At 61.9% G+C, this 111,700-nt stretch carries 107 protein-coding genes, 6 tRNA genes and 1 riboswitch (2 of these 114 running past the window's edge); of the genes, 51 read left to right on the top strand and 62 right to left on the bottom strand.

Annotation, left to right across the window (positions count from 1 at the left end):
• A protein-coding gene (locus FCL40_RS09245) for a hypothetical protein (protein ID WP_136852998.1) crosses the window boundary here: on the top strand, positions 1–228 show its 3' portion. 120 nt of this gene lie to the left of the window's left edge; 228 of the gene's 348 nt are visible here — the last part of the coding sequence; its start codon lies off the left edge, out of view; it ends in the stop codon at positions 226–228.
• Entirely contained in the window at positions 225–674 is a 450-nt protein-coding gene (gene rimI / locus FCL40_RS09240) for a ribosomal protein S18-alanine N-acetyltransferase (protein ID WP_136852997.1), read from the top strand. The genes FCL40_RS09245 and rimI overlap by 4 nt, the downstream gene beginning before the upstream one ends.
• Positions 675–700: 26 nt before the next feature.
• On the opposite strand, the gene lipA is transcribed toward rimI, so the two are convergent.
• The 14 genes from lipA to leuS form a co-directional block, all read right to left on the bottom strand.
• Entirely contained in the window at positions 701–1,669 is a 969-nt protein-coding gene (gene lipA / locus FCL40_RS09235; protein ID WP_136852996.1) for a lipoyl synthase, read from the bottom strand.
• Positions 1,662–2,315, bottom strand: a complete 654-nt coding sequence (gene lipB, locus FCL40_RS09230; protein ID WP_136852995.1) for a lipoyl(octanoyl) transferase LipB — start codon at positions 2,313–2,315, stop codon at positions 1,662–1,664. Before lipB ends, lipA begins: the two co-directional genes overlap by 8 nt.
• Positions 2,316–2,389: 74 nt before the next feature.
• Positions 2,390–2,653, bottom strand: a complete 264-nt coding sequence (ybeD, locus tag FCL40_RS09225; protein WP_136852994.1) for a DUF493 family protein YbeD — start codon at positions 2,651–2,653, stop codon at positions 2,390–2,392.
• 117 nt (positions 2,654–2,770) lie between these two features.
• The gene (locus FCL40_RS09220) at positions 2,771–3,937 is read right to left on the bottom strand and encodes a serine hydrolase (RefSeq protein WP_136852993.1); all 1,167 of its coding nucleotides are present in this window, start codon (positions 3,935–3,937) and stop codon (positions 2,771–2,773) included.
• A gap of 82 nt (positions 3,938–4,019) precedes the next feature.
• Positions 4,020–4,823, bottom strand: a complete 804-nt coding sequence (locus tag FCL40_RS09215; RefSeq protein ID WP_136852992.1) for a septal ring lytic transglycosylase RlpA family protein — start codon at positions 4,821–4,823, stop codon at positions 4,020–4,022.
• Positions 4,810–5,766, bottom strand: a complete 957-nt coding sequence (gene mltB, locus FCL40_RS09210; RefSeq protein WP_136852991.1) for a lytic murein transglycosylase B — start codon at positions 5,764–5,766, stop codon at positions 4,810–4,812. The genes FCL40_RS09215 and mltB overlap by 14 nt, the downstream gene beginning before the upstream one ends.
• A 13-nt stretch (positions 5,767–5,779) precedes the next feature.
• Positions 5,780–6,889 (bottom strand): rod shape-determining protein RodA, encoded by a 1,110-nt coding sequence (gene rodA, locus FCL40_RS09205; protein ID WP_136852990.1) that lies wholly within the window; start codon positions 6,887–6,889, stop codon positions 5,780–5,782.
• On the bottom strand, positions 6,886–8,754 hold the full coding sequence (mrdA, locus tag FCL40_RS09200; protein ID WP_136852989.1) for a penicillin-binding protein 2: 1,869 nt from the start codon (positions 8,752–8,754) through the stop codon (positions 6,886–6,888). Before mrdA ends, rodA begins: the two co-directional genes overlap by 4 nt.
• Positions 8,755–9,222 (bottom strand): 23S rRNA (pseudouridine(1915)-N(3))-methyltransferase RlmH, encoded by a 468-nt coding sequence (gene rlmH, locus FCL40_RS09195; protein ID WP_136852988.1) that lies wholly within the window; start codon positions 9,220–9,222, stop codon positions 8,755–8,757.
• Between the two features lie 3 nt (positions 9,223–9,225).
• Complete coding sequence (rsfS, locus tag FCL40_RS09190) at positions 9,226–9,561, bottom strand: ribosome silencing factor (protein ID WP_136852987.1); 336 nt, start codon at positions 9,559–9,561, stop codon at positions 9,226–9,228.
• Positions 9,562–9,596: 35 nt separating this feature from the next.
• Positions 9,597–10,250 (bottom strand): nicotinate-nucleotide adenylyltransferase, encoded by a 654-nt coding sequence (nadD, locus tag FCL40_RS09185; protein ID WP_136852986.1) that lies wholly within the window; start codon positions 10,248–10,250, stop codon positions 9,597–9,599.
• Positions 10,241–11,260, bottom strand: coding sequence for a DNA polymerase III subunit delta (gene holA / locus FCL40_RS09180; RefSeq protein ID WP_136852984.1), 1,020 nt, complete (start codon positions 11,258–11,260; stop codon positions 10,241–10,243). Before holA ends, nadD begins: the two co-directional genes overlap by 10 nt.
• Positions 11,261–11,707 carry an LPS-assembly lipoprotein LptE gene (locus FCL40_RS09175; RefSeq protein ID WP_136853018.1) on the bottom strand — a complete coding sequence of 149 codons (447 nt, stop codon included), beginning with the start codon at positions 11,705–11,707 and terminating at the stop codon, positions 11,261–11,263. It abuts the gene before it with no gap.
• A gap of 52 nt (positions 11,708–11,759) precedes the next feature.
• Entirely contained in the window at positions 11,760–14,339 is a 2,580-nt protein-coding gene (gene leuS, locus FCL40_RS09170; RefSeq protein ID WP_136852982.1) for a leucine--tRNA ligase, read from the bottom strand.
• A gap of 301 nt (positions 14,340–14,640) precedes the next feature.
• Here leuS and FCL40_RS09165 point away from each other — a divergent pair, with 301 nt between their 5' ends.
• Positions 14,641–15,144, top strand: a complete 504-nt coding sequence (locus FCL40_RS09165; protein ID WP_169307057.1) for a zinc ribbon-containing protein — start codon at positions 14,641–14,643, stop codon at positions 15,142–15,144.
• On the opposite strand, the gene lnt is transcribed toward FCL40_RS09165, so the two are convergent.
• From lnt to FCL40_RS09135, 6 genes are all read right to left on the bottom strand, one after another.
• Positions 15,068–16,633 (bottom strand): apolipoprotein N-acyltransferase, encoded by a 1,566-nt coding sequence (gene lnt / locus FCL40_RS09160; protein ID WP_136852977.1) that lies wholly within the window; start codon positions 16,631–16,633, stop codon positions 15,068–15,070. The genes FCL40_RS09165 and lnt overlap by 77 nt on opposite strands.
• Complete coding sequence (gene corC / locus FCL40_RS09155) at positions 16,633–17,523, bottom strand: CNNM family magnesium/cobalt transport protein CorC (RefSeq protein ID WP_136852976.1); 891 nt, start codon at positions 17,521–17,523, stop codon at positions 16,633–16,635. Before corC ends, lnt begins: the two co-directional genes overlap by 1 nt.
• Before the next feature lie 32 nt (positions 17,524–17,555).
• Complete coding sequence (ybeY, locus tag FCL40_RS09150) at positions 17,556–18,011, bottom strand: rRNA maturation RNase YbeY (RefSeq protein WP_136852974.1); 456 nt, start codon at positions 18,009–18,011, stop codon at positions 17,556–17,558.
• On the bottom strand, positions 17,995–19,050 hold the full coding sequence (locus FCL40_RS09145; RefSeq protein WP_136852972.1) for a PhoH family protein: 1,056 nt from the start codon (positions 19,048–19,050) through the stop codon (positions 17,995–17,997). Before FCL40_RS09145 ends, ybeY begins: the two co-directional genes overlap by 17 nt.
• A 12-nt stretch (positions 19,051–19,062) precedes the next feature.
• On the bottom strand, positions 19,063–20,493 hold the full coding sequence (gene miaB / locus FCL40_RS09140) for a tRNA (N6-isopentenyl adenosine(37)-C2)-methylthiotransferase MiaB (protein WP_136852970.1): 1,431 nt from the start codon (positions 20,491–20,493) through the stop codon (positions 19,063–19,065).
• A 93-nt stretch (positions 20,494–20,586) separates the two neighbouring features.
• Complete coding sequence (locus FCL40_RS09135) at positions 20,587–20,877, bottom strand: hypothetical protein (RefSeq protein ID WP_169307056.1); 291 nt, start codon at positions 20,875–20,877, stop codon at positions 20,587–20,589.
• Positions 20,878–21,057: 180 nt separating this feature from the next.
• Between FCL40_RS09135 and FCL40_RS09130 the strand changes: the two genes are divergently transcribed.
• The 3 genes from FCL40_RS09130 (at position 21,058) to FCL40_RS09120 (ending at position 24,747) form a co-directional block, all read left to right on the top strand.
• Positions 21,058–22,224, top strand: coding sequence for an FAD-dependent monooxygenase (locus FCL40_RS09130; protein WP_136852966.1), 1,167 nt, complete (start codon positions 21,058–21,060; stop codon positions 22,222–22,224).
• 2 nt (positions 22,225–22,226) lie between these two features.
• Positions 22,227–24,287, top strand: a complete 2,061-nt coding sequence (locus tag FCL40_RS09125) for an FUSC family protein (protein WP_136852964.1) — start codon at positions 22,227–22,229, stop codon at positions 24,285–24,287.
• A gap of 112 nt (positions 24,288–24,399) precedes the next feature.
• The gene (locus FCL40_RS09120; protein WP_136852962.1) at positions 24,400–24,747 is read left to right on the top strand and encodes a hypothetical protein; all 348 of its coding nucleotides are present in this window, start codon (positions 24,400–24,402) and stop codon (positions 24,745–24,747) included.
• A gap of 6 nt (positions 24,748–24,753) precedes the next feature.
• Here the strand turns inward: FCL40_RS09120 and FCL40_RS09115 are convergent.
• The 13 genes from FCL40_RS09115 to lolB all read right to left on the bottom strand — a co-directional run bounded on the left by FCL40_RS09115 (position 24,754) and on the right by lolB (position 32,782).
• Positions 24,754–24,828, bottom strand: a tRNA-Gln gene (locus FCL40_RS09115).
• A gap of 119 nt (positions 24,829–24,947) precedes the next feature.
• Positions 24,948–25,022, bottom strand: a tRNA-Gln gene (locus FCL40_RS09110).
• A gap of 11 nt (positions 25,023–25,033) precedes the next feature.
• Positions 25,034–25,118 (bottom strand) — tRNA-Leu (locus FCL40_RS09105).
• 33 nt (positions 25,119–25,151) lie between these two features.
• Positions 25,152–25,228, bottom strand: a tRNA-Met gene (locus tag FCL40_RS09100).
• Positions 25,229–25,236: 8 nt separating this feature from the next.
• Positions 25,237–25,311: transfer RNA gene (locus FCL40_RS09095), tRNA-Gln, on the bottom strand.
• A 141-nt stretch (positions 25,312–25,452) separates the two neighbouring features.
• Positions 25,453–25,529 (bottom strand) — tRNA-Met (locus FCL40_RS09090).
• Between the two features lie 252 nt (positions 25,530–25,781).
• Positions 25,782–26,873 carry a redox-regulated ATPase YchF gene (gene ychF, locus FCL40_RS09085; protein ID WP_136852960.1) on the bottom strand — a complete coding sequence of 364 codons (1,092 nt, stop codon included), beginning with the start codon at positions 26,871–26,873 and terminating at the stop codon, positions 25,782–25,784.
• A 24-nt stretch (positions 26,874–26,897) separates the two neighbouring features.
• A complete protein-coding gene (gene pth / locus FCL40_RS09080; RefSeq protein ID WP_136852958.1) occupies positions 26,898–27,494 on the bottom strand; it encodes an aminoacyl-tRNA hydrolase in 597 nt (198 codons plus the stop codon).
• Positions 27,487–28,113 (bottom strand): 50S ribosomal protein L25/general stress protein Ctc, encoded by a 627-nt coding sequence (locus tag FCL40_RS09075; protein WP_136852956.1) that lies wholly within the window; start codon positions 28,111–28,113, stop codon positions 27,487–27,489. The genes pth and FCL40_RS09075 overlap by 8 nt, the downstream gene beginning before the upstream one ends.
• Before the next feature lie 170 nt (positions 28,114–28,283).
• On the bottom strand, positions 28,284–30,029 hold the full coding sequence (gene ushA, locus FCL40_RS09070) for a bifunctional UDP-sugar hydrolase/5'-nucleotidase UshA (RefSeq protein ID WP_324614071.1): 1,746 nt from the start codon (positions 30,027–30,029) through the stop codon (positions 28,284–28,286).
• Positions 30,030–30,323: 294 nt separating this feature from the next.
• Positions 30,324–31,271, bottom strand: coding sequence for a ribose-phosphate pyrophosphokinase (locus FCL40_RS09065; protein ID WP_136852954.1), 948 nt, complete (start codon positions 31,269–31,271; stop codon positions 30,324–30,326).
• 63 nt (positions 31,272–31,334) lie between these two features.
• On the bottom strand, positions 31,335–32,183 hold the full coding sequence (ispE, locus tag FCL40_RS09060; RefSeq protein ID WP_136852952.1) for a 4-(cytidine 5'-diphospho)-2-C-methyl-D-erythritol kinase: 849 nt from the start codon (positions 32,181–32,183) through the stop codon (positions 31,335–31,337).
• Positions 32,183–32,782: a lipoprotein insertase outer membrane protein LolB gene (lolB, locus tag FCL40_RS09055; RefSeq protein ID WP_136852950.1), complete on the bottom strand. Its 600-nt coding sequence runs from the start codon at positions 32,780–32,782 to the stop codon at positions 32,183–32,185. The genes ispE and lolB overlap by 1 nt, the downstream gene beginning before the upstream one ends.
• 145 nt (positions 32,783–32,927) lie before the next feature.
• Between lolB and hemA the strand changes: the two genes are divergently transcribed.
• The 6 genes from hemA to kdsA all read left to right on the top strand — a co-directional run bounded on the left by hemA (position 32,928) and on the right by kdsA (position 39,017).
• Positions 32,928–34,178: a glutamyl-tRNA reductase gene (gene hemA, locus FCL40_RS09050; RefSeq protein ID WP_136852948.1), complete on the top strand. Its 1,251-nt coding sequence runs from the start codon at positions 32,928–32,930 to the stop codon at positions 34,176–34,178.
• Between the two features lie 29 nt (positions 34,179–34,207).
• Positions 34,208–35,287 (top strand): peptide chain release factor 1, encoded by a 1,080-nt coding sequence (prfA, locus tag FCL40_RS09045; protein ID WP_136852946.1) that lies wholly within the window; start codon positions 34,208–34,210, stop codon positions 35,285–35,287.
• Positions 35,288–35,289: 2 nt separating this feature from the next.
• Complete coding sequence (gene prmC / locus FCL40_RS09040; RefSeq protein ID WP_136852944.1) at positions 35,290–36,135, top strand: peptide chain release factor N(5)-glutamine methyltransferase; 846 nt, start codon at positions 35,290–35,292, stop codon at positions 36,133–36,135.
• Positions 36,135–36,518, top strand: a complete 384-nt coding sequence (locus FCL40_RS09035; RefSeq protein ID WP_136852942.1) for a SirB2 family protein — start codon at positions 36,135–36,137, stop codon at positions 36,516–36,518. The genes prmC and FCL40_RS09035 overlap by 1 nt, the downstream gene beginning before the upstream one ends.
• Positions 36,519–36,644: 126 nt before the next feature.
• Positions 36,645–37,892 carry a DUF819 family protein gene (locus tag FCL40_RS09030; RefSeq protein WP_136852940.1) on the top strand — a complete coding sequence of 416 codons (1,248 nt, stop codon included), beginning with the start codon at positions 36,645–36,647 and terminating at the stop codon, positions 37,890–37,892.
• Between the two features lie 273 nt (positions 37,893–38,165).
• Entirely contained in the window at positions 38,166–39,017 is an 852-nt protein-coding gene (gene kdsA, locus FCL40_RS09025; RefSeq protein ID WP_136852938.1) for a 3-deoxy-8-phosphooctulonate synthase, read from the top strand.
• Between the two features lie 52 nt (positions 39,018–39,069).
• Here the strand turns inward: kdsA and FCL40_RS09020 are convergent, their stop codons facing one another.
• The gene (locus tag FCL40_RS09020; RefSeq protein ID WP_136852936.1) at positions 39,070–39,297 is read right to left on the bottom strand and encodes a hypothetical protein; all 228 of its coding nucleotides are present in this window, start codon (positions 39,295–39,297) and stop codon (positions 39,070–39,072) included.
• Positions 39,298–39,439: 142 nt separating this feature from the next.
• On the opposite strand from FCL40_RS09020, the gene FCL40_RS09015 reads away from it, so the two are divergent.
• The 4 genes from FCL40_RS09015 to rlmM are packed head-to-tail and all read left to right on the top strand — an operon-like array spanning position 39,440 to position 42,440.
• Entirely contained in the window at positions 39,440–40,366 is a 927-nt protein-coding gene (locus FCL40_RS09015) for a transcriptional regulator GcvA (RefSeq protein ID WP_136852934.1), read from the top strand.
• 9 nt (positions 40,367–40,375) lie between these two features.
• Positions 40,376–40,996 carry an alpha/beta family hydrolase gene (locus tag FCL40_RS09010; RefSeq protein ID WP_136852932.1) on the top strand — a complete coding sequence of 207 codons (621 nt, stop codon included), beginning with the start codon at positions 40,376–40,378 and terminating at the stop codon, positions 40,994–40,996.
• On the top strand, positions 40,993–41,376 hold the full coding sequence (locus tag FCL40_RS09005) for a DUF423 domain-containing protein (protein ID WP_229360302.1): 384 nt from the start codon (positions 40,993–40,995) through the stop codon (positions 41,374–41,376). Before FCL40_RS09010 ends, FCL40_RS09005 begins: the two co-directional genes overlap by 4 nt.
• Positions 41,373–42,440 (top strand): 23S rRNA (cytidine(2498)-2'-O)-methyltransferase RlmM, encoded by a 1,068-nt coding sequence (rlmM, locus tag FCL40_RS09000; RefSeq protein ID WP_136852930.1) that lies wholly within the window; start codon positions 41,373–41,375, stop codon positions 42,438–42,440. Before FCL40_RS09005 ends, rlmM begins: the two co-directional genes overlap by 4 nt.
• A gap of 56 nt (positions 42,441–42,496) precedes the next feature.
• Here the strand turns inward: rlmM and FCL40_RS08995 are convergent, their stop codons facing one another.
• Positions 42,497–43,504: an isocitrate dehydrogenase gene (locus FCL40_RS08995; protein ID WP_136852928.1), complete on the bottom strand. Its 1,008-nt coding sequence runs from the start codon at positions 43,502–43,504 to the stop codon at positions 42,497–42,499.
• A 428-nt stretch (positions 43,505–43,932) separates the two neighbouring features.
• Here FCL40_RS08995 and FCL40_RS08990 point away from each other — a divergent pair, with 428 nt between their 5' ends.
• A complete protein-coding gene (locus tag FCL40_RS08990; RefSeq protein ID WP_136852926.1) occupies positions 43,933–46,677 on the top strand; it encodes a S9 family peptidase in 2,745 nt (914 codons plus the stop codon).
• A 64-nt stretch (positions 46,678–46,741) separates the two neighbouring features.
• On the opposite strand, the gene FCL40_RS08985 is transcribed toward FCL40_RS08990, so the two are convergent.
• From FCL40_RS08985 to FCL40_RS08965, 5 genes are all read right to left on the bottom strand, one after another.
• On the bottom strand, positions 46,742–47,179 hold the full coding sequence (locus tag FCL40_RS08985) for a DUF3192 domain-containing protein (RefSeq protein WP_136852924.1): 438 nt from the start codon (positions 47,177–47,179) through the stop codon (positions 46,742–46,744).
• Positions 47,180–47,267: 88 nt separating this feature from the next.
• Positions 47,268–47,960 carry an SDR family oxidoreductase gene (locus FCL40_RS08980; RefSeq protein ID WP_136852922.1) on the bottom strand — a complete coding sequence of 231 codons (693 nt, stop codon included), beginning with the start codon at positions 47,958–47,960 and terminating at the stop codon, positions 47,268–47,270.
• Between the two features lie 10 nt (positions 47,961–47,970).
• On the bottom strand, positions 47,971–48,741 hold the full coding sequence (locus FCL40_RS08975; RefSeq protein ID WP_169307055.1) for a 5'-3' exonuclease H3TH domain-containing protein: 771 nt from the start codon (positions 48,739–48,741) through the stop codon (positions 47,971–47,973).
• The gene (gene ppnN, locus FCL40_RS08970) at positions 48,716–50,089 is read right to left on the bottom strand and encodes a nucleotide 5'-monophosphate nucleosidase PpnN (protein WP_136852918.1); all 1,374 of its coding nucleotides are present in this window, start codon (positions 50,087–50,089) and stop codon (positions 48,716–48,718) included. The genes FCL40_RS08975 and ppnN overlap by 26 nt, the downstream gene beginning before the upstream one ends.
• Before the next feature lie 262 nt (positions 50,090–50,351).
• Positions 50,352–51,902, bottom strand: coding sequence for a diguanylate cyclase (locus FCL40_RS08965; protein ID WP_324614072.1), 1,551 nt, complete (start codon positions 51,900–51,902; stop codon positions 50,352–50,354).
• Between the two features lie 470 nt (positions 51,903–52,372).
• On the opposite strand from FCL40_RS08965, the gene FCL40_RS08960 reads away from it, so the two are divergent.
• Positions 52,373–54,148 carry a M61 family metallopeptidase gene (locus FCL40_RS08960; protein ID WP_136852914.1) on the top strand — a complete coding sequence of 592 codons (1,776 nt, stop codon included), beginning with the start codon at positions 52,373–52,375 and terminating at the stop codon, positions 54,146–54,148.
• A gap of 47 nt (positions 54,149–54,195) precedes the next feature.
• Here the strand turns inward: FCL40_RS08960 and rdgC are convergent, their stop codons facing one another.
• On the bottom strand, positions 54,196–55,110 hold the full coding sequence (gene rdgC, locus FCL40_RS08955) for a recombination-associated protein RdgC (RefSeq protein WP_136852912.1): 915 nt from the start codon (positions 55,108–55,110) through the stop codon (positions 54,196–54,198).
• A gap of 271 nt (positions 55,111–55,381) precedes the next feature.
• On the opposite strand from rdgC, the gene FCL40_RS08950 reads away from it, so the two are divergent.
• The 4 genes from FCL40_RS08950 (at position 55,382) to FCL40_RS08935 (ending at position 59,642) form a co-directional block, all read left to right on the top strand.
• Positions 55,382–56,308, top strand: a complete 927-nt coding sequence (locus tag FCL40_RS08950) for a porin (RefSeq protein WP_136852910.1) — start codon at positions 55,382–55,384, stop codon at positions 56,306–56,308.
• A gap of 143 nt (positions 56,309–56,451) precedes the next feature.
• Positions 56,452–57,141: a phosphate regulon transcriptional regulator PhoB gene (gene phoB / locus FCL40_RS08945; protein WP_136852908.1), complete on the top strand. Its 690-nt coding sequence runs from the start codon at positions 56,452–56,454 to the stop codon at positions 57,139–57,141.
• A 92-nt stretch (positions 57,142–57,233) separates the two neighbouring features.
• Complete coding sequence (phoR, locus tag FCL40_RS08940; RefSeq protein ID WP_136852906.1) at positions 57,234–58,535, top strand: phosphate regulon sensor histidine kinase PhoR; 1,302 nt, start codon at positions 57,234–57,236, stop codon at positions 58,533–58,535.
• Between the two features lie 135 nt (positions 58,536–58,670).
• Positions 58,671–59,642, top strand: a complete 972-nt coding sequence (locus FCL40_RS08935) for a PstS family phosphate ABC transporter substrate-binding protein (RefSeq protein ID WP_136852904.1) — start codon at positions 58,671–58,673, stop codon at positions 59,640–59,642.
• Between the two features lie 96 nt (positions 59,643–59,738).
• On the opposite strand, the gene ppx is transcribed toward FCL40_RS08935, so the two are convergent.
• From ppx to FCL40_RS08920, 3 genes are all read right to left on the bottom strand, one after another.
• Positions 59,739–61,220 carry an exopolyphosphatase gene (ppx, locus tag FCL40_RS08930; protein WP_136852902.1) on the bottom strand — a complete coding sequence of 494 codons (1,482 nt, stop codon included), beginning with the start codon at positions 61,218–61,220 and terminating at the stop codon, positions 59,739–59,741.
• Positions 61,217–63,301 carry a polyphosphate kinase 1 gene (ppk1, locus tag FCL40_RS08925; RefSeq protein WP_136852900.1) on the bottom strand — a complete coding sequence of 695 codons (2,085 nt, stop codon included), beginning with the start codon at positions 63,299–63,301 and terminating at the stop codon, positions 61,217–61,219. Before ppk1 ends, ppx begins: the two co-directional genes overlap by 4 nt.
• Positions 63,302–63,383: 82 nt before the next feature.
• On the bottom strand, positions 63,384–63,890 hold the full coding sequence (locus FCL40_RS08920) for a glycine cleavage system protein R (RefSeq protein WP_169307054.1): 507 nt from the start codon (positions 63,888–63,890) through the stop codon (positions 63,384–63,386).
• A gap of 111 nt (positions 63,891–64,001) precedes the next feature.
• Between FCL40_RS08920 and FCL40_RS08915 the strand changes: the two genes are divergently transcribed.
• From FCL40_RS08915 to FCL40_RS08895, 5 genes are all read left to right on the top strand, one after another.
• Positions 64,002–66,230, top strand: a complete 2,229-nt coding sequence (locus FCL40_RS08915; protein ID WP_136852896.1) for an ABC transporter permease subunit — start codon at positions 64,002–64,004, stop codon at positions 66,228–66,230.
• A 17-nt stretch (positions 66,231–66,247) separates the two neighbouring features.
• A complete protein-coding gene (pstA, locus tag FCL40_RS08910; RefSeq protein WP_136852894.1) occupies positions 66,248–67,897 on the top strand; it encodes a phosphate ABC transporter permease PstA in 1,650 nt (549 codons plus the stop codon).
• Between the two features lie 15 nt (positions 67,898–67,912).
• A complete protein-coding gene (gene pstB / locus FCL40_RS08905) occupies positions 67,913–68,731 on the top strand; it encodes a phosphate ABC transporter ATP-binding protein PstB (RefSeq protein ID WP_136853015.1) in 819 nt (272 codons plus the stop codon).
• 12 nt (positions 68,732–68,743) lie between these two features.
• Positions 68,744–69,451 (top strand): phosphate signaling complex protein PhoU, encoded by a 708-nt coding sequence (phoU, locus tag FCL40_RS08900; protein WP_136852893.1) that lies wholly within the window; start codon positions 68,744–68,746, stop codon positions 69,449–69,451.
• Positions 69,452–69,696: 245 nt separating this feature from the next.
• Complete coding sequence (locus tag FCL40_RS08895; RefSeq protein ID WP_205729118.1) at positions 69,697–71,094, top strand: APC family permease; 1,398 nt, start codon at positions 69,697–69,699, stop codon at positions 71,092–71,094.
• On the opposite strand, the gene FCL40_RS08890 is transcribed toward FCL40_RS08895, so the two are convergent.
• Positions 71,091–72,776 carry a bifunctional metallophosphatase/5'-nucleotidase gene (locus FCL40_RS08890; RefSeq protein ID WP_136852891.1) on the bottom strand — a complete coding sequence of 562 codons (1,686 nt, stop codon included), beginning with the start codon at positions 72,774–72,776 and terminating at the stop codon, positions 71,091–71,093. The genes FCL40_RS08895 and FCL40_RS08890 overlap by 4 nt on opposite strands.
• 119 nt (positions 72,777–72,895) lie before the next feature.
• Positions 72,896–73,063: riboswitch (yybP-ykoY riboswitch) on the top strand.
• A 6-nt stretch (positions 73,064–73,069) separates the two neighbouring features.
• Here FCL40_RS08890 and FCL40_RS08885 point away from each other — a divergent pair.
• The 5 genes from FCL40_RS08885 (at position 73,070) to FCL40_RS08865 (ending at position 82,386) form a co-directional block, all read left to right on the top strand.
• A complete protein-coding gene (locus FCL40_RS08885; protein WP_136852889.1) occupies positions 73,070–74,050 on the top strand; it encodes a calcium/sodium antiporter in 981 nt (326 codons plus the stop codon).
• Positions 74,051–74,154: 104 nt separating this feature from the next.
• Positions 74,155–75,285: an efflux RND transporter periplasmic adaptor subunit gene (locus tag FCL40_RS08880; protein ID WP_136852887.1), complete on the top strand. Its 1,131-nt coding sequence runs from the start codon at positions 74,155–74,157 to the stop codon at positions 75,283–75,285.
• 9 nt (positions 75,286–75,294) lie between these two features.
• Complete coding sequence (locus FCL40_RS08875; RefSeq protein ID WP_136852885.1) at positions 75,295–78,408, top strand: efflux RND transporter permease subunit; 3,114 nt, start codon at positions 75,295–75,297, stop codon at positions 78,406–78,408.
• A gap of 729 nt (positions 78,409–79,137) precedes the next feature.
• Positions 79,138–80,760: a malate synthase A gene (gene aceB / locus FCL40_RS08870; RefSeq protein ID WP_229360300.1), complete on the top strand. Its 1,623-nt coding sequence runs from the start codon at positions 79,138–79,140 to the stop codon at positions 80,758–80,760.
• A gap of 27 nt (positions 80,761–80,787) precedes the next feature.
• Positions 80,788–82,386, top strand: a complete 1,599-nt coding sequence (locus tag FCL40_RS08865) for an isocitrate lyase (protein ID WP_136852881.1) — start codon at positions 80,788–80,790, stop codon at positions 82,384–82,386.
• A gap of 240 nt (positions 82,387–82,626) precedes the next feature.
• Here the strand turns inward: FCL40_RS08865 and FCL40_RS08860 are convergent, their stop codons facing one another.
• Positions 82,627–83,220 carry a TetR/AcrR family transcriptional regulator gene (locus FCL40_RS08860; protein WP_169307053.1) on the bottom strand — a complete coding sequence of 198 codons (594 nt, stop codon included), beginning with the start codon at positions 83,218–83,220 and terminating at the stop codon, positions 82,627–82,629.
• 172 nt (positions 83,221–83,392) lie between these two features.
• Between FCL40_RS08860 and FCL40_RS08855 the strand changes: the two genes are divergently transcribed.
• Positions 83,393–84,607, top strand: a complete 1,215-nt coding sequence (locus FCL40_RS08855; protein WP_136852877.1) for a 4Fe-4S binding protein — start codon at positions 83,393–83,395, stop codon at positions 84,605–84,607.
• A gap of 67 nt (positions 84,608–84,674) precedes the next feature.
• On the opposite strand, the gene yjeH is transcribed toward FCL40_RS08855, so the two are convergent.
• Entirely contained in the window at positions 84,675–85,904 is a 1,230-nt protein-coding gene (gene yjeH / locus FCL40_RS08850; protein ID WP_136852875.1) for an L-methionine/branched-chain amino acid transporter, read from the bottom strand.
• A gap of 130 nt (positions 85,905–86,034) precedes the next feature.
• Here yjeH and FCL40_RS08845 point away from each other — a divergent pair, with 130 nt between their 5' ends.
• A complete protein-coding gene (locus FCL40_RS08845) occupies positions 86,035–86,463 on the top strand; it encodes an Lrp/AsnC family transcriptional regulator (RefSeq protein WP_229360299.1) in 429 nt (142 codons plus the stop codon).
• Here the strand turns inward: FCL40_RS08845 and FCL40_RS08840 are convergent.
• The gene (locus FCL40_RS08840; protein ID WP_136852873.1) at positions 86,458–87,063 is read right to left on the bottom strand and encodes an acyl carrier protein phosphodiesterase; all 606 of its coding nucleotides are present in this window, start codon (positions 87,061–87,063) and stop codon (positions 86,458–86,460) included. The genes FCL40_RS08845 and FCL40_RS08840 overlap by 6 nt on opposite strands.
• A gap of 141 nt (positions 87,064–87,204) precedes the next feature.
• On the opposite strand from FCL40_RS08840, the gene queA reads away from it, so the two are divergent.
• From queA to FCL40_RS08800, 8 genes are all read left to right on the top strand, one after another.
• Positions 87,205–88,269 (top strand): tRNA preQ1(34) S-adenosylmethionine ribosyltransferase-isomerase QueA, encoded by a 1,065-nt coding sequence (gene queA / locus FCL40_RS08835; RefSeq protein ID WP_136853012.1) that lies wholly within the window; start codon positions 87,205–87,207, stop codon positions 88,267–88,269.
• 203 nt (positions 88,270–88,472) lie between these two features.
• The gene (tgt, locus tag FCL40_RS08830; protein ID WP_136852871.1) at positions 88,473–89,597 is read left to right on the top strand and encodes a tRNA guanosine(34) transglycosylase Tgt; all 1,125 of its coding nucleotides are present in this window, start codon (positions 88,473–88,475) and stop codon (positions 89,595–89,597) included.
• Between the two features lie 27 nt (positions 89,598–89,624).
• The gene (gene yajC, locus FCL40_RS08825; RefSeq protein WP_136852869.1) at positions 89,625–89,954 is read left to right on the top strand and encodes a preprotein translocase subunit YajC; all 330 of its coding nucleotides are present in this window, start codon (positions 89,625–89,627) and stop codon (positions 89,952–89,954) included.
• Positions 89,955–89,971: 17 nt separating this feature from the next.
• Positions 89,972–91,813, top strand: a complete 1,842-nt coding sequence (gene secD / locus FCL40_RS08820; protein ID WP_136852867.1) for a protein translocase subunit SecD — start codon at positions 89,972–89,974, stop codon at positions 91,811–91,813.
• Positions 91,814–91,822: 9 nt separating this feature from the next.
• The gene (secF, locus tag FCL40_RS08815; RefSeq protein WP_136852866.1) at positions 91,823–92,767 is read left to right on the top strand and encodes a protein translocase subunit SecF; all 945 of its coding nucleotides are present in this window, start codon (positions 91,823–91,825) and stop codon (positions 92,765–92,767) included.
• 197 nt (positions 92,768–92,964) lie between these two features.
• Positions 92,965–93,273, top strand: a complete 309-nt coding sequence (locus tag FCL40_RS08810) for a putative signal transducing protein (RefSeq protein WP_136852864.1) — start codon at positions 92,965–92,967, stop codon at positions 93,271–93,273.
• Between the two features lie 10 nt (positions 93,274–93,283).
• Positions 93,284–93,652: a rhodanese-like domain-containing protein gene (locus FCL40_RS08805; RefSeq protein ID WP_136852863.1), complete on the top strand. Its 369-nt coding sequence runs from the start codon at positions 93,284–93,286 to the stop codon at positions 93,650–93,652.
• Positions 93,652–94,542 carry a precorrin-2 dehydrogenase/sirohydrochlorin ferrochelatase family protein gene (locus FCL40_RS08800; RefSeq protein WP_136852861.1) on the top strand — a complete coding sequence of 297 codons (891 nt, stop codon included), beginning with the start codon at positions 93,652–93,654 and terminating at the stop codon, positions 94,540–94,542. Before FCL40_RS08805 ends, FCL40_RS08800 begins: the two co-directional genes overlap by 1 nt.
• Here FCL40_RS08800 and FCL40_RS08795 read toward each other — a convergent pair.
• The 3 genes from FCL40_RS08795 to FCL40_RS08785 form a co-directional block, all read right to left on the bottom strand.
• Positions 94,539–94,832: a hypothetical protein gene (locus FCL40_RS08795; protein ID WP_136852859.1), complete on the bottom strand. Its 294-nt coding sequence runs from the start codon at positions 94,830–94,832 to the stop codon at positions 94,539–94,541. The genes FCL40_RS08800 and FCL40_RS08795 overlap by 4 nt on opposite strands.
• Before the next feature lie 16 nt (positions 94,833–94,848).
• Complete coding sequence (locus FCL40_RS08790; RefSeq protein WP_136852857.1) at positions 94,849–95,382, bottom strand: class I SAM-dependent methyltransferase; 534 nt, start codon at positions 95,380–95,382, stop codon at positions 94,849–94,851.
• Between the two features lie 157 nt (positions 95,383–95,539).
• Positions 95,540–95,956 carry a hypothetical protein gene (locus FCL40_RS08785; protein ID WP_136852855.1) on the bottom strand — a complete coding sequence of 139 codons (417 nt, stop codon included), beginning with the start codon at positions 95,954–95,956 and terminating at the stop codon, positions 95,540–95,542.
• A 224-nt stretch (positions 95,957–96,180) separates the two neighbouring features.
• Here FCL40_RS08785 and FCL40_RS08780 point away from each other — a divergent pair, with 224 nt between their 5' ends.
• Positions 96,181–96,711, top strand: coding sequence for a thioredoxin family protein (locus FCL40_RS08780; RefSeq protein WP_169307052.1), 531 nt, complete (start codon positions 96,181–96,183; stop codon positions 96,709–96,711).
• Between the two features lie 40 nt (positions 96,712–96,751).
• Here the strand turns inward: FCL40_RS08780 and FCL40_RS08775 are convergent, their stop codons facing one another.
• Both FCL40_RS08775 and FCL40_RS08770 read right to left on the bottom strand, forming a co-directional pair.
• The gene (locus FCL40_RS08775; RefSeq protein WP_136852852.1) at positions 96,752–97,498 is read right to left on the bottom strand and encodes a class I SAM-dependent methyltransferase; all 747 of its coding nucleotides are present in this window, start codon (positions 97,496–97,498) and stop codon (positions 96,752–96,754) included.
• A gap of 246 nt (positions 97,499–97,744) precedes the next feature.
• Entirely contained in the window at positions 97,745–98,197 is a 453-nt protein-coding gene (locus FCL40_RS08770) for a hypothetical protein (RefSeq protein ID WP_136852850.1), read from the bottom strand.
• Between the two features lie 177 nt (positions 98,198–98,374).
• Here FCL40_RS08770 and FCL40_RS08765 point away from each other — a divergent pair, with 177 nt between their 5' ends.
• The 4 genes from FCL40_RS08765 to FCL40_RS08750 all read left to right on the top strand — a co-directional run bounded on the left by FCL40_RS08765 (position 98,375) and on the right by FCL40_RS08750 (position 101,999).
• The gene (locus tag FCL40_RS08765; RefSeq protein ID WP_136852848.1) at positions 98,375–99,163 is read left to right on the top strand and encodes a ParA family protein; all 789 of its coding nucleotides are present in this window, start codon (positions 98,375–98,377) and stop codon (positions 99,161–99,163) included.
• Positions 99,164–99,578: 415 nt separating this feature from the next.
• Positions 99,579–100,781, top strand: a complete 1,203-nt coding sequence (locus FCL40_RS08760; RefSeq protein ID WP_136852846.1) for a porin — start codon at positions 99,579–99,581, stop codon at positions 100,779–100,781.
• 1 nt (position 100,782) lies between these two features.
• Positions 100,783–101,310, top strand: a complete 528-nt coding sequence (locus FCL40_RS08755; RefSeq protein WP_136852845.1) for an FMN-binding protein — start codon at positions 100,783–100,785, stop codon at positions 101,308–101,310.
• Entirely contained in the window at positions 101,307–101,999 is a 693-nt protein-coding gene (locus tag FCL40_RS08750) for a PepSY domain-containing protein (protein WP_136852843.1), read from the top strand. Before FCL40_RS08755 ends, FCL40_RS08750 begins: the two co-directional genes overlap by 4 nt.
• Positions 102,000–102,045: 46 nt before the next feature.
• On the opposite strand, the gene FCL40_RS08745 is transcribed toward FCL40_RS08750, so the two are convergent.
• The 6 genes from FCL40_RS08745 to FCL40_RS08720 all read right to left on the bottom strand — a co-directional run bounded on the left by FCL40_RS08745 (position 102,046) and on the right by FCL40_RS08720 (position 106,983).
• Positions 102,046–102,951 (bottom strand): ABC transporter ATP-binding protein, encoded by a 906-nt coding sequence (locus FCL40_RS08745; RefSeq protein WP_136852841.1) that lies wholly within the window; start codon positions 102,949–102,951, stop codon positions 102,046–102,048.
• Entirely contained in the window at positions 102,948–103,754 is an 807-nt protein-coding gene (locus FCL40_RS08740) for an ABC transporter permease (RefSeq protein ID WP_136852840.1), read from the bottom strand. Before FCL40_RS08740 ends, FCL40_RS08745 begins: the two co-directional genes overlap by 4 nt.
• A 15-nt stretch (positions 103,755–103,769) precedes the next feature.
• Entirely contained in the window at positions 103,770–105,365 is a 1,596-nt protein-coding gene (locus FCL40_RS08735; protein ID WP_136852838.1) for a M28 family metallopeptidase, read from the bottom strand.
• A 94-nt stretch (positions 105,366–105,459) separates the two neighbouring features.
• Positions 105,460–105,975, bottom strand: a complete 516-nt coding sequence (locus tag FCL40_RS08730; protein ID WP_136852836.1) for a DUF3833 domain-containing protein — start codon at positions 105,973–105,975, stop codon at positions 105,460–105,462.
• Between the two features lies 1 nt (position 105,976).
• Positions 105,977–106,459, bottom strand: coding sequence for a hypothetical protein (locus FCL40_RS08725; RefSeq protein WP_136852834.1), 483 nt, complete (start codon positions 106,457–106,459; stop codon positions 105,977–105,979).
• Complete coding sequence (locus FCL40_RS08720) at positions 106,456–106,983, bottom strand: DUF2878 family protein (protein ID WP_136852832.1); 528 nt, start codon at positions 106,981–106,983, stop codon at positions 106,456–106,458. Before FCL40_RS08720 ends, FCL40_RS08725 begins: the two co-directional genes overlap by 4 nt.
• Positions 106,984–107,102: 119 nt before the next feature.
• Between FCL40_RS08720 and FCL40_RS08715 the strand changes: the two genes are divergently transcribed.
• From FCL40_RS08715 to FCL40_RS08700, 4 genes are all read left to right on the top strand, one after another.
• Positions 107,103–107,675, top strand: coding sequence for an LON peptidase substrate-binding domain-containing protein (locus tag FCL40_RS08715; RefSeq protein WP_136852830.1), 573 nt, complete (start codon positions 107,103–107,105; stop codon positions 107,673–107,675).
• Positions 107,676–107,803: 128 nt separating this feature from the next.
• Positions 107,804–108,397 (top strand): sigma-70 family RNA polymerase sigma factor, encoded by a 594-nt coding sequence (locus FCL40_RS08710; protein ID WP_169307051.1) that lies wholly within the window; start codon positions 107,804–107,806, stop codon positions 108,395–108,397.
• Positions 108,390–109,064: a ChrR family anti-sigma-E factor gene (locus FCL40_RS08705; RefSeq protein WP_136852826.1), complete on the top strand. Its 675-nt coding sequence runs from the start codon at positions 108,390–108,392 to the stop codon at positions 109,062–109,064. Before FCL40_RS08710 ends, FCL40_RS08705 begins: the two co-directional genes overlap by 8 nt.
• 208 nt (positions 109,065–109,272) lie before the next feature.
• A complete protein-coding gene (locus FCL40_RS08700) occupies positions 109,273–110,043 on the top strand; it encodes a nucleotidyltransferase family protein (protein ID WP_136852824.1) in 771 nt (256 codons plus the stop codon).
• A 52-nt stretch (positions 110,044–110,095) separates the two neighbouring features.
• Here the strand turns inward: FCL40_RS08700 and FCL40_RS08695 are convergent, their stop codons facing one another.
• The 3 genes from FCL40_RS08695 to FCL40_RS08685 form a co-directional block, all read right to left on the bottom strand.
• On the bottom strand, positions 110,096–110,905 hold the full coding sequence (locus FCL40_RS08695) for a lipid-binding SYLF domain-containing protein (protein ID WP_136852822.1): 810 nt from the start codon (positions 110,903–110,905) through the stop codon (positions 110,096–110,098).
• 84 nt (positions 110,906–110,989) lie between these two features.
• Entirely contained in the window at positions 110,990–111,436 is a 447-nt protein-coding gene (locus FCL40_RS08690) for an acyl-CoA thioesterase (RefSeq protein WP_136852820.1), read from the bottom strand.
• A gap of 95 nt (positions 111,437–111,531) precedes the next feature.
• A protein-coding gene (locus FCL40_RS08685; RefSeq protein WP_205729117.1) for a dicarboxylate/amino acid:cation symporter crosses the window boundary here: on the bottom strand, positions 111,532–111,700 show its final stretch. Its footprint extends 1,088 nt past the window's final position; the window shows 169 of its 1,257 coding nt (coding positions 1,089–1,257); its start codon lies off the right edge, out of view — the gene reads right to left on this strand; the stop codon is at positions 111,532–111,534.

Genomic DNA, 111,700 nt, shown 5'->3' with positions numbered 1-111,700 from the left:
GCCAAGGTGGTTAGGGTGCGGGTTTCCGGTCTTGCGGAGCCCCTGATGCAGGATCTTACGTTGGCGATGGCACTGCTGGGACTCGGAGTGCCGGTTGAAAGCGCTGGGCGTGATGCAGCGGTTGAGATCATCAGGGCCGGCCAGCCGGCCGGTTCCGTCGATGGCGTGACCCTGGCCACCGCCGAAGGCAAGCGTCGCCTCTGGCGTCTGCTGGGAGGGGCATCGTGAGCCACCGTTTCCTACCAATGGATCCTGGCATGCTGGATAAGCTCTACGCCCTAGAAGTGGCCTGCCACCCTTTTCCCTGGAGCCGACAAACCCTGGCCAGTTGCATTGGCAGTGGCTACCGGGGCGAGGTGCTGATCTGGGGGGGAGAGCCCGTGGGTTACTACATTACCCAGACGGTGGTCGCTGAGGCCACCCTGATGAACATCTGCATTCTGCCTCAGCTGCGGGGGCAGGGGTTGGGGTGGCACCTGCTGACCCGCAGCCTAGAGCGTTTGTGGCAGGAGGAGGCGGAGTGCTGCTTCCTGGAAGTGAGGGCGGGAAACGCAGCGGCAATCGGACTCTATCGGCGGGCCGGGTTTGAGCCCCTGGCCGTGCGTAAAGGCTACTACCAGGGAGAGTCGGGCCGCGAAGATGCGGTCATCATGAAGCTCACCCTGGAGAGATAAAAAAGGAGCCTTGCGGCTCCATTTTTCTATTTGACCTCTTTGCCCTGGGCCTGCAGGTCGGCGTGGTAACTGGAGCGGACCAGCGGTCCACAGGCCGACTGGGTAAAGCCCAGTTCCAGGGAGTAATCCCTCAGTTCGTCAAACTCCGCCGGTGGCACATAGCGCTCCACCGCCAGGTGATGACGGCTGGGTTGCAGGTACTGACCCAGGGTCAGCATCTCCACGTTGTGCTCCCTCAGGTCTCTGAGCACCTCGCGAATCTCGTCATTGGTCTCACCCAGGCCCATCATCAGGCCAGACTTGGTGGGAACCTCAGGGTGAACCTCTTTAAACTTCTTCAGCAGGTCCAGGGACCACTGGTAGCTTGCGCCGGGACGGGCCTTGCGATAGAGGCGAGGTGCGGTTTCCAGGTTGTGGTTGAACACATCGGGCGGCTCGGTGGCCAGGATCTCCAGGGCGCGGTCGATGCGGCCGCGGAAGTCGGGCACCAGGATCTCGATCTTGATGTGGGGAGAGAGGGCGCGGATTTCACGGATACAGTCGGCAAAGTGCTGGGCACCGCCATCGCGCAGATCATCACGGTCCACCGAGGTGATCACCACATACTTGAGTTTCATGTCGCGGATGGTCTTAGCCAGCTTGACCGGTTCCTCAGGATCCGGCTTCAGCGGTCGACCATGGGCCACATCGCAGAAGGGGCAGCGGCGGGTGCAGATGGCGCCCAGGATCATAAAGGTGGCGGTACCGTGGTTGAAGCACTCGGACAGGTTGGGGCAGGAGGCCTCCTCACACACCGAGTGCAGGCCATGCTTGCGCATGGCGCTTTTCACTTCGTCGATCTTCTGGCTGGATGCGGGCAGCTTGACCCTCAGCCAGTCGGGTTTGCGGAGCATCTCTTCCCGGTCGGTGGGTACCACCTTGACGGGGATGCGTGCGACCTTCTCGGCGTCACGGAGTTTGACGCCGGGAACCAGCCGCTGTGGGCGTTCACTCATGGGGCAATCCTTCACTCAGGGTCAGCTGGGTGTAGCCCAGCTTGTTGTAGAATATCTGCGCCAGATTGTCGGCGGCTTCGGAGACGTTCTTCGGCCCGCCCAACTGGGAGGTCTGGACCATCTCCATCCCGGCGTAACCGCAGGGGTTGATTCTCAGAAAGGGGCTGATGTCCATGTCGACATTGAGAGCCAGGCCATGGAAGGAGCAGCCCTTGCGAATGCGCAGCCCCAGGGAGGCAACCTTGCGCTCATTCACATAGACGCCCGGGGCATCGGCCTTGGCGTAAGCGGTGATGTCGTAGGGGGCGAGCAACTCGATGAGGCTCTCCTCGATGTGGGTCACCAGCTGGCGCACCCCGATCCCCAGGCGCTTGATGTTCAGCAGCGGGTAGGCCACCAGCTGGCCAGGCCCGTGGTAGGTGACCTGACCGCCGCGGTCTACCTGGACCACGGGGATATCGCCGGTATTGAGCAGGTGTTCCTCTTTACCCGCCTGCCCCTGGGTAAACACCGGGGCATGCTCCAGCAGCCAAAGTTCATCGGCGTCATCCTGGGTACGGGTGTCGGTGAAGTGCTGCATCGCCTGCCAGATCGGCTCATAGGGCTGCAGCCCCAGGCGACGAACGATAAGAGTTTTTGCGACCAATCCTTTATCACGCCTTATAGGAGGAGATTGGTCGCATTATACCTGCACAAGGCATAAATGCCAGATGGATCACATTATAGAACCCGGATTACGCCGTCGATTGCGCCAAGCTCGGTATACAGGGCTTCTAACTGCTCCTTGCTGGTGGCGGTGATGTTGATGGTCACCGAGTGGTAGCTGCCCTTGCTGCTGGGACGAACCGACGGCTGATAGTCACCCGGGGCATGGGCCTGAATCACCGCAACCACCTTGTCGGGCAGGGACGGGTCGGCGTGGCCAATGACCTTAAAGGGAAAACGGCAGGGGAACTCCAGCAGTTCGTCAAATTTGGTATCCATGGTTACTCCGTAAGAAGGTGTTCGGTTGCAGCCGTTATGGGGGTTAGTGTATCAAATTTCAATCGGCCCCAATGAAAAAGGCCTGCTATCGCAGGCCTTGGTCCATCAGGGAAGCCCTTAACTGAACCAGCTCATCACCAGCAGCTTGATGTAGTCGATAAGCTTGCTGATCAACGAGCCCTCCTCCACGTCCTGTAGCGCCACCAACTGGTACTCAGCAATGTCTTTGCCGTCCAGCTGGAAGTAGAGCTTGCCGACCACCTGACCCTTGGAGAGCGGCGCTTTCAGCTCTTCGGTCAGCTCAAAGTTGGCTTCGAGCTTCTCCGCCTGGCCGCGGTAGATGGTCACTGGGGTGTCTTCAAGTACGCCCAGGCTCACTTCGGGCTGGCTGCCGTACCAGATCTTGTGGCTGACGAACTGGTCGCCGGCCTTGTAGGGGGTGACGGTTTCGAAGAAGCGGAAGCCGTAGTTGAGCAGCTTCTTACTTTCAGCTTCGCGGGAAGCGGCGCTCTTAGCACCCATCACCACGCTCACCAGGCGCATGTCACCGCGCTTGGCGGATGCGACCAGGCTGTAGCCGGCGTTGCTGGTGTGGCCGGTCTTGATGCCGTCCACGCCCAGGCTGCGATCCCACAGCAGACCATTACGGTTGTGCTGACGAATCTTGTTGAAGGTGAACTCCTTCTCCGCGTACAGGGCATACTCTTCGGGCACATCGCGGATGAGGGACTGACCCAGCAGCGCCATGTCGTAGGCGGTGGTGTAATGCTCGTCGTTATCCAGGCCGTGGGCGTTGGCGAAGTGGGTATCCATCATCCCCAACTGGGCACTCCAGGCGTTCATCAGGTCGGTAAAGGCGCCCTGGCTGCCGGCAACATGCTCGGCGATGGCCACGCAGGCGTCGTTGCCGGACTGGATCACCATGCCACGGTTCAGATCCTCCAGCAGCACCTCCTTGCCCACCTCGATGAACATCTTGGAGGAGTCGGGGAAGTTTTTGGACCAGGCGTTCTTGCTGATCTTGACCTTGTCGGTAAGCTTGACGTTGCCCTGGGCCAACTCCTGGCCCAGCACGTAGGAGGTCATCATCTTGGTCAAGCTGGCAGGCGCCCGGCGCTCATAAGCGTTCTCTTCAGCCAGGATCTGCCCGGTCTGAAAGTCCATCAATACATAGGAGGTGGCGTTTACCGACGGCGGGTTGGGTACCACGGCCGGAATGGCGGTGGCGGAGGCGGCAAACAAGAGGCCTGACAGGCCCAAAAGCGAGAGCTTCAGATTTTTCATAATGACTAGATTGGAATCCTGTGCGTTTGATGTTAGTCGTGTGTCCTTAACACCGAAGGGGGAGTATATCACTTGGTTCCCTTTACCGGACAAAAGTTTCCGGGGACGCCGAAGATTCATAGATCGTGAAGGCGCCAGGGTAGCCTGAGGCTTTCAGGGTCTCGAGCATCTCCCTGCTGTGGAAGGGGTCGGCGATGGGGCCCAACTGCAGCTTGTAGAGTCCGCCCTGCAGAAGCAGCCGGCTTCCGACGCCGTACTGCTGCTCCAACTTGTCCGCCAGCTGCTTGAGTGCCTGTTCATTGGAGGAGGCGGTCAACTGCAGGTACTGGTTGACCTGTGCCTTGGGCAGAAGGGGGGCCGGGCTGGGCTCGGTAGCCAGGGCCTCGATGCGTACCCTGGCGGTGCCCTGCTTGAGCATCCCCAGGTGGAAGGCGGCGGCGTAGGATAGGTCGATCAGCCGATCGCCGTGGAAGGGGCCGCGATCGTTGGCTCTGACCACCACGCTCAGGCCATTGTCCAGGTTGGTCACCCGCAGGTAGGTGGGCAGGGGCAGGCTTTTATGGGCGGCGCTGAAACCATACATGTCGTAGGTTTCACCGTTGGAGGTGAGATGGCCGTGGAACTTGGCGCCATACCAGGAGGCGGTCCCCTCTTCGCGGTAACCGGAGGCAGTTTTCATCACCTGATAGTTGCGTCCCAGGACCACGTAGTCCCTGTTGCCCTGCTTGCTGGGGGGTTCATATCTGGGGCGAGGCTGCTCCAACTTGCCGAGGTCCGGCGCATTGCTGGGGGCCCGGTCCTGAGAGATCTGGTAGCGACCACCGCTGCAGCCGGCCACCAGCACCAGGGCCAGCGTTACCAGTAGGGAAAGCTTAAGGCTGGACATAGGCCTCCTGCAGTCGCTGGGCAAACTCCACGGCCGCCATGGCGTACAGAGGGCTGCGGTTGTAGCGGGTGATGGTGTAGAAGTTCGGCGACACCTGGTAGTACTGGATGCCGGTTTCTCCGCTCTTCAGTGTCAGCAGGGCCGCCCTGTCCGTATCCCTGCCTAGGGCTTCGGCCCCGGCGGCGCGGAGTTGCGCCACCGTGGCCTCCAGGGGGTTACCGTTCCACATCAGTGCCTCGGCGGGCTTATCCTCGGGGACGGCGATCGGGACTGCCGCCGGCGCCTTGTGGGACCACTTGTGCTCGGCAAAATAGTTGGCCACGCTGCCGATGGCGTCCACCGGGTTGTTGAGCAGATCCCGCTTGCCATCGCCGTCGAAGTCCACCGAGTAGGCCAGATAGCTTGAGGGGATGAACTGGCCCCAGCCCATGGCGCCGGCGTAGGAGCCCTTGGTGGCGGTCAGATCCCACCCCTCCTGCTGGGCCAGGGTCAGGTAGTGTCCCAGCTCAGAGGCAAAGAATTCGGCCCGCTTGGGATAGTAGAATCCCAGGGTGTAGAGGGCATCGAGCACCGGATAGCTGCCGGTGTGGCGACCATAGCGGGTTTCGATGCCGATGATGGCAACGATCATCGAGGCATCGACGCCGAACTGGGCTTCGGCCCGCGCCAGTGTGTCCCGGTGCTGGGTCCAGAAGGCAACACCGTCCTCGACCCGCTCCTGGGTCAGGAACAGCTGACGATACTGGTACCAGGGTTTGGCTTCCCACGGGGTAGAGATGGCCTCGAGGACCTTGTCGTTCCTACTGGCCTTGGACAGGGCCTGCTCGATGTAGCTGCGATCCAGCCCCCGGTCGGTCCACTGCTGGACAAACTGTTGCTGGGGAGTCATGGCGAAGACGGCACTGGACAGGCCCAGTGCCGGGAGGAGTAACCATTTGGTCATAGTGGTGTCCCGGCTATCTGCTGTTAAAGCGTCTGTGGGTGTTAATAGCCATGAGCATGCCAAATCCCGCCATCAATGTCAGCATGGATGTGCCACCGTAGGAGACCAGTGGCAGGGGAACCCCCACCACCGGCAGGATGCCGGAAACCATGCCGATATTCACGAACACATAGACGAAGAAGGTCAGGATGATGCTGCCGCCGAGCAGCCGGGCAAAAGGGGTCTGGGCCCTGGAGGCGATCACCAGGCCGCGGCCGACGATAAACAGATAGATGGCCAGCAGCACCAGGGCGCCGGTCAGGCCAAATTCCTCCCCCAGTACGGCGAAGATAAAGTCGGTGTGTCGCTCGGGCAAAAATTGTAACTGGGATTGTGTGCCCCCCAGCCAGCCCTTACCGGTCAGGCCGCCGGAGCCAATGGCGATCTTCGACTGGATGATATGGTAGCCCGCCCCGAGCGGGTCTTTCTCGGGATCCAGCAGGGTCAGCACCCGGGTGCGCTGGTAATCCTTCATCAGGTAGAACCACAGCACCGGCAGGAATGCCAGGACACTCAGGACACAGCCGGCCACCACCGCCCAGCTCATTCCCGCCAGGAACAGGACGAACACGCCGGAGGCGGCCACCAGGATGGAGGTGCCGAGATCCGGTTGGGAGGCGATAAGCAGGGTGGGTACCAGCAGGATCGCCGCCCCGCCCGCCAGGTAGCGTTTCTTGGGCGGCAGCGGGTAGCGGCTGATGTACCAGGCCATGGTGATGGGGAAGGCCAGCTTCATCAGCTCGGAGGGCTGAAACTCCATGAAGCCCAGGTTGAGCCAGCGCTGGGCCCCCTTGTTGACCTCGCCAAACAGCTCCACCGCCACCAGCAGGGCGATGCCCACCAGGAAGATCGGCAGGGCCCAGCGGCGGAACACCTCGGGGTTGATCTGGGCGATGGCGAACATCACCGTGAGCGAGAGGCCGATACGGATCAGCTGTTTCTCCAGCATCAGCGGGCTCTGACCACTGGCGGCGTAGAGCACCATCAGACCGAAGCCCATCAGGGTCAGGATGCCGAGGAGCAGGGGCAGGTCGATGTGCAGCCGGACCCAGAGGTTGGGGCCCTTGCGAACTCTCTTGTTCATTGCTTGGCGATCTCCTGGCGGGTGGCACCGTCTTCTGGGGCCAGATAGTGATCCAGCAGGGCGCGCGCGATTGGGCCGGCGTTGGCGCCACCCCAGCCGGCATTCTCCAGTACCACGGTCAGGGCTATGGTGGGGTTCTCCGCCGGCGCGTAGCCGATGATCAGGGCGTTGTCCCGCAGGTGTTCGGCGATCTTGTCCTTCTCATACTTGGCATCCTCTGCCAGGCCAAACACCTGGGCGGTACCGGTCTTGATGGCGGCGGTATAGGGGGCGTCCGCGAAGCGTTTCTTGGCGGTTTGGATCATCGCCTTGTGAACGATGTCCCAGGCCTTGGTGTTTTTCAGCACCAGGGGGCGGTGCTCCGAGGGTTCCGTTAGCTCCAACTGACCATCCTGGCCCTTGGCCCTGAGCAGGTGTGGCGTAAAGTGACGCCCGCGGTTGATCAGTACCGTCAGTGCCTCGGTCAATTGCAACGGGGTGGTGGTCCAGTACCCCTGGCCGATGCCCACGGAGATGGTGTCGCCGATGTACCAGGGCTCCTTGTATCTCACCTGCTTCCAGTCCCGGGAGGGCATGATGCCGGCGGACTCCTCCTTCAGGTCGACCCCGGAGTACTGACCGAAGCCGAACTCCAGCATGTAGCGACTGATGGTGTCGATGCCCATGTTGTAGGCCAGCTCGTAGAAGTAGGTGTCGTTGGATTTCACCAGGGCGTCGTAGACATCGACCCAGCCGTGGCCCCAGCGCTTCCAGTTGCGGTATTTGCGATCCACTCCGGGGATCTGCCACCAGCCCGGATCCCAGATGCGGGTCTTCTCGGTGATCTTCCCCTCCTCCAGGCCCACCAGGGCCAGCATGGGCTTCACCGTGGACGCTGGGGCATACTGCCCCTGGGTGGCGCGGTTGATCAGCGGCCGGGAACGGTCATTGAGGAGGCTGCGGTAATCCTTGCCACTGATGCCGTGCACGAACAGGTTGGGGTCGTAGCTGGGGTTGGACACCATGGCCAGAATCCCCCCGTCCCTGGGATCGATCGCCACCAGGGCGCCCCGGTGGCCCTCCAGCAGCTCCTGAGCCCGCTTCTGCAGGGAGAGATCCAGGCTGAGGTAGAGATCCTCACCGGCCCTGGGGGCGGAGGCGTTGAGGGTGCGAACCACCCGGCCTCGGCTGTTCACCTCCACCTCCTGCAGGCCGGGGGTGCCGTGCAACTGATCCTCATAGAAGCGTTCTACCCCCAGCTTGCCGATGTCCTTGGTGGCGGCGTAGCGGGCAGCCTTGCCCTCGATCTCCAGATTGGCCACATCGTTGCTGTTGATGCGGGCCACGTAGCCGAGGGCGTGGGTCAGGCTGTCCCTGTAGGGATAGAAGCGCTTGAGACCGGCGGCGATCTGGAATCCGGGGAAGCGGTGCTGATTGACGCTGAACTTGGCCACCTGGGCTTCGGTCAGCTGGCTGAGCAGGGTGGTGGACTTGAAGCGTTTGCGCGCCTTGATCCGCTCCAGGAACTCCTGCTGATCACTTTCGGGGATGGCGAAGATCCGCGACAGCTCCGCCAGGCTGGCATCCAGATTACTGGCTTGTTCCGGGATCACCTCCAGGGAGTAGACCGGCTGGTTCTCGGCCAGCAGGACGCCGTTGCGGTCGTAGATCAGCCCCCGGTTTGGGGCTACAGGTATCACCCGGATACGGTTATCGTTGGAGCGGGTCTGGTACTCGCTGTGGTCAACTACCTGAATAACGTAGAGGTTACTCAGCAGTACGCCGATCAGAGCCAATACACCGAACAGTGAGACAACGGCCCGGCGGCGAAACAGGGCGGCCTCGGCGGCGTCATCGCGGATCTTGGTACGCTGATAAAAACGCATTTACTCTCTGTGATACGGGTGGTGGTTGTTGATGCTCCAGGCCCGGTACAGGCTCTCCGCCATGATTACCCGAACCAGGGGATGAGGCAAGGTTAGGTTGGAGAGCGACCAGCTCTGCTCGGCGGCGGCTTTGCAGGCCGGAGCCAGCCCCTCCGGGCCGCCGATAAGGATGGCCACGTCACGGCCGTCCATCTGCCAGCGCTCCAGCTGGTTGGCCAGCTGGGGGGTGTCCCAGGGCTTGCCCGGGATATCCAGGGTGACGATACGGCAACCCTGGCAGGCCGCCAGCATGGCGTCCCCCTCCCTCTCCAGGATGCGGGGAATGTCCGCATTCTTGCCCCGTTTCCCGGCGGGGATCTCCACCAGTTCCAGGGCCAGGTCCCGGGGGAAGCGGCGCTGATACTCGGTAAAGCCTTTCTGAACCCAGTCCGGCATCTTGGTGCCGACGGCCACCAGCTTCAGTTTCATCGGTTACTTCTTCTCTGGGTGGGCTGACCAGAGCTTTTCCAACTGATAGAAATCACGGGTTTGCTCCTGCATGGAGTGCAGGATCACATCGCCCAGGTCAACCAGGACCCATTCACCGGATTCCTTGCCTTCGATGCCCAGCGGCGCCTGGTCGATGCGTTTGGCTTCCAGGGCGACGTTCTCGGCGATGGCGCGTACGTGGGTCTTGGAGGTACCGCTGCACACCACCATGAATTCGGCGACGGTGGACTTGTCACTGATATCCAGCACCACCAGATCACGACACTTCAGCTCTTCAGCTTTCTCTACTACAAAGTCTTTCAGTTCTACGGGGGTCACTGCCGGCTCCCAAGGTTAATCTACAAAGCGGATCATTATACCCTGCCGTTGGGGGCGACTCCATGGCCATAGAGCCCATGGGCGGCGATATAGTCGGCAACGGCGGGGGGCAGGTGGTCTCGGGGCAACTGCCCCTGGGCCAGGGCGGTGCGGATGGCTGTGGAGGAGAGGCCGACGGGCTCCAGATCTGTCAGCAGAATCTGACCCCGGCGATGCCGTCTTAGCGCCCTGGCATCGGTGGTGACGGCCGCATTGAAGTCACCCAGATCCGGCGCGGGTACGCCATGGCGGCGGCAGACCACCAGGTTGGCCAGCTCCAGAATCCGCTGTGGCAGGTACCACCGGTCGAAGCTGGCCAGGGAGTCCATGCCGATGATAAAGCAGATCGACTCATCGGGGTGCTCTTGGCGCAGTTGCTCCAGGGTGTCGACGGTGTAGGAGGGCTGGTGGCGCCGCAGCTCGCGGTCATCCACGCTCAGCTGGGGGTAGGGGGCGCAGGCCTGTCGCACCATGGCCAGGCGCTGTTCGCCGTCGGCATGGGCACCGGGCTTGTGGGGGGGCAGACGGTTGGGCAGTAGCCTCAGTTCCTCCAGCCCCAGTCGCCGCTGCAGCTCCAAGGCCATCTGCAGGTGGCCGTTGTGGATGGGGTCGAAGGTACCGCCCAGCAGCCCCAGCAGTCTCAGAGGCATGATGGAAACTCCGGGTAGCGTTGGGCAAAGCCCAGACACACTTCACTCAATTCGGTCCAGGGGGCTTCGGACTCCCCCTTGATGCTCTGCTCCAGCGCCCCGCATCGTCCCAGCAAGGCGGTGATGCGTGCCAGTGGCAGCCTTTGCAGACAGCCCCGGTAGAGGGGTTGGCGCTTGGGCCAGATCTTCAGTCTTTTGAACAGGGCGGCCTGGTTCTCCCCCCGGCTCAGCCCCTGCTGCAGTTCCAGCAGCAGTTGCAGCTCGCGGATCAGCGCCCAGTTGATCAGTACCGGGGCGGTTTCCTCCAGCTTGAGCTGTCCCAGCACCGTCAACGCCTTGTCGCACTGCCCAAGCAGCAGCAGGTCAGTGAGCTGATAGACGCTGTATCTGGACTGGTTGGAGAGCAGCCGGGCCAGGGCTTCGGCACCGATGCTGCGGTTGCCGGCCAACAGCGCCAGCTGGGCCATCGCCTGGTCGGCGGCCAACAGGTTGCCCTCGAACATCTCGCCAAACTGCATTAGTGCGTCGGGCTGCAGATTGACCCCATGATGGCGCAGTCGTCCCTGAAGCCAGCGATGGTAGTGGGGGCCTTCGGGGGTCAGGGCCTGGACATAGAGGCCGGCTGTTTCCAGGGTCTTGAACCATTTGCTGTTGGTTTGCTCCTTGCCCAGCTTGGGACCATGGAGCAGCAGCAGGGTGTCCTGAAGCTGGGGCGCCAGTTCGGTGAGCACTGCGCTGCCATCGGCACCGGGCTTGCCGTTGGGCAGCTCCAGTTCGATGATGCGCCGGTTGGCGAACAGGGAGAGGGAGTGGCACTCCTGGGCCAGCTCCTGCCAGTTGAAGGGGGACTCCTGCACCAGGGAGAGGCGTTCGCCGAACCCCTGCTCCCGGGCGGCGGTCCGGATCTGGTCCCTGGCTTCCTCCCGCAGCAGCGGGTCGTCGCCAAACACCATGACGATGGCAGGCAGCCGGGCCAGGTGCTGACCCAACTGGCTGACAAAGATGCGCATCTATTGAACCTTGATGCTGGAGAGGGTGCGGATGATGCGATCGGCGGCTTCCGCGCGCATCTCCCTGAGCAGCAGGTCCAGCTCCCGATTCTTGGCCAGGGCGGTACGGGGATCGTCCAGATAGTCGCGGCGGATCTCCACATCGAAGCTCTGCGACGGCTTGCCCTGGAAGCCGACGGCGAACTTGACCGAGTAGATCAGCTCATACTCCGCCACTTGGCCGGAGGGAAACAGGGAGAGGGTGGAGCGCTCCAGGTTGTCGTCCCCCAGCCACAGCCGGGGGGCGCTGTCGCCCGTCACCATCTCGATGTCTGACAGGCGCAGACGCTCACTCACCAGGCGGTGCAGCTCACCATACTCATCAGAGCTTTCCAGGCGGAGAGTCTGCAGCTGTTCGGGGATCAGGTAGTCCCCCTTGAGATGAAAGCCGCAACCGGCACTGACCATGAGGGTCAGTGCCAGCAGGGCGGTCAGAGCGTGTCTCAGCACCCGGATCTCCTTAGTTGGCCACGATATTGAGCAGCTTGCCCGGCACGTAGATCACCTTGCGCAGGGTCTTGCCATCGGTGAACTTGCTGACGTTCTCCTCGCCCAGGGCCAGCTGTTGCACCTGCTCCTGGGTGGCATCGGCGGCCACGGTGATGCGGGAGCGAACCTTGCCGTTCACCTGCACCACGATCAGTTTCTCCTCCTCGACCATGGCGTCTCTGTCCGCCTCTGGCCACTGTTGGGTGTCGATGTCACCCTCCATGCCCAGGGCGTTCCACAGGTGGAAGCAGATGTGCGGGGTGATGGGGGCCAGCATCTTGACCACCGCCTCCAGCGCTTCCTGCATCAGGGCGCGATCCTGATCGGACTCCCTGGGAGCCTTGGTCAGCTTGTTCATCAGCTCCATCACCGCGGCGATGGCGGTGTTGAAGGTCTGACGTCGGCCAATGTCGTCACCCACCTTGGCGATGGTCTTGTGCAGGTCGCGGCGTAGGGCTTTCTGGTCGCCGCTCAGCGCGCTCAGATCCAGGGCCGGGGCACTGCCCAGGCTCAGGTGTTCGAAGGCCAGTTTCCACAGGCGCCTGAGGAAGCGGTTGGCGCCCTCAACGCCGGACTCCTGCCACTCCAGGGTCATCTCCGGTGGTGCGGCAAACATCATGAACAGACGCACGGTGTCGGCACCGTACTTGTCCACCATCTCCTGCGGGTCGATGCCGTTATTCTTGGACTTGGACATCTTGGTCATGCCGGAGTGCACCAGCTCACGGCCTTCGCCGTCGGTGGCCTTGACGATGGCGCCCTTGCCGTCACGCTCCAGGGTCACCTCGGTGGGGGCCACCCACACGCGCTGGCCGTTGTCGCCGGTGTAGTAGAAGGCGTCACACAGCACCATGCCCTGGCACAGCAGGCGCTTGGCGGGTTCATCGGAACTGACCAGGCCGGCGTCGCGCAGCAGCTTGTGGAAGAAGCGGAAGTAGAGCAGGTGCATGTTGGCGTGCTCGATACCACCGATGTACTGGTCAACCGGCAGCCAGTAGTTGGCCTTGGCCGGGTCCAGCATGGCGTCGTCGGTGCCGACGCTGGTGTAGCGGGCGTAGTACCAGGAGGACTCCATGAAGGTGTCGAAGGTGTCGGTTTCGCGGGTAGCCTTCTGACCATTGATGGTGGTCTCGGCCCAGCTCTTGTCGGCCTTGATGGGGCTGGTCACCCCGTCCATCACCACGTCCTCGGGCAGGATCACCGGCAGGTCTGCGGCGGGAACCGGCACGGTCTCGCCATTCTCCAGGGTGGCCATGGGGATGGGGGCACCCCAGTAGCGCTGACGGGAGACGCCCCAGTCGCGCAGGCGGAAGTTGGTGGTCTTGTGGCCTTTGTTCAGTTCGCCCAGCTTGGCGGCGATGGCGTTCAGGGCACCGTCGAAGTCCAGGCCGTCGAACTCGCCGGAGTTGAACAGGACCCCCTTGTCGGTGTAGGCCTGCTCGCTGATGTCCAGCTCGCCGTCGACAGGCTTGATCACAGGTTTGATCTCCAGGCCGTACTTGGAGGCGAACTCATAGTCGCGCTGATCATGGGCGGGGACCGCCATCACGGCACCGGTGCCGTAGTCCATCAGCACGAAGTTGGCGACAAACACCGGCACCTTGGCGCCGTTCAGGGGGTGGATGGCGTACAGGCCGGTGGCCATCCCCTTCTTCTCCATGGTGGCCAGCTCCGCTTCGGCGACCTTGGTGTTCTTGCACTCGTCGATGAAGGCGGCCAGCTCCGGGTTGTTCTCGGCGGCGGTGGCGGCCAGGGGGTGGCCGGCGGCGATACCCACATAGGTGACGCCCATTACGGTGTCGGGGCGGGTGGTGTAGATGGTAAAGCTCTCATCCATGCCATCCACATCGAAGGTCATCTCCACCCCTTCGGAGCGGCCGATCCAGTTACGCTGCATGGTCTTGACCATCTCCGGCCAGCCGTCCAGCTGATCCATGTCAGCAAGCAGCTGATCGGCGTAGTCGGTGATCTTGACGAACCATTGGGGGATCTCCTTCTGGATCACCGGGGTGTCACAGCGCCAGCAACAGCCGTCCACCACCTGCTCGTTGGCCAGAACGGTCTGGTCGTTGTCACACCAGTTCACCGAGCTGGTTTTCTTGTAGATCAGCCCTTTGTTGTAGAGCTCGGTGAAGAACCACTGCTCCCAGCGGTAGTAGTCGGGCTTGCAGGTGGCCAGCTCCCGGTTCCAGTCATAGCCGAAGCCCAGCATCTTCAGCTGGCCCTTCATGTAATCGATGTTCTCGTAGGTCCAGGGCGCCGGCGCCGCCTTGTTTTTCACCGCGGCGTTCTCCGCCGGCAGGCCGAAGGCGTCCCAGCCGATGGGCTGCAGCACGTTCTTACCCTGCATGCGCTGGTAGCGGGAGATCACGTCCCCGATGGTGTAGTTGCGCACGTGACCCATGTGCAGGCGGCCACTGGGGTAGGGGAACATGGACAGGCAGTAGAACTTCTCTTTGTCCTGCTGCTCTGTGGCGGTGAAGGTTTGCTGCTCTTCCCAGTGGCGCTGCACATTGGGTTCGATATCGCTGGGGTTGTATTGCTCTTGCATCGACACGATAGGATCCACGACTGATATTTTGATTTCGAGCCAACAATGGCCCATAAAAAGATCTGCATAGAATAACTCAGCGGGCGGCTAATACCAATGATGGGGTGAGTCCAATTTTCCCGCATATCCGCGGGCTACACTGTAGCGGGGGCGGGGTGTCACTCCGCCGCAACGGCCCGGTCACTCTGCCTGGTGACCGGGGGATGTCGGTGGGACGGAGAATGTGTTATACCAAAGATATCAACAAATTGTGCTGGCTAATCGGCCAGTGTTGTCTGACCCAGCTGCAATGGAGACGGCCATGGCGGAAGAGAAAAATCGGTTGATCGAACGTTACGAGGCGCTGCTCAGGGAGATGGAGCGACGCTATCAGGAGGACCCGGATCTGACCCTGGGTCAGCTGAGCCAGGTGCTGGCGGACAGCAGTGCCTACCTGCAGCTGAAAGGGAGCCTCTCCCAGGGGGAGCTGGAGATGGTGGAGCAGTTTCTGCGCCGGGACCTGGGGGAGTTTGTCCTCCATGCCGCCGACGAGGTGGAGCAACCCTCCAGCCTGTTTACCCTGGGGTTGGAAAACACCCTATGGCAGTGGCTGGTGGAGGTGACCGACAAGAGTCAGCTGGAGTGGCATGAACTGGGTGAAGATCTGCGTCACCAGGGCACCTATGAGGCCGGAGAGGTGGTGGGCCTGGGGGTGCTGGTGTGCGACAACTGTGGCCATGAGATGACCTTCAATCGGCCCGATCTTCTGCCGGCCTGTCCTGAGTGTGATCACCGCTTCTTCTCGAGGAAGATGCTGGCGCCCTGATCAGGGCCGCCGCCAGCGACAGCGCCGCCAGTAACCAGGCGCTCAGCTGGCCGTAGCGATGGAACAGCGTGGTGCCCTGAACCAGGGCCACCTCGCCGGCCAGGACCCCCTCCTCAAACTGGGGCAGCTGCGCCTGCATCCTGCCCCGTTCATCGACGATGGCGGTCACCCCGTTGTTGGTGACCCGCAGCAGGGGTTTGCCCAGCTCCATGGCCCGCATCCGGGCGATTTCCATGTGTTGCAGCGGTCCGGTAGAGTGACCGAACCAGGCGTCATTGGACACCGTCAGCAGCAGGTCGGTATCGGCGGTGATGTTGGCCCGCAGTTGTTCGGGGAAGGCGATCTCGTAGCAGATCGCCGGGGCCAGCTCCACGTCGCCGGCCTTTAGGTTGGGTTGAACCCGCTCTCCCCGGCTGAAGGAGGACATGGGCAGGTTGAACAGGGGGGCCAGCGGGCGCAGAAGTGACTCCAGGGGAACGAATTCGCCGATGGGCAGCAGGTGGCTCTTGTGGTAGCGGTTGGCGTCGTCGGGCTGATGACGCCGGGGGCCGTCGTCATCGCCGAGGACCAGCAGCGAGTTGAAAAACTCCCGGGTCTGGCTGTCGGCACTGATGATGCCGGTGATCACATGGGTGCCGCGGAACCCGGCGGCGTGGTCGAAGCTGTTGAGGAAGTCATCCACCATCATCTCCGGGGCCGGGACCGCCGCCTCTGGCCATACCACCAGGTCGGCGTCCATGTGGGGGCGGCTGAGATCCTGGTACTTTAGCAGGGTTGGCCACAACTGCTCAGGTTGCCACTTCAGGCTCTGGGGGATGTTGCCCTGCACCAGGGCCACCGACAGGGTGTCACCGCTGCGCTCGGTGCTGTTGAGGGCGGGCAGGGCAGTCAGGGCCAGCAGTGAGGCGGCCGGTGCCAGCAACCATAACCAGCGCCGACGCAGTAGCATGAGTGCCGCGCCGGCCATCAGGGCGAGCAGCCAGCCCAGCCCCAGAGCCCCCAGGGAGCTGGCCAGGGGGGCCAGGGGGCCGTCAACCTGACTGTAGCCCAGCCACAGCCAAGGGAAGCCGGTCAGCAGTTTGCCCCTGAGCCACTCGCTGACCAGCCACAGGGCGGAGAAGGCCAGCACCCGCCGGCCGTTGTCCCCGGGCCAGAAGCGCCCCAGCAGCCCCAGGGCCAGGGCGGGGAACAGGGCCAGATAGCTGGCCAGCAGGGCCATCAGCAGCAGGGAGACCGGCAGCGGCAGGCCGCCGAAGTTGTCGATACTGACGTGAACCCAGGCGATGCCGTGGGCAAACAGGCCGAAGCCGTAGCTCCAGCCCAGCAGGGCGCTGCGTCGGGGAGACTGCCCCTCACTGAGCCACAGCAGGCCCATCAGGGCAGGCAGCAGTAGCAGGCTGAGTTGGTAGGGGGCGAAGGCAAAGGGGGAGACGGCGCCGCAGAGCAGCGCCGCAAGCAGGCGGAGTGTGGGGGTAAGCCGTTGGGACATCAGGCGGCGGACTCATCCTCGGTACGGAAGTTCTGCTTCTCCAGGTTGCGCACCTGCAGTTGCAGCAGCCGCCGGGTATCGGCGTTGACCACCTTGAACTCGAAGCCGGCCAGCTCCACTTTTTCGCCGCGCATGGGCAGATGGTTGAAGGCGTGGCTGACAATGCCGCCGATGGTGTCAAACTCCTCATCGGAGAACTGGCAGCCGAAGTGCTCGTTGAACTCCTCCACCGGTGTCAGGGCGGCCACGGACCAAACCTGCTTGCCCACTTTGCGGATGTTTTCGGACTGATCTTCGTCGGTGTCGAACTCGTCGCCGATGTCACCGACGATCTCCTCGAGGATGTCCTCGATGGTGACCAGGCCGGAGACGCCGCCGTACTCGTCGACCACGATGGCCATGTGATAACGCTTTTGACGAAACTCCTTGAGCAGCACGTCGACGCGCTTGCTCTCGGGGACCACCACCGCCGGGCGCATCACCGACTCCAGCTCCACTTCGGGGGCCTCACCGCTGAAGCCGTAGGGCAGCAGATCCTTGGCCAGCAGGATCCCTTCGATGTGATCCTTGTCCTTGTCGACCACAGGGAAGCGGGAGTGACCGGATTCGATGATGGTGGACAGGTAGGCGTCCAGATTCTGGTTCTTCTCGATGGTGATGATCTGGGAGCGTGGAATCATCACGTCCCGGACGCGCAGGTCGGACACCTCCAGCACCCCTTTGATCATCTCTTTGGTGTCCTGGTCAATCAGATCCCGCTCTTCGGCATCCTGGATCACATCGACCAGCTCTTTGCGGTTTTTCGGCTCACCGCCAAACAGCTGAGTAAAACGTTCAAACCAGCTCTTCTTAGGAGAGCCCTGGCTCGACGGAGGGTTGTCTTCGTTCATAACTTCTCGTCGCTAAAACAGCAATAACAGGCTTAACGCTCCGCATAGGGATCGTCGATGCCCAACCCCTGCAGGATGCGCGCTTCCAGAGCTTCCATCCGCTCCGCTTCCTCATCCTCCAGATGATCATAACCTACCAGATGGAGGCAACCGTGTACAACCATGTGGGCCCAGTGGTCCTTGGCAGATTTTTGTTGTTCTTTTGCCTCATTTTCAACAACTTCTGCGCATATCACCAGATCGCCGATCAGGTCGGTGGGGATCATCGGCGGTGCCTCGAAGGGGAAGGAGAGGACATTGGTGGGTTTATCCTTGCCCCGGTAGTCGCGGTTGAGCTCCTGGCTCTCTTCGGCGCTGACGATGCGGATGCTCAGTTCGGCGATCTCCCGCTCCTCGGCCAGGGCGGCCTCGGCCCACCCCTGGAACTGGGCTTCCGAGGGCAGCTCAAAGCCCTCGACCACCGGCTGCAGATCAAGAATCAGTTCCATCCTCTTTGGCCTCCTCCTGTTTGCGGGCCTTTTCGCGCTCCACCTTCAGCTTCTGCTGCTCCTGGTCATGCTTCTCGTAGGCATCAACGATGCGGGCCACCACGGGGTGACGCACCACGTCGCCGCTCTGGAAGAAGTTGAAGTTGATGGACTCCACGTCCCTGAGCACTTCGATGGCGTGGCGCAGGCCGGAGCGGACGTTGCGGGGCAGATCCACCTGGGTGATGTCACCGGTGATCACCGCCCGGCTGTTGAAGCCGATCCGGGTCAGGAACATCTTCATCTGCTCGGTGGTGGTGTTCTGGCTCTCATCCAGGATGACGAAGGCGTCGTTGAGGGTACGGCCGCGCATGTAGGCCAGGGGGGCCACCTCGATGACGTTGCGCTCGATCAGCCGCTCTACCCGCTCGAAGCCAAGCATCTCAAACAGGGCGTCGTAGAGGGGGCGCAGATAGGGGTCCACCTTCTGGGAGAGGTCACCGGGCAGGAACCCCAGCTTCTCCCCCGCTTCCACCGCAGGGCGGGTCAGCAGGATGCGCCGCACCTCCTGGCGCTCCAGGGCATCCACCGCTGCCGCCACCGCCAGGTAGGTCTTGCCGGTCCCGGCGGGGCCGACACCGAAGGTGATGTCGTGGGTGATGATGTTGCGGATGTACTGCGCCTGGTTGGGGTTGCGGGGCTTGAGTATGCCGCGCTTGGTCTTGAAGAACACCTCTTTGCCCAGGGCACTCTCATCCTGTTCCGCCTCCAGGGCGACAAACTCCTGGATGGCCAGGTGCACCTGGTCGGGCTCCAAGTCCGGCATGGTGCCTCGGACCGGGGCGGTCTGGACATAGAGATCCTTGAGGATGCCGATGGCTCCGTGGACAAACTGCAGCTGGCCCACCACCTGGAAGTGGTTGTTGCGATAGCTGATCTCGACACCGAGGCGACGTTCCAGTTGCTTCAGGTTGTCGTCGAAGGGCCCGCACAGGGCGGCGAGCCGGCTGTTCTCAGCCGGCTCAAGGTACACGTCGTGTGTGACTAGTTTGTTGGTCAAGCCGGTCTCCGGTTACGGCTGAAAAGTGGCAACGCCCAGATCGTCTGGTTCGCCGGCGGGGCGCTTGGCTAGAATCTCAGAGGGCCGCAGCTGACGGCGCAGATCCATCTGATCTTCGGTTCTAACCACTATACCACGTAATGAGTTGGGCATAACCTCGGTGATCTCCACGTCCACGAAGCTGCCGATCATCTCCGGCACACCCTCGAAGTTGACGGTGCGGTTGTTCTCGGTCTTGCCTCTGAGCTCCATGACGTTCTTCTTGGAGGTACCCTCAACCAGGATGCGCTGGACGCTGCCCAGCATGCGGCGGCTGTACTGCATCGCCTGCTGGTTGACCCTCTCCTGCAGGATGTACAGGCGCTGCTTCTTGGTCTCGTCGGACACGTCATCGGGCAGATCCGCCGCCGGTGTGCCGGGACGGGGGCTGTAGATGAAGGAGAAACTCTGGTCGAAGTTCACTTCCTGGATCAGCTTCATGGTCTGCTCGAAGTCGTCGTCGGTCTCATTGGGGAAGCCAACGATGAAGTCGGAGCTGATGTGGATCTCCGGGCGCACCTTGCGCAGGCGCCGGATGATGGATTTGAACTCCAGGGCGGTGTGGTTGCGCTTCATCTGGGTCAGGATGCGGTCGGAGCCGCTCTGCACCGGCAGGTGCAGGAAGTCCACCAGCTCGGGCACATCGGCGTAGGCGTCGATGATCTCCTGGGTGAACTCCACCGGGTGGCTGGTGGTGTAGCGCAGTCGGTCGATGCCGTCGATGGCAGCCACATAACGCAGCAGATCCGCGAAGCTGCAGATCTCGCCGTCGTGGGTTGCGCCGCGGTAGGCGTTGACGTTCTGGCCCAGCAGGTTGATCTCTCGGACCCCCTGGTCCGCCAGCTGGGCGATCTCGTAGAGGACATCGTCGAGGGGACGGCTTACCTCTTCGCCGCGGGTGTAGGGCACCACGCAGAAGCTGCAGTACTTGTTGCAGCCCTCCATGATGGAGACAAAGGCGGTGGCACCTTCGGCCCGGGGCTCCGGCAGGCGATCGAACTTCTCGATCTCAGGGAAGGAGACATCCACCACGCCCGCCTCACCCTGCTGGATGCGGGTGATCATCTCGGGCAGACGGTGCAGGGTCTGGGGCCCAAAGACTATGTCCACGAAGGGGGCGCGATCGCGAATGGCGTCACCCTCCTGGGAAGCCACACAGCCGCCGACACCGATGACCAGGCTGGGGTTGGCCTCCTTCAGCGGTTTCCAGCGACCCAGCTGATGGAACACCTTCTCCTGCGCTTTCTCACGGATGGAACAGGTGTTCAACAAAAGCACGTCGGCTTCGGCCGCGTCCTCGGTCAGGGAGTAATTGCCAAAGGATTCGAGCAGACCCGCCATCTTGTCGGAGTCATACTCATTCATCTGGCAACCCCAGGTTTTAATGTGCAGTTTTTTGCTCATCAAACTGTGCCGCTCGTATTACCTAATGAAAAAATAGCGGGCTATTCTAAACCCGAAAATCCCATCTGGCTAGTTGCTGCACAGTGTTAAGCCTCAGCGGGGGCTGGAGGCCTGGGGACCGGCGGTTCCACGAACCGCAGCGGAGCGCTGACTATCTGGTTCATCTGATTGGGCAAACTGTTCACTGATTTCAAGACCACTGGTCAGCAGCGCCTGGCGGGATTGCGCCAGGATGTCGTCTTTCAGCTGCTCCTCCATCTGGTACTGAGCCTCCGCCACTATCGGCAGTGGGGCGTACACCTCCATGGTGTAATCGGCTCTTGGGGCCGCGCTCAGCAGCAGTGGAGACAGGGTTAACATCAATACCGTCGTTGGGGCCTTCATAACTCACCTCACTGGTCCGTAGTGGCATCCGCAGGCTAAGTGTAGGAGCTGTCACCATGGGGCCAGGCAAGGGTTGTAAATGAGTGTGTGCAATGGCCGGGAATCACATACTCGGTTACAGCCGGTAAGAATTGGTCATGATATGATGGCCCCATCTTCTTGAGAGCCCGGAAGGATGGGATGGAGCAGAGCGATATTTTGATTGCCGGCGGTGGCATGGTGGGCGCGGCCAGCGCCCTGGCACTGGCGGACCTTGGCCTGGAGGTCACCCTGTTCGAGGCTCAGGAGCCCAAGCTATTCGACAGTGAGCAGCCGATGGACCTCAGGGTCAGCGCCATCAGCCAAGCCTCCGAACGGCTGCTGGAGAACCTGGGAGGCTGGACTGGGGTGGCGAGCATGCGCAGCGCCCCCTACCGAACCCTGGAGACTTGGGAGTGGCAGGGGGCCCGTATCTGCTTTGATGCCGGGGAACTGGGGCTGTCCCACCTGGGCCACATCGTTGAGAATCGAATTCTGCAACTGTCGTTGTGGCAGGCGGTGCGGCGTCACAGCCGTGTTCGGCTGATGACCGGCATCCGTCCCGAGCGGTTCTGGCAGGATGATCAGGGCGCCTGGCTGGAGGCGGACGGCCGCTTCTACCGGGGGCAACTGCTGCTCGGCTGTGACGGGGCCCAATCCCAGGTGCGTCGGCAGGCGGGGATCGGCGTCAGCGGCTGGAACTATCGTCAGCACTGCCTGGCCATCAATATCCGTACCGAACGGCCTCAGCAGGATGGCACCTGGCAGGAGTTTACTCCCACAGGACCAAGGGCGCTGCTGCCCCTGGCCGGTCCGCATGCCTCACTGGTGTGGTATGACGCGCCTGAGACCATCGCCAGGCTGAAGCGGCTGCCGATCGGCGAGCTTAAGCGGGCGATCCTCTCCGCCTTCCCCGATCGCCTGGGCCAGTTCGAGATTGAACAGCTGGCCAGCTTTCCCCTGACCCGTCAGCATGCTAAAGCTTACTATCAGGGGAGGGTGGTGCTGCTTGGGGACGCCGCCCACACCATCAATCCCCTGGCGGGCCAGGGGGTCAACCTGGGTTTCAAGGATGTGGCCGCGCTTGCCGAGGTGGTTCGCCAAGGGATGGAGCAGGGTGAGCCGATTTACAGCGATGCCGTGTTGAAGCGCTATCAGCGCAGGCGGCATCCAGACAACCTGGCGATGCAAACCGCCATGGACGCCTTCTACCTGATGTTCAGCAATGACCACCTGCCCCTGAAACTGGCGCGCAACCTGGGGCTGACCCTGGCGGAACACTCGGGGCCCATCAAACGCAAGGTGATGCAGTACGCCATGGGCCTGTGACCATGCCGTTCTCTTTCCGGCGCTGGTGGTTCAACGGCCACATCAACCTGGCACTGCGCCTGAGCTCGGCGATGCTGCTGTGGCTGGCGGGGGCCTGGCTGGTGGACCGGTTTCTGCTGGGGCTGCTCTCTCTGCTGGCGTTGCCCTGCGTATTTATCTCCGGTATCGATCAACCCTCACCAGGCTGGGGCAAGCGTCTCGGCTGGTCTATCCCCCTGCTCGGCGGGGTGGCCCTGCTGTTCGGTACCCTGGGGGCCTGGTGGCCACCGGCGCTGATCCCGGCGCTGATGGTCGCCGGTCTTCTGCTGAGTACCCTGACCGCTTTCGGCGAGTTGTCCGGCCGTACCGGATTGGCTGCCCTGGTGATGGCCGCCATGGCCCAGGTGTCGGCGGGGACCATTCCCGCCTGGCAGTTTGCCCTGGGGGTGACCCTGGTCGCGTCCTGGGTGGTGCTCTATTCCGACTGGTGGTTCCGTGCCCAGAGGGAGTATCCGCTGCGGCAGGCCCTGGCGCTGAGCTACCGGCGCCTGGCGGTGATTCTGGCCAGCCGCATACGCTGGCTCGAGGATCCCGCCCTCGGACAGCGTTTTGACCTGCCCCTGGCGGAGCAATTGGCCCTGGTGCGTCGCTATGTGGCGGTGGCCAAGTCTCGGAACAGGCTGACGCCGGAGCTCTACCAGGCGTTTGTGGCGGCGGTGGATCTGCAGGAGAGGTTGCAGGCGATCCCCAACCCGGAGCTGAGCCGGGCACTGTTTGCCCAGCCCGGGGTGCTGCCCGCCTACCGGATGTGGGTGGCGGTGACCAGCCGGCGCCTGCGTCAGGTGGCGGACCACCTGGTGACGGTACGGCCCATCGCCGAGGACGCCCGGCTGGCGGATGTGGAGCAGCAATTGATAACCGCCCTGCTCCCGCTGCAGCGGGGTCGTTTCGGCAGCATCGCTCCCTACTTCGTTTCCAATGCCCGGCGTATCAGCCGATTGGCTCAGCGGGTCGCGCCCCTCTACCGCCGGCCGATGATCGGTCAGGAGCCTGAGTATGACCTCTGGCACAGGTGGCGTCAGCACCTGTCCTGGTCCTCCCCCATCTTCCGGGGAGCGGTGCGCCAGGGGCTGTTGCTGGCCCTGACCATGGGAATCATCCAGTTCTTCGGCCTGGACAAGGGCTACTGGGCACTGCTGTCGGTGCTGCTGGTGGTGCGCGGAGGGATCGTGGATACTCGTCAGAGGGCCTGGCAGAGGATCTGGGGCACGGTCGTGGGGCTGGGGCTGGCCGCCAGCGCACTGTCGCTGGGGCTGAGCGGAAGTTGGGCCCTGGCCCTGGGGTTGGCGCTAGTGCCGCCGACCCTGTCCCTGATTCCGGTGCATCACGGCTACTCCTGCACCCTGGGGACGGTCATCCTGATCATGGTGTTTGAGTACATCGCTGGCCAGGGGATGGCGGTGATGCCGCTTCGCCTGCTGGAGACCATCATCGGCTGTGCCGTGGTGCTGCTGGGTTACCGCTATCTCTGGCCGCAGTGGCAGGGGGGACGCCAGGCCGAGCTGAGGCGAGAGGCGATGGGCAAGCTGAATCAGTACCTGGAGCTGCTGCTGGATGCCTTCGATGGCGAGAAGATCTCCGCCCTCTCCCTGGCCAGGGCGAGACGCTACACCTATGAGCAGGGTGTGGCTCTGACCAGCAGCTTCGAACAGATGCGCCAGGAGCCCAACTACAGCCGTCACCGGGACTCGGCGGAGTTGATCCGTCTGTATAAGGAGACACAGTCACACCTGAATGCCCTGGCGCCTGCAGCCCGCCGGGGCGTCCGGCTGTTGCCTGAGCAGGCGGTGGTGGCCCGACAGGTGCTCTCCGGGGCGGTGAAGGCCCTGCAGCAGCTGCTGCAGGGGCAAGGAGGCGGTCAGTGGCCCAGGGTGCTCGAGCAGCAGCGCCAGAACCTCTATCGCATGGTGGAGGAGGGCAGAGTGGACCGGACCGGCTTTGTGCTCTATCAGTTGAACTTGGTGGCGGAGCGATATCAGCAGATGCTGGCCATCGTCGCCAGGCCCGCCCCGGACAGGCACTGACCACAAGCCCGCTCTAATGCGGGCTTGTCTTTGTATGGCCGGGGGAGCTCGGGTGGGAGATGGCGTTCGAGCCAATGTACCCCTGCTCTGCTTCCAAGGGGGGAAACAAGGGATGACAACAATCCGCATCGGGCTGGCTTTAGTGAAGATGGCTGGGCTGTCGGATTTGAACCTGGGGGTCGATGCCGGGATCAAAAAAGCCAGCACGGAGGCTGGCTTTAGTGAAGATGGCTGGGCTACCAGGATTCGAACCTGGGGGTCGATGCCGGGATCAAAAAAGCCAGCACGGAGGCTGGCTTTAGTGAAGATGGCTGGGCTGTCGGATTTGAACCTGGGGGTCGATGCCGGGATCAAAAAAGCCAGCACGGAGGCTGGCTTTAGTGAAGATGGCTGGGCTGTCGGATTTGAACCTGGGGGGCGATGCCGGGATCAAAAAAGCCAGCACGGAGGCTGGCTTTAGTGAAGATGGCTGGGCTACCAGGATTCGAACCTGGGAATGGCGGGATCAAAACCCGCTGCCTTACCGCTTGGCGATAGCCCAACAAATTGTTAAATGGATGCCGATGCAGCCACTCGAAAGATGGCTGGACTGCCAGGATTCGAACCTGGGCGCTGACGCCGGGATTAAAACCCGTTGTCTTTAACCATCTTATCTTGAAATGGCTGGGCTACCAGGATTCGAACCTGGGAATGGCGGGATCAAAACCCGCTGCCTTACCGCTTGGCGATAGCCCAACTGAATTAAATGGTGCGGGAGGAGAGACTTGAACTCTCACACCTTGCGATACCAGAACCTAAATCTGGCGCGTCTACCAATTCCGCCACTCCCGCACAGGAGTCATGTCGTTGCGGGCAACGAAATAATGGTGGCTATGGCGGGACTTGAACCTGCGACCCCAGCATTATGAGTGCTGTGCTCTAACCAGCTGAGCTACATAGCCACAAAAGATGGCTGGGCTACCAGGATTCGAACCTGGGAATGGCGGGATCAAAACCCGCTGCCTTACCGCTTGGCGATAGCCCAACAGATGAAAACAGACGTTAAGAGCTCGCTCTTGCCATCTCAAAAGGAGATGGTGGCTACGGCGGGACTCGAACTGCGACACGCCAGTATTAACTGAGTGCTGCGCTCTTTCCTGCGCTAAAAACCAACCCTTTAAAAAGATGGTAGCTACGGCGGGACTTGAACCTGCGACCCCAGCATTATGAGTGCTGTGCTCTAACCAGCTGAGCTACGTAGCCATCGTTTTGTTTTCTCTCCCCATCGTGGGAAGCGGGGCGTATTATGCGTAGAACCGCGGATGGGGTCAACCGCTTTTTTCCACGGATTTGGGCCCGCAAGCATCGTTCGACTGCAAAATGAGCGATTCGGTTTTCCCCTGGTCGGGTTGCGAATGCTCCTTGAACAAAGCAGCCAGGTAAGCAGTGGGAAAGTGTAGCCGAGGATGGGGCAGAGAAAAGCAACGCCCCGCGATTGCGGGGCGCTGAACCGGGTCAGACGTTAAACAGGAAGTGGATAACGTCACCATCCTTGACGATGTACTCTTTCCCTTCGGAGCGCTTCTTACCGGCTTCCTTGGCGGCGTTTTCCCCCCCCAGGGAGATGAAGTCGTCGTAGGCGATCACTTCGGCGCGGATGTAGCCGCGCTCGAAATCGGTGTGGATCTTGCCTGCGGCCTGGGGGCCGGTGGCACCGACCGGAATGGTCCAGGCACGGACCTCCTTGACACCGGCAGTGAAGTAGGTCTGCAGGTTCAGCAGTTCGTAGCCGGAGCGGATCACCCGGTTCAGGCCGGGCTCGTCGATGCCCAGGTCGGCCATAAACTCGTCGCGCTCTTCATCCTCCAGTTCGGCGATCTCCGATTCGATCTCGGCGCATACCGGAACCACCACCGCGTTCTCCTGGGCGGCGATCGCCCGTACCTGGTCCAGGTAGGGGTTGTTTTCGAAGCCGTCGTCGTTGACGTTGGCGATGTACATGGTGGGCTTGAGGGTCAGCAGACCCATGTAGTCGATCGCCTTCTTCTCATTGGCATCCAGCTCCACGGAGCGGGCCATGCCGCCCTCTTCCAGAACGGGCTTGATCTTCTCCAGAACGGTGATCTCGAACTTGGCGTCCTTGTCTCCCCCCTTGGCGCGCTTGCCCAGGCGCAGCAGGGCGCGCTCGACGGCATCCAGGTCGGCCAGAGCCAGTTCGGTGTTGATCACCTCGATGTCGGCGGCTGGGTTTACCCCGCCGGCAACGTGGACGATATTGTCATTCTCGAAGCAGCGCACCACGTGACCGATGGCGTCGGTTTCACGGATGTTGGCCAGGAACTTGTTGCCCAGCCCCTCTCCGGTGGAGGCGCCCTTTACCAGGCCGGCGATATCCACGAACTCCATGGTGGTGGGCAGAACCCTCTGGGGGTTGACGATCTTGGCCAGGGCATCCAGTCGGCTGTCCGGCACCGGTACCACGCCGGTGTTCGGCTCGATGGTGCAGAACGGGAAGTTGGCCGCTTCGATACCGGCCTTGGTCAGTGCATTGAAGAGGGTGGACTTGCCAACGTTAGGCAGGCCGACGATACCGCATTTAAAACCCATGGTGAAAAAACCTTTCTGTTGCGCTTAGGCCGGTTCGGCCCGAAAAGTGTGGAGTCGATTCATCGCTTTGGTGATGCCGTCCTGGAGCAGGATATCGATGCAGCGGGACGCTTCGTCCACTGCCTCGTCGATGGCCCGTTGCTCTGCCGCGGGCGCCCTGCCCAGTACGTAACCACTCACTCTGTTTTTGTCGCCCGGATGGCCGATGCCGATACGCAGGCGATAGAACTCTTTGTTGTTGCCCAGCTTGCTGATGGTGTCCTTCAAGCCGTTGTGGCCACCGTGGCCACCGCCCTTCTTCAGCCTGGCAACGCCGGGGGGCAGATCCAACTCATCGTGGACCACCAGAATCTGTTCCACTTCGATGCCGTAGAAGTTGGCCATGGCGGCGATCGCCTTGCCGGATAAGTTCATAAAGGTGGTGGGGATCAACAGGCGCAGATCGCTGCTGCCCTGCTGGATCCGGCCGGTCAGGCCGAAGAACTTGCTCTCCGCTTTCAGGGTGACGCCGTGCATGCGCGCCAGCTCTTCAACCAGCCAGCCACCCGCGTTATGGCGGGTGCGGCTGTATTCCGGGCCCGGGTTGGCCAGGCCCACGATCAACTTGATGGTGCTACTCACTGTCTTGCGGACTCTCGTCTTCAGTGTCGCTCTCCGCTTCGCCGCCTCTCGGAGGCGAAATGGTGATAACGGCCAAATCGAAATCTTCACCTTTGCTCAGGGCGACCGATTCCACTCCGGCTGGGAGGGACAGGTCGCTGAGGTGAAGGGTGTCACCGGTGTCCAGGGTCTGGACATCAACCTCGATGTACTCGGGCAGATCCCTGGGCAGGCACCTAAGCTCCAGTTCGGTCAGATGATGAGTGACCGACCCTCCCGCTTTGACGCCGGCGCTGCTGTCTTCGTTAACGAAATGGATGGGGACCGTGGCGGTGACCGCCGCATCCCCACTGACCCTCATCAGGTCGATGTGGGTCACCTTCGGCTTGAAGGGGTGCCGCTGCATCGCCTTGACGATCACCGGGACCGGCTTCCCATCCAGGTTCAGTTTGATCACCTGACTGAAAAAGGACTCCAATTCTTGAGCCTTGACCAGCTGATCATGGGACAGGGTAATGGCAAGGCTCTCCTCGCCTCCGCCATACAGGATGGCCGGAACCTGCCCCTGCCGGCGTAATCGGCGACTTGCGCCGGTCCCCTGCTCGGTGCGCTTGTGCGCGTCCAGTGTTAACTCTGACATGGTTGCTCTCCTTGAGGATCGGCTGCCGGCGGCAGCCACATTGACTAGATCCTTTAGTCAAAGGCAGCGCAGTTTACCACTTTGATCGAGGTGTTCTCAATTTATCGAATCGGGCAACAAAAAAGGCGGCTCTGGGAGCCGCCTCTGTTTGGGCTGGTTCGCCGTGGCTGTTACTCAGTCACTGGGGCTGCACCACAGCCGCCGGTGTAACCGGTCGGGTTGTTGATGTAGGTCACTTCTCCCTGAGGCTCGTAGTCGGCCCAACTCAGTGGCGAGCTGGTTTCTACGTAGTTTCTCAGGATGTCAGCATCAACCAGACCAGTGTTGATGACGTCGATCACCGGGTAGCCGTCGCCACCGCTGGCGCTGAAGTTCGGAATGGAGAAGCTGTAGTTGCTGTTGGCATCGAAGGTGTTGCCGTTGATCTTGTCAATCTCAACGCTCTTGGCATCGCAGTCCACGGTCATTTCGATGTTGCTGAAGTGGGCATAACCGCCGTTCTTACCCGCGCCTTCGATGGTCGCCAGTGCGGCCAGGTAGGTGGTCAACTCCTCGCCCTTCATGCTTGCCTTGGCCACGACGTTGCCGAAGGGCTGAACGGTCAGGACATGACGGTAGCTGATGTCACCCTCGGCGATGTCTGCGCGAATACCTCCGCCGTTCATGATACCGAAATCGGCGTTGATCTGAGGATGGGTTCGCTGAGCGGAGATCAGCAGTTGGCCAATGGCTGCCTGACGGGCTCGTACTACGTTACGATCGCCGCCGACAAAGGTCTTGTCGGTGGAGCCGATAACCACGTCCAGCTGGGCTTGGCCGGCTTCCTGATAGGGCTTCAGGACCTCTTTCACAAAATGATCCGGCTCAATCTGGTCGGCGATACGAACGATGTTGCCATCGGCATCCTTCTCCGGGTTGTAACCGTCGAACTTGGCCAGGTTGACCGGAACCAACTCGTAGCCGGCAAGGTGCAGCTTGCCACCATAGTATTCGAAGTCGGCCCGGCCCACGTACTTGCCCCACTCGTGGGCCTGCATGATCCAGGTGCCGTTTTGCTGGTCAGGCTTACAATCGCCGCCAGGAGCAAAGTCGGCATCGTAATCACTGCCGTCCGCGTTCATGCAGACGGGGTTCTGGGAGTGACCACCGATAACGGCGGCCAGCTGGCCCTCCTTCATGGCGCGCGCCAGGGCGACATCGCCCGGTGCGTTGGAGGCGTGGTTGCCATTGGAGTAGTGCCCCATATGGGTGGTGGCGAACACCAGGTCGGCACTCTGGTTCTCTTCGATCTCGGCGATCACCTTCTTCAGCTCCTCTTTGGGATCGGTGAAGGTCAGTTCGGAGATGAATTCGGGATTACCGATCTTGACGGTGTCCTCGGTGGTCAGGCCGACAACGGCGATGCGCAGGTCGCCCAGGGTGAACACCTTGTAGGGGGCGAAGTAGCGGGTGCCATCCATCTTGTAGATGTTGGCGGCCAGGAAGGGGAACTCTGCCAGATCGGCCTGCATATCCAGAACGGACAGCGGGTTGTCAAACTCATGGTTGCCCACGGCCATGGCGTCATAGCCAATCAGGTTCATGCCGATAAAGTCGGGTTTGGCGTCCTGCAGGTCAGACTCCGGTACACCGGTGTTGATGTCACCACCGGAGAGCAGCAGGGAGTAGCCGCCGTCGGCTTCCACTTCGGCACGGATCTGGTCCACCAGGGTCTTACGGGCAGCCATGCCGTATTCGCCATAGCTATTTTCCCAGAAGCGACCGTGGTTGTCGTTGGTGTGAAGGATGGTGAACTTGGTGCAGTTGTCGATGCCGCAGACTTCCTGTGTCGGCTTGCTGTCATTGTCGGAGTCGGAGCAGGCGCTCAATGCCGCCAGCAGGGAGACCGCGATCAGGGATTTTTGCAATTTCATCATACTGGATACTCGTTTGATTATTTTATTGGTTTTAAGCCATCTTGGCTGATGGCAAGGTATCACTATTGGAGCAGGAACTCAGGTGATCTGGATCACGCTGGCAAGAATTCAGAAACACTAATGCATCATTACAGCAATGTGACAATCGGTCACCGTCGTGCTTGAACTGAATTACTTGCCGATCATTGTGCGTAATTCTTCAGTTCATACGGTAACTAAATAATTTTTTTGTAGAAATATAAAAAAAGGCGTTCCTGAGGAACGCCTTTTTCCGATCAGAGAAATGTACGCTGATCAGTGCTCGAACATCGCGGAGATGGACTCCTCGTTGCTGACGCGGCGGATCGCCTCGGCCATTACCGAGGACATGGTCAACTGGGTGACTTTGCCGGTGGCACGCATCTGTTCGGTCAGGGGGATGGTGTCGGTGACGATCACCTCATCGATAACCGAGTTGATGATGTTCTGCGGGGCATTGCCGGAGAATACCGGGTGGGTGGCATAGGCGAAGACGCGACGGGCACCACGCTCTTTCAGGGCCTCGGCGGCCTTGCACAGGGTGCCACCGGTATCGATCATGTCATCCACGATGATGCAGTCGCGATCCTGCACATCACCAATGATGTGCATCACCTGGGACACGTTGGCACGGGGACGACGCTTGTCGATGATGGCCAGATCGGTATCGTCCAGCAGCTTGGCAACGGCTCGGGCACGAACCACACCGCCGATGTCGGGGGACACCACTACAGGGTTGTCCAGGGCCTTGGCACGCATATCTTCCAGCAGCACCGGGCTGCCGAACACGTTGTCTACGGGGACATCGAAGAAGCCCTGAATCTGCTCGGCGTGCAGATCACAGGTCAGGACCCGGTCAACACCCACGCTGGAGAGGAAGTCGGCGACGACCTTGGCGGTGATCGGCACACGGGCACTGCGGACACGACGGTCCTGACGGGCATAGCCGAAGTAGGGGATAACGGCGGTGATTCGACCTGCTGAGGCTCGGCGCAGGGCATCAACCATCACCACCAGCTCCATCAGGTTGTCGTTGGTTGGGGCGCAGGTGGACTGGATGATGAAGACATCGGCGCCACGAACATTCTCGTTGATCTGGACGCTGATCTCGCCATCGGAGAAACGACCTACGTCGGCCTCGCCCAGGGAACAGTAGAGACGGTTGGCAATGCGCTGGGCCAGTTCGGGAGTCGCGTTGCCGGCAAAGAGCTTGATGTCGGGCACAGTATTAACCTCAGGCTAGGCTTATTTTGTTTTAGATGAGGAGTCGCCAGGGACTGCTCCGTGTTACGGATGCTGGCACCGCTCCAACAGAGGTGAGCGGTTGCAGCCGCGGGCAACGAATCCCTGCCACTCATTGGGCAGTTCGGCATAGGCATTCAGCGCCTCTTCGCGGGTGGAAAAGGTGCCAAAAACACAGCTGCCGGTGCCGGTCATTTGAGACGGCGCGTATTGTATCAACCAGCCCAAGGCGTTTGCAACTTGACCATGGGTTTGCAACACCACTGGGGTGCAATCATTGTGCCACTGGCTTGGGCGAAGCTCAGGCTGAGCCAGTTTCGGGGTGTTTCGGATCAGGTTGGGGTGGCCGAATATCTCGGCGGTGGCAACCTCGACCCCCGGGGCGATCACCAGGTACCAGGGCTCATCGATCTCGACGGGACGCAGCTTTTCGCCGACGCCATCGGCGACTGCGGCGCGCCCGCGGACAAACACCGGCACGTCGGCGCCCAGGCTCAGCCCCAGCGCCGCCAGGGTATCCTCATCCAGGTTCAACTTCCACAGGGCATTGAGGGCCACCAGGGTGGTGGCGGCATCGGATGAACCGCCGCCCAGGCCGCCTCCCATGGGCAGCCGTTTCTCCAGTTCGATAGTGGCGCCCAGGGTGCAACCGGTGTGGCGTTGCAGCAGCCGGGCGGCGCGGACGATCAGGTTGTCTTCATTGGCGATCCCCTCGACCGCAGGGAGCAGGCTGACCTCGGCGTCGTCGGTGACGCTGAAGTGCAGGGTGTCGCCGTAGTCGAGGATCTGGAACAGGGTCTGCAGCTCATGATAGCCGTCGCCGCGGCGACCATTGATGTGCAGGAACAGGTTGAGTTTGGCGGGGGCGGGCCAGTTGCGGCTTGGGGTAGGCATTACCTAGAGGACTCCGGTTGCCAGTCAGAAAGCGCCAATTTTAACCTGTTGTCTCCCTGGCGCAAGCTGACCATTCTGGGGATGCGGTATCCCTCAACTTGTTGCCATCCTTGATAATTCATCTGCCAGGGAGGCTGACTGGGATCCAGGGTCAGGATCACCTGGGCCGGCCAGCCGTTGGCGTCCAGCACCATTTCCCCCTCATCCTGTGATCCCTGCCCAAGAATCCAACGAGAAAGATCGGTCAAGGGAACTGGCCAGCCAGTTAGGCGTCCTAACAGTTCAGAAGTGTTGTCACCGGTGTAGGTTTGGTCCTGGTAACGGATCTTGGCCCCATTTTCCGAAGCTTGGAGGGTGATCAGGGTTGAGCCGAACAGGTTGGTCAGTCTAAGATCGTCGCGGTTGCCATCATGCTGCCAGTGAAGATTGACCGATAATCGCTCATCCGGCTGGATAATGGCCAGCTTCCCCTTGAGCTGCCAACGGGTTAAATCTGTTGGTGAAGCGGAGTCCCTGGATGCGGGGGGGGCAGTGGCACAGCCGGACAACCACATTAAAAATAAGGCAATGAAATAAGGGTGATATCGGCGTTTAAGCATAAATTACCTGTTTTGTGCACTGTACCACAATCAGCAACATAACCATTGTTTAGAGTCGACAACCACCTTTCAAGGTTGCGCGTTTGCGCATAGAATTGCGCAAATCTCGACCCATGTTCAAATTTCGGGTTTAAGCTGGAGAACCATGACGTTAGTAGCAATTGGGATCAACCACAAGACCGCCAGTGTTTCCCTGCGGGAGAAGCTGGCTTTTGGACCGGACATCCTGGGCGATGCCCTGAAAAGCGTGTCCAAGCTTACGCCCACTGGCGAAGCGGTGATCCTATCTACCTGCAACCGTACCGAACTCTATATCAACCGTGCCGACAGTGAGTCCCTGGTCAACTGGCTGGTGGAGTACCACAACCTGCCGGAGGATGAAGTTCGAGCCAGCCTCTATCTTCACGAAAACCAGGCTGCGGTCAAACACCTTCTGCGCGTCTCCGCCGGGCTGGACTCCCTGGTGCTGGGCGAGCCCCAGATTCTGGGTCAGATCAAGCAGGCCTTCGGCAATGCCCATCAGCACGGTACCGTGTCTCATACCCTGGATCGCATGTTCCAGCACACCTTCAAGGTGGCCAAGAAGATCCGGACCGAGACCGAGATCGGCGCCTCGGCGGTCTCCGTGGCCTTCGCCGCGGTCAACCTGGCCAAGCACATCTTCGACAACCTTACCGACTCCAATGTGCTGTTGGTGGGGGCCGGCGAAACCATCGAGTTGGTCGCCCGTCACCTCAAGGAAGCGGGGGTGACCAAGATGACTGTGGCCAACCGCACCTTGAGCCGTGCCGAAGGGATGGCCGATGAGTTCGGCGCCAAGGTGGTGACCCTGCCTCAGATCCCCGAGTGTCTGCCCCACGCCGACATCGTCATCTCCTCCACAGCCTCACCCCTGCCGATCCTGGGCAAGGGGATGGTGGAAAACGCCCTGAAACAGCGCCGCCAGCAACCCATGCTACTGGTGGACATCGCCGTCCCCCGGGACATCGAGTCTGAGGTGGGCGAGCTGGAGAATGCCTACCTCTACACCGTGGACGACCTGCAGGGCATCGTTCAGAAGAACATGGAATCGCGCCTGGAGGCCGCCGAGCAGGCCGAACTCATCGCCGACGAGCAGTCTGCCGAGTTCATGGACTGGTTGCGCAGCCTGGACTCCATCGACACCCTGAAACAGTTCCGGGACCAGAGCTTGGCGACCAAAGAGCAGATACTCGAGCGCGCCATCGCCAAGCTGAAGTCCGGTGCTCAAGCGGAGCAGGTGCTGAGCGAGTTGGCCAACAAGTTGACCAACAGATTGATCCACGCTCCGACCCAGGCGCTGTCCCAAGCCGCCCGCACCGGTGACCTGAATTCCCTTGACCTCTTGCGTAAGGCCCTTGGCATCAACGACAATTAGCGCCAGCGTTATTTGTCAAAGTTGAAAACATGAAGCCTTCCGTTATTGCAAAACTAGAGGGCTTGCTCGAGCGTTATGAAGAGGTTCAGGCGCTGCTGGGCGAGCCCGAGGTGATCTCCGATCAAGATCGTTTCCGTGCCCTTTCCAAAGAGTTCTCCCAGCTGGAGGAGGTGGCCAAGGCCTTTACCGCCTACCGCCAGGCCGGTGAGGACATCGAAACCGCCCGGGAGATGCTCGACGATCCCGACATGAGGGAGATGGCGGAGGAGGAGCTCAAGGAAGCCCAGTCGGTCCGTGACACCCTGGAGGGTGAGCTGCAGATCCTGCTGCTGCCCAGGGATCCCAAGGACGATTCCAACGCCTTCATCGAGATCCGTGCCGGTGCCGGTGGTGACGAGGCCGCCATCTTTGCCGGTGACCTGTTCCGCATGTACAGCCGTTATGCGGAAGCCAAAGGGTGGCGCATCGAACTGATGTCCGCCACCGAGGGGGAGCATGGTGGTTTCTCCAAGGTGATCGCCAAGCTCTCCGGGGAGGGTGCCTATGGGGTGATGAAGTTCGAAAGCGGCGGTCATCGGGTACAGCGGGTCCCGGCCACCGAGTCCCAGGGGCGTATCCACACCTCCGCCTGCACCGTCATCGTGATGCCTGAGCTGCCGGAAGCGGAGCAGATCGAGATCAACCCCGCCGATCTCAAGGTGGACACCTTCCGCGCCTCCGGTGCCGGTGGCCAGCACGTGAACAAAACCGACTCCGCCATCCGCATCACCCACCTCCCTACGGGGGTGGTGGTGGAGTGCCAGGATGAGCGCTCCCAGCACAAAAACCGTGCTCGGGCGATGTCGATCCTGGCTGCGCGGCTGCAGGCGGCGGAGGATGAGAAACGCCGCAACCAGGAGCAGAGCTCCCGCCGCAACCTGATGGCGTCCGGTGACCGCAGCGAACGGATCCGCACCTACAACTACCCGCAGGGTCGGGTCACCGACCATCGCATCAACCTGACCCTCTATCGTCTCAACGAGGTGATCGAGGGGGATCTGGACGCCCTGGCCCAGCCCATCCTCCAGGAGCACCAGGCGGATCTGCTGGCCGCTCTGGCGGAGGAGTAGGCGTGCGTCTGGATCAGGCCCTGACCCATGGGGCCGACCGCCTTCACGGGGGGGACTCACCCCAGTTGGATGCCCAGCTGCTGCTGTGCTTCCTGCTGGATAGGCCCAGGACCTACCTCTATACCTGGCCCGAACGGGAGCTGACGTCTGAGCAACTGGCTCAGTACGAGGTCCTGCTGGCCCGGCGGGCCGCGGGGGAGCCGGTGGCCCATATCACCGGTGTTCGCGAGTTCTGGTCGCTGCCGCTGAAGGTCAATTCCAGCACCCTGATCCCCAGGCCCGACACTGAAGCTCTGGTAGAGTACGCCCTGGGGCTGGCCTTGCCCGGCGGCAGTGCCGTGGTGGATCTGGGCACCGGCACCGGGGCGATCGCCCTGGCCCTGGCCAGCGAGCGGCCAGACTGGGTGGTGACGGCGGTGGATCTCAAGCCTGAGGCGGTCGCCCTGGCCAAGGTCAACCGGGACGCCCTGGGGCTGGAGGTGGAGATTTTACAGAGCAGTTGGTTCGGTTCTCTCGAAGGCCGGCGCTTCGATCTGGTGATCTCCAACCCCCCCTACATCGAGGCGGCGGATCCGCACCTGGGCCAGGGGGATGTGCGCTTTGAGCCGCTCTCCGCCCTGACCTCCGGAGAGGACGGGTTGGTGGATATTACCCATATTGTTGAAAAAGGACGCCAATTCCTCAATGATGGCGGCACCATGGTGCTGGAGCACGGTTATAACCAGGGAGCGCAGGTGCGGGCCCTGTTTGGGCGCTTCGGCTATACCGAGGTTGGGTCTGGCAAGGACCTGGCCGGAAGGGAAAGATACAGTTTTGGCCGCCTGGCGGCGGCAACCAAGGAGATTTGATGGACGCACTCTATCCTGGAGTCAAACACTTCCACCTACTGATGATCGGCATGAGCGTAACCCTGCTGACCCTGAGGTTCATCTGGAGCATGAGCGGCTCCCGCTTCATGAACCGCCGTTGGGTCAAGGTGTTCCCCCATGTGATCGATACCCTGCTGCTGCTGTCGGGGGCGACGCTATGCTTCATGATCAAGCAGTACCCCGGCTCCAGCCCCTGGCTGACGGAAAAGCTGTTGAGCCTGGTGGCCTACATTCTGCTGGGGGTATTTGCCATGAAGAGCAGGGGCAAGCTGCTGAGGATACTTGCCTTTTTCGGTGCGCTGGGGTGGTTGGGAATGATTGCCAAGGTGGCGATGACCAAGACGCCCATCCTGCTGAGCTAAAAGATTTTTATGGCGCCTACGGCGCCATCTTTATGGCCTTCGGGCCATGTGTCACGGCGCGTCCCAAGAGGCGTCCGGACAGTGAGACACCGGCTGAGACCGGTGAATTAGAAAACAGAGGAAGATATGCAACAGGTACTGTTTACCAACCCGGCCACGGTGCTGGGTCTTTTGATGCTGGTGTTGGGGGCGGTGTTCTACACTCACCAGAGCCGCCACCCCTTCTGGCAAAAGTTCTACCAGTTCGTGCCGGCGCTGCTGCTGTGCTACTTCATTCCGTCGCTGCTCAACAGCTTTGGGGTGATTGATGGTGAAGACAAGACCCTGTATTACATGGCGTCCCGTTTCCTGCTGCCCACGGCGCTGGTGCTGCTGACCCTGAAGCTGGATCTGCGGGCCATCGCCCGCCTCGGGCCCAAGGCGATCATCATGTTTTTCACCGGCACCCTGGGGATCGTCATCGGCGCCCCCATCGCCTTGCTGGTCACCTCGGCGCTGTTTCCTGAACTGCTTGGTGATCATGGACCCGAGGCGGTGTGGCGTGGCATGACCACGGTAGCGGGCAGCTGGATCGGCGGTGGGGCCAACCAGACCGCGATGAAGGAGATCTACGGTGTGGGGGATACCATCTTCTCGGCGATGATCGCGGTGGATGTGATTGTCGCCAACGTGTGGATGGCGGTGCTGCTGTTTATGGCGGGTAAGGCCAGGGAGATCGATGCCGCCAATGGCGCCGACGCCTCCGCCATTGAATCCCTCAAGCAGAGGATGTCCCACTGGGAGGCCAACAATGCCCGCATGGCCCATCTGAATGATCTGATCTTCATCGTCGCCATCGGTTTCGGCGTCACCGGCCTGGCCCATGTCGGGGCGGATCTGCTGGGCCCCTGGTTTGAGCTGAACCACCCGGAACTGGAGCGCTACAGCCTCGGTTCCAAGTTTTTCTGGATCATCGTCATCGCCACCGCGGTAGGCATCGGCCTCTCCCTGACCCGGGTAGCCAAGCTGGAGGAGGCGGGGGCGTCCAAGGTGGGATCCGCCTTTATCTATGTGCTGGTGGCGACCATCGGCATGCACATGGACATCAAGGCGATCCTGGATTCCCCGGTCTATTTCCTGCTTGGCGGCATCTGGATGCTGGTGCACGCCTCGCTGATGTTGCTGATGGCCAAGTTGATTAAAGCGCCGCTGTTCTACATGGCGGTGGGCAGCCAGGCCAATGTCGGTGGCGCGGCCAGTGCCCCGGTGGTGGCCAGCGCCTTCCACCCCAGCCTGGCGCCGGTGGGCGTGCTGCTGGCGGTTTTGGGCTACGCTGTGGGAACCTATATGGCCTGGTTCTGCGGACAGATACTGCAAGTATTGGCGGGAGGGTAGAGCCTGTTGATTTTTGCTGAATCGTTTTGCGCCAATGCGCGCTCAAAGTGATCGCAACTATCATCGGGAATCAGGCTGTGCTGACTAAAACCGGGTAAAATCAGGCGTCCTTCGGGGCCGGACTGACGACAACCACTCCACGTCGTTCGATTTTGACGTAGACCCACTATGCCAGCTATCGAACTCCTTGATTGGTTGTCGTCATCCTCGGCCAAAATCTAAACACCAAAGATCAACAGGCCCTAGGCCTCCCCATTAATGAAGAGAGTTGTTATGCAAAATCGCACTATTGAAGTGGGTCGGCTCGAGGTCGCCAACGATAAGCCGTTCGTGCTGTTTGGCGGCATGAACGTGTTGGAGTCCCGCGACCTGGCGATGCAGGTGGCGGAGCACTATGTCGAGGTGACCAACAAGCTGGGGATTCCCTACGTATTCAAGGCCTCCTTCGACAAGGCCAACCGCAGCTCCATCCACTCCTACCGGGGACCCGGTATGGAGGAGGGACTGAAGATCTTTCAGGAGATCAAGCAGCAGTTCCAGGTTCCGGTGATCACCGATGTCCACGAGATCCATCAGTGTGCCCCGGTGGCAGAGGTGGCCGACGTGATTCAGCTGCCGGCCTTCCTGGCTCGTCAGACCGATCTGGTGAAGGCGATGGCGGACACCGGTGTGGTGATCAACGTTAAGAAGCCGCAGTTTCTCAGCCCTGGACAGATGAAGAACATCGTCGACAAGTTCAACGAGTGTGGCAACGACAAGGTGATCCTGTGCGAGCGCGGCAGCAACTTCGGCTACGATAACCTGGTGGTGGACATGCTGGGTTTCCGTACCATGAAGGAGTGCAGTGGCGGTTTGCCGGTGATCTTCGATGTGACCCACGCCCTGCAATGTCGGGACCCCCTCGGGGCGGCCTCGGGTGGGCGTCGTCATCAGACGGTGGAGCTGGCCAAGGCCGGCATGGCAACCGGTCTGGCGGGTCTGTTCCTGGAAGCGCATCCGGATCCGGACAAGGCCCGTTGCGACGGTCCCAGCGCCCTGCCTCTGGCGGTGCTGGAGCCCTTCCTGGCGCAGATTAAAGCCCTGGATGACCTGATCAAGTCTCAGCCCGATCTGGCCACCTCTTAACACTGTGCCCCTGTCGCCCGACCTTGGCGACAGGGCTTCTTCCTTGCGAGTCTCAGTCGGCCAGGGTGGCTTTGGGGGCGGGCTGGGTCGCCAGCTCCAGGGGCTCGCTCAGCTCCATGGTGGCCTGTTCGGCCTGCATCTGCTGAACCTGGCGATCCAGTTGTAGCTCGATCTGCTGATGAATCTCGTTGAGGTTAAACTCTACCGCTTCGGGCTGAGCCATGGGGTTGTGCATGGCAACGGCAACTACGGTGGGGATAAGCAGGCTTAAAGTGGTCATGTCGGGCCTCGTCGTTTCAGGAAGAAGGTCAAATTCAGTGCGTTTACGGGGTGAAAAATAGCCGGACGGCATAGTGATAACAAACGATTTAATATAATATTCGGTATTAGAAAATCTTATCCGGTAACCTCGAGGTAACCTTATGTCCCGCCGCCTGCCTCCGCTTAACGCCGTCAAGGCCTTCGAAGCGGCCGCCCGCCACCTTAGCTTCACGCGGGCGGCAGAAGAGTTATTTGTGACCCAGGCCGCAATCAGTCACCAGATAAAGGCCCTGGAAGAGTTTTTGGGATTAAAACTTTTCAGGCGCAGAAACCGCTCCTTACTGCTTACCGAGGAGGGTCAGAGCTACTTCCTGGACATCAAGGATCTGTTCACCCAACTCAGTGATGCCACCGAGCGGCTGCTGGCCCGCAGCGCCAGCGGCTCCCTGACCGTCAGCCTGGCGCCCAGCTTTGCCATCCAGTGGCTGGTGCCCCGCCTGGCCAAGTTTTCCGAGCTACATCCCGAGGTGGATGTACGCATCAAGGCGGTGGATATGGATGAGGGATCCTTGTCCGACGATGTGGATGTGGCCATCTACTATGGCCGGGGTAAGTGGCCGGGCCTGCGGGCAGACATGCTCAGGGCGGAATCCCTGGTACCTGTGTGCGCGCCCTCGCTGCTTGCCGGCTCCAAGCCCCTGAAGGCGCCCGGGGATCTCAAGTTGCACACCCTGCTGCACGACATGTCTCGCCGCGACTGGAAGACCTGGGCCAAGATGGCCGGAGTGGAGCTGCCCAACGTCAGCCAGGGACCGATCTTCAGCCACTCCTCCCTGGTGCTGCAGGCGGCGATCCACGGTCACGGGGTGGCCCTGGGCTACTCGGTGCTGGCCCGGCCCGACATCGAAGCGGGCAGACTGATCTGTCCCATCGACAAGGTGTTGCCCAGTAAGAACGCCTATTACCTGGTGTGCCAGGAGAGCCAGGCGGACCTGGGCAAGATCTCGGCGTTTCGGGAGTGGATGGTGGAGACCTTCCGCCAGGAGAACGAATCGGATCCCATCCCGGCACCGGTCTACGAACCCTGAGGAGAGAGCATGGTTAGAATCGACGGCAATCCCGAGGCCGAACACTGGCTGCTGCTGGGGCATGGCAGCGGCGCCGGCATGGACCACCCCTTCATGGCTACCATGGCCGGGGCCATCGCCGGTGACGACCTGTGTGTGGTGCGTTACGAATTTCCCTATATGCAGACCATCCGGGCTACCAACAGGCGACGTCCCCCTGATAGAATGCCGCGCCTGCTGGAGGCGCTTGACCAGCTGGTGGCACAGTACCGCCGGCATGACCGCATCCTGGCGGTGGGGGGAAAATCCCTGGGAGGCCGGGTCAGTGCCACCTGGGCCATGGACCACCCCGTCGATGGGGTGATCGCCCTGGGTTACCCCTTCCATCCCGTGGGGAAACCGGACAACTGGCGACTGGAGCCGCTGACCCTGGGTCAGGCGCCCACCCTGGTGTTGCAGGGGGAGCGGGACAGCTTCGGTAACCGCTCTGAGTTGGAGGCGATCACCCTGCCGGCCCATGTGTGCCTCGACTACGTCACCGATGGTGACCATGGATTCAAGCCCAGGAAGGCCAGCGGTGTCACCGAGGAGGTGAACCTCCAGCGTGCCGCCGCTACCTGCCGGGCCTTTATTTTAGGATTAAAGAGATGATGAAAAGAGCCCTGATGGCCATGGCCACCTTCGGCGGGGCCATGGCCACTGCCCTGGGCGCCTATGGTGCCCACGGACTCGCCAAGGTGGCGCCGCCGCACCTGGTGGAGAGCTTCAATACAGCGGTGACCTACCAGTTCTTCCACTGCCTGCTGCTGATGGCGGTGGCCCTGTGGATGCGCAGTAACAGCTCCAGGCTGCTGGCCTGGGGCGGTGCGCTGGTGGTGCTGGGGATCCTCGGCTTCTCCGGCAGCATCTATGCCCTGGTGCTGCTGGGCACCAAGGGGATCGGTCTGATCACTCCCCTTGGCGGCATCCTGCTGATCCTGGCCTGGTTACTGCTGTTTGTCGCCGTATGGCGTTGGGAGAGAGTGGCATGAATACCCTGTTGCTGCATTGCCGCCCCGGTTTTGAGAAGGAGTGCGCAGCCGAGATCCAGGACAGCGCCGCTACCCTGGAGGTGTACGGCTTTCCCCGCCTGGAGAAGGACTCCGGCTTCGTGCTGTTCGAGTGCTACCAGAACGGTGACGCCGACAAGCTGATGCACGAGCTGGATTTCCACCGGCTGATCTTTGCCCGCAGCTGGTTCTGCGTGGTGGGACAGCTGACCGACATGCCCCTGGGAGACCGGGTCGGAGCGGTGCTGGCCCACGCCAAGTCCCTGCCCAAGGCGGGCAAGCTGTGGGTGGAGTCCGCCGACGGCGACGCCTACCGTCAGGTACTGCCGTTTTGCAAGAAACTGACCGTGCCCCTGCGTCAGGGGTTGCGCAAGCAGGGGATCCTCACCGCCCAGGAGCGGGAGAAGATGCCGCGCATCCACCTGTTCCTGATCGACAACCAGAATGGCTACGTCGGCTACAGCCGTTCCGACAATGGCTCCCCCTTCTATATGGGGATCCCCAGGCTGAAGTTCCCCAGCGATGCCCCCAGCCGCTCTACCCTGAAGCTGGATGAGGCCTTCCTGGTGTTCCTGAGCGAGGAGGAGGCGGAGGAGCGACTCCACGGCGGCCTGTACGCGGTGGATCTGGGCGCCTGCCCCGGCGGCTGGACCTATCAGCTGGTGCGCCGCGGCATGTTTGTCTCGTCGGTGGACAACGGTGCCATGGCCGACAGCCTGATGGAGACCGGCCAGGTGACCCATTTTGCCGAGGACGGCTTCAAGTTTGTGCCGGATGATCCCCGCATCCACTGGATGGTGTGTGACATGGCGGACAAGCCCCACAGAGTGGCGGCGCGGATGGCCACCTGGATCATCGAGGGGTGGTGTCAGGAGACCATCTTCAACCTGAAGCTGCCGATGAAGCAGCGCTACCAGGCGGTGGCGGAGTGTTTCGGTGAGATGACCGCCATGCTGCGCAAGGCCGGAGTGCGTTACGGCCTGCAGGCCAAGCACCTCTACCACGACCGGGAAGAGATCACCGTTCATCTGTACCGTATCCGCTAAACGGACGAGACAAAAAAAGGGGCCCATCAGGCCCCTTCTCTTTTGCTGTGCGCCCGTTACAGCCGGGCCAGGATGGCGTCGGTGAACTCAGTGGTTCCCGCTTCGCCGCCCAGGTCGCGGGTCACGTGCTCGCCGGCGGCGATGGTGTCGCGGACCGCGTCACGGATACGGGCGGCCTTGTCGCCCATGCCCAGGTACTCCAGCATCTGCACCGCGCCCAGCAGCAGGGCGGTGGGGTTGGCCAGGTTCTGACCGGCGATGTCCGGGGCACTGCCGTGGACCGCTTCGAAGATGGCGGCGTCTTTGCCGATGTTGGCGCCGGGGGCCATGCCCAGGCCGCCGACCAGGCCGGCACAGAGGTCGGACAGGATGTCACCGAACAGGTTAGTGGTGACAATGACGTCGAACTGGCTGGGATCCATCACCAGCTTCATGCAGGTGGCGTCAACGATCATCTCTTCGGACTGGATGTCGGGGTAACGCTCACCCACTTCGCGGGCCACCTTGAGGAACAGGCCGGAGGTGGACTTCATGATGTTGGCCTTGTGGACCGCGGTGACCTTCCTGCGACCCTCTTTGCGGGCCAGTTCGTAGGCGAAAGTACAGATGCGCTCGGCACCTTCGCGGGTGATGATGCTCATCGCCTCTGCGGTCTCACCGTCGTTGCTCACTCGCTGGCCGGCGCCGGAGTACATCCCTTCGGTGTTTTCGCGGATGGTGATGATGTCGACGTTATCGTAGCGCGCCTGAGTACCCTTGAGGGAGAGCACCGGACGGACGTTGGCGTAGAGGTTGAACTTCTTCCTCAGGGTCACGTTGATGGAGGTAAAGCCTTCACCGATGGGGGTGGTGAGTGGCCCCTTCAGGGTGACGCGGTTCTTCTCAATCAGGTTGAGGGTTTTCTGAGGAAGCAGCTCGCCGTGCTTTTCCAGAGCGGTCAGACCCGCATCGGCGAACTCGTAGTTGAAATCACACCCGGCCTTATCCAGTACCTTCAGGGTGGCTTCGATGATATCGGGACCGATCCCGTCTCCGGGGATTACCGTGATATTGCGTTTAGACATGGATACATCCTTCCATAGGTCTCAATGATCCAGCCCCTCTATTTTTGTGACTCTTATCGGGGGCTTTGTTAGCATAGTCGGGCGCCATCTTACCTTTTTTAACGCTGTGGTTACAGCTAGAGAAAGGTCGAAAGGAACTTTTATACCAAGTGCACTGGATATCTGTACACATTCAGAACGTTTCAGTGCCACTGAATCTAGGCGTGGCTGCGAAGACATAGTGGGCCTCTTTCAAGCAGTCACAACAACGAGTCAGTGGCACTGAGGCGTTCCCTCCGGGCTGATTTAACGGGCTTTATGCTGCGTTAGGCAACCTCACTTTAGGGCCACTAGAGCTTTGTTTGCCTGCCTTGCCTAAAGTCCGTTAAATGTCAGCTGAATGAACAGATATTCAATACGCTGGTATCATTACCATTTAGGAGTCACTCTTGAGGATCTGGCATCCCCTCGCCGCCCTGATCGGGCTGGCCTGCGCCTCCGCCACGGCGGCGCCCCTATCCCTGCAACAGATCATGAACTTTGAAACCCTGAAAAATCCGGTGATTGCCGACAATGGCCAGTGGGTGGCCTATGTGGCTCAGCCGGATCGGGGAGAACCTCGGGGCCTGGTTCGGGGCCTGGACGGCGGCCTGTGGCAGGTGGAGCGTGGCGTCGAGCCCATGCTCAGCGCCGACGGCGCCTACGCCCTGTTTGAGCGTAAGGCCCCGCTGTGGAAACAGGAGAACGCCGGCAAGAAGAAGGCGGGCAAGATGGCGGTGGACCGCATCATGGTCAACACCGCCACCGGCGAACAGCGGCTGTTCGAGGCGGTCACCAAGGCGGATTTCTCCGCCGACGGCCGTTTCCTGATGCTGAGCTTCAAGGCCGAAGAGGCCGAGGAGGACAAGGAGGAGGCCAAGGATGATGAGGCCATCGATGCCGACAAGCTGGGCAGCCGTGCCCTGCTGCTGGACCTGAAAAACGGCTCTGAGCTGGCGCTGGCGGCGGTGACCCATTTCGCCCTGGCCCGGGAGGCCAATGTGCTGGTCTACAGCACCAGCCATGAGGATGGGGTGGCCAACGCGGTGATTCGCCGGGCGCTGGACGCCGGTCAGGACAGTGTGTTGTGGCAGCGCCAGGACTGGGGGGCGGCCAGCCTGGCCATCGACGAGTCCGGCGAGGCGGTCGCCTTTACCGCCGCCTACCTAAGGACGGAGGAGGATCACCAGCTGGCTCACCAGCTGTGGCTGGGCCAGGGGGCGCGCCCCGCCAATGCCCTGCCGCTGCCGGATGACGGCATGTTGGTGACAGAACACAGCAAGCTGCACTTCAGCCGCGATGGCCAGCGACTGTTTGTGGGGCGGCAGCTGCCCCTGCCCAAGGAGGGGGAGATTCGCCAGCTGAAGGGCGACGAGGATCTTCAGGATATTGAGGTACTGCGCTCCCGGGTGGCGCTCAATGTCTGGCATGGGGATGACCCACGGATCAAGACTAACGAAATCAAGGAGTACCCCAAGGCCCGCAAGCACAACTACGTCGGTGTCTGGCACCTGGAGGACAAGCGTTTTGTCCAGCTGGCGGATGGCGCGGTGCCGGAGGTGAAGGTCACCGACAACCCCCGCTACCTGCTGGCCAGCAGTGACAGGCCCTACCTGAAGATGATCTCCTGGGCCGGTTTCTACCAGGACTGGTACCTGATGGACATGGAGAGCGGTGAGCGCCGACTGCTGGTGACCCAGGCGGGCAAGGACGACATTCCCAGCCTCTCCCCCCTGGACAATGCCGTTGCCTGGTATGTGCGTGGCCGGCTCTATCGCCACGACATTGCCAGCGGCAATACCACCGAGGTGGTGGGTGGCCCCGAGGCGGGCTTTGCCAACGAGGATCATGATTACCCCTCGCCGGCGCCGGGCTATGGCTTCGGCCCCTGGCTGGCGAATGGTACTGGGGTGCTGGTGTACGACAAGTTCGACATCTGGCGTCTGGACGCCACCACCGGCAAGCTGAGCGCCCTGACTCGGGGACGGCAGGTGAAGTGGCAGTACCGGGTGATCGACACCGACCCGCGCAGCGATCTGGTAGATGGCGCCAGGCCGCTGCTGGTACACGGCTACAATGACTTCGACAAGCGCGAAGGGGTGTACCACCTGAACCTGGCCGATGCCAGTCTCAAGCGGGCCCAGCAGGGGGAGTACAAGTTGAGCTTCGTGGTCAAGGCGGAGGACGCCGACACCCTTCTGTTCAGTAAGCAGCGCTACGATCTCTATCCGGATCTGCTGGCCACCAGCAGCCAGGTGAAGAGCCTGAAGCCTGTCAGCCGTCTCGGAGAGCAGCTCCAGGGGCTGGAGTGGGGCCAGGCCCAGCTGGTGCACTGGCGCTCCAACGACGGCAAGCCCCTCTCCGGGGTGGTGATCACCCCGCCAGGCTACCAGGGGGATAAGCCGCTGCCGACCCTGGTCTACTTCTACCGCTTCATGAGCCAGCGTCTGCACCATTTTCCGCAGATGGCCCTGAACCACAGGCCCAACTTCGCCCAGTATGTCAACGACGGCTATGCGGTATTCCTGCCGGACATCCGCTTCGAGGTGGGTCATCCCGGTCAGTCCTCCCTGGCCTCAATGCTGCCCGGGGTGCAGAAGGTGATCGACCTGGGTATCGCCCAGGCGGGCGCCATCGGCATCCAGGGCCACTCCTGGGCCGGATACCAGGACGCCTACCTGATCACCCAGACCGACATCTTCGCCGCCGCGGTTTCCGGGGCGCCGGTGAGCAACATGACCAGCGCCTACGGCGGCATCCGCCTGGGCAGCGGCCTCACCCGCCAGTTCCAATATGAGTCCGGCCAGTCCCGCATCGGCAAGACCCTGATGGAGGCCCCCCATCTCTATGTGGAGAACAGCCCCATCTTCCATGTGGATCGCATCGACACTCCGTTGGTGATCATGTTCGGTGACGAGGATGACGCCGTGCCCTACCCCCAGGGGATTGAGCTGTACATGGCGATGCGCCGGGCGGGCAAAGCTGTGGTAATGCTGCAGTACGAGGGGGAGCCTCACCACCTGAAGAAGTACCCCAACAAGCTGGACTACAGCGTCAAGATGAAGCAGTTCTTCGATCACTACCTCAAGGGGGCGCCTGTGCCCAAGTGGTGGAGTGACGGGGTCCCCTATCTCAAGCGCCAGGCCGAGGAGTAGGAGCGGGGATCTCCGGCAACACAAAGCGCACCATCTGGTGCGCTTTTGCGTTGGGCGGAGCCGGTCAGTTGGCCGCGTTGACCTGGGGCAGTTCGGGCAGGCCGTTGTTCATGTAGGTCTCCACCGCGTGGTCGCCGATGCCGACCAGTTTGCCGGAGACAAACAGCAACGGGGTGCACTCGTCCTCGGTGGTCTCGCCGTCGCTCCTGACATGGTGGGTGCGGTAGCGCACCAGCTGCATCTCCACACCGTCGACGATCTGGGCGTCATTGAAGTTGGGGGCGCCCAGGGTCTCCATCACCTGCTTCTTGGCATCGCCGAGGGAGAGGCCGGCGATGGTGTTCTGATTGAAGAGCTGGCGATCCTCCCAGTCCATCTCTGCCGGGGTGACGGGGGCGGGGTCGTAGAAGGCGATCACCAGAGCGGCAAACAGGGCATAGCCGCCAATGATCAAACCAATGATTTTAGGGATATTACTGGATGTATTGCGGCGCGGTTCCATGGTCACTTCCTAAAAGAGAGAGCGGCCCTACTTTACCCTCGTCGGGCCGCCTTTTCCACAGCCGGGAAACACTCTGTTAACAATGGAGCTACCAGGGCAGCTCGGTACCGTCGTAGTTGTAGAAGGTGCCGCTGTCCACCAGGGTCAGCTGCTCGATGACGTGGCGCATGCCGCGCACCGACACCTCGGCGGTGATCCAGGCGTTGGGGCCGCCCATGTCGGTCTGCACCCAGCCCGGGTGGAGCAGGGCGACGGCGACACCGCGCGCCTGCAGGTCGATGGCCAGGCTTTTGCCTACGGCGTTAAGTGCCGATTTGGAGGCCCGATAGGCGTAGCTGCCGCCGCTGCCATTGTCGGTGATGGATCCCATCTTGGAGGAGAGCAGCGCCAGCTTGCTTCCCTGGCCCAGGTTGGCCGCCAGGGCCTGAGTCAGCAGCATCGGGGCGGCGACGTTGATGCGCATCACCAGCTCGAAGTGTTCCGGCTGGTACTCGCCGAAGGCCAGGCCCTTGGGGCCGTAGACGCCGGCATTGAGAATCAGCCTGTCCAGGGTGCGCTCCCCCAGGTAGGCGGACAGGGAGTCAAACTGGGCCGGTTCGGCCAGCTCCAGGGCCACCAGTTCCAGCTGGCTGGGGTACTGCTCGGCCAGCTGCTGCAGCGTCTCGGCCTGTTCAGGGTGACGGCAGCAGGCGATGACGGTGTCGCCGTGTCTTAGGTACTGTCGGCAGAATTCGAGTCCGATGCCCCGGTTGGCACCGGTGATCAGGGTTAGGTTGGCCATGTGGTTGTCCTTATCCGGGTGTGGTTCTGGGTATTCTGAATTGATTGAGGCTGCTATCCAGCTTAAGCCCGCATCTGAGCTTTGCCAACTTGTAGCTTAGCTGAGCCATGGGGTAGCCCGCCCGCAGCCTTTCGCCGGTCTTGCCTGATACCACGCCCTCCCTGAACAGGTCGGTGATGGGGTGCTCCGCCAGCAGCCGGCTGGCGGTCTTGGCGCCGATGCCGGGAATGCCGGGGATGCCGTTGCCGCTGTCTCCGGCCAGGGACCAGTACTCCAGCATTCGCGGCGGCGGCAGGCCGAAGCGGTCCAGGCAGGACGCCTCATCCATCCAGCACTGGTCGAAGTGATTCCACTGGCGAACCCCCATGGGATGGAGCTGGTAGAACCCTTTGTCGGTGGAGGCCAGCACCACCTCGCCACCCGCCTTGAGGATCTTATCGCTCAGGGTGGCCAGCACATCATCCGCCTCGGTATCCGCCAGGCTGATGGAGTGAATGCCGATCCGGTCCAGGGCCTGGCGCAGGTCGGCCAGGGTCTGGGCCAGCTCGTCGGGCATGGCTGGGCGGTGGGACTTGTACTCCGGGTGGATCCCCTGGCGCCAGGCGTGGCTGTTCTCGCCGTCCCACACCATCACCGCATGGCTGACGCCATGGTGACGAATCATCTTATGGCAGGCGGCTTGGGTGCGCTCGTAGAGGGCGTCTCGGTCTCCCTGAGGGACCGCCGCATGGATTCGGCGGACCAGGTTCAGGGCGTCAATGAGCAGAACTTTGGCGGACATTGTGGATCTCGTAACACGGGGTGTACTCCCCATCGAGCTTCATTCTACCCTGGCCGACAAAGGCTGCGAGAAGTTTGTCCATCTTTTTCATGATGTTGGGATCGCCATAGAGCTGGAAGGGGCCCGAGCTGCGGATCTGGGCCATCCCCTCCGGCTTGACATTGCCGGCGACGATACCGGAGAAGGCCCGTCGCAGATCCGCCGCCAGCAGGGCAGCGTTCTTCTGGGGCACCAGGTTGAGGTTGGCCATCGCCTCGTGGTCCGGGATGAAGGGCAGCTGAAATTCCGGCTCGATCTTCAGTGACCAGTTGTAGGTGTAGGAGTCGCCCATAAGGCGGCGATGCTGCTGGACCACCGGCATCTGCTGTTTGAGGTGTTTGGCCACCTCCTCCGGATTGTCGATGATGATGCGATACAACTGCTGTGCCTCCTCCCCCAGGGTGGAGACGATGAAGCGGTCGATCTCCTCGAAGTAACTGGCACTCTCCCTGGGGCCGGTGAGGATCAGCGGCATGGGTTGATCGCCGTTGTCCCGGTGCAGCAGGATGCCGATCAGGTACAGCAGCTCCTCCATGGTACCGGCGCCGCCGGGGAAGATGACGATGGCGTGGCCCAGGCGAACAAACGCCTCCAGACGCTTCTCGATGTCCGGCAGGATCACCAGTTCATTGACGATCTGATTGGGGGGCTCGGCGGCGATGATGGAGGGCTCGGTCAGGCCGACGAAGCGGCCATCCTTGATCCTCTGTTTGGCGTGGGCGATGGCCGCCCCCTTCATCGGCCCCTCCATGGCGCCTGGGCCGCAGCCGGTGCAGATGTTCAGCTCCCTCAGTCCCAGCTCGTACCCCACCTCGCGGGTGTACTGGTACTCGGCCCGGCTGATGCTGTGACCGCCCCAGCACACCACCATGTCCGGTGCCGCCTCGGCGGGCAGTGCCTTGGCGTTGCGCAGGGTTTCAAACACCAGGTTGGTGATGTGGTAGGAGTTGGTCAGGTTGAGGTGGCGCAGGGCGTCGAGGCGATCGCCGATATAGAGGATATCCCTCAGCACGGCAAACAGGTGCTCCTGGATGCCACGGATGATCTGGCCGTCGACGAAGGCCTGGGGGGGCGGGTTGGTCAGCTCCAGCTTGATCCCCCTCTCCCGGCGCAGGATGCGTATCTTGAATTCGCTGAACATGGAGAAAAGCTGGGTGGTGTCGTCGGTATGGGCGCCGGACGCCAGCACGGCCAGGGAGCAGTTGCGGTATAGCTGGTAGAGGTCCGAGGCGGCACTCTCCTGCAGTCGCTCCACCTCCAGCTGGGAAAGTTGCACCAGGCTTCCCCTGGGCCTGATCTGTACCTGCATGGGCACCTCCTATTGTTATTAGGGTTTGTTGACCTTTGCTGAATCGCTTTGCGTCAACGTTAGTCTTCTGCGGTACCAGGGGACTCGGAGATCAATCGGGGTGAGTGTGTCTTTGGGAGGGGCATTACGCCCTGCGGGGCCGCTATCCTCGGCCAAGCCTTCACCACCAAAGGTCAACAAGCCCTAAAGGCAGTCATAAAAAAGGCCACCCGTCTAATTAGGATAGCCTTTATTTTTCAATGTGCTATGGATTTGTTTTCTCTCAGTCGTCCATCTCTACCTTGTCGCGGCCCTGGCGCTTGGCCCGGTAGAGGGCGGCGTCGGCCCGCTCGAAGGTCTCCTGGATGGTCTCGTTGGCGCCCACCTTGGCGGCGCCGATGGAGACGGTGATGGAGAGCCGCTCGTCGCGGAATTTGAAGGGGATCGCCTTGATCCGTTCACGGATGCGATTCAGTACCTGCTGCACCTGCTCCCGGTCCAGGCCGGGCAGCAGCACCACGAACTCCTCACCGCCATAGCGAGCAACAAACTCCTCTTTGCGCAGCGAGTTTTTCAGGGCCATGGACACCACCTGCAGGGTCTTGTCCCCGGTGGTGTGGCCGAAGTTGTCGTTGATGCTCTTGAAGCGGTCGATGTCCGCCACCGTCACCCAAAGATCGTGACCGTACCGTTTGAACTGGCGATAGGCGCGCTTGAGCTGTTCATCCAGGGCGGCGCGGTTGGGGAGCTGGGTGAGGGCATCCACCTGATTTAGCCGCTGCTGCTCAATCAGTTTGTCTTTGTAGCTGGCGGCTTCGGCGGTCAGGCTGTTAATCTCCGCCTGCATCTTCTGGATGCTCAGTTTCAATGCCTGAAACTCGCTCTGCTCCTGGGCATCGCGCTTGGTCAGTTGCTGGCGGATAAAGGCCAGCTCATTGATCACCTGGCCCTTCAGGGTCTGCAGATCGCAGGCGTCGGACACCTGATCGCTGAACTGGCCCATGTGACTGTTCAGCTTCTGGTTGAATGCCCTGCTGGACTTGAAGCTGTTACTGGTGGCCTGCCAGTTCTCCCCCATGGCCTGGCGCACCACCGAGAGGGAGTCGGTCAGGGCTGCCAGGAACTGCTGGGAGGCGCTCTTCTCCTTGGCCATCTCCGAGACCAGGATGTTTAGCACCTGACTGTAGGCCTCCAGCAGTTGGTCGACCTGGACATCACCACTGAGCATCGCCTTGATGGCGTTGATCTCTTCACCGTACTGGTTGGGAAATTCGATCTCGGAGAGCAGTTGTGCCAGTTCGTGAGCCAGTTGGCGGTGCTTGGGGGTGGTGGGAATACGATCCTCTTTGGCGAGTCGCTCCTGCAGCAGTTGTTCGTAGTATTTCACCAACTGCTCGACTCTGGGAATGATCTCCCAGATGGTGTGGATCGGTTTTTGGATATCCTGCTGGTAGTACTTGAGTTCCCGTTTGAGCTTCTCCGGAATGCCGCTCAGGCTGGCGAGCTGCCTGGCGAGCTGCTGCATTGACTGCTGGTTATGCTCGATCTCGCGCTGGTTGTTCTGATACTGGGTCTGCAGGGCCCGGCTCAGTTCGCCCATCTCGGGCAGGGCGCTGTCGAGGTTGCTGGGATCGGAGAGCTGTTGGCGTATCTTGGCCAGGCGGGTGTCCAGTTCCAGGTTCTGGCCCTTACAGCACAGCCCCAGCCGCATTGAGAATTGAATCAGTCCCTGAAGCTGTTTGGCGCGTACGTCTTCGAGCTCTTGTTGCTCTTTGCGTACTTTATCTAGCTTTTTTTGCATATGCTCCAGCTGAGATTGGGCGTCAGTGACCATATTCATTCGCGTTTGCTACCTTCAATTCGGCGGCCCAGTGATTGTTCTGAAGTTCAATTCGTTTTTTGGGAGGGCTCAGAGTGTATCGTAACGGCTTTGTTGTTAAGTGCAAGCGCCCTTTTTACCAAAGCCTTTTCAAATTTTGGTTATTGCGAATCCGGTATTGTTGTTGACGTCTCCGGCCAGTAAAACCCTCTCAGTGAATCGCATTTTCGTCACCTATCGGCGGTGATGATTGTAATTTATGGGCGATTTCAATGTCAGCTCCGGTTTACACCTCGCTTTAAGCGAAATGGCCTCGAGGATGGCGCGGCGCCGGGGGCAGGGTGGCCGACAGGGAACGCCTCGGCTCCCCCTGGCTCATCGTCCTACCGGACACAAAGCGTGACAGTTCCTCCGTCCGTCGGCGGCCGTGTCGCGGTATACTCGGCGACACACCAGGAAGAGAATCGGGAATAAAAGGATTATCAATGCGTTTTGCTCTTTGCGCCCTGACGCTGGCAGCCTTGCCGGCGGCGGGACAGGTCCAGTACCGGATCGACATGACCCAACCTCAGCACCACCAGGCGACCGTTACCGCCCGGTTTCCGGCGGCGCAGCCGGGCCACTTCGAGTTTCAGCTGCCAGACTGGCGCACCGGACGCTACCAACTGCTGCCCCTGGCCGACGGGCTGCGCCGGGTCGAGGTGACCGACGCCGGGGGCAGGCCCCTTGAGGTCACCAAGGTGGCGAGAAGCCGCTGGCGGGTGACGCTGCCGGAGGCGACCGACGTCAGCGTCCGTTATCAGCTCTACGCCAATGAACTTGGCGACAGGACCCGTCATATCGATGACAGTCACGCCTACCTGGACGCCTCCGCCACTTTCGTCTACAACGCCGATCTGCGTGATCAGCCGGTGTCGGTCTTCCTGTCGGTGCCCGAGCGCTGGCGGAGCGTGTCCGGGATGGCCTCTCCCGAGCCACACCGGTTCACCGCCGCCAATTATGATGTGCTGGTGGACAGCCCCATCGAAACCGGGCTGCACAGCAGCCAGAGATTCCGCCAGGAGGGGCGGGAGTATGAGGCGGTGTTCTGGGGGGAGGGCAACTACGACGAGCGGCAGATCGCCGAGGATCTGCAGAAGCTGGTGGCGGAAGGGGGGCGGCTCTGGGGGGGCTATCCCTTCGAGCGTTATCTGTTTATGATCCACGCTACCGGCGGCGCCAGCGGCGCCACCGAGCACCTCAACTCCACGGTGATCCAGCGTCCCCGCTACCGCTTTCACAAGCGCAAGGACTATGTGGGCTTCCTCAGCCTGACCGCCCATGAGTTCATCCATACCTGGAATGTAAAGGCCTACCGCCCCAGGGGGTTGGTGCCCTACGACTATCAGGGGGAGAACTACACCAGGTTGCTGTGGCTGGCGGAGGGGGCCACCAGCTACTTCCAGAAGCAGCTGCTGCTGCCGGCTGGGCTGATCAGCGTCGAGGAGTTCCTCGAGGATCTGGCCGGTCGCATCGAGCGCAGCGAGGCGCGCCCCGGCAGGCAGGTTCAGAGCGTGGCCGAGGCCAGCTTCGACAACTGGATTGCCACCGGCGGCGACTATGCCCGCAACCACAGCGTCAACATCTACTCGGAGGGGTATCTGGCCTCGCTCTCTCTGGATCTGGAGATGATCCGCCGCAGCGAGGCTCGCCACAGTTTTCGGGATCTGCACCGCTACCTGTATGAGCACCACCGGCTGCCCCTGGGGTTTGACGAGCAGGATGTGTTGACCGGTCTCAAAGAGATCACCGGCGAGGATTTCAGTGGCTGGTGGCAGCAGACCATCGACACCCCGTTCGAGCCCGACTTCGATGCCATGCTGACCCAGCTGGGCCTGGAGCGGGTCCCCCAACAGCAGCCCGACAGGGCAGAGCTGGGGCTGGAGCTCAAGGAGGAGCGGGGCCTGGCCAGGGTGACTCATGTGCGGCGGGATGGCCCAGCCTGGCGCGCCGGGCTGACCACAGCAGACTGCCTGGTGGCCATCGATGGCATGCGCCTGCGTCCCGACCAGTGGCAGGATCGGCTGGGGGAGATGGCGGTGGGCCGGCCGGTGGTGCTGACCCTGTTCCGCCGCGACCGGCTGATCGAGCTCAAGGTCACTCCCACCTCGACGCCCGCCGATGCATTGAAACTGCGGCCGCTGGCCGGCGCCTCCACTGCTCAGAGGCGGGCCTTCGAGGCCTGGGCCGGGGTGGCCTGGCCGGCGGAACCGGCCAGGTAGCGGACATAAAAAGGGCGGGGTGGTCCCCGCCCTCCCTCATCGAGAGACTACACCTTCTCCTGTTCCACCCCTCCTAGGGCGGCGAACAGATCGGGCAGGAAGCCGGTCAGTTCGCCACACATCAGGGCAAAATCGGCGTCCAGGCGGGCGGCCAGCTCCTCCTTGTCGAACTCACTGTTCTGATCGCGAATCTCTTCGCTGAACTTGAGGCGCTTCACCGACAGGTCGGCTCCCAGCACCAGGGAGAGGGTATCCCGGTACTCCAGGGCGATCTTGGTGACCTCCAGGCCCTGTTCGATATGGGCGGTCACCTCGTCGCTGTTCAGGGCCATCTGTTTCACCGTCACACTGCCGCCGTCCTCCAGGGGGCTCTTGAGGGTGGCTTCATCCAGCAGGGTGAACCCCTCACCGACGTGGCCACGGGTCACCCACTCGGTCATTGACTCCTCGGGAAGCCGGGTCATGCTGACCGGGGCGATGGGCAGTGAACCGATCGCCTTGCGCAGCAGGCTGAGCAGCTCCTCCGCCTTGGTGTGGCTGGTGGCTTCCACCAGCACCAGCTGCAGTGGAGCCAGGATCAGGGCCCGGGTGCGACTCTTGCGGCTGAAGGCCCGCGGCAGCAGGGTGTGGATGATCTCATCCTTGATGCTGTCCTTCTCCTTCTTGGTGACCTTACGCCCCTGCTCATCTTCGATCAGGTTGACCTTCTGCTCCAGCTCTTCGCGGATCACCGCCGCCGGAAGCATCTTCTCCTCCTTCTCGATGGCCAGCAGCAGGTTGCCCTGGGCACTGTGCACCAGGCTGTCACCCACCTTGCCCAGAGGCTTGACGAAGCCCAGCTTGCTGATCTCCTGGCTGCCGGCGGGTTTGAACACGAAGGGGTCCAGCTGCTGTTCCAGCTCATCGGCGTCCCACTGGGTGGGTTTGGTGAGGCGGTAGAGCAACAAATTCTTAAACCACATGGCGTTGTCCTGACTATGGGATTGGGAATGGCCCGCCAGTGTATTGGCATCGCCGCTTACGGGCAAGGGATAGCGGCAGCCGGGCGGGCCAGCTTGAGGAGAAGCCTCGGCGGTGACGCCATCGAACAGGGGAGTGTGCGGAGGAGGGGCCCATTTCACTGCAACAAAACTGTCATATGCCACTGTGATTACGCAATAAAACTGTCACACGTGACTCGTACACTGCGTCCATCAAAACAAGACAGCCTATTTTTTGACAAGGAAAATCGAGATGAACCTGATCAAGCCCACCCTGATTGCCGCCCTGGTGGCCGCCTCTCTGCCCATGACCGCCACCGCCGCCGACGCCGTGACCGTCTACGGCAAGATGAATGTCACCGTGGACAGCTTCGACGTTGATGGCGAGAGCACCACCGGCGTGCATTCCAATGCTTCCCGTCTGGGTGTGAAGGGCGCCCTGGAGCTGAGCCCCTCGCTGGAGGCGTTCTACACCATCGAGTATGAAGTCGATACCGGCGACGATGTGAAGGAGAACTTCAAGGCGCGTAACCAGTTCGTGGGTCTGCGCGGCAGCTTCGGTGCCATCTCCGTGGGTCGTAACGACACCATGCTGAAAAGGTCCCAGGGTAAGGTTGACCTGTTCGGCGACCTGCAGGGAGACATCAAGCACCTGTTCAAGGGTGAAAACCGCATGGAGCAGACCGTCACCTACCTGACCCCCGCCCTGGGCGGCTTCAAGTTCGGCGCCACCTATGTTGCCGAAGAGTCCTCCAGCCAGAAGAACGGCGATGACGGCTTATCCCTGGCGGCCATGTACGGCGACGCCAAGCTGAAGAAGTCCCCCTTCTACGCGTCAGTGGCCTACGACACCGACGTCAAGGGCTTTGACAACATCCTGCGCGCCACCGTCCAGGGCAAGATTGGTGATTTCAAACTGGGTGCCATCTACCAGGACCAGGAGGCTGCGGGCAAGGACAGCATCGACGGCTTCATGGTCAGCGCGGCCTACAAGCTCAGCGCCGTCACCCTGAAGGCTCAGTACCAGGACATGGACACCAAGGGGGATGCCATCTCCGTTGGCGCCGACTACAAGCTGGGCAAGCCCACCAAGCTGTTTGCCTACTACACCCAGCGTGACCTGGAGTCCGCCGCCAACAGTGACGACTACTTCGGCATCGGTCTCGAGCACAAGTTCTAAGCCGGTGGCGGACGCCGAGTGTCACATCGTAAGGGGCCTTAAGGCCCCTTTTTTATTGACTCCGTGTTCAGCTACGTCATATTTCTGTAATAAGGCAGACCCATAATCTGCTCAGTTCATTCATGATGGAGCATAGTAAGGTAATGACTGCCCGCATCTTAATAGTCGAAGATGAATCAGCCATTCGCGAGATGCTGACCTTTGTCCTGGACCAACATGGCTTCCAGACCGTCAGCGCGGAAGATTTTGAACAGGGAGTTCAAAAACTGGTTGAACCCCTCCCCGACCTGGTCCTGCTGGACTGGATGCTGCCCGGCGGCAGCGGGATTCAACTGGCCAAGCAGATGCGCAGCCAGGACCATACCCGCCAGATCCCCATCATCATGCTGACCGCCCGCGGTGAGGAGGAGGACCGGGTCCGTGGCCTGGAGGTGGGCGCCGACGATTACATGACCAAGCCTTTCTCTCCCAAGGAGCTGGTGGCGCGCATCAAGGCGGTACTGCGCCGCAGCGCCCCCACTCGGCTGGAGGAGTCCATCGAAATTCGCGGCCTCAAGCTGGACCCGGTGAGCCACAGGGTCAGCGTTGACGAGGAGCAGCTGGAGATGGGGCCCACCGAATTCCGCCTGCTGCACTTCTTCATGACCCACCCCGAGCGGGTCTACAGCCGAGAACAACTGCTGGACAACGTCTGGGGGACCAATGTATATGTTGAGGATCGCACCGTGGATGTGCATATCCGCCGATTGAGGAAAGCGATCCAGGCCAAGGGGCACGACACCCTGATTCAGACTGTTCGGGGAGCCGGATACCGCTTCTCCACCAAGGTGTAGGGCACCAGGCCGCCCCCACGACCCATTGCCCTGCGCACCCAGCGACGCGGCAATGGGTTTTTTGTTTTACCCCTCTGTGTAAGGCAGATTGAATGTTTGAAGAGTATTCCGGCTACCGCCTGGCTGGACGCCTGGCACTGTGGTTCTCTTTGTGGGCCGTTGTCGGCCTGCTGGTGGGTCAGCTGTTGTTGCTGCTGTTTGCCGGTTCCCTGGTCCTGCTGGGCTATCACTACCGTCACCTCTCCCGCCTGGCGCACTGGCTCTGGAAAGATCGCCGCCTGACCCCCCCACACGGCAGCGGCAGCTGGGAGCCCATCTTTAACGGCATCTATCGCCTCCAGGGCAAGAACCGTCGCCGCCGTTCTCAGTTGGCGAGGCTGCTCTCCCGTTTCCGTGAAGGGGCCGAGGCCCTGCCCGATGCGGCGGTGGTGATGGGGCACGAGGGGGAGATCGCCTGGTGCAACAAGTTGGCGGAGCTGCACCTGGGGATCCATTGGCCCCAGGACGCCGGCCAGCGGATCGACAACCTGATTCGTTACCCCAAGTTTTCCAAGTACCTGCACAACAACCGCTACGATGAGCCCATCGAGATGGCCTCGGCTGCCTCGGACGCCAGGCTGCTGGAGATCCGCATCATGGCCTACGGCGACAACCAGAAGCTGCTGCTGGCCCGGGACGTTACCCGGCTGCGCCAACTGGAGCAGATGCGCCGTGATTTCGTGGCGAACGTCTCCCACGAGCTGAAGACCCCGCTCACCGTGCTCCAGGGGTATCTGGAGATCATGAGCATGATGCCTGCCCAGGATGAGAAGCAGGTGCAGGCGATGACCGATCAGACCTTGCGGATGAAGGGCCTGGTGGATCAGTTGCTGACTCTGTCGAAGATCGAGGTCTCCACCGAGGTGGATCCCGCCAGGCGCATCGCCATGGGCTTGCTGCTGGAACAGGTGGCCGAGGAGGCGAGGGCGGTGTCCGCGGGCCGGCACACCATCAGCGTCGAGATCGACCCGGCCCTGGATATGTTCGGTGACGAATTGCAGATCCGCAGCGCCTGCGCCAACCTGGTGCAGAACGCCGTCAACTATACCCCCGAGGGGGGGCAGATCCGCGTCTCCTGGCGCCATCGGGAGGGGGTTGGACGATTCGAGGTCCAGGATTCCGGTGAGGGGATCGCCCCGGAACACCTACCCAGACTCACCGAGCGTTTCTACCGGGTGGATAGGGCCCGCTCCCGCCAGACTGGCGGCAGCGGCCTGGGCCTGGCGATCGTCAAGCATGCACTGAATCACCACAACAGCCACCTGGAGATCCAGAGTGTGCCCGGAGAGGGCAGTACCTTCGGGTTCTCCATCCCCTCCAACCTGATCTCGGCCCAGCAGCCGGCACGGGCCTAGGGGATGGCGCCGCCGGGGCTCCGTCCTCCCCGGTGTCATCGACCAGTCACCCCATGGTCACATAAGTGTCATCTTCAGAGTCGATACTGAGTGCCGTCACGAAACCTGATTACGGAAGATACCGGAGTAATCCAAATGAAAATCAAACATCTTGCTAGTGCACTGGGCTTTGCCGCAGCAACCCTGTTCGCTTCTGCCACCTCTGCTGCCATCGACCCCGCTCTGCCCGCTTACCAGAAGACCAGCGGCGTATCTGGCAATTTCTCCTCTGTGGGTTCCGATACCCTGGCCAACATGATGACTCTGTGGGCCGAGGAGTTTAAGCGTCTGTACCCCAACGTGAACCCCCAGATTCAAGCCGCCGGCTCCTCTACCGCGCCACCGGCCCTGACCGAGGGCACCTCCCAGTTCGGTCCCATGAGCCGCAAGATGAAGCCTAACGAAGAGGAAGCCTTCGTTAAGCACTACGGCTACAAACCCACCGCCATCCGCGTTGCCATCGACGCCCTGGCGGTGTTCGTCCACAAGGACAACCCCATCGAAGGCCTGACCATCAAGCAGGTGGATGGCATCTTCTCCTCCACCCGCAAGTGCGGCGGCGGCGACGTCAACCGCTGGGGTGATCTGGGCCTGACCGGCAGCTTCGCCGGCAAGGATGTGCAGCTGTACGGCCGTAACTCCGTTTCCGGTACCTACGGTTACTTCAAGAAGAAAGCCCTGTGTAAGGGCGACTTCAAGGCCAGCGTCAACGAACAGCCCGGTTCCGCTTCCGTGGTCCAGTCCGTGTCCACCAGCCTGAACGCCATCGGCTACTCCGGCATCGGTTACAAGACCGCCGGTGTGAAAGCGGTTCCCCTGTCCAAGAAGGGCGGCAAGTTCATCGCGGCCTCCACCGAGAACGCCGCCAACGGTACCTACCCCCTGAGCCGTTACCTGTACGTTTACGTGAACAAGCACCCCAACAAGGAGCTGGATCCCATGACTCGCGAATTCCTGAAGTTCGTGCTGTCCAAGCAGGGCCAGACCATTGTTGAGAAAGACGGTTATGTGTCCGTGCCCAAGACTGTGACCGCCAAGGACCTGGCCAAAGTAGGCATTAGCCTGTAAGCCGCAACTTTCTCTGAAAAGCCCGCCGCAAGGCGGGCTTTTTCATGGTCGGGCCTGCAGTCGCCGCCAGGGTGAGGAGCTCTTCGGTTGACGGGGTCAGTGCCACTCCAGCTGCCAGCCCAGCTCCGCCAGGTGCTGGCTTTCCAGCTCGAGGTCGGTGGCCAGCAGGTCGTCCTCCCGCAAGTTGTCGCCGAAGTTGAGCCTGAGGGTCCGCTTCTTCACCTGGAGTTTTGGCAGGGGGATGTGGTGACGCCGGCCCAGATGCATCAGCACCGCCAGCCTCAGGGGCAGCAGCAGCGCCAGGATCGCCTCGCCATCCATCAGCTGCAGCTTCGGCGGCTCACAGCCGGTGAGCTTCTTTCGGTGCCAGCGTACCAGGAAGGCCAGTAACTGCTGCTCCTCCAGGGTAAAGCCGGGAAGGTTGGTGTTGGTGAGGATGTACTCACCATGCCTATGGATGCCGCGGTAGTTGATCTGCAGGCCGATCTCGTGCAGTGCCGAGGCGAAGCCGAGCCAGGACAGGTGCGTCTTGGGGCCCAGCTGGCCCTGGTGATACAGCTGGCTGGCGCTGGCAAAGATCCGTTCGCTGTGGAGCCGATCCAACTGATAGCGTTTCTGCAGCAAGCCGATGGTTCGCTTCTGCACGTCCTGATGCAGCACCTCGTCCGCCATCTCGCTGAGAACCCCCTCCCGCAGGGCGTGCTCGCTGAACTCCAGCTGGTCGATCTCCAGCTGACGGAAGCAGGCGATCAGGATCGCCAGCCCCGAGGGCAGCACTTTGCGTCTGAGGTCGGCCAGGTGCTCGAACGGCAGCTGCTCCACCTGCTCGCACTCCACCACCTCCTTGGCCAGTTTCTCCAGCTGCTTCAGGGTCACCGGCAGGCTGAGATCGCCGTCATTGACGATACTGGCGATCGCCTTGATGGTGCCGGAGCAGCCGACGGTGGCGTGAAACCCCTGGCGCAGGTAGCGCTGTTGCAGCTTCTCCAGCTGCTGCTCGGCGGCCAGGATCGCCTTGCGCATCCGCTTGGGGGAGATCTTGCCGTCGCTGAAGTAGCGTGACTGGTAGCTGACGCAGCCCATATTGAGGCTCTCCATCTGCCTAGGCTCATGGCCCTGGCCGATGATCAGCTCGGTGCTGCCGCCGCCGATGTCGATCACCAGGGTGGGGAAGGGCAGGCTCTGGTTCTGGCTGACGCCGACGTAGATGAGGCGAGCCTCCTCACGGCCGGAGATCACCTCCACCGGATGGTCGAGGATCTGACGCGCCTGGCGGATAAACTCGCGGCGGTTGGGCGCCTGGCGCAGGGCATAGGTAGCGACGATGCGGATCTCATCGAAGCGCATCTCATTGAGTCTCTGGCTGAACTGGCGGAGACACTCCACTCCCCGCTCTATCGCTGCCGGGTGGAGGTTGCCAGCTTCGTCGGCCTCCTCCGCCAGCTGAACCCGCTGCTTCATACGGTGCATGGGTTGAATGCTGCCGTCCAGCACCCGGGCGATGCCCAGGTGGAAGCTGTTGGAGCCCAGGTCGATGGCCGCCAGGATGCGGCCTTGTGGGGTGTCCTTTGCTGTCATGGGGTTGTCTTCAGTGCCAGTCTCTTTTCATGGTCGAACAGATAGTCGTAGATCGCCATCTGTGAGCGGATCTTCTTGCGGTTGCCGCGCTTGACGTACTGGTTGCTCTGCTCCCGGTTCAGCACCCTGGCCTTGGTGGTATCGCGAAACTGCAGCGCCAGGATATCCAGCACCTGCTGTTTCAGCATGGGATCGTAGATGGGGCAGCCCACCTCGATACGACGGTCAAGGTTGCGGGTCATCCAGTCGGCGCTGGAGAGGTAGACCTTGGGATCGCCGTCGTTGTCGAACACCATGATCCTGGGGTGTTCCAGGAAGCGGTCGACGATGGAGATCGCCTCGATGTTCTCCGAGGCGCCGATTACCCCGGGGATCAGCGAGCACATGCCGCGGATGATCAGCCGGACCTTCACCCCGTTGCGGGAGGCATCATAGAGTCGCTTGATCAGGCCGCTGTCCACCAGGTTGTTGAGCTTCAGGGTGATGCCGGCGTTCTTGCCCGCCAGTTTGTTCTGAATCTCACGGTCGACCAGGCTGTAGAGCTTGCGCCTGGCGTCGTTGGGGGAGACCAGCAGGTGATTGAAGCGGAACTTCTTGTAGCTGTGCTCAATGAATTCGAACACGTTTTCCACCTCGGCACAGATCTCCTCGTGGCAGGTAAACAGGGCGAAGTCGGTGTAGATCTTGGCGGTTTTTTCGTGGAAGTTGCCGGTGCCGATGTGGGCGTAGCTGTGCAGCTGCCCCTCCTCCATTCGTTTGATCAGGATCAGTTTGGAGTGAATCTTCAATGTGGGGATGCCGAAGTTGATGCGTACGCCGTGGTCGGTAAGGAACTTGGCCCAGCCGATGTTGGCCTCCTCGTCAAATCGGGCCTGCAGCTCCACCACCACGGCCACGTCCTTGCCGTTCTTCACCGCTTCGATCAGCGAGTGGACGATCTGGGAGTGTTTGGCCACCCGGTAGATGTTGATCTTGATGGAACGCACCGCTGGATCGAAGGCGGCCTGGCGCAGCATCTCGGTCACATGGCTGAAGGCGTGATAGGGGTAGTAGAGCAGGATGTCCCTGACGCGGATCGCCGCAAAGGTGTTGGGGTGGGAGGTAAACTGGTTGCTGCGCAGCGCCGGCATCTTGGGGTTTTCCAGATAGGCGCGTCCCGGGTTGGGAAAGGCGATGAAGTCGCGGAAGCTGTGATAGCGCCCTCCGGGGATCATGGCGTTGGCGGCGGTGATTCCCAGCTTGCGCTGCAGCATCTCCAGCATGGTCTGGGGCATCTCCCGGTCATAGACGAAGCTCACCGGTTCGGCGGTCAGTCGCTGCTTCAGGCTCGACGACATCTTCTCCATCAGGCTCATCTCGATCTCATCGGACAGATCGTACTCCGCGTCCCTGGTCAGCTTGATGGAGTAGCACTCCACGGTGTCGAATTCGAAAAATCCGGTGAACACTTCCGCCAGACAGTAGCGGATGATGTTGTCCAGCAGGATCAGGGTCGTCTTCTTCTTGCTCCCCTCGGTAGACAGTTGAACGAAGCGGGGCACCTGCTGGGTCGGCACCTCGATCAGGCTGTGGGTCACCTGTTCACCCTTGCGGATGGCCGTCACCAGGTAGGTGGTGCCGTCATTGAGGGTGCGGGAGATATTGGTGTGATCAGTGATGATCAGCGGCACGATATGGCGGCGGATCTTGTCGCGGAAGTGCTTTTTCAGCCACCGGCCCTGCTCGGCAGAGATCTGGGTTTCGTTGACCAGGAAGATGTTGCGCCGGGCCAGATCCAGGAGCAGCTGCTTGTAGATCTCGTCGAACTTGACCTGCAGTTGCAGCACCTTGTCATTGATCGCCGCCAGCAGGTTGCGGGCCCGCTGACCGCGCCCCTTGGACTCATCGATGAGGATCTGGCGGCGCACGTCCGCCACCCGCACCCGGAAAAATTCGTCCTGGTTGTTGGAGTAGATGCCGAGGAAGCGGACCCGCTCGATTACCGGAACCTGGGGATCGGCGGCTTCCTGCAGCACCCGCTCGTTAAAGGACAGCCAACTGAGCTCTTTCTCTATGTAGGGAAAACTGGTTTGCGCAGACATCCTAGGGTCCTTCTCAAGTAAGTTGCGCAGATTCTCTGTCAGAAAAGTGTCATCCTTATGAAACCTAGCAGAGAATTTTCAGTTAGTTGGTTATACGTTCATACTCCACCATCAGGTCGTCACCCAGGCTGAACAGCTCCTGCTCGATCCGGTCCAGGCTGGCTTCATCGGCCGCCGCCAGCAGGATATTGAGGCGGAACAGCGGCACACCGGTGTGGTTGGCGGTGTCCAGGTCGCTCTCCAGCTGTTCGATATTGGCCTGGTTGGAGGTGAGGATGCGGGTCACCGCCGCCACGATACCGGGACGATCGTTGCCGATCACCTCCACCTGGAACTGCAGGCTGGGTTGGGTCTTGACGGCCACGCGCTGCAATTCGATGCTGAGCCTGGGCAGTTCCGCCAGTTGGCGCCGCAGCGCCTGGGCATTGGCTTCGGGCAGTTCCAGTTCGATGATGCCGGCGTAGCGGTCACCGAGCCGCCGCAGGCTGGCATCCAGCCAGTTGGCGCCGTTGTCCTGAAGGATCTGGGCCAGGTTTTCGGTAATACCAGGGTAATCCTCGCCGATTACACTGATGATCCATTTTTGCATAGGGGCTCCTTTGCGCTCTTTACGACAGGGGTGTAACACTAGTGTCATACAACCGACATATACTCCTCAGCAATTTCAGAAACGACTGCTCCCATTTGTTCGAGGATATTGATGGAACAGACGATTGTTGACCGATACCGTGCCAGTAACCGGCGTCTGATCAAGGACAGGCTGGCAAAATACGGTGTTACTTCCGGCGGCGTCATGGTGTTGATCGCCCTGCTGCTGATCTTCTTCTACCTGCTCTACGTGGTGGCGCCGGTCTTCAAGGGAGCCAGTCTGACCCCGGTCTATACCACCAGTATCAGCGAGGCGTCTGCCACGGTTCAACTGGGCACCGACGAGCAGAACGAGTATCTCTACCGTATCATGTCCTCCGGTGAGGTACAGTTTTTTTCTTTGGGTTCCAAGGACCTAACCTCAGAACTCCAGGTGCCTGTCCAGGCTGGCCTGACCGCGACCGGTTTCGCCCGCAGCAACCCTGCTCAGCGCAGCGCCGCCCTGGCGTTCGATAATGGTTCAGTGTGGGTGGTTCAGCCTGACTTTGCCATCAGCTACCCCAATGATGTGCGCACCATTACCCCGCAGCTGCGCTACCCCCTGGGGCAGGAGGCGATCCAGCTGAGTGACGGTTTGGCCATCGACCAGCTGGTGTTTGCCTCGGGGGAAGAGGCCAGCACCTTCATCTGGAGCGATACCGCCTCCGATGAGCTGCACCTGACCCGGATGAGCGCCGAGGTGGACTTCCTCACCGATGAGGTGGTGTGGAGTCGCGACGACCATCTGCTGCCGCGGCCGGCCGAGCCAGTGCGCAAGATGCTGCTTACCCCGGATCAACGCAACCTGATGCTGCTGGCAGGCAATCGCATCACCGTCTTCAATGTGGAGGAGGGGGATAACGTCTTCATCGAGCAGGTGCTCGAGCCGGCCGAGAGTGGCGCTCGCATCACCGACGTCGATCTGCTGGCGGGAGCCAGTTCGCTGTTGGTGGCCAACGACAACGGCGTCATCTCCCAGTGGTTCCAGGTCCCCGGCAAGGATGGCCGCCGCTTCCAGCGCATTCGTGATTTCGACACCGGCGCCGCCGTCGTCTCCCTGGCCTCCGAGTTTTTCCGGAAGAGTTTCGTGGCCGGCACCGACAACGGCCAGGTGCAGCTGTTCTACACCACCAGTGAGAACAAGCTGGTGACCGAGTCTTTGGGCAGTGCCCCGGTTGATGCCATGGCGTTTTCCCCCCGGGGCAACGGCCTGGCGATCCAGTCCGGCTCCACCCTGACCTTCGCCGAGATGGACAACGCCCACCCGGAGGTCTCCTGGAGCGCCCTGTGGACCAAGGTCTGGTATGAGGGGTACCCCGAACCTCAGTTTGTCTGGCAATCCACTTCAGGCTCCGACGATTTCGAGGCCAAGCTGAGCCTGATGCCCCTGGCGTTCGGTACCCTGAAGGCGGCCCTGTATGCCATGCTGTTCGCCACCCCCCTGGCCCTGGCTGGTGCCGTCTACACTGCCTACTTCATGTCCGGCCGGGTGCGCGGCATCGTCAAGCCCACGGTGGAGATCATGGAGGCCCTGCCCACGGTGATCCTGGGCTTCCTGGCGGGTCTGTGGCTGGCACCTCTGGTGGAGGACAACCTGCCGGGGATCTTCATGCTGCTGTTCTCCCTGCCGGTATCTATTCTCGTGGCGGCCTTCCTCTGGAACATGTTGCCCAGAAGCATCCAGAGTTCCCGCTTCGGTGAGGCTCGCGAGCTGATGCTGATCCCCCTGCTGCTGTTGGTGGGCTGGGGTGCCATCGAACTGAGCCCCGTGGTGGAACACGCCTTTATGGGGGGCGATGCCCGCCGCTTCGTGACCAATGATCTGGGCATCACCTTTGACCAGCGTAATGCTCTGGTGGTGGGCATCGCCATGGGCTTTGCGGTGATCCCCACCATCTTCTCCATCGCCGAGGACGCGGTGTTCTCCGTGCCCCGCCATCTGGTGAACGGTTCCCTGGCCCTGGGCGCCACCCAGTGGCAGACCCTGGTGCGGGTGGTGATGCTCACCGCCAGCCCGGGGATCTTCTCGGCGGTGATGATGGGGGTGGGCCGCGCCGTCGGTGAAACCATGATCGTGCTGATGGCCACAGGTAACACCCCGCTGATGGAGTGGAACCTGTTCGAGGGGATGCGTACCCTCTCCGCCAACATCGCCGTGGAGATGCCGGAGTCGGCCATCGGCAGTTCCCACTACCGGGTGTTGTTCCTGACCGCCTTCGTGCTCTTTATCTTCACCTTTATCTTTAACACCCTGGCTGAGTTCATCCGTCAGCGTCTGCGCGACAAGTACAGTTCCCTGTAATGGAAGGTAACAAATCAATGGGTAAGTGGATTAAATCGGGCTCTCCCTGGATCTGGATGACCGCAGGTTCGGTGAGCCTCAGCTTGATCGCCGTACTGGGTCTGTTGCTGATGATTGCCTGGCGCGGCCTGGTCTACTTCTGGCCATCCCCGGTGCACCAGATCGAGCTGGAGGTGGCCAACGGCCAGGTTGAGACCATCATCGGTGAGATCTACGACCGGGAACGGGTGCCCCTGGAGCGGGTGCTGCAGTCCGGCGTCGAGCTTAAGAGTGACGAGGAGTTCGTCAGCCGCTATCTGATCAAGACCGGCAACCGCGAGTATGTGCCGCTGGATTTCCGTTGGGTGCTGGAGCCGATGATCCGCTCCGACATCCAGCCGGCGGATGTGGCGGTGTTCGAGCGCAACAAGAACGGTAACTTCTACGGTTTCCCGGTGGAGTTGAGCTTCAACGGTCAGATCTACACCGGCGCCGAGATCCATGACCAGCTGCTGCTGGCCATCGATAAGGCGGCACAGATCAACGATGAAGCGGAACAGCTGCAGAAGGTCGACATCGGCCGCATCAACTACCAGCTGGAGCGTCTGCGCCTGGATCAGCGCAAACTGGAGCTGAGCAACGCCCTGACCGAAGCGGCGCTGGCGGACCTGGCTCAGCGACGCCAGCGGCTGGACGAAGAGTATCAGGTGCTGGAGAAGGCCCTGTTTGCCCTGCGCGACAGGGCGGCCGAGGACTATGTGGTGGTTCGCGACATGCGCGGTGAGCGGGTGACGCTGCCCATGGACAGTGTGTTGGACGTCGCCTTCCCCAACGAACTGGGTTTCGTGGGCAAGGTGGGGCACTGGCTGCACGCCGTGGCCAAGTTTGTCAGTGACGACCCCCGTGAAGCCAACACCGAGGGCGGGGTGTTTCCGGCGATCTTCGGTACGGTGTTCATGGTGCTGCTGATGGCGGTGATCGTCACCCCCTTCGGGGTTATCGCCGCGGTCTACCTGCACGAGTATGCCGCCAAGAACGCCCTGACCAAGTTGATCCGGATCGCGGTGATCAACCTGGCCGGTGTCCCCTCCATCGTTTACGGTGTCTTCGGCCTGGGCTTCTTCGTCTACATGGTGGGCGGGTCCCTGGATGACCTGTTCTACCCAGAGGCGCTGCCCAATCCCACCTTCGGGACCCCCGGGGTGATCTGGTCGGCCCTGACCCTGGCGATCCTGACTCTGCCCGTAGTGATCGTCTCCACCGAGGAGGGCCTGTCGCGGATCCCCTCGGCGGTGCGTCATGGCTCCCTGGCCCTGGGCGCCACCAAGGCGGAAACCCTGTGGCGCATCGTCATTCCCATGGCCAGCCCGGCGATCATGACCGGCCTGATCCTGGCGGTGGCCCGCGCCGCCGGCGAGGTGGCCCCGCTGATGCTGGTGGGGGTGGTGAAGCTGGCCTCCACCCTGCCGGTGGATGGCAACTGGCCCTATGTCCACCTGGATCGTAAATTTATGCATCTGGGCTTCCACATCTATGATGTGGGCTTCCAGAGCCCCAACGTGGAAGCGGCCCGTCCGCTGGTGTACGCCACCTCGTTCCTGCTGGTCAGCGTGATCGTGGCCCTGAACCTGACCGCCATTGGCGTACGTAACCACCTTCGTGAAAAATTCCGCTCCCTGGAACACTAAGCCGAGATGACCAAGATGATTGCTATTGAAACTTTGAACAAATCCTCGGCGCCGCTGGACTTGCAACAGCTGTCGCCCGAGATGACCGCGTTTGACATCAACAACCTGGATCTCTTCTACGGTGACAAGCAGGCCCTGTCCGGGATTACCATGAAGATCCCCCGCAACCAGGTGACCGCCTTCATCGGCCCCTCCGGCTGCGGCAAGTCCACCCTGCTGCGCTGCCTGAACCGGATGAACGATCTGGTGGACGGCTGCCGGGTGGAGGGGGAGATCCTGCTCCACAACGACAACATCTACGGCAAGCACGTGGATGTGGCCTCCCTGCGCCGCAACGTGGGCATGGTGTTCCAGCGCCCCAACCCCTTCCCCAAGTCGATCTACGAGAACGTGGTCTACGGCCTGCGCCTGCAGGGGCTCAACAACCGCCGCGAGCTGGATGAGGCGGTAGAGCGCTCCCTCAAGGGGGCCGCCCTGTGGGACGAGGTGAAGGACCGGCTGCACGACAACGCCTTCGGCCTCTCCGGCGGTCAGCAGCAGCGTCTGGTGATCGCCCGCGCCATCGCCATCCAGCCAGAGGTACTGCTGCTGGATGAGCCCACCTCGGCGCTGGATCCCATCTCCACCCTGACCATCGAGGAGCTGATCCACACCCTCAAGGATCAGTTCACCGTGGTGATCGTAACCCACAACATGCAGCAGGCCGCCCGGGTCTCCGACCAGACCGCCTTCATGTATATGGGGGAGCTGATCGAGTACAGTGACACCAACACCCTGTTTACCACCCCTGCCAAGAAGAAGACCGAAGATTACATCACCGGTCGTTACGGATAAGGACGAGAACCGATGGACAACAACAACCTGGGTAGACACATCTCCGGCCAGTTCAATGTGGAGCTGGAGGATGTCCGCAGCCAAGTGATGGCCATGGGGGGACTGCTGGAGCAGCAGCTGAACGATGCGCTGGATGCCCTGCAGCACGGTGATGCCGAGACCGCCCGCAAGGTGATGAGTGCCGATCGCAAGATCAACTCCATGGAGGTGACCATCGACGAAGAGTGCACCCGCATCATCGCCAAGCGTCAGCCGGCCGCTTCCGACCTGCGGCTGATCCTGGCGATCTCCAAGACCACCGCTGACCTGGAGCGCATCGGTGACGCCTGTGTGCGGGTGGCCCGGGCGGTGATCGACAACAAGGAGGGCAACCGCAAGGGGCTGCTGGTCTCCATGGAGGCAATGGGCCGTCACGCCGCCCGCATGCTGCACGACACCCTGGATGCCTTCGCCCGCATGGATGTCGATGCCGCCTTCCGCCTGCACAAGGAGGATCGCAAGATCGACAAGGAGTTCGAAGCGGTGTTCCGTCAGCTGATGACCTTCATGATGGAGGATCCCCGCTCCATTCCCGGTATTCTCGACGTGATGTGGGCCGCCCGAGCCCTGGAGCGCATCGGCGACCGCTGCCAGAACATCTGTGAATACGTCATCTACTTCGTCAAGGGGAAGGACGTTCGCCACATGGACACCGAAGATATGGAGGACCTGCTGCGCTAGGCAGGACCCCACCCAGAAAAGCCGGGCTTTATGCCCGGCTTTTTTGATCCCGACAGCCACCACTGAGAGTGACTGGGAGGCCAGTCACAAACCGTCGAACCCAATCGGGCTCGTTTTTATATTTTGATTTATATGTGATATTTGCGCTCGTCATTGTGCGACCATGGCGTCTTCAACTGGCTTGGGAAGGCGGTCTCTGAACCCGTGTTCGGGGCTGTGGCTTGAAGGGGAATAGGGAGTCGTCTGTGGAGAGGGGGACAATGAGGGTGGGCAGCACCGCCCTGTTTGCTTTGTGCGCGGTGATCAGCCTGGACACCCTGACGGCGGTGGCGTCCATCGGCGTCTGCGCCATCGGCTGGCTGCTGGTCACCTTCGTGGTGTTTGTGATCCCCTATGGCAGGATCACTTCGGAACTGAGCACCGCCTACCCGGGACAGGGGGGGATCTACGACTGGGTGCTGCGGGCCTTCGGTCACCGTTGGGCGGCGCGGACCTCCTGGCTCTACTGGATCAACGTCGGGCTGTGGATGCCCGCGGTCTACATCCTGTTCGCCGGAATGTTCACCGAACTGTTTGCCCCGGGAATGTCGCTGAGGTGGCAGATTCTGCTCTGTATCGCCCTGACCTGGTCAACGGTGTGGATCTGTAACTTGAGCGTCGGGGTGGGTGTCTGGGTCACCAAGATCGCCGCCAGCCTGAAGATACTGGTTATCCTGCTCCTTGGTGGAGGCGGATTCTGGTACGGCCTCTCCCACGGTATGGCCAGTGATTTTACCCTGGCGGCCATGACCCCATCGACGGGCAATGTCTCGGCCTTCCTGCCCGCCCTGGTATTTAACGTCATCGGCTTCGAACTGGTGGCGACTCTGTCGGAGGAGATGAGGGATCTCGGCGATCTGCCCAAGGCCCTGTTCCTGGCTATCGGGCTGACCGCCGCCCTGTACCTGTTCAGCACCCTGGGGATCCTGATGGCCCTGCCGGAAGGGGAGGTGGGTTTGCTCTCCGGGGTGATCGATACCCTCAGGATCCTGTTTGCCGAGCTGAGCGGCGGTGTGCTGATGGTGAAACTGGTGGGGGGACTGGCCCTGCTGACCCTGATGGGCAATATGGTGGCCTGGACCATGGGCAGCTCCCGGGCGGCGGCGGAAGCGTCCGCCGAAGGGGAGCTGCCGCGGCAATGGGGGCGGATGTCGCACCGCCATGGCACCCCGGTAGGCGCCAACACCCTGACCGGCCTGGTGTCCACCTCGGTGATTGCCGTCTATGCCCTGTTTGCTGAAAATGCGGATGATCTCTTCTGGTCGCTGTTTGCCTTCTCCTCCTGCATCGCCCTGTTGCCCTATCTGATGATGTTTCCGGCCCACGTCAAGTTACGCCTGATCGATCCCCATCGGCCGCGCCCCTACCGGGTAGCCGGAAACCCGATGGTTCAGGGGGCCTATGCCGCCCAGTGCCTGCTGGTGATTGTCGTGGCCATCGTCCTGTTCATCTTCCCCGAACTGAGTTCTGCACAGGTGGAGTGGCGCTACAGCGGCCCGGTGATGGTCGGCGTGATCGCCACTCTGGTGATCGGGGAGGTGATGGTGAAGTGCGCCGCCGACCATCGAATCCAGAGGTGCAAAACCGGGCAGCTTGTCCGTTAATCCAGGGTGCCCAGGTGTTGCCAGTGGGCGATCACCGCTTCGGCGATGGTCAGTCCCAGCTCCTGAGGAGGCTCGGGCAGCCGCGCCAGCGGGTAGTAGCCCTCCTTGCCGGCGGCGGTGTAGCCGGTAGAGACCCCGTAGTAGATCGCCTCGGGTTGCACCGGTTGCCAGCGGCCATCCCGGTCGACCTGCAGATCGCGGATCCGCTCCCCCATGGGGGCATCGGCCTGGTAGTGGTAGCGCAGCCCAGCCGCATAGGGATAGCTGCCGGTGCCGGTACCCACCACCCCGTTGTTGGTGGCGTTGTTGATGGCCGATTCCAGGGTGTCCGTCAGCTCCCGGCCGCTGAGCCGGTAGCGCTCCACGCCGATGGCGAAGGGGGCCAGAGTGCCGGCGATCCAGCCGGCGCTCACCTTCCCCTGGGCAATGGAGGCGCGGGTGCCGCCGGCGTTGTGCAGGCCGAAGTCGGTTTCCAGCCCCATCTGCCTGGCCTGCCAGCGCATCGCCTCGGCCAGCAGCGGGGCCACGTCGCTGCCCCCCTTGTCATCGGGAATGCGGATATGGCGCAGGTCCCGGCTGGCCACCGCCACCTTCTGCCGTTCGAACTCCCGAATTTCGGGCCGGTAGTGCTCCTCAATGAGCCGGTGCACCGTGGGATCCGGGGTCACCTGCCACAGGTTGTCCTGCCCCTCCAGGTAGCTCCAGGCCTGCTCCTCCTCGGGTGCGGTCAGGGCTTGTTGCCCGCCGGAGTCGCGGCTGAGATTCTGGCCTAGCAGCAGCAGGTTACCTCCATCCACCCGGCTGAGGCTGCCGTCGGCGTTCAGATCCAGTTTGAGCCGGCCGAGGAACAGGGCGTTGCAGCCGGCCTGGACCACCACGGTGCCGGCGATCACCACCCCGTAGTGGTCCCGTCCTCCCAGACCCAGGTTGTCGAAGTGCCCCTGCAGGGTATGGGTGTGGCCGCCGATGATCGCCGCCACCCCCTGCAGCTGCTCCGCCATCATCAGGTCTCGGTCGTATCCCAGGTGGCTGAGCAGGATGATCTTGTTGATCCCCCTCTGGCGGATGGCCGCGACCGTGGCTCGGGCCACGGTCAGACAGTCCAGGAAGTGGGTGTCCGGATCGGCGCAGGCGAGCTCGGGCATGTTGTCCGGGGACAGGCCGAACAGGGCCACCGGCTCACCGTCGAAGTGGCGCACCAGGAAGCGGCCATGACCGGCGTCGTCGTCGTAGTCCAGCAGTCCCGGCTTGCCCCGCATGGGATTTTCCTTGGCCTGGTCCTCCTGGCTCAGGTCCAGGTTGGCGCTGAGCATGGGGAACTGGATATGGTCCAGGAACTCGGCCAGGGGAGGATTGCCCAGATCGAACTCGTGGTTGCCCAGGGCCATGGCATCCAGGTCCAGCTGGTTGTTGAGTACCGCGTTCATCGTCCCCTTGAAGTGGGCGAAGTAGAGGGAACCCTGGAAACAGTCGCCGGCGTGGACCAGCAGCAGGTGGCGCTGCTCGTCGCGGGCTTCCGACTTGGCGCGGTCCACGGCGCTGCACAGCCGGGCATAACCGCCGCACTCGGCAAACACCGTGCCCAGGCCGGGCAGGGTCAGCGGAATGCGGCTGGCGTCGAAGTGGGAGTGGCTGTCATTGAGGTGAGCCAGGGTCAGGCTCAGGGGGCGGTGCTCTGTCATGGGTCTCTGTGGTGCGGCTGCTGAGGCTGGCCAGTGTAGCACTTTCCCTGGCGACGGTGATGACAGAAGCCAATTCACACTGGCATTGTGGTCGGTCTAGGGGCTATAATGGCCGCCAACTTCGGGGGAGTAACCGCCCTGCACCAGCAGGGGGCAACATCAACATCCTCGGCCATTCGGCTGTGGTGTTGCCGGCAGGGCCTGGGCTTTAGCTTGGTGAGACTCGAACGCACCGTCTCCGGCGAGGGCAGGGGAGGGTCCGTTCGTGTATATCCGCCCTCTGAGTCGTCTTTATGTCTGCATTACTGCTTCCGCTGCTGGCCGTGATCGGTGGTTTCCTGGTGTTGAGCTTCAGCGCCGACCGGCTGATCGCCTCTGCCGCCACCCTGGCCCGCCATTTCGGTCTCTCCATCGTCTTTATCGGCATGACCATAGTGGCGTTCGGGACCTCGGCCCCGGAGCTGCTGGTCAGTGCGGTGGCGGCCGCCAATGGTGCCGACGGCCTCTCCGTGGGCAACGCCATCGGCTCCAACATCATCAACACCGGCCTGGTGCTGGGGATCTGTGCCCTGGTCACTCCGCTGATGATCAGCCGCCGCTTCCTCAAGCGTGAGTTTCCCATCCTGCTGCTGGTGATGACCTACGCCGCCCTGGTGCTGATGGGCGGCACCCTGGGCTGGCCGCAGGGGCTGGCGCTGCTGGGGGCGATGATCGCCTACGGCGTCTACCTGGGACGCAGCCACAACAGCGATGAGGAACTGGAGGTGGAGTTCCTCACCATTGGCAAGGCGCGCGCCCTGGCGGAGACCGGCCTGATGCTGGTGCTGCTGCTGTCCAGCTCCCAGGTGATGGTGTGGGGCAGTGTCGAACTGGCCCGGGCTTTCGGTGTCAGCGAACTGGTGATCGGCTTGACGGTGATCGCCTTTGGCACCAGCCTGCCGGAACTGGCAGCGGCGGTGGCCGGTGTGCGCCGGGGCCTGTATGACATGACCCTGGCCACCGTGGTGGGCTCTAACATCTTCAACCTGCTTGGGGTGCTGGCTTTCCCCGGGCTGATCGGTGATGGCATGACCCTGCCCGAGCCGGTGCTGGCCCGGGACGTTCCGGCGATGTTTGCCCTGACCCTGATTCCCGGCCTGTTCTTCGTGCTGGCCCGCTATCGTCATGGCCGAGCGCCCTATGTCCCCATGAACCGGCTGGCCGGCCTGCTGCTGCTGCTGGGGTTTGCCGGCTACATGGGGCTGCTCACCCTGGAGGTGATGGCCGGGATGTGACGAAAATGTGCCGAATAAGTGACTGAAACTTGGCCGTTTGGTGAGTTGTGATATGCTCATTGGAGTCGCACTATCTGAGAGTCCTAAGGGTAAGGAGCAGCTCTATGAGAGGGATAACCTGGCTGGGTTTGGTCTCGCTGGCGATACTGGGGGGGTGTGAACCGGCCGCCAAGGCGCCCCCGCCCCCGCCGCCGAGCGTCACTGTGACGACCGTCGCCCTCAAGCCGGTGACCTACAGCATGGAGTATGTGGGCAGGACCCAGGCCAGTGAGGATGTCAGCATCCAGGCCCAGGTGTCCGGCCCCATGCTCAAGCGCCACTTCATCGAGGGAGACCTGGTCGAACAGGGTGAGCTGCTGTTCGAAATTGACCCGGCCCCCTATCTGGCGGAGCGGGCCCAGGTGGCCGCCGAACTGGAGCGGGCGGTGGCGGCCCGCGATGTGGCCATCCTCAACTGGCGCCGCGGCAATCAGTTGCTCCCCGACGGGATGATCTCCGCCACCGACATGGATTCCCTGACCGCCACCAAGCTGCAGACCGAAGCCCAGGTGGTGCAGGCCCAGTCCGCCCTGGAGGCGGCCGAGCTCAAGCTCTCCTATACCAGGGTGACCGCCCCCATCGCCGGAAAGATCTCCACTGCCCTGATCTCCCAAGGCGATCTGGTGACGCCCCAGCAGGACCTGGCGACCCTGGTGCAGGTGGATCCCATCCGGGTGACCTTCCAGGTCTCCGCCCGGGAGATGTCTGATGCCTACCGGGTCATGAGGGAGAATCCCAGTGCCCTGCCCAGGCTCCAGGAGCTGGTGCTCCACCTGAGGCTGCCCAATGGCGACGGCTATCCCTATCCGGGGATGGTGGACTACGTCGCCAATCGGGTCGACACCGCCACCAGCACCATCGAGATGCGCGCCACCTTCCCCAACCCGGACCAGTTTCTCCTCCCCGGCACCTATGTCACCGTGGTGGTTCAGGCGCCGGAGACCGAGATGGCACTGCTGGTGCCTCAGGCCTCGGTGCAGCAGGATCAGCAGGGGCGCTATGTGTTGGTGGTCGGCCCGGAGAGCCGGGTGGAGAAGCGCCTGGTGACCCTGGGGCAGCAGTTCGGCATCGACTGGGAGGTCCGTGACGGCCTCAAGAATGGTGAAAAGGTGGTGGTGGAGGGGCTGCAGAAGATCCGTCCGGGTGTGGAGGTAAAGGCCACCGAGCGCAGCGCAATTCCCTTTAACCAGGGCTAGGGGGCCGCTATGATCAGTCGTTTTTTTGTTGCCAGGCCCAAGTTTGCCTTCGTCATCTCCATTGTCCTGAGCCTGTCGGGGCTGCTCTCCATTCCACTGCTGCCGGTGGCGGAGTTTCCCGATGTGTCGCCGCCGCAGATCAACGTCACCACCAGCTTCTCCGGAGCCAGTGCCGAGGTGGTCAAGGATACCGTCGCCCAGGTGATCGAAGCCGAGGTCAACGGGGTGGAGGATATGATCTATATGTCCTCCAAATCCGCCAATGACGGCAGCTACTCGCTGACTGTGACCTTCGAGGTGGGCACCAATGCCGACGATGCCCAGGTGAATGTGCAGAACCGGGTACAGCAGGCCCTGCCCAGGCTGCCGGAAACGGTGACCAAGCAGGGGGTCAGGGTCAAGAAGCGGAGCCCCAATTTCCTGATGCTGGTGAACCTGGTGGCACCGGCAGGCAGCCTGGACTCTCTGTTCCTCACCAACTACGCCACCCTCAACATCAAGGATGTGCTGGCGCGTCAGGGCGGAGTCTCCGAAGTACAGATCATCGGCGGCCTGGATTACGCCATGCGCATCTGGTTGGATCCGGACCGGATGGCGGCCCTGGCGATCACCGCCAGCGACGTCCAGGCGGCCCTGCAGGAGCAGAATATCCAGGTGCCCGCTGGGCGCATCGGTTCCGCACCCATCTCGCCGGAGCAGCAGTTCCAGTTGAGCCTGCAGACCCGGGGCCGGCTGGCGGAGGTGGCGGAGTTTGAACAGGTGGTACTGCGCTCCAATCCCGACGGTTCCAAGGTGGTGATCGGTGATATCGCCCGGGTGGAGCTGGGCTCGCAGACCTACGATGCCCAGGGCAAGCTCAACAACGCCCCCAGTGCCATCATCGCCATCTATCAGAGTCCAGACGCCAACGCCCTGGAGGTGGCTGGTTCGGTGCGGGAGCAGATGGCGCTGCTCAGCCAGAATTTCCCCCAGGACATGGAGTACACCATCCTCTATGACACCACCGAGTTTGTCACCGTTTCCATCAAGGAGGTGGTCCAGACCCTGTTCATCTCCGTGGCCCTGGTGATCTCGGTGGTCTACCTGTTCCTGCAGGACTTTCGGGCTACCCTGGTGCCGGCCATCGCCATTCCGGTCTCCCTGGTGGGCACCTTCGTGTTCTTGCTGGCGGGGGGGATGACCATCAACACCATCTCCCTGTTCGCCCTGATCCTGGCCATCGGCATCGTGGTGGATGACGCCATTGTGGTGGTGGAGAACGTCAGCCGCATCATGGCGGAGGAGGGGTTGGACGCCAAGGCGGCCACCATCAAGGCAATGGAGGAGGTGACCGGTCCGGTGGTGGCCACCACCCTGGTACTGCTGGCGGTGTTTGCCCCGACGGCGGTGATGCCGGGGATCACCGGTCAGATGTATGCCCAGTTCTCGGTGACCATCTGTGTGGCGGTGCTGATCTCCTCGGTCAACGCCCTCACCCTCTCTCCGGCGATCTGTGCCTCGGTGCTCAAGGCGCCACAGCCCAAGACCGGCGGCCCCTTCGGCCTCTTCAATCGCTACTTCGACCGCCTGACCCTGGGATACGGCGGCTGGGTGGAGGTGCTGATCCGTCGCAGCGCCCTGGCGATGCTGGCCTTCGTCGCCGCCATCGGCGCCACCGCCTGGCTGGGCAACTCGCTGCCCACCGGGTTTGTGCCGGCGGAGGACAAGAAATCCTTCCTGGTGGACGTTCAGTTGCCCAACGGCGCCTCCCTCAACCGTACCGAGGAGGCGATGGCGCAGATGGTGAAACAGACCCTGGCGGTGCCCGGGGTCAACAGTGTCATCCATGCCTCGGGATTCTCGGTTCTCTCCGGCTCGGTCTCCTCCAACGGCGGCCTGCTGGTGGTGGTGCTGGATGACTGGGACGAACGGTCGTCGCCGGAGTTGACCGATAAGGCGGTCATGCGTCGGTTGCAGGGGCTCTATGCCCAGAACCCGTTGCTGCAGGCGATGGTGTTTGCCCTGCCGCCCCTGCCCGGCGTGGGCAACGTCGGCGGCTTCGAGTTCGTGCTGCAGGACAACATGGGCCGCAGCGCCGCCGAGTTGGCGCAGGTGATGCGGGGGCTGATCATCGAAGCCAATGGCCGTGCAGAGATCGCCGCCGCCTTCAGCAATTTCCGCGCCGATACCCCCCAGCTGTTTGTGGATGTAGACCGAAACCAGGCCAAGGCCCTGGGGATTCCGCTGACCGAGGTGTTCTCCACCCTGCAGACCCAGTTGGGCGGAAACTACGTCAACGACTTCAACCGTTTCGGTAAGGTGTTCCGGGTGATGCTGCAGGCGGAGGAGGAGTACCGCGACTCGGACAGGGACATCGCCCGTTTCTACGTGCGCACCGGCCAGGGGGAGATGGTGCCCCTATCTACCCTGACTCGGGTGGAGCCGATCCTGGGGCCCGAGGTGGTCAACAACTACAACCTCTATGGCTCTGCGGTGATCAACGGCATTCCGGCGCCCGGTTTCAGCTCTGGTGAGGCGGTGGTGGCGATGGAGCAGGTGGCGGCGGCCAACCTGCCCGCCGGTTACAGCTTCAGCTGGACGGGGCAGACCTACCAGGAGATCCAGGCGGGCAACCTGGCGCCGGTGATCTTCAGTCTGGCCCTGGTGTTCACCTACCTGTTCCTGGTGGCCCAGTATGAAAGCTGGACCATCCCCCTGGCGGTGATGCTGGCGGTGCCGGTGGCGGTGCTGGGAGCCTTCCTCCATGTGTGGCTGGCGGGGTCGGAGGTCAACCTCTATACCCAGATCGGCCTGGTATTGCTCATCGGCCTGGCGTCGAAGAACGCCATCCTCATTGTGGAGTTTGCCAAGCAGCAGCGAGAGAGTGGCCTGGGCATCGTGGCGTCGGCGGTCACCGCCGCCAAGCTCAGGTTCAGGGCGGTACTGATGACCGCCTTCTCTTTCATCCTCGGGGTGTTGCCCCTGGTGGTGGCCACCGGCGCCGGGGCCCAGAGCCGTCACAGCCTGGGCTACGCCGTGTTTGGTGGCATGGTGATGGCCGGGGTGGTGGGCACCCTGCTGGTGCCGGTGTTCTACTACCTGTTGCAGAGGACGCGTGAGAGAGTCAAGGGTGTGCCGGAGTAACCGTCCGCTGCAGTGGTAGGAGGGGGCTGAGTGCCCCCTTTTTGGTGGCCGAAACCGGGGCGAGCGGGTGGTCCGGGCCGGAAAGTCCGCCGGGTTTGCCCCGTGGCGCAGCGGGAACGCCTGCCGCAGAGGGGCGACGGAAAAGCGCGGCAATCCTGAGGCAAATCATCTCTCTGCCGTCAATCGGGGCGCAGACGCACGTTATCTTCCATCACCCCCCTTCAGAAAATATGAGCAAAGCTCACTCCCGGGCGCTTGACCCATTTCAGAGACTGTGTTGGTGAACTCTGGGCTCGGCAGTTCAAAAACCATGAAAAACAGTTCACTACCGAAACATCCCCCATTACCAAGCTTATCGTAATCAATATATCGCTATTGCTCAATTTGTGAGTGAAAATGAACAAATGGTCAACAAACCCCTTCCTGAAATTCAATTGTTGTAAAATAACTACAAAATTAGACTAAAGGCGTAGGCGGCGCCCGGTTAATTTTATTCGAACAATTAAAACTGTCGTTTAAAGCATTTGTTCTAATTAAAAATTCATTAAAAACAATAAATTGACATATTGGTGCAAAAAAACTTTGATTTGGCTGTTGATCTTCTTTAACCCCTGTAGCAGGTTAATTAGACAGCCTTCGGGGCAAATGTTGACCAGGCTTGGTCTAAGCTTGCTCTCGAGCAAAGTGGTTTTCTAGTTACAAATGAAAGTTGCACTGGAGGTGCGCCATATGAGCCAGGTTACGGAGTTAACTCAAGGGTTAGAGGTTATCGGTCCGCAGAAGCCGGAATACGAGACGATCCTAAGTGAGGATGCGCTGGCGTTTCTGGCGGATCTGGCCGGGCGGTTTGCGCCTGGGGTGAAGCAACTGCTGGCGGGCCGTGAGGCGCGCCAGGCGATGGTGGATGCGGGTCAGCTTCCGGACTTTTTGTCGGAGACCAAGGACATTCGCGACGGGGACTGGAAGATCCTGGGGATTCCCGAGGATCTGCGGGATCGCCGGGTGGAGATCACCGGGCCCGTGGACCGCAAGATGGTGATCAATGCCCTGAACGCCCGGGTTAAGGTGTTTATGGCCGATTTTGAAGACTCTCTGTCACCGGCCTGGGACAAGGTGGTCGAGGGGCAGCAAAATCTCAAGGACGCCGTCGAGGGCACCATCGAGTACACCAACCCGGCCAATGGCAAACACTACCAGCTGGAGGAGAATCCGGCGGTGCTGATCGCCCGGGTGCGCGGACTGCACCTGAAGGAGAACCACATCCTGTACAATGGGGAGCCGATCCCGGGTGCCCTGATGGATTTTGCCCTCTACTTCTACCACAACTACCGGGCCCTGTTGCAGCAGGGATCCGGTCCCTACTTCTATATTCCCAAGCTGCAGAGCCATCTTGAGGCGCGCTGGTGGGCCCAGGTGTTTGCCTACACCGAGGAGAAGTTCTGTCTGCAGCCGGGCACCATCAAGGTGACCTGCCTGATCGAGACCCTGCCGGCGGTGTTCGAGATGGACGAGATCCTCTACGAGCTGCGCAACAACATCGTTGGACTGAACTGTGGCCGTTGGGACTATATCTTCAGTTACATCAAGACCCTGCGCAACTATCCCGACCGGGTATTGCCGGATCGCCAACAGGTAACCATGGATAAGCCCTTCCTGTCCGCCTACTCACGGCTGCTGATCAAGACCTGCCACAAGCGCGGTGCCCTGGCCATGGGCGGCATGGCGGCCTTCATTCCCGCCAAGGATCCCGCCAAACAGGAGCAGGTGCTGGCCAAGGTGACCCAGGACAAGGAGCTGGAGGCCCGTAATGGCCACGACGGCACCTGGGTGGCGCACCCGGGCCTGGCGGACACCGCCATGGCGGTGTTCAACGACCACATCGGTCCGGATATGGACAACCAGCTGCACATTACCCGGGACGTCGACGCCCCCATCACCGCCCGAGAGCTGCTGATGCCCTGTGAAGGGGAGGCCACCGAAGAGGGGATGCGGGCCAACATCCGTATCGCCGTCCAGTACATCGAGGCCTGGATCACCGGCAACGGCTGTGTGCCCATCTATGGCCTGATGGAGGATGCCGCCACCGCTGAGATCTCCCGCTCCTCCATCTGGCAGTGGATCAAGCATGGCAAGCACCTGAGCAGCGGCCAGTTGGTGACCGCGGAGCTGTTCCGCAGCATGCTCAAGCAGGAGCTTGAGGTGGTCCGTGAAGAGTTGGGTGAAGAGCGTTTCAACGGCGGCGCCTTCGACCGGGCTGCCGATCTGTTCGAGCAGCTGACGACAGCCGATGAGCTGGCAGAGTTCCTGACTCTGCCCGGTTACCAGATTTTGACCCAGGAAACGGTTTCTTAAGGATTTGCAATTTAAAGGAGTAACACCATGTCCACCTATAAGTCAGACATCGACGCCGCAGCCACTTTGATTGGGTCTCAGGGCAGTGCCTGGAACGCCATCAATCCGGAGTACGCCGCCCGGATGAAGGCGCAGAACAAGTTCAAGACCGGCCTGGATATCGCCCGCTACACCGCCAAGATCATGCGTGCCGACATGGAGCGTTATGACCAGGATCCGGCGCAGTACACCCAGTCCCTGGGCTGCTGGCACGGCTTCATCGGTCAGCAGAAGATGATATCCATCAAGAAGCATTTCAATAGCACCGATCGTCGCTACCTGTACCTGTCCGGCTGGATGGTGGCGGCCCTGCGCTCCGAATTCGGCCCGTTGCCGGATCAGTCCATGCATGAGAAGACCTCCGTCGCCGGCCTGATTGAGGAGCTGTACACCTTCCTGCGCCAGGCGGACGCCCGGGAGCTGGGCGGCCTGTTCCGCGCCCTGGATGCGGCCCGAGAGGCCGGCGACAGCGCCGAGGAGGCGGCGATCCAGAGCAAGATCGACAACCACCAGACCCACATCGTGCCGATCATCGCCGACATCGATGCCGGTTTCGGCAATGAGGAGGCCACCTATCTGCTGGCCAAGAAGATGATCGAAGCCGGTGCCTGCTGCATCCAGATCGAGAACCAGGTGTCCGACGAGAAGCAGTGCGGCCACCAGGACGGCAAGGTGACCGTGCCCCACGAGGATTTCCTGGCCAAGATCCGTGCCGTGCGCTACGCCTTCCTCGAGCTGGGTGTGGATGACGGTGTCATCGTCGCCCGTACCGATTCCCTGGGGGCCGGCCTGACCAAGCAGATCGCCATCACCGAGCAGCCCGGTGACCTGGGTGACCAGTACAACAGCTTCCTGGACGGTGACTACATCGACAGTGCCGACGACATCGCCAACGGTGACCTGGTGATCAAGGCCAACGGTAAGCTGCTCAAACCCAAGCGTCTGCGCTCCAACCTGTTCCAGTTCCGTAAGGGCACCGGTGAAGACCGGGTGGTGCTGGACTGCATCACCTCCCTGCAGAACGGCGCCGACCTGCTGTGGATCGAGACCGAGAAGCCGCACGTGGGCCAGATTGCCGCCATGGTGAACCGCATCCGTGAAGTGGTGCCCAACGCCAAGCTGGTGTACAACAACAGTCCCTCCTTCAACTGGACCCTGAACTTCCGCCAGCAGGTGTTCGATGCCTGGAGCGAAGCCGGTAAGGATGTGTCTGACTATGATCGTGCCAGGCTGATGAGCGAAGAGTACGATGCCACCGAGCTGGCGCTGGAGGCAGATGCCAAGATCCAGACTTTCCAGGCGGATGCCGCCCGCGAAGCGGGGATCTTCCACCACCTGATCACCCTGCCCACCTACCACACCGCGGCCCTGTCCACCGACAACCTGGCCAAGGAGTATTTCGGTGAGCAAGGGATGTTGGGTTATGTGAAGAACGTCCAGCGTCAGGAGATTCGTCAGGGCATCGCCTGCGTCAAGCACCAGAACATGGCCGGCTCCGACATGGGTGACGATCACAAGGAGTACTTCTCCGGTGACGCCGCCCTTAAGGCTGCAGGTAAAGACAACACCATGAACCAGTTCGGTTAATGGTGTGGTGGTGGCCTCCCTCGGCCACCACCATGACCGGCTTCGCGCAGTTGGAGGCCGGCGCTCCATCCACCGCCATGCAGTAGGGCGGTGGGTTGACGGGGCGGAGTGACTTCCAGCCGTCAGCCATGGGGTACCACGGGTACCCTGCCCCAACAGGGGCATCCTTCCAATTTAGCTACGTTGCTTGTGCTTAGGGGAGTGGATCTTGCGGCCACTCCCCCCTTTTTTGTCCCGCCTTTAACCTCTGTTTTCACTGTTTAGCGCCGCCACAATGGCGGCGCGACTCAGCTGGTGAATGTGCAGCGCCATCTCGTCGTTGCTGTAACTCTGTTTCCCCGACAGCCACTGGGTCAGCATCCAGGCGTAGGAGCCGGCGATGGAGTGAGCCAGCAGAGGCAGGGGCAGGGTCAGCGCCTTGTCGGCGAAGCAGTGGCTCAGGTTCTCCTCCACCAGGCTGGTGAGCAGCTCCCGAGTGTGGCGCGAGACATAGCCGGTGTCCGCCCCCAGCCGGTAGGCCACCGCCCGGCGCAGATCGCTGCGTTTCTGATATTGCTCCAGGAAACGCTCCAGTGACGGGGGCGGGGTCTCTGCCAGCCACTGCTCGCTGCTCTGCAGATCCGCGAACAGATCCCGGAAGATGCTGCGATGCAGCCCCACCAGCAGGTCCGCTTTACTCTTGAAGTGGCGGTAGAAGGTGCTGCGTCCCACATCTGCCGCTTCGGCGATCTCCGCCACCCCCAGCTCCTGGTAATGGCGTTGGCCGATAAGCCCGGTAAAGGCGTTGATCAGCCGGGTAACGGTGCGGTTTTTCTGGCGCTGGCCTGCTTGCATGACGTTCTCCGGTGGGACAGGTTGGGCCCTCTGTCTCGGTTGGGACCTGTGGGGGACCATTGTCCTTAGGCGAAGGGCAGGGGGCAAATTAGACTATCCGGGTTGGGATCGCGGTCATTTTCTCAGGAAAGAGGCAGAAAAAAGTGACCACAGGACAACTGGATAAAACATCGTGACCATTACCGAACTCCTCTCTCTGGCTCTGTTTGCCGCCGTTGGCGCCTGGCTGCTGCTGAGCCGCTGGCCCAAGATGGGCTGGTTACCCGCCGCCACCCTGGCGCTGACCGCCTGGGTGCTCTCCCTGGCGCCTCTGGTGTGGGGCGCCTTCCTGTTGCTGGCCGCCTTGATGGTGCTGACCTCGGCCCTGGTGACCCTGCCGCCGCCGGCACTGAAGCGGGTGGACCAGTGGCGCGGTTATGCCCAGGGTGCCTGTGCTCTCTCCTTCGGCGCCATCGCCTGCCAGTATGCGCTGCACGTGATGCAGCTGTGGGACGGGGTGCCCTGGATCGCCCGTCCGGATCTGGTGGACGGCTTTCTGCCCATCGCCGCCGGCATCCAGCTGCAGGCCTGGCTGGTGGAAGGCTACTGGGACAGTCACCACCCCGCCGGGGTGATCCTATTGCTGCTGACCCTGCTGGCGAGTCTTGGGGTGAAACGCGCCTTCTGTGGCTGGGTATGCCCCCTGGGGTGGCTGGGGGAGCGGCTCTATCAACTGAGGCGGTCCCTCTGGCCCGCCAGGCTCACTCCGCCCCCTTGGCTGGACTGGCCGCTGCGCTCCATCAAGTACCTGCTGCTGGGAAGCATCGTCGCCCTGGTACTGAGCCTGGGGGGCAAAGGATCGGTGGGCTTTCTGCAAGGGCAGTACCACCAGGCGGCCGATCTGAAGATGTGGACCCTGTTCGCCAGCCCGACCCTGGTGACCGCCCTGTGTGTGGTGCTGGTGGTGGTCATCATGGCCCTGCGCCGAGGCGCACTGTGCCGCTACCTCTGTCCCTACGGTGCCTGGCTGGCCATCGGAGGCCTGCTGAGCCCCTTCAAGGTTCGCCGCAATCCGCAGCGTTGCCTGAAGGAGGCCAGGGGGATGGCCTGTGACAAGTGCACCCGAGCCTGCCCGGCGGGAATTCCGGTGGACAGACGGGGCACGGTGCACAGCGATGAGTGCAACAGCTGCCAGCGCTGCGTCAGTGCCTGTCCGGTGAAGGGGGCGGTGACCAGCTGCCTGCCCGGACACCGGCTGCCGCTGTCGCCCCAGGCCCTGGCGCTGTGGCTGATGGTGGTGATGCTGGTGCTGCCCTTCCTGCTCCATGGGGCGGGGATGTGGCAGAGCGGCACCGATCCGGAGTTGCGCACCCTGCTGCTGAACAACCTCAACTTCCTGGGTCATTAAGGTGACCCCAACCCTGGAGAAGAGAAAAGGTGCCCTTGGGCACCTTTTTCTGTTTTCTCATGGAGTACTAGCGCTCCAGGCAGGGCTTCAGCCGTTTGGCTCGCACCCCCTGCCACCACCAGACGCTCAGGAAGATCAGCGCCCCATACACCATGGCTCCGCCCAGGGACCAGGCGAACAGCAGGCAGGCGATGCCGCCGCTGACGGCCTTGAGGCGAAAGCGGCCGGGCAGCAGACGCCAGGCGGCCAGCATGGAGAGCAGGTAGATCACCACGAACACGCCATTGACCGACTCCAGCAGAGTCTCAAAGCCCCAGTCAAAGCCGTGGGCCAGCACCAGGGAGCAGGCCACTACCGACAGCAGGGCGCCAAGACCCAGGGCGGGCACCCGGTGATGGTTGAGTCTGGCGAACAGCGGCGGCAGCTGCTTCTCCTGGGCCAGGCTCCAGCCCAGCCGGGACATCCCCGCCAGGTAAGTGTTGACGGTGGCGATGCCGGCGGCACTGCCCAGGATCCCCACCAGCAGCTCACCGCCGCCGCCCAAAACATGGTTGACCAGGCGCACCATGGCCAGCCCCTCCCCCGCGGGAAGCGATTGAATCAGGGCGGTGCAGAGCAGATAGATGGCGGCCACCATCAGGGTGGCGATCACCATGGCGGGAACAAAGTCCCGCTCGGGGCGCTTGAACTCGGCGGAGAGATGGCTGACCACTTCTACCCCCAGGTAGGCCCACAGCGCCAGGGCGAAGGCGCTCCAGACCCCCGGGGTAAACCGGGGCAGCTCGCCGCTGGGCAGGGAGAGGCCGCCACTGACCCCCAGCACCACCGCCAGAATGGCCAGGGTCAGGCCCAGCTGCAGGGAGCTGGAGAGTTGCATGCCACGAACATTGATCAGCCACAGTCCGGCCAGCATCCCCAGTTGGGCCAGCAGCAGGGCACTGCCCTCCAGCTGCACCAGCGGGCGGATAAACTCGAAAGTCATCATTATCGCCGCCGGGGTGCCGATGGGGGCGGCCATCAGGAACAGCATCCCCACACTGGTGCCCAGGCGGCGGCCAAAGGCCAGCTGGACGAAGTGGGAGGGGCCACCGGCGTTGGGAAAGCGTTTGCCCAGCTCGGCGAAGATCAGCGCCAGGGGCAGGATGGCGGCCACCAGCAGCATCCAGGCCCACATGGCCCCCTCTCCCGCCATTTTGACGGTGAGCTCCGGCAGGATGAATACACTGGTGCCCAGCAGGGAGGTGGTGATCAGTCCCACCCCCTGCCAGCGGCCGATGGTGCCATTCAATTCGGTCATGAGTGGTGTCGGTGTTGATCGGACAGTGGGGGTAGTGTATCCGCAAAATCTCCTTGCCGGTGTCGGAATTGGGCCTCAGAATAACGGAGTTTGCCGACGAATCGTCGGCCGCGCCCTCTAGGAGAAAACCATGTCCCTGACCCTGGACCCGTTTGACAAGGCGATCCTGGCGGAGCTGCGCCTGGATGCCCGCCAGCCGGTGGCGGCCATCGCCGACAAGGTTAACCTGGCCCGTTCATCGGTGTCCGAGCGGATCAAGAAACTGGAGCAGAAGGGGGTGATCCGCGGCTACCGGGCCCAGGTTCAACAGTCGATGCTCTCCGGCATCAGCGCCTATTTCGAGATCATCCACGAGGACAAGAGCTGTCTGGACATCATCGATGCCATCCGCCAGATCCCCGAGGTGATGCACTGCCACGGCATCAGCGGCCACATCGATCTGCTGGTGTTCGTCAAGATGGATTCCATGCAGCGGTTGCACGAGATCCGCGCCGAGCTGAACGAACTGCCCTCGGTGGTGAAGATCACCACCCATGTGGTGATGAATGAGTGGTTATAGTAGCGTCGAGCCCTGGGCGCCGGGCCACGCCCGGGCGCGCTGACGGGCATAGGCCATCATCCGGGGATAGAGTTCGGCGAAGACGGCGCTGATCCTATGGTGATGCTGCCACAATACCCGCTCTCCCCCCTCCAGCAGCTGGGGCCGACTCAGGCGGCGGCTGATCCCCTGCACCGCCAGGGCGACCCCCTCCCGGGAGCGGTAGCTGCCCAGCCAGTCCCCCCGGGCCATCCGGCTGACCAGGACGCGGCCGGAGTGGGGCAGTTGCGGATCGGCCAGCAGGGTCCGGTAGCTGTGCCGGCAGAAGTGACCCAGAGAGTCATCGTGGTAGCCGTGCCAGTGGCTGGCCAGCTGATGGTCAAACGCCATATCCAACAGGATGCCGGCGGTACGCCGGTAGCGGGGGGGGAACAGGGTCTTGAGCGCGGCCATCTCCTCGCGGCCATCGATAAAGCTGTCCAGCTGCCGGTGCAGCCAGACCCCCTGCTGCAGGGGCTCGGGCAGGTGGCCTATGGGCCCCTTGACCAGGTCGCCGGCCAGGGCGCCCGCCAGGCTGGTGTCGGTAATATGGGCCAGATGCAGGTGGGCGAGGAAGTTCATCCGGTCTCCGCCTAGGGGGGATCCTGTCACCTTAGCGCGCCGCTGCCGCGGTCACAAGGCCCTGGCACTTGATTCTGGCCCGCTCACTTCTTAGACTAGCGCCCCCGCCCCTAAGGGACGACGTCCACAGAGTAGATGAACATGCAGGTTGCCGACTTCCAATTTGACCTTCCCGATGAACTGATCGCCCGCTACCCCACTCAGGAGCGCAGTGCCTCCCGTCTGTTGCACCTGGACGGCAACAGCGGCCATCTGGTGGATGGCCAATTCCCCGAACTGGTGGATCTGCTCCACGACGGTGATCTGCTGGTGTTCAACAATACCCGGGTCATTCCGGCGCGGGTCTACGGCAACAAGGCGTCCGGCGGCAAGATCGAGGTGCTGGTGGAGCGGGTGCTGGACACCCGTCGGGTGCTGGCCCACGTGCGCTCCTCCAAGTCGCCCAAGCCCGGCACCGAACTGGTGTTCGAGCAGGGGGTCTCCGCTACCATGGTGGCCCGGCACGACGCGCTGTTCGAGATCGAGTTCCACGGCGATACCCCGGTGCTCTCCATCCTGGAGGCCATCGGCCACATGCCGCTGCCCCCCTACATCGACCGTCCCGACGAGGAGGCCGACAAGGAGCGCTATCAGACCGTCTACAACCGGCGCCCCGGCGCTGTGGCGGCCCCCACCGCTGGCCTGCACTTCGACGATGCCATCTTGGAGAGGCTCAGGGCCAAGGGGGTGGAGTTTGCCTATGTCACCCTGCACGTGGGCGCCGGCACCTTCCAGCCGGTGCGGGTCGACAAGGTTGAAGATCACCATATGCACTCCGAGTGGGCGGAGGTGCCCCAGGAGGTGGTGGACGCGGTGATCCGTACCAAGGCCAACGGCGGCCGGGTGGTGGCGGTGGGCACCACCTCTGTGCGTTCCCTGGAGTCCGCCGCCCAGGCGACCCTGGCCAAGACCGGGGTGCTGGAGGCGTTCGCCGCCGACACCAGCATCTTTATCTACCCCGGCTACCGTTTCCAACTGGTGGACGCCATGGTGACCAACTTCCACCTGCCGGAGTCCACCCTGATCATGCTGGTCAGCGCCTTCGCCGGCCAAGACAACGTGATGAACGCCTACCGGCACGCCGTTGAGAACCGGTACAGGTTCTTCAGTTATGGTGATGCCATGTTCATCAACCGGGACGAGAAGCTTCACGGCGAGGTGGAGTAGATCGCCCGCTCCGATCCTCCAGCGCCGCCCCCGGGCGGCGCTCTGTTTTTCGGCGTTCGGAGCCACAGGCGCGTGGGTTTTCGGGGTTTTTTGATCCTCATCTCACCCTCGACCTTGAAATCCGGAACCTTTATCCACATTTTGTAATCCATGCCTAGTGCAATTGTTTCGTCAGACTGTTTATCTGGCACAAAGAGGATGTAATGAAGTTCGATCTGATCACTACCGATGGCCGCGCCCGCCGTGGTCGCCTCACCTTTGAGCGGGGCACAGTGGAAACCCCGGCTTTTATGCCCGTGGGCACCTACGGTACCGTCAAGGGGATGACGCCGGAAGAGGTGGAAGCCACAGGCGCAGAGATCTGCCTGGGCAACACCTTTCACCTGTGGCTGCGTCCGGGTACCGAGATCATGCAGAAGCATGGGGACCTGCACGATTTCATGAATTGGCAGAAGCCGATTCTGACCGATTCCGGCGGCTTCCAGGTGTTCTCTCTGGGGGACATCCGTAAGATCACCGAAGAGGGCGTGCATTTCCGCCATCCCATCAATGGCGACAAGATCTTCCTGGATCCCGAGAAGTCGATGGAGATCCAGTACCACCTGGGTTCCGACATCGTGATGATCTTCGACGAGTGCACCCCCTATCCGGCCACCGAAGAGGAAGCGGGCAAGTCGATGCGCATGAGTCTGCGCTGGGCTCAGCGTTCCCGTGACGCCTTCGACAAGCTGGGGAACCCCAACAACCTGTTTGGCATCATCCAGGGCGGTGTCTATGAGCACCTGCGGGACGAGTCCCTGGAGGGCCTGATGAACATCGGCTTCGACGGCTACGCCGTCGGTGGGCTGGCCGTCGGCGAGCCCAAAGAGGATATGCACCGCATCCTGGAGCACATCTGTCCCAAGATCCCCGAGGATAAGCCCCGCTACCTGATGGGCGTGGGTAAGCCGGAAGATCTGGTGGAGGGGGTGCGTCGCGGCATCGACATGTTCGACTGCGTGATGCCCACCCGCAATGCCCGCAACGGCCACCTGTTCACCTCCGAAGGGGTGGTGAAGATCCGCAACGCCAAACACAGGGATGATACCCGCCCCCTGGACCAAGAGTGCGACTGCTACACCTGCAAGAACTACAGCCGCTCCTATCTGCATCACCTGGATCGCTGCAACGAGATCCTCGGGGCCAGGCTGAACACCATCCACAACCTGCGTTACTATCAGAAGGTGATGGAGGGTTTGCGGGGGGCCATCGAGCAGGGTAAATTAGAGCACTTTGTGCAAGAGTTCTATTCCAAGCAGGGCCGCCCCGTGCCGCCTTTAAACGATTGATTAACAGAGAACTAAAAGAGAACCACTATGTTTATTCCAATGGCATACGCTGAAGCTGGCGCCGCTCCCCAGGGTGGCGGACTGCAAACCCTGATCATGCTGGTGGTATTCGGTCTGATCTTCTACTTCATGATCTACCGTCCCCAGGCCAAGCGCACCAAAGAGCACAAGAACCTGATGTCCTCCCTGAGCAAGGGGGACGAGGTGCTGACCAACGGTGGCCTGGTGGGTAAGATCGCCAAGATCAAGGCGGACGATGACTTCGTGGTTCTGTCCCTGAACGATCAGACCAACGTCACCATCCAGAAGAGCTTCATCACTGCGGTTCTGCCCAAGGGTTCCCTACAGTCTCTGTAAGTTGAGAGGGCACAGCGGTGCTGAATAAATATCCTTTATGGAAGAGCCTGATGGTGGTGTTCATCATCGCCATCGGTGCTCTCTACGCCTTGCCGAACGTGTTCGGCGAAGATCCTGCCCTGCAGATCTCCGCCGGCCGCAACGCCGAGGTGACGCCGTCTACCCTGACCCGGCTGCAGTCCGCAATCGAGGCCCAGGGGATGACCATCAAGCGGGCCGAACTGGAGAACGGCCAGATCCTGATCCGCTTCAATAACGGTGAGGATCAGCTCAAGGCCAAGGATCTGGTGGCCGAGGAGCTGGGGGACGACTTCTTTGTCGCCCTGAACCTGGCGGCGGCCACCCCGGACTGGCTGGCAGCCATCGGCGGCAGCCCGATGAAACTGGGTCTGGACCTTCGTGGTGGTGTGCACTTCCTGATGGAGGTGGACATGAGCGAGGCGGTGCGCAAGCAGGAGACCCAGCTGGTCACCGACTTCCGGGCCGATCTGCGTGGCGAGAAGCTGCGTTATGCCGGCATCCGTGCCGGCGCCAAGGGCATAGAGATCCGCTTCCGCGACGAGGAGACCCTGGTCAAGGCGGAGGATTTCCTCAAGCAGCGCAATCCCAACCTGCTGTTCGACGAACAGGAACTGAGTCTGCACGTCACCATGAGCGAGGCTTACCTGGCCGAGGTGCAGAAGTATGCCCTGCAGCAGAACATCACCATCCTGCGCAACCGGGTTAATGAACTGGGTGTGGCGGAGCCCGTGGTTCAGCAGCAGGGCGCCAACCGCATCGTGGTTGAGCTGCCTGGTGTTCAGGATACCGCCCGTGCCAAGGAGATCCTCGGGGCCACCGCCACCCTGGAGTTCCGCATGGTGACCGAAGGGGCCGACCTGGGCGCCGCGGTTCGTGGCCGTGTACCTCCGGGTTCTCAGCTTTTTGAAGACTCCGACGGCCGTCCGGTGCTGCTGGACAAGCGGGTGATCCTCACCGGTGATCACATCACCGGTGCTCAGTCCGGTTTCAGTGAAACCAGCCAGCCTCAGGTCAGCATCAACCTGGATGCCACCGGCGGTAACAAGATGGCGGACTGGACCCGGGACAAGATCGGCAAGGCGATGGCCACCGTGTTCATCGAGTACAAGTCCACCGGCGAGCGTAACCCCGACGGTTCTCCCAAGTTCGATAAGCACGAAGAGGTGATCAACACCGCCACCATCCAGGCTCGCCTGGGTCGCAGCTTCCGCATCACCGGCCTGGACACTCCTCAGGAGGCCCAGAAGCTGGCCCTGCTGCTGCGTGCCGGTGCCCTGATTGCGCCCATCACTATCGTCCAGGAAAGCACCATCGGTCCCTCCATGGGCCAGGAGAACATCGACAACGGTATGGCCGCGATGCTCTCCGGCCTGGTGGCCACCATCCTGTTCATGGCGGTCTACTACCGTAAGTTTGGTTTTATCGCTGTGGGCGCCCTGGTGGCCAACATCGTGCTGATGGTGGGCATCATGTCGATGATCCCTGGTGCCACTTTGACCATGCCCGGCATCGCCGGTATCGTCCTGACGGTGGGGATGGCGGTGGATGGCAACGTGCTGATTTTCGAGCGTATCCGTGAGGAGCTCAAGGCGGGTCGCAGCGTTCAGCAGGCGATCCACGAGGGGTATGCCAACGCCTTCTCCACCATTGCCGATGCCAACATCACCACCCTGCTGACCGCGCTGATCCTGTTCGCCGTGGGTACGGGGCCGGTGAAGGGCTTCGCAGTGACCCTGATGATCGGTATCGCCACCTCCATGTTTACCGCCATCGTCGGCACCCGTGCCGTTGTTAACGGTCTCTGGGGCGGCAAGCGTCTCAAGAAGCTGTCGATTTAAGGGGCTGTCATGTTTGAACTGTTAAAACTGAACAAGACCGTTGATTTCCTGAAACACGCCCGGGTGATCAGCCTGATCTCCCTGCTGCTGATGGCTGCATCCGTGGCCTCTCTGGCCACCCGAGGCATCAACTGGGGTCTGGATTTCACCGGCGGCACCGTTGTCGAGATCGTCTACTCCGAAGCCAAGGACACCTCTGAACTGCGCAAGGCTGTGGAAGCCCAGGGCGTGGAAGGGGTGATCGTCCAGCACTTCGGCGCGGCCACCGACCTGATTGTCCGGGTGCCGCCCAAGGCGGGCAAGGGCAATGAGATGGTGTCCCGCATCGAGAGTGCGGCCCGCAGCCTGGAGTCTGGCGCGGTGATCAAGCGCGTCGAGTTCGTCGGCCCTCAGGTGGGCAAGGAGCTGGCGGAGCAGGGCGGCCTGGCCGTACTGACCGCCATCATCTGTATCCTGGCCTATGTGGCGTTCCGCTTCGAGTGGCGTCTGGCCCTGGGTGCGGTCGCGGCCCTGGTGCACGACGTGATCGTCACCCTGGGGGTGTTCTCCGTCTTCTTCCTGGAGTTCGACCTGACGGTGCTGGCGGCGGTACTGGCGGTGGTGGGGTACTCCCTCAACGATACCATCGTGGTGTTTGACCGGGTGCGGGAGAACTTCCGCAAGATGCGCAAAGGCACCCCTGAGCACGTGGTCAACACCTCGGTGACCCAGACCATGAGCCGGACCATCATCACCACAGGCACCACCCTGTTCGTGGTGATCGCCCTGTTTGTCCAGGGGGGCTCGATGATCCACGGCTTCGCCACCGCGCTGCTGCTGGGTATCGGCTTCGGTACCTTCTCCTCCATCTATGTGGCCAGCTACGCCTCCATCAAGCTGGGCCTGACCCGCGAGCACATGATGCCCGTGGTGATCGAGAAGGAGGGGGCCGATCAGGAAAGCCTGCTTCCCTGATTCCGGGTCAACCACAAGGTTCACGGTTAAGCCACCCCGCGGGGTGGCTTTTTTTTGGCAATTTGTAGATGATGTCCGGGCACAACTCAAAATGGATGGGTGAGGTGTCTGGTCGAAATACCCCTCCTGGGCACTTTGACAGGATCCCGGGTGGGGGCCGACACTGAACGGAGTGACACGAGGATTAGAGTGTGGTTATGGACAGCTTTGTTGAGTTATACCGGGCCAGCAATGCCCTGGAGGCCCACGCCCTGAAGGGGGCGCTGGAGCAGCAGGGGGTGATGGTACGCCTGCTGGGGGAAGCCCTGGCCGGGGGAACCGGTGAGCTTCCCGTCGACAGTCAGGAGGTCGGCTTGTTGGTGCAACGACGTCAATTGGACAAGGCCAACGCCGTCTTGGAGCAGTATCATCAGAGTCAGGCCCCCTGGCAGTGCCCCAGCTGTGGGGAGCAGAACGATGGCCACTTCGAGACCTGTTGGCGGTGTGGGGGGGTCCCCCAGAGATAGGTCTCTTTTTATGCAGCACAATCCTGGATTTGAACAACTGGTCGATTCGATTCGCCCCATGGTGAGCGAGATCGCCATCGATACCCTCCTCGACTGGCAGAGCGCCGGTACCCCCCTCCACCTGGTCGATTGCCGGGAACAGGATGAGTGGACGCGAGATCGCCTGCCCGGCGCCGTCTATCTGGGCCGCGGGGTGATGGAGCGCGACGTGGAGAGCCTCTACCCGGACAAGGAGACGACCCTGGTGATCTACTGTGGCGGCGGTTATCGTTCGGTGCTGGCGGCTTACAACCTGGTCCAGATGGGTTACTTGCGGGTGCACTCCCTCATCGGCGGTCGCCGTGAGTGGCTGGCCCGCAGCCTGCCCATGGAAGCCTGATGCGCTACTTTCCCCTGTTTTTTGATACTCGCAACCGCCGGCTGCTGATCGTCGGTGGCGGCGAGGTGGCCGCCCGCAAACTGGCTCTGTGGCGTCGCAGCGAGATGAGCATCACCCTGGTCTCTCCCAGCCTCAACGAGGAGCTCAGTGGCCGTCGGGCGGAGTTTACCTGGTTGCCCGGGGAGTTCCATGACGATCTGATCGAGGGGATGGACGGGGTGATCGCCGCCACCGATGATGAGGCCCTCAATCGCCGTGTGGCCGATCTGGCCCGAGCGGCGGGCGCCTGGGTCAATGTGGTGGACGATCCGGACTCCTGCTCGGTGATCACCCCGGCCATCGTCGACCGCACTCCCATGGTGGTGGCCATCGGCAGTGAGGGGGCAGCGCCGGTACTGGTGAAGGAGCTCAGGCGGCGCATTGAGTCGCTGCTGCCGGCTTCACTGGGTCACTTGGCGCGTTTTATGGGCCGGGCCCGCTACAAGGTTCCTTTGCAAGAGCGCCGCCGGGTGTGGGAACGTTTCCTGGCCAGCAATGGCCTGCAGTGGGATCCGGTCCGCAGCGAGTCCCGCTTCGAGCAGGCCTGTCGGGGTGGGGTGGCGGAGTCCTGGGTGCTGATGGTGTCCCCGGACGTGGAGGTGTCACGGTTGCCTCTGGGCGCGCTGCAGCTGATGCAGGAGTGTGATGCACTGTGGCACCAGGGCGTCCTGCCGCCCGCCCTGGATGAGCTGTGCCGCCGGGATGCCTCGCGGCTGGCCATCGCAGGCGCGTTGCCTGAGGTTCGAGGCAAGGTGATGCTGGTGGCCGACGCCGACCAGCAGTTGGCGCTGGCCGGCCAGCTTCAGGGGGGGCGGGTGATTCGGATAGAGCTCGGCCGCCTGAGCGGCTAGAACAGGTCGTTGCCGGTGACCACCATCAGGGCGAAGACCCACACGGTAAAGGCCATGCACAGGTGCACCAACCCATAGATGAGGGCGTCGGATCGTTTCATCACCTTGTCGTCTACCAGCAGGTAGAGGTGGATCAGGGCGATCAGCCCCATGGCGATGTTCAGCGGCCACTGGAAGGCATGATTACCCTCCGGGATCACCACCCTCACCAGAATGGCGAACACCACCATGGCTAAGGTTAATACCGGCGCCAATCCGATTCTGTAACTGTCTGGGTACCACTGCAGCACGTTCTCTCCTTATCCTTCAGCCTTTCCTGGCAATCAGCTGCGCCGTGAACCGGTGCGGCTGGCTGTGCTCCTCTTCAACGTAATGCAGAGTCTGCAGAGATGCAAAGTGTTGTTGCAGTTCGCCCGGCTTGAGCAGGAAATCCCGGTTGCTGGGCTTGCCGATGTCGGCTTGCTGCTCCAGGAAGGTCTCATAGATCAGCAGACCGCCGGGCATCAGCGCCTGCTCGATGGCGCTCATCAGCGGCCGGTGCAGGTAGTTGAACACCAGGATGGCGGCAAACCGTCTGCCCGCCAGCGGGGCGTCGCCCGGGATCTCCAGGTCCCGGTGCCAGGTCACCAGGTTGAGGCGTTCATCGGCGGCGGCCTGCTGCAGCTCGGCCAGGGCGTCGGCGTTGCGGTCGCAGCACCACAGGGGCAGGCCCTTGCGGGCCAGCCACAGGGCGTTGCGACCCCGGCCGCAGGCCAGATCCAGTATGGGCCCGGGGGGCAGGGTATCGAACAGCTTGAGGTTGCCGGTGAGCAGCGAGGCTGGGGTCTGGGTGCAGGGCATCGGGGACTCCTTGTCTTGGAATCCCCAGTATACCGAAATACGCCAGGCTTCAGGCTAAAAAGGTTTCCAGCTTAGCTGGATAGAGCATGAAGACCCTTGGACAAGCGAGCCGGCGCCACGCCTGGGGTGAAACTCCGTCAGCGACGAGTCACAGGCCCTAGCCTTTGATCTCCTTCGGGCCATCGATGCGTCGGCGATGTACCACAGAGTAGTGGCGCAGCCCGGCTGGACCGTGGGAGGTCACCACCGAGATCAGCGCCACCAGGCAGAACAGCGGCACCTTGAACTGGGACAGGGGATAGCACAGGGCGACCAGTACCACCTTGGTCAGGGTCAGCACCCCCTTCATCTGCACCAGCCACAGCGGGGAGCGGATCACCTCCCAGGCCATCAAGATCAGGCCGGTGCTCATGGCCAGGATCCACCAGGGCAGCCACAGCGCCTTCTCCACCTCGTAGAAGAAGCCGCCACTGGCACCGATGATCCCCAGTACGTGCAGGGCGCGCAGACTGGACTTGCCCAGACGCTGAATCCAGAACTGTCTTTCGGGGATGTGGGAGTGCTTTTTGGCCATAGAGGGGTCCAACGGAAAATTTGCCCAAGGGTATCATAGTGCCTGCAAAAGAGTGGACAGCCTTGACTCTGATCCCCCGGAGAGGCGTGATCGGCAGCACGTCGCCAACAAATTCCCCGAACTGACAGAAACCAAATGAGATTTAATTGGGTCTTATGGTTTACAGTTGAAACCAATCCGGGTAGGGAATCCGGCAAGATGGCGACGAAGAGGAGAGGATCATGATGAAACGACTGATTCTGGGTGCGGTGGTAATGAGCAGCGGCGTGTCCGCCATGCCGAGTATGGGCAATGGGGCGCCCCAGAACAAGCCCGGAGCCAACCCCCATGGCGCCATGCCATTGGAGTCCGCCGAACTCACCGGTGTACTGACCAGCCAGCAGCTGATCTTCGAGATGATCCCCATGGGGCGCGAATATCTGGCCTATCAGGTGGACCAGCAGGCGATGGCCCCTCTCAAGGCGGTGTCCGAGCCGGTGGAGATCCTGGCGGTGCTGGGCACCTGGGAAGCCACCAGCCAGAAGCAGGTGCCCAGGATGATGAAGATTCTCAAGTTGGCGGACAACGTCAACATCAGCGCCCAGTACCTGGGGGTGGACAAGAAGGGCAGCGCCGGTGACCCCAAGCTGCTCGAAGGGGTTCAGGTACTGGCACTGCCCACCTTCATCGTTCGCAAACAGGGCAGGGAGATTGGGCGCATCGAAGGGGCGCCGGAGCAGGGACTGGAGCAGGCCCTGGTGGAACTCATCAAGTAGCAGAAGCCGCCGCCGGGCGGCTTCTCTGGTGTTGGGGCCTTCAGGAGTTGAGGAACAGCCTCAGGGTCAAGGGCCAGTGAATGGCGCGGCGTCGGGCCGGGTCCCCCCAGGCCTGGGCCAGGTCCTGCCACAACGGGTCCAGGGTCCCCTGGTGGTGTTGGTGCAGGTAGCGCTGCAGCGCCGACCAGGTCTGCAGGTAGCCAATAAACTGCGTTAGGCGCCAGTTGTGCCTCAGGGCCATCAGCCTCGGGGTCTCCCCGGCCAGGGGCAGGGTCAGACCCGCATACCCCTGCTCCACCCAGCGCCGCTCCGGCGTCCAGTAGCTGCCTAGCACCTCTTCATACAACCGGTGCACCACCTCATCCACATCACCACCGACGCTGCAGTTGCCGTAGCTCCATATCGCCAGCACGCCGCCGGGTTTGAGCACCCGGGCCACCTCCCGCCCCACAAATTCCAGATTGAGCCAGTGCAGTGCCTGGGCGATGGTCACCAGATCCACACTCTGACGGCGCAGTGGCAGGGATTCTCCCAGTGCCATCAGGTAGTCCAGGTTGGGGGCTTTGCGGCTGTGGCGCAGCTGATGGCGACTGAGATCGACGCCGATCACCCGTTCGAAGTGGCCGGACAGGGCGAACGCGGACTGACCCGAGCCGGTGGCCAGATCCAGCGCCAGTTCGGTGGCCGGGGCCCGGTGGGCCAGCAGCTCAAACAACTGCCTGGGGTAGTGGGGGCGGTAGCAGGCGTACTCCCGGCAGTGGCCGGAGAACAGGTCCTTGGGTGCCATGGCGATCCTTCATGCTGGTTGTCATCGGCAACGAAGCCCGGGGCGGGCTGGTGGCGATCGACGCGTCCCCCTCCTCCGCTGTGCGGCGACACGCCCATGGAGTGAGAATAAGCGGTTTATGGCGACGGATTCAACCGTCGCCAGCGGACTGGGTGGGGTTTAGCCCTCTGTTCGCGGGAGGAGAGGGTAACGTCGAAATTGCCGTTGTGAGGGCGCTACTGCGACGCCATGTTTGGTGGTGCGGGCTCAGCGGTGTCTCATCATATTGCGCTGACCGCCTCGCTGGCGGCGCATCTGGGTATCCCACTGGTCAAACAGCCCGAGGATCTGACCGGCGATCCCCTGATAGGCCTCCGCCAGTGGGGGCTCATAGGTCTTGGCGGCGAAATGGCGGGCCAGCAGGCATACCAGGTGCTCCGGCTGGGTCAGCGGCTCCTGCTCCAGGCTCTTGATCACCATCAGCCTGAAACCGATGCTCAGCATCTGCAGCAGGGTTCCCTGGTCCGGCTCCTGCTCCCTGAGCAGGGCCGGGTCCTCCGCCAGCACCAGCCTGGTCAGCAGGTTGACCACCTGATCCAGGGTGGTGGCGCCGTGGAACAGGTTGTGCACCAGGGGATCGGCGGCGATATGGGCCTGCAGATCCTGGGCCAGGTCGGCCACCTCCCAGCGGCGCCGGCTGAAACTGCGGATGTCGGACATGGGCGTTGATCCTCTGTGGGTTCACCATTTTTCCTAGTGTACCCCGGGCCACTGAGGTTGTCCGAGGTGGAGATCGCCCTTGGGCGTCCGACCATGGAGCAAAGACTCGATAACGGCTGACAAGGGCGCTCCGCTGCCGTACCATTGGGTGAAAAACGAGCACTTAGGGATAAGGCTATGAAACGAGTGGTGTTTAATCAGAAGGGCGGTGTCGGCAAGTCCAGCATCAGTGTCAACCTGGCCGCCGTCAGCGCTGCCATGGGCTACCGAACCCTGCTGGTGGATCTGGATGTGCAGGGCAACGCCAGCCACTACCTGGGGGTGGAGGAGGACAGCCTGCCAGCGGGCAAGACGGTGGCCGATCTGCTCAAGCAGACCGTGGGATGGTTTGGCTCCCTGCCCGCCCCCGATCAGTATGTGCACCTTACCCGGTTTGACAACCTCAGCTTGTTGCCCGCCAGCCCGGCGCTGGCCGGGTTGGAGCGTGAGCTGGAGATGCGCTACAAGATCTACAAGCTCAGGGACGCCCTGCGTGCGCTGGAGAAGCAGTTTGATCGCATCTACATCGATACCCCGCCAAATTTCAACTTCTACTCCAAGTCGGCGCTGATCGCCGCCGACCGGGTGATCATCCCCTTCGACTGCGACGGCTTCTCGGCTCAGGCGATTCACCGGTTGATGGGTAACCTGCTGGAGCTCAAGGGGGATCACAACGGCGAATTGATGGCCGAGGGGGTGGTAGTTAACCAGTTCAATGCCCAGGCCAGGGTGCCCCAGCAGTTGGTGGCGGAGCTGGAGGAGCAGGATGTGGTTCCCCTGTTCGGTACCCGGCTCTCCTCCTCCGTGAAGATGAAGGAATCCCACCAGCAGCAGACCCCGCTGATCCACCTTGCCCCCGGACACAAGCTGACCGGACAGTTTATCGAGCTGTTTCACGAGCTCGAGCCCGATTTCGCCCCCGCCTAGCCTGCTGAACCGACGCCGCGCCCCAGGGCGCGGCGTGTTGCCGATCGCCTGCGGCCCTGCCTCGTTCGACAGCCCCTTGTCTGAATCGTCACCCCGTAGAGCAAAAGCTCTTTTCATCCTGTGATGGCATGGTGCATAAACGGGAGCGGGATCACGGTGGAAAATCCTTAAACTGCAGTGGAAATGACTCTTTAAAATCGTCTGATATATGGTGCTTTTTTAAGGGTTAAATGGGATTGTGATCCTGGTCTCGCAGAATATTGTGCTGTGGTGGGGTTTTCTGGTGTTCCTTGTTACGGAACGACGCCAAAAAACACAAAAAATACTGGCAATGATAATGAAAATGGATATCATTTGACTCATATCGAGGTCCAACAGGGCCTAAAACCAACAAGACAATTATCTGGGGAAGATGATGACTTTTAAGCTGAAACCTATTGTAGCCGGTGTGGCCCTGGCCCTGACTGCCAACTCCGCGTTCGCCGCCGACTCCGTTCAACAGCAGTTGCAGGCCCAGCAGGAGCTGATCAAGCAGCAGCAGGCTGCCATCGAGCAACTGAGCCGTCAGGTGAAAGAGAACCAGGACGCGGTAGAGGCGGCCGTGGAAGCGGTAGAAACCGGTTCCGGTGAGAGCGCCATGGATAAGGTGACCGTGGGTGGCTACGGTGAGCTGCACTACAACAACCTGACCGGCGAAGGCGGTGCCAGCGACAAGAAGTCCATCGACTTCCACCGCTTCGTACTGATGTTCGGTTACGAGTTCAGTGACAATGTCCGCTTCTTCTCCGAAGTTGAACTGGAGCACTCGCTGTCCGGCGACGGCAAGCCCGGTGAAGTGGAGCTGGAGCAGGCCTACATCGATTGGGACTTCGCCGACAACTGGACCTCCCGCTCCGGTCTGTTCCTGCTGCCCGTTGGCCTGCTGAACGAGACTCATGAGCCCGATACCTTCTACGGCGTAGAGCGTAACAACGTCGAGAAGTACATCCTGCCTACCACCTGGTGGGAAGCCGGTACCGGTGTCATCGGCCGCCTGGATAACGGCGTGACCGTTCAAGGTTTCGTCCACAGCGGCCTGGAGACCAGCGCGGATTCCAAGTACTCCATCCGCTCCGGGCGCCAGAAGGTTGCCAAGGCCAACGCCGAAGACCTGGCCGCCACCATCGCCGTTTCCTACGCCGGTGTTCCTGGCCTGACCGTTGGCGGCAGCTTCCAGTACCAGGGTGATCTGACCCAGTCTGCCGATGCCGAAGCCGGTAGCGCCTACATGGTCGAGGGTCACTTCGACTGGCAGTACGACGCCTTTACCCTGCGTGGTCTGTACGCCATGTGGACCCTGGACGGCAATGGTCCCGAGTCCATCGGTGCCGACGAGCAGACCGGCTGGTACCTGGAGCCGAGCTACAAGGTGACCGAGAAGCTGGGTGTGTTTGCCCGCTACAGCACCTGGGACAACCAGGCTGGTGACAGTGCCGACAGCGCCAAGGCCCAGACTGATTTCGGTATCAACTATTGGCTGCATCCCCGTGTCGTGTTCAAGGCTGACTACCAGATGCAGGACAACGACAACGGCAAGGATCAGAAAGGCTTCAACCTGGGTGTAGGTTACTCCTTCTAAGATGCTGAACAGATTCAAAGGGGGCCTTGGCCCCCTGTTTGCTACCCTGGTCCTGGTGCTGAGCTTCTGCGCCAAGGGCGCCACCGAGTATCTGAGTCAGGAGGCATTCCTGGCTCAGGCCTTTGGTGACGGCCAGCCGCAACAGGGCACCCTGTGGCTCAAAGGGGACTTGAAAAGCCAGTTGACCGAACTGATGGGAGAGCGCTACCCCAAACTGAGGGTCCGCTACTGGCAGCACCAGGGCCGCACCGCCTGGGTGCTGGAGTCCGTCGGTAAGGATCAACCCATCACCTTCGGCTACGTGGTGGAGTCCGGGGTGATCGTCCAGGCTCGGGTGCTGGTGTTCCGTGAGCACCGGGGCTGGGAGATCCACCGGGATGCCTTCACCCGCCAATACCACGGGGTGTCACTGGAGGGACGCTCGCTGTCGGAAACCATCGACGGAGTCAGCGGAGCGACACTGTCGGTTTACGCCATGAATCGAACCGCTAAAATGGCTCTTTTCCTGGCTGAACATGTGACTCGATGAAAACCCGTACCCTCACCCGCTGGCACAGCCGAATAGGCATCCTGGTCTGCGCCTGGATTCTGCTTCTGGCCTGCACCGGTCTGCTGCTGCAACATGGCCATCGCCTGGGGTTGGACAAGCCCCTGCTGACCGGCGATCTGTGGTATCGCCTGGCGGACCTGCCCAAACCCCGGGTGACCGGTGTCCCCCGCCATGAGGTGTTCCAGGTGGACAACCGTCTGGTGACCCGCCAGGGCAGTCTGGCCGCGCTCGACGGTGATCTGCAGGGGCTGGTGGTTGGGCCGGAGACGATGCTGGTGAGTGACCAGGGGCAGCTGTGGCTGCTTACCCCGGAGGGGGAGTTGGTGGACAGCACCCCCCTCAACGGGCGGCGCCTGGCCGGGATTTCGCCCCTGGGTGAGCCGGTGCTGCAGCTGGGCCAGCACAGGTGGCTGCAGGACTGGTGGCTGGAGGGGGAGGCGGTGTCCTCTGACGCCAAGGTGGCGGAACCGCCGCAGCGCTTTGTTGAGACGGTAATGCCTGACGACCTGCGCGACGGTCACAGTGGGGTCAGCATCGAGCGTCTGTTGCTGTGGCTGCACAGTGGCCGCATCTTCGGTGCCCTGGGGGAGTGGTTGATGAGTGCCGTGGCCCTGATGGCCATTGGCATCGCCTGCACCGGGTTTGTGATCTGGGGACGCAGGCGCTGAGCATTGACAGCGAAAGGAAAAGAGGACGCCCTGGCGTCCTCTTTTTTTAGCTCTGCTCCGGAGTGAACAGCCGCTCCTCCAGGCTCAGGCCCAGGGCCAGCCGCCGGTAGGGGATTCGGGCGGCCTTAAGGGCGGTGAGCAGCTCCAGGTCGAAGTCGGGATGGCCGCCCAGATCATAGCGGATCAGATACTCCTCCCTGTCTCGCCGGGTGACCTGACGGACTCCGGTCACCTGGGCCAGTACCGACTGCTGATCCTCGGTGCCCGGTGCCAGGGTCAGGGTCAGGGCGCCCTCCTGGCCGGCATCATCCACCGTCAGCTGGTTACTGATCCTGCCATGATCGATGTGGAGCACGGTGTCGCACATCTTCTGCAGCTCCTCCAGGTTATGGGAACTGATGATGAAGCGGCACTCCCCTCTGAGGCGATTGACCAGTTCCCGTACCGCCCTGGCGTTGGCCGGATCCAGGCCGGCGGTGGGTTCATCCAGCAGCACCAGTTCAGGCTGGCCAATCAGCGCCTGAGCGATGATGACCCGTTTGCGCATGCCGTGGCTCAGGGCCTGGGGCAGGCTGTCGTAGGTCTCCGCCAGTTGCACCAGCTCCAGTACCCGGCGGGCTTCCTGTTTGGGTTTGTCGAGTCCTTGCAGGGCGGCAAAGTGAGCCAGTTGCAGGCCGACGCCGAAACCGGGATCCAGCTGGGCATCCTGGGGCAGGGCACCGATCCGGCCCAGAAGGGCGGGGCTGCCGGGCGCGTCACCCAGCACCCTCAGATGGCCTGAGGTGGGGTGGAGGTAGCCGCAGATCAGCGACATCAGGGTGGTCTTACCGGCACCGTTGGGGCCCACCAGGGCGATGCTGCCGTTGGCGGCCAGGTTGAGGTCTACCCCATCCAGCGCCGTCTTGCTGCCGTATCTCTTGGTCAGGCCTCGGGCTTCGATCATCAGGGTCATAGGCTGCTCCTTTCCAGGGTCTGTCGGGCCAGGACCAGCATCAGCAGGGTTTGGGTCAGGGGCTGCCAGCCGGTGGTGAGGGCGGCGGCGGGGGTCATCACCATCAGCTCCTTGATCTGACCGCCGGGCACCAGCAACAACAGGTGCTCCAGGGGTTGCCAGGCCATGGAGAGCAGGCCGGTGGCCAGCGGCAGCATCAGCCAGAACAGGGTGGCCAGCACCACCGCCTGACGGCCGGACTTGGCCAGCAACGACAGCAGGGCCATGGTGGCGGTGAAGGGCAACACCACCAGCAGCAGGTTCAGGGTCACCAGGGTGCTCTGACCCAGGAGCGGCAGCAGGGCCGCACCCTTGTAGATCGCCAGTCCCAGGGTCCCGGCCAGGGAGGCGAGGATCATCAGTAGCTGTATGGTCATCATCCCCAGGAAGCGTCCCAGCAGCAGGCTGTCCCGGCTGATGCGCAAGGTGAGGAACCTCAGTGTGCCCCGCTGCAGGTCCGAGGCCATCTGGTCCGCCGCCAGGCCGATGGTGGCCATGGGGTAGAGCACCAGGGCCGCGACCCAGAAGATGGCCAATTCGGGGCTGGACCAGAGGTAGAGGGTACTCAGGCCGTCGGGGGAGAGGGAGAGGAAGAACTCCCTCATATCCTCGCGACGCAGCAGGTCTGCCGCCCCGAGGATGGGGTAGCGCAACAGCAGCCCCCAGACCAGGGCAAAGGCCAGCAGCCACAATAGGCCGCGGCGGGTGGCAAACAGCCGCCGCAGTTCGAAGGCGGCGGTCAGCCGCAGGTGGGTCAGGGACACAGGGTTCCTCCGTGGTTACTGCCGGCCATCTAGGGCTCGGCGCTTTCTGAATTCAGAGGCTTCCAGCCACTTGGGCCAGTCACCGTTGTTGGCAAGCTGGGCGGCGATGATCGCCATCAGCGACAGATCCTGCGCCATCCCCTCCAGGCTCCAGTCGGGGTGATAGTCATCCGCCGGCTTGTGGTATCGGTGGGGGATGTAATCGGGATCGTTGTCCCCCAGGCTCATGAACAGCAGGCCGGGGACACCGACCTTGGCCAGGGCGAAGTGATCGCTGCGATAGAGCAGGCCCGCCTGGGGGCGGGGATCCGGCCTGACGGTGCGTCCCTGGCTGCGTGCGGCCCTCTCCAGGTAGCCCTCCAGCTCGGAGACGCCGTCGCCGTAGCGCAGGATGTAGTCCAGGGCGTTGTCCACATTCATACCGTCGATGTTGAGGAAGGCAACGATCTGGCCGGCGGGCACCGTGGGGTGGGTGGCGAAATGGCTGGCCCCGATCAGGCCCGTCTCCTCGGCGGTAAAGCTGCTGAACAGGATGCTGCGCTTGAACGGCGCTTGGCGGTGCTGCTCGCTCAGGACTCGGGCCAATTCGATCACCCCGGCTACGCCGGTGGCGTTGTCGATGGCGCCGTTGTAGATGTGGCCGTCACTCTTGTTGGTGCCAAGATGATCCCAGTGGGCGTGGATCATTACCACCTCCTCCGGCATCTCGCTGCCGGGCAGCAGCCCCAGGACGTTGTGGGACTCCGCCATCCTGGCGGTGTTGTCGAAGCGAATGCTGGCCGTGCCGGTAAGTGTCACCGGCTTGAAGCCCGGCTGGGCGGCGGCTTGGGACAGGGCGGCCAGATCCAGCCTGGACTGCTTGAACAGCTTGTGGGCGGCATCCTGATGCAACCAGCCCATCACCGGCAGTTCGCTGGCGTTGTTGCTGGCGTCTACCAGGGTGTACTTGCTGCCGGTGTTGGAGTTCTGCACCACGCCCCAGGCGTAGCCGGCGGCATCGGTCTGATGGATGATTAGGGCAGCGGCGGCGCCCTGGCGGGCCGCCTCCTCATACTTGTAGGTCCAGCGGCCGTAATAGGTCATGGCATTGCCCTTGAACAGGGTCGGATCCTGGGTGGCAAACCCCGGATCGTTCACCAGCATCACCACGGTCTTGCCCCTGACATCCAAGCCGGCGTAGTCGTTCCAGCCATACTCCGGGGCATTGATGCCGTAGCCGACGAACACCATGGGAGAGTCCTTCACCTCGATGCGCGGGGTGATCCTCTGGGTGCGGGCGGTGAACTCACTGCCATTGGTCAGCTCAAGCTGTCCCAGCTTGAGGGTCACCCCCTGGTCGGCGGTGACCTGGGCCAGGGGTACCGGTTGCAGGTAGCTGTCGCCGTTACCGGGTTTGAGTCCCAGCTTGGCAAACTCCTGGGCGATGTAATCGATACTCAGGGTTTCTCCCCGGGTCAGGGGGCCGCGGCCGCCGTACTCGTCGGAAGCCAGGGTGGCGATGTGGGTACGAATCTGCTGCTTATCGAACGTCAGCTCTGCCGCTTCGGCTGAGGCTGAAACACCCAGGGCCAGGCACAGCACCGCCCAGGGCTTGGAGGGAAACGTAAACATCCTGTGTCCTTCTTTTCTGTTGATCTTCTTGTTTGTTTTAATCGATCAACCCTAACACAGGGGGAGGGACAGGCACAGGGGGAGGGCGGGGCATTCACTCCTTCTGGAAGGCGATGAACACCTCGGCCACGGTGATGCCAAACTTGGTGATCTTGGCTCGATTGAGCAGGTGCCTGTCATCCACCAACACCATTAGGTCATCGAAACTGACCTGCCATTCGTCGTCGTCGGTCACCAGCACCATCTCATATTGCCATCTGAGCAGAGGGCCGTGGCGCTCTCCCGAGGCGGTGCCGATGATGTCATCGGCCTCGCCCTGGTAGCTGTTGGGACCGGTGCGCTCGATACGCCACTGCCGGAACTGGGTTTCGCCATCGTCGTAGAGGAAATACTCATCCAGCACCCCCTCTCCCTGCTGCCAGCGCCCATCCAGGGTGACGCTGAAGCGCCTGATCACCTCCCCCCGGAAGTTGGTCACCATCCCCTGGGCGGTCACCCGGCCGTCGAAGAACCGTTCCAGCTCCAGCGGTGGCTGACGGCTGCTCAGGGCACTGTGGTCGGCGCTGCAGCCCACCAGCAGGGTGATCATCAGGACTATCAGGACTCTCATCTCACTCTCCTTTGGCGATCAGTCGCCGGGTAAAGCCCGGATAGGCACTTCGGGGAGACAACCAGATGGCCAGGAACCGGCGGTTGCCTGCGGACGGGGTAAAACGGCACCTGGGGGCGTCGTTGTAGCTGAGCTGCGCCCCGCCATCCTCGCTCAGGCTGAAGCTCAGGCGATCGCCCGGGGCGACGTCGGGAAAGCAGGGAGCCAGCCTGGCCAGCCAGGCCCTGCTCGCCCTGTCGATAAACCCCAGCCTCTGCCACTGCTCCTCGGTGGCCTCCATCAGGGCCTCGGCGTCGATGCGCCTGTGGTAGGTGAGGCTCAGGATCAGTGGGGGGGTGATGCCGGCGTACTGGCCGTCGGGGGCGTACAGCCGGGCGGTGTAGATGTCCCAAAACAGCACCCTGAGTTTGCTCTCTCCCACCAGGGGCAGGGCCGACGCCTCCAGGCTGAACAGCAGCAGCAGGGTGGGGAGCGCCTTGGTCATCGGCGTCCTCCCAGGTATCGGGCCAGCCACATCACTGCCCCCCACCACAGTGCAAAGGCGATCCACAGGCCGGGCTGGGGCGGAGCCAGGGAAGCGGCCCCAAGCTGGGCGGCGGCCAGGTAGCTCAGGGGACCGGCGACGGCGCCGAGCACAACCAACAGCAGGCCGGGGAGGCGCAGACCTTCGGTCAACACCAGCAGGTAGCGAGCACAGGCCAGCCACAGCAACATCAGCCACAGGGGCAGGACAAAGATCAGGGGGCCGTGATCGCTGGGGACAAACAGCCCCAGGGTGAGCCACAGGGCGTCTCCCACAGACCCCAGCAGGGCCAGCATGTAGGTCAGCAGCCATTGCCTGGCGGTCAGCGGGGAGACCAGGGCCCACAACACCAGGGCCGCCAATTGAGCGCCCACATGCGGAGACACCATGGTGGCGAACCAGAACAGCTGAAAGACGCAGCTGTCCAGGAGCAGGCGTCGGGCCTGGGGGGAAAGCTTGGCCAGGGCGGCACGGGCAGTGTTCATCTCAAGCTCCTCGTGGTTACCGCTGTGTACGTACCGGGGACCGGGGAGGATCACCGGGTGAACCGATAGCCCCTGCCGGCCGTAGCCAGAATGACCGACTCAATCACAGTGATGCGCCGATGCGACTTCCCCTGTTTCCTCTCAATGCTCATGTCTTTCCTCACGGACGCCTGCCCCTGAGGATCTTCGAGGCCCGCTACCTGAGAATGGTGCGCGAGCGGGCGGGCCGTCAGCCCTGCTTTGCCATGGGCATGATGGAGAAGAGCTCTGGCGGCAGCAGTCGAGTCTTGGGAGTGGTGACCCTGGTGAAGATGGTGGACTTTGACCAGTTGAGCGACGGTCTGCTGGGCATTACCGTGGAGGGGCTCTCCCTGGCTCGGGTGAACCACGTGGAGAGCGATGAGGACGGGTTGCGCTGGGGGGACTGCAGGCCGTTCGAGCTTTGGCCCGAGGAGAGCCCGGCTGAGGATCTCCGCATTCAGCAGGCACTGGGGCGACTGTTCGCCGAATACCCGGAGATTGGCCAGCTCTATCCTGAGCCCGGGCTCGACTCTCTGCGGTGGAGTCTGCAACGTTGGCTGGAGCTGCTGCCCATCGAGGCATCCGCCAAGGTTGCGCTGCTGACTCAGCCCTCCTCCGCCATGGCGTTGAGCCTAATCCATTCTATTCTTGATAAAAGTGATCCACAGTAGATGTGCCTCCGTAGCTTGGAGTCTGGAGCCGATTTGGGACGCAGCATGCGCCACTGGCCGAGCAGCTACGGGGATCACGTATGAGAGTCGTATCGACGCCATCAAGAACGAGGGAAACCGAGACATCCATGACTGTGTCCGCCTCCCAAGACGACCTGAACCAGCGCCTGGCCCGGGCCATGACCCGGGTGGCCAACAACAGGGACAAGCAAGCGTACGCGGAGTTGTTTCGACACTTCGCCGGTCGCGTGCACGCGTTCTGTGTCGCCCGGGTGGGAGACGATCAAACCGCCCGGGAGGTCACTCAGGACACCCTGCTGGCGGTGTGGCAGAAGGCCGCCAGTTTTGATCTGGACCGGGGCAACGTCTCCACCTGGATCTACACCATTGCTCGCAACCGCTGCTTTGACCTGGGCCGGCAGAAACTGGCCAGGCCCACCCTGGTCAGCGCCGACGAGATCTACGTCGAGCCGGCGCCGGTGGAGGACGACTGTGAGCTGCAGGTTCAAGGGGAGAGCGAGAGGCGGCGCCTGAATGAGCTGATTGCCCGTCTGCCGGAAAATCAGCGGCAGGTGGTGGCCCTGGTCTACCTCAAGGAGATGAGCCATCAGGCGGTGGCGGAACACCTGAACCTGCCCGTAGGCACCGTAAAGAGCCGGCTGAGACTGGCGATGGAGAAATTGTCGATGCGTTTGAACAAGGGGGCACTGGGCTATGAGTGACCGTCATCATCCAACTGCCATGGAACTCGGACAGTTCGCCTCGGGTGAGCTGGACGATGTGCTCGCCATCATGGTATCTGTGCATCTTGGTCAGTGTCGCCGCTGTCACGGCCGGGTGGAGTTGCTGCAGCAGCATCAGGCCGATCAACTGGCTGAGCTGAGCCCAGACGCAGCCTATGGTAACGATGAGCTGGCCAGGATGCTTAACCTGTTGGAGGACGCCCCAGCGCTTGAGCCTCGGGTGCCTGAGCCAACCCAGATGGAGTTTCAGGGGCGCCGCATTGATCTCCCTGCCGCCCTGGCGGGGCTGGTGGAGCGCGCCGGCCCCTGGAGCCGGGTGGTGAACCGGCTCTGGAATGCGCCCATTCAGGATCACCGGCGCGCCTACCAGTTGAACTTTATCTATATGGAGCCGGGTGGCAGCATCGCCGCCCATACCCACAAGGGCCGGGAGTGGACCCTGGTGTTGGATGGCCACTTCAGTGATGACGCCGGTGACTATGCTCCGGGCGACCTGGTGCACTGCACTGAGGCCAATGAGCACAGCCCCAGGTCGGAACAGGGGTGCCTGTGCCTGGCGGTGATCGATGCGCCGTTGCATTTCACCTCTGGCCTGGCCCGGGCCCTCAATCCCTTCAGTCAGCTGTTTTTTAAGACCGGAGGTTGATGCTAAATCAAATGAAATTGAATACAGCCTGAATAATTGAACGATTTCAGCCCGCTGGTGGAACCGCTCTGACCCCTGATAACTCTGAAAAAACAGGAGGAGGAGCGGTTTTTGTGATCCGGTCGATCTTGAAAATCCCCCTTATCACCCAGAGAGTAGGAGCAGGGCCGCCCATAAGGGCGGTCCGGTTTCTGGAAAAGGAGACTGAATGGGCAAGTTTTTAAAGACGGCGCTGATGTTGTTCATGGTGGGGCAGGCCCCGGTCCAGGCAGCCACTCAGCTTACCCTCGACACATCTCTTGACAAGCTCCCCGGACTGGAGCGTTCCAACAAGGCAGAAAAGGGCCTGCCGGGTCTGATGGCCATCGACAGCCAGGAGTACGCTTCGGCGATCCAGCCGACCTCGGACTTCGAAAACCTTTATCTCCGCGCACAGCTGGCTCAGAATGAACTGGCGATGCTGACCCACCGCGTAGCCTATCTATCCTCAACCCAAGCCGATGTCCCCGCCGTCAAAGGTCGTGAGCGCGCACTGGCAAAGCTTGAGGGCAAACTGGATGGCGATGTAAGACTGCTGACGGATCTGGCCCGCACCACATTGGTGGCGGAGGACGTGGATGGCCTGCTCAGGGCCTACCATGAGCTGGATCGCCAGGGAGAGGTGGTCAGAGTCAAAAACCGTTTCCTTACCCCAAAGGCCAATGGCTACCGGGATCTGAACCTGCTGGTTCGGTTGCCCGACAGCCAGATGGTGGCGGAGGTGCAGATCCATCTGCGATCCTTCGCCAACATCAAGAGTGGGCCGGAGCACGACTTCTATCAACAGATCCAGGAGGTAGAGCGTCAGGCCCTGGCGGAACGGCGCTCCCTGAGCGAGTTTGAGCGGGCCAGGGTTCAGCGTCTGCGGCAGCAGTCCGCGGTGCTCTATCGACAGGCCTGGGAGGCGATCTCTCCTCCCGGCTGGGTCAGTTACGGTTAACCAACAAGGGCGGAGTCATCTCCGCCCTTGTTTGTCTCGGCTATCCCGGGTCTCAGTTGAGGTCGCCATCCTGCCAGTAACGGCTGCCGTTGATGTTGGCGTCCAGCAGCAGCCCCTTCTCATTGAGCACGTAGAAGGCCACGCCGTTGTGGAAGGACTGGCCAAACTTGGCGGACTCATTCCAGGCCAGAATCCCCGCCTCGGTACCGCCGCTCCAGCCGTCGTTGATGAACTTGTCGTAGCTCACCCCATCCTCAAACAGCATCACCTGCTGATAGAACTTGGCCCCGAAACCCAGAGCCAGGCCGCCGCCGAGCATGTTCATGTAGGTGCGCCTGCCGCTGTGGCGGTTGACCGCCACCCCGGAGCCGCCGTTGGTGTGCAGAAGCAGGGAGAATTGGCGCGAGTCGAACACCGCGTAGCCATAGGCATCGTCAAACAGGGGTTTGACCTCCGGGTGCTCGGTCAGCAGTTTGATCAGGGTGACCTCGGACAGGGTGTTCAGCGCATCCCGGGCTTGCTGGGGGCTCTTGGGCTCTACCATCTCCTCCAGCTTGACCTCTCCCTGATGGTACCAGGTCTTGCCCTTGCCCAGAGCCTCGTCACTCCACTCCCCGGCGCTGTTCAGGGCAGCGTCCGCCCAGGCGGAGGAGGCTTCCCAGGTCTCCTGGCTCCACTCCTTGGTGGCGCTCCACGCCTCCTGGCTGACTTCAGTGGTGCTAGCCCAGGCCTCCTGTCCCACTTCCGAGGCTTTCTCGCCCAGCTCCCTGGCCTTGGCCTTGATCTCCTCCCAGCCGGCCAGGACCGGGGCGTTGAGGGTAAGGGTGGTGGCCAGGGTCAGCAGCAGCGCCCGTGTTGTCATGGTGTTTACTCCAGTATTCATGGTTGGGGTCAGTATACCAGCGCCGGATGAAAAAGAGGTGCTCCGCCGGGGGAGGGGGCCGCGTTACTCTGAGGCTTCCAACTCGGCCACCAGGTGTGTCTCCAGCGCCCGGTGGATGTGGGTCGGCAGGGTCGCCTTGCGATTATGCCGAAAGTCGTAGACCACCACCTCGGCGTTGCCGACGGAGGTCACCGCTTGCTGGCTCTGGCTGAACACCTGGTACTCCATGGTGAACCTGTCGTCGCTCAGGGCGGTGATCCGGGTGCCGATCAGCACCCGGTCGGGGAAAAACAGTGGACGCTTAAAGCGGCAGCGGGTTTCCGCCAGAATGGGACCGATTCCGCTCTGCTTGAGCTCCTCCATCAGGCCCAACTGGTCGAAGAAGTCGATGCGGGCGCTCTCAAAGTAGCGGAAATAGACGGTGTTGTTGACGTGTTGCAGGGCATCCATCTCACCCCAGGCGACTTGGACGGGGGTGTGGATGGGGAAATTCTGAATGAAACTGTCCATGATAAATTTAAACGTCCGTTTAGAATGGGCGTTTCAATCTAGCAAGACGTTGCGGGAAAAACAAACGGGCCACCCTGAGGTGGCCCGTGTCTTGGTTAGGAGCGTGCCTCCGCCGGTTGCTCATCCTCGATGGGCTCCTCTCCGGCCAACTCATCGACGATGGCGGCGCAGACTGCGTCACCGGTGATGTTCAGTGCGGTGCGGATCATGTCGAAGATCCTGTCCAGGGCGAACAGCAGCGGCAGCCCCTCGATGGGGATACCG

The organism is Ferrimonas sediminicola, assembly GCF_005116715.1.
Lineage (GTDB): Bacteria > Pseudomonadota > Gammaproteobacteria > Enterobacterales > Shewanellaceae > Ferrimonas > Ferrimonas sediminicola.
The sequence above is the reverse complement of the archived record's forward strand: the minus strand, read 5'-3'. Positions and strand labels throughout refer to the sequence as shown.

What these genes read in the sequence shown, in the direction of transcription:
- lipA (WP_136852996.1), bottom strand. Translation starts at nt 1,669, where the DNA reads ATGAGTGAACGCCCACAGCGGCTGGTTCCCGGCGTCAAACTCCGTGAC.
- ybeD (WP_136852994.1), bottom strand. Translation starts at nt 2,653, where the DNA reads ATGGATACCAAATTTGACGAACTGCTGGAGTTCCCCTGCCGTTTTCCC.
- FCL40_RS09220 (WP_136852993.1), bottom strand. Translation starts at nt 3,937, where the DNA reads ATGAAAAATCTGAAGCTCTCGCTTTTGGGCCTGTCAGGCCTCTTGTTT.
- FCL40_RS09215 (WP_136852992.1), bottom strand. Translation starts at nt 4,823, where the DNA reads ATGTCCAGCCTTAAGCTTTCCCTACTGGTAACGCTGGCCCTGGTGCTG.
- mltB (WP_136852991.1), bottom strand. Translation starts at nt 5,766, where the DNA reads ATGACCAAATGGTTACTCCTCCCGGCACTGGGCCTGTCCAGTGCCGTC.
- rodA (WP_136852990.1), bottom strand. Translation starts at nt 6,889, where the DNA reads ATGAACAAGAGAGTTCGCAAGGGCCCCAACCTCTGGGTCCGGCTGCAC.
- mrdA (WP_136852989.1), bottom strand. Translation starts at nt 8,754, where the DNA reads ATGCGTTTTTATCAGCGTACCAAGATCCGCGATGACGCCGCCGAGGCC.
- rlmH (WP_136852988.1), bottom strand. Translation starts at nt 9,222, where the DNA reads ATGAAACTGAAGCTGGTGGCCGTCGGCACCAAGATGCCGGACTGGGTT.
- nadD (WP_136852986.1), bottom strand. Translation starts at nt 10,250, where the DNA reads ATGCCTCTGAGACTGCTGGGGCTGCTGGGCGGTACCTTCGACCCCATC.
- holA (WP_136852984.1), bottom strand. Translation starts at nt 11,260, where the DNA reads ATGCGCATCTTTGTCAGCCAGTTGGGTCAGCACCTGGCCCGGCTGCCT.
- FCL40_RS09175 (WP_136853018.1), bottom strand. Translation starts at nt 11,707, where the DNA reads ATGGTCAGTGCCGGTTGCGGCTTTCATCTCAAGGGGGACTACCTGATC.
- leuS (WP_136852982.1), bottom strand. Translation starts at nt 14,339, where the DNA reads ATGCAAGAGCAATACAACCCCAGCGATATCGAACCCAATGTGCAGCGC.
- FCL40_RS09165 (WP_169307057.1), top strand. Translation starts at nt 14,641, where the DNA reads ATGGCGGAAGAGAAAAATCGGTTGATCGAACGTTACGAGGCGCTGCTC.
- lnt (WP_136852977.1), bottom strand. Translation starts at nt 16,633, where the DNA reads ATGTCCCAACGGCTTACCCCCACACTCCGCCTGCTTGCGGCGCTGCTC.
- corC (WP_136852976.1), bottom strand. Translation starts at nt 17,523, where the DNA reads ATGAACGAAGACAACCCTCCGTCGAGCCAGGGCTCTCCTAAGAAGAGC.
- ybeY (WP_136852974.1), bottom strand. Translation starts at nt 18,011, where the DNA reads ATGGAACTGATTCTTGATCTGCAGCCGGTGGTCGAGGGCTTTGAGCTG.
- miaB (WP_136852970.1), bottom strand. Translation starts at nt 20,493, where the DNA reads ATGAGCAAAAAACTGCACATTAAAACCTGGGGTTGCCAGATGAATGAG.
- FCL40_RS09135 (WP_169307056.1), bottom strand. Translation starts at nt 20,877, where the DNA reads ATGAAGGCCCCAACGACGGTATTGATGTTAACCCTGTCTCCACTGCTG.
- FCL40_RS09130 (WP_136852966.1), top strand. Translation starts at nt 21,058, where the DNA reads ATGGAGCAGAGCGATATTTTGATTGCCGGCGGTGGCATGGTGGGCGCG.
- FCL40_RS09125 (WP_136852964.1), top strand. Translation starts at nt 22,227, where the DNA reads ATGCCGTTCTCTTTCCGGCGCTGGTGGTTCAACGGCCACATCAACCTG.
- FCL40_RS09120 (WP_136852962.1), top strand. Translation starts at nt 24,400, where the DNA reads ATGACAACAATCCGCATCGGGCTGGCTTTAGTGAAGATGGCTGGGCTG.
- ychF (WP_136852960.1), bottom strand. Translation starts at nt 26,873, where the DNA reads ATGGGTTTTAAATGCGGTATCGTCGGCCTGCCTAACGTTGGCAAGTCC.
- FCL40_RS09075 (WP_136852956.1), bottom strand. Translation starts at nt 28,113, where the DNA reads ATGTCAGAGTTAACACTGGACGCGCACAAGCGCACCGAGCAGGGGACC.
- ushA (WP_324614071.1), bottom strand. Translation starts at nt 30,029, where the DNA reads ATGATGAAATTGCAAAAATCCCTGATCGCGGTCTCCCTGCTGGCGGCA.
- ispE (WP_136852952.1), bottom strand. Translation starts at nt 32,183, where the DNA reads ATGCCTACCCCAAGCCGCAACTGGCCCGCCCCCGCCAAACTCAACCTG.
- lolB (WP_136852950.1), bottom strand. Translation starts at nt 32,782, where the DNA reads ATGCTTAAACGCCGATATCACCCTTATTTCATTGCCTTATTTTTAATG.
- hemA (WP_136852948.1), top strand. Translation starts at nt 32,928, where the DNA reads ATGACGTTAGTAGCAATTGGGATCAACCACAAGACCGCCAGTGTTTCC.
- prfA (WP_136852946.1), top strand. Translation starts at nt 34,208, where the DNA reads ATGAAGCCTTCCGTTATTGCAAAACTAGAGGGCTTGCTCGAGCGTTAT.
- FCL40_RS09035 (WP_136852942.1), top strand. Translation starts at nt 36,135, where the DNA reads ATGGACGCACTCTATCCTGGAGTCAAACACTTCCACCTACTGATGATC.
- FCL40_RS09030 (WP_136852940.1), top strand. Translation starts at nt 36,645, where the DNA reads ATGCAACAGGTACTGTTTACCAACCCGGCCACGGTGCTGGGTCTTTTG.
- kdsA (WP_136852938.1), top strand. Translation starts at nt 38,166, where the DNA reads ATGCAAAATCGCACTATTGAAGTGGGTCGGCTCGAGGTCGCCAACGAT.
- FCL40_RS09020 (WP_136852936.1), bottom strand. Translation starts at nt 39,297, where the DNA reads ATGACCACTTTAAGCCTGCTTATCCCCACCGTAGTTGCCGTTGCCATG.
- FCL40_RS09015 (WP_136852934.1), top strand. Translation starts at nt 39,440, where the DNA reads ATGTCCCGCCGCCTGCCTCCGCTTAACGCCGTCAAGGCCTTCGAAGCG.
- FCL40_RS09010 (WP_136852932.1), top strand. Translation starts at nt 40,376, where the DNA reads ATGGTTAGAATCGACGGCAATCCCGAGGCCGAACACTGGCTGCTGCTG.
- FCL40_RS09005 (WP_229360302.1), top strand. Translation starts at nt 40,993, where the DNA reads ATGATGAAAAGAGCCCTGATGGCCATGGCCACCTTCGGCGGGGCCATG.
- rlmM (WP_136852930.1), top strand. Translation starts at nt 41,373, where the DNA reads ATGAATACCCTGTTGCTGCATTGCCGCCCCGGTTTTGAGAAGGAGTGC.
- FCL40_RS08995 (WP_136852928.1), bottom strand. Translation starts at nt 43,504, where the DNA reads ATGTCTAAACGCAATATCACGGTAATCCCCGGAGACGGGATCGGTCCC.
- FCL40_RS08985 (WP_136852924.1), bottom strand. Translation starts at nt 47,179, where the DNA reads ATGGAACCGCGCCGCAATACATCCAGTAATATCCCTAAAATCATTGGT.
- FCL40_RS08980 (WP_136852922.1), bottom strand. Translation starts at nt 47,960, where the DNA reads ATGGCCAACCTAACCCTGATCACCGGTGCCAACCGGGGCATCGGACTC.
- FCL40_RS08975 (WP_169307055.1), bottom strand. Translation starts at nt 48,741, where the DNA reads ATGTCCGCCAAAGTTCTGCTCATTGACGCCCTGAACCTGGTCCGCCGA.
- ppnN (WP_136852918.1), bottom strand. Translation starts at nt 50,089, where the DNA reads ATGCAGGTACAGATCAGGCCCAGGGGAAGCCTGGTGCAACTTTCCCAG.
- FCL40_RS08965 (WP_324614072.1), bottom strand. Translation starts at nt 51,902, where the DNA reads ATGGTCACTGACGCCCAATCTCAGCTGGAGCATATGCAAAAAAAGCTA.
- FCL40_RS08960 (WP_136852914.1), top strand. Translation starts at nt 52,373, where the DNA reads ATGCGTTTTGCTCTTTGCGCCCTGACGCTGGCAGCCTTGCCGGCGGCG.
- rdgC (WP_136852912.1), bottom strand. Translation starts at nt 55,110, where the DNA reads ATGTGGTTTAAGAATTTGTTGCTCTACCGCCTCACCAAACCCACCCAG.
- FCL40_RS08950 (WP_136852910.1), top strand. Translation starts at nt 55,382, where the DNA reads ATGAACCTGATCAAGCCCACCCTGATTGCCGCCCTGGTGGCCGCCTCT.
- phoB (WP_136852908.1), top strand. Translation starts at nt 56,452, where the DNA reads ATGACTGCCCGCATCTTAATAGTCGAAGATGAATCAGCCATTCGCGAG.
- phoR (WP_136852906.1), top strand. Translation starts at nt 57,234, where the DNA reads ATGTTTGAAGAGTATTCCGGCTACCGCCTGGCTGGACGCCTGGCACTG.
- FCL40_RS08935 (WP_136852904.1), top strand. Translation starts at nt 58,671, where the DNA reads ATGAAAATCAAACATCTTGCTAGTGCACTGGGCTTTGCCGCAGCAACC.
- ppx (WP_136852902.1), bottom strand. Translation starts at nt 61,220, where the DNA reads ATGACAGCAAAGGACACCCCACAAGGCCGCATCCTGGCGGCCATCGAC.
- ppk1 (WP_136852900.1), bottom strand. Translation starts at nt 63,301, where the DNA reads ATGTCTGCGCAAACCAGTTTTCCCTACATAGAGAAAGAGCTCAGTTGG.
- FCL40_RS08920 (WP_169307054.1), bottom strand. Translation starts at nt 63,890, where the DNA reads ATGCAAAAATGGATCATCAGTGTAATCGGCGAGGATTACCCTGGTATT.
- FCL40_RS08915 (WP_136852896.1), top strand. Translation starts at nt 64,002, where the DNA reads ATGGAACAGACGATTGTTGACCGATACCGTGCCAGTAACCGGCGTCTG.
- pstA (WP_136852894.1), top strand. Translation starts at nt 66,248, where the DNA reads ATGGGTAAGTGGATTAAATCGGGCTCTCCCTGGATCTGGATGACCGCA.
- pstB (WP_136853015.1), top strand. Translation starts at nt 67,913, where the DNA reads ATGATTGCTATTGAAACTTTGAACAAATCCTCGGCGCCGCTGGACTTG.
- phoU (WP_136852893.1), top strand. Translation starts at nt 68,744, where the DNA reads ATGGACAACAACAACCTGGGTAGACACATCTCCGGCCAGTTCAATGTG.
- FCL40_RS08890 (WP_136852891.1), bottom strand. Translation starts at nt 72,776, where the DNA reads ATGACAGAGCACCGCCCCCTGAGCCTGACCCTGGCTCACCTCAATGAC.
- FCL40_RS08885 (WP_136852889.1), top strand. Translation starts at nt 73,070, where the DNA reads ATGTCTGCATTACTGCTTCCGCTGCTGGCCGTGATCGGTGGTTTCCTG.
- FCL40_RS08880 (WP_136852887.1), top strand. Translation starts at nt 74,155, where the DNA reads ATGAGAGGGATAACCTGGCTGGGTTTGGTCTCGCTGGCGATACTGGGG.
- FCL40_RS08875 (WP_136852885.1), top strand. Translation starts at nt 75,295, where the DNA reads ATGATCAGTCGTTTTTTTGTTGCCAGGCCCAAGTTTGCCTTCGTCATC.
- aceB (WP_229360300.1), top strand. Translation starts at nt 79,138, where the DNA reads ATGAGCCAGGTTACGGAGTTAACTCAAGGGTTAGAGGTTATCGGTCCG.
- FCL40_RS08865 (WP_136852881.1), top strand. Translation starts at nt 80,788, where the DNA reads ATGTCCACCTATAAGTCAGACATCGACGCCGCAGCCACTTTGATTGGG.
- FCL40_RS08860 (WP_169307053.1), bottom strand. Translation starts at nt 83,220, where the DNA reads ATGCAAGCAGGCCAGCGCCAGAAAAACCGCACCGTTACCCGGCTGATC.
- yjeH (WP_136852875.1), bottom strand. Translation starts at nt 85,904, where the DNA reads ATGACCGAATTGAATGGCACCATCGGCCGCTGGCAGGGGGTGGGACTG.
- FCL40_RS08845 (WP_229360299.1), top strand. Translation starts at nt 86,035, where the DNA reads ATGTCCCTGACCCTGGACCCGTTTGACAAGGCGATCCTGGCGGAGCTG.
- FCL40_RS08840 (WP_136852873.1), bottom strand. Translation starts at nt 87,063, where the DNA reads ATGAACTTCCTCGCCCACCTGCATCTGGCCCATATTACCGACACCAGC.
- queA (WP_136853012.1), top strand. Translation starts at nt 87,205, where the DNA reads ATGCAGGTTGCCGACTTCCAATTTGACCTTCCCGATGAACTGATCGCC.
- tgt (WP_136852871.1), top strand. Translation starts at nt 88,473, where the DNA reads ATGAAGTTCGATCTGATCACTACCGATGGCCGCGCCCGCCGTGGTCGC.
- yajC (WP_136852869.1), top strand. Translation starts at nt 89,625, where the DNA reads ATGTTTATTCCAATGGCATACGCTGAAGCTGGCGCCGCTCCCCAGGGT.
- secF (WP_136852866.1), top strand. Translation starts at nt 91,823, where the DNA reads ATGTTTGAACTGTTAAAACTGAACAAGACCGTTGATTTCCTGAAACAC.
- FCL40_RS08810 (WP_136852864.1), top strand. Translation starts at nt 92,965, where the DNA reads ATGGACAGCTTTGTTGAGTTATACCGGGCCAGCAATGCCCTGGAGGCC.
- FCL40_RS08805 (WP_136852863.1), top strand. Translation starts at nt 93,284, where the DNA reads ATGCAGCACAATCCTGGATTTGAACAACTGGTCGATTCGATTCGCCCC.
- FCL40_RS08800 (WP_136852861.1), top strand. Translation starts at nt 93,652, where the DNA reads ATGCGCTACTTTCCCCTGTTTTTTGATACTCGCAACCGCCGGCTGCTG.
- FCL40_RS08790 (WP_136852857.1), bottom strand. Translation starts at nt 95,382, where the DNA reads ATGCCCTGCACCCAGACCCCAGCCTCGCTGCTCACCGGCAACCTCAAG.
- FCL40_RS08785 (WP_136852855.1), bottom strand. Translation starts at nt 95,956, where the DNA reads ATGGCCAAAAAGCACTCCCACATCCCCGAAAGACAGTTCTGGATTCAG.
- FCL40_RS08780 (WP_169307052.1), top strand. Translation starts at nt 96,181, where the DNA reads ATGAAACGACTGATTCTGGGTGCGGTGGTAATGAGCAGCGGCGTGTCC.
- FCL40_RS08775 (WP_136852852.1), bottom strand. Translation starts at nt 97,498, where the DNA reads ATGGCACCCAAGGACCTGTTCTCCGGCCACTGCCGGGAGTACGCCTGC.
- FCL40_RS08770 (WP_136852850.1), bottom strand. Translation starts at nt 98,197, where the DNA reads ATGTCCGACATCCGCAGTTTCAGCCGGCGCCGCTGGGAGGTGGCCGAC.
- FCL40_RS08765 (WP_136852848.1), top strand. Translation starts at nt 98,375, where the DNA reads ATGAAACGAGTGGTGTTTAATCAGAAGGGCGGTGTCGGCAAGTCCAGC.
- FCL40_RS08760 (WP_136852846.1), top strand. Translation starts at nt 99,579, where the DNA reads ATGACTTTTAAGCTGAAACCTATTGTAGCCGGTGTGGCCCTGGCCCTG.
- FCL40_RS08755 (WP_136852845.1), top strand. Translation starts at nt 100,783, where the DNA reads ATGCTGAACAGATTCAAAGGGGGCCTTGGCCCCCTGTTTGCTACCCTG.
- FCL40_RS08750 (WP_136852843.1), top strand. Translation starts at nt 101,307, where the DNA reads ATGAAAACCCGTACCCTCACCCGCTGGCACAGCCGAATAGGCATCCTG.
- FCL40_RS08745 (WP_136852841.1), bottom strand. Translation starts at nt 102,951, where the DNA reads ATGACCCTGATGATCGAAGCCCGAGGCCTGACCAAGAGATACGGCAGC.
- FCL40_RS08735 (WP_136852838.1), bottom strand. Translation starts at nt 105,365, where the DNA reads ATGTTTACGTTTCCCTCCAAGCCCTGGGCGGTGCTGTGCCTGGCCCTG.
- FCL40_RS08730 (WP_136852836.1), bottom strand. Translation starts at nt 105,975, where the DNA reads ATGAGAGTCCTGATAGTCCTGATGATCACCCTGCTGGTGGGCTGCAGC.
- FCL40_RS08725 (WP_136852834.1), bottom strand. Translation starts at nt 106,459, where the DNA reads ATGACCAAGGCGCTCCCCACCCTGCTGCTGCTGTTCAGCCTGGAGGCG.
- FCL40_RS08720 (WP_136852832.1), bottom strand. Translation starts at nt 106,983, where the DNA reads ATGAACACTGCCCGTGCCGCCCTGGCCAAGCTTTCCCCCCAGGCCCGA.
- FCL40_RS08715 (WP_136852830.1), top strand. Translation starts at nt 107,103, where the DNA reads ATGCGACTTCCCCTGTTTCCTCTCAATGCTCATGTCTTTCCTCACGGA.
- FCL40_RS08710 (WP_169307051.1), top strand. Translation starts at nt 107,804, where the DNA reads ATGACTGTGTCCGCCTCCCAAGACGACCTGAACCAGCGCCTGGCCCGG.
- FCL40_RS08705 (WP_136852826.1), top strand. Translation starts at nt 108,390, where the DNA reads ATGAGTGACCGTCATCATCCAACTGCCATGGAACTCGGACAGTTCGCC.
- FCL40_RS08700 (WP_136852824.1), top strand. Translation starts at nt 109,273, where the DNA reads ATGGGCAAGTTTTTAAAGACGGCGCTGATGTTGTTCATGGTGGGGCAG.
- FCL40_RS08695 (WP_136852822.1), bottom strand. Translation starts at nt 110,905, where the DNA reads ATGACAACACGGGCGCTGCTGCTGACCCTGGCCACCACCCTTACCCTC.
- FCL40_RS08690 (WP_136852820.1), bottom strand. Translation starts at nt 111,436, where the DNA reads ATGGACAGTTTCATTCAGAATTTCCCCATCCACACCCCCGTCCAAGTC.